Origin of the sequence: Achromobacter sp. NPDC058515 (assembly GCF_042721735.1) — a bacterium.
GTDB lineage: Bacteria > Pseudomonadota > Gammaproteobacteria > Burkholderiales > Burkholderiaceae_B > Achromobacter.
In genome coordinates, this window is the sequence record NZ_JBHXNI010000007.1 from 1 (window position 1) to 111979 (window position 111979).

103 protein-coding genes and 3 tRNA genes are annotated in these 111979 nt (G+C 66.2%); 47 read left to right on the plus strand and 59 right to left on the minus strand.

The genetic code is table 11. The annotated features are described in order from the left end of the window. Nucleotides 1–16 precede the first annotated feature (16 nt). Together ACFWP0_RS13800 and ACFWP0_RS13805 are read right to left on the minus strand one after the other, a co-directional pair. Nucleotides 17–93 (minus strand) — tRNA-Arg (locus ACFWP0_RS13800). 190 nt (nucleotides 94–283) lie between these two features. After that, nucleotides 284–360 (minus strand) — tRNA-Arg (locus tag ACFWP0_RS13805). Nucleotides 361–576: 216 nt separating this feature from the next. On the opposite strand from ACFWP0_RS13805, the gene acpA reads away from it, so the two are divergent. Next, complete coding sequence (gene acpA / locus ACFWP0_RS13810; protein WP_377842800.1) at nucleotides 577–2310, plus strand: acid phosphatase; 1734 nt, start codon at nucleotides 577–579, stop codon at nucleotides 2308–2310. 64 nt (nucleotides 2311–2374) lie between these two features. Here the strand turns inward: acpA and ACFWP0_RS13815 are convergent, their stop codons facing one another. Beyond that, nucleotides 2375–3181 carry an IclR family transcriptional regulator gene (locus tag ACFWP0_RS13815; RefSeq protein ID WP_377842802.1) on the minus strand — a complete coding sequence of 269 codons (807 nt, stop codon included), beginning with the start codon at nucleotides 3179–3181 and terminating at the stop codon, nucleotides 2375–2377. A gap of 194 nt (nucleotides 3182–3375) precedes the next feature. On the opposite strand from ACFWP0_RS13815, the gene ACFWP0_RS13820 reads away from it, so the two are divergent. From ACFWP0_RS13820 to ACFWP0_RS13850, 7 genes are read left to right on the plus strand one after another with little or no spacing between them, the layout of a single operon-like run. Then, nucleotides 3376–4992, plus strand: coding sequence for an acyl-CoA carboxylase subunit beta (locus ACFWP0_RS13820; protein ID WP_377842803.1), 1617 nt, complete (start codon nucleotides 3376–3378; stop codon nucleotides 4990–4992). 22 nt (nucleotides 4993–5014) lie between these two features. Then, nucleotides 5015–6178, plus strand: coding sequence for an acyl-CoA dehydrogenase family protein (locus ACFWP0_RS13825; protein WP_377842805.1), 1164 nt, complete (start codon nucleotides 5015–5017; stop codon nucleotides 6176–6178). 10 nt (nucleotides 6179–6188) lie between these two features. Then, nucleotides 6189–7064: an enoyl-CoA hydratase/isomerase family protein gene (locus ACFWP0_RS13830; protein ID WP_377842807.1), complete on the plus strand. Its 876-nt coding sequence runs from the start codon at nucleotides 6189–6191 to the stop codon at nucleotides 7062–7064. After that, on the plus strand, nucleotides 7061–9085 hold the full coding sequence (locus ACFWP0_RS13835) for an acetyl/propionyl/methylcrotonyl-CoA carboxylase subunit alpha (RefSeq protein WP_377842809.1): 2025 nt from the start codon (nucleotides 7061–7063) through the stop codon (nucleotides 9083–9085). The genes ACFWP0_RS13830 and ACFWP0_RS13835 overlap by 4 nt, the downstream gene beginning before the upstream one ends. Further along, on the plus strand, nucleotides 9082–10887 hold the full coding sequence (locus tag ACFWP0_RS13840; protein WP_377842811.1) for an acyclic terpene utilization AtuA family protein: 1806 nt from the start codon (nucleotides 9082–9084) through the stop codon (nucleotides 10885–10887). Before ACFWP0_RS13835 ends, ACFWP0_RS13840 begins: the two co-directional genes overlap by 4 nt. A gap of 44 nt (nucleotides 10888–10931) precedes the next feature. Next, nucleotides 10932–11918 carry a Bug family tripartite tricarboxylate transporter substrate binding protein gene (locus tag ACFWP0_RS13845; protein ID WP_377842812.1) on the plus strand — a complete coding sequence of 329 codons (987 nt, stop codon included), beginning with the start codon at nucleotides 10932–10934 and terminating at the stop codon, nucleotides 11916–11918. Between the two features lie 3 nt (nucleotides 11919–11921). After that, nucleotides 11922–13145, plus strand: coding sequence for a CaiB/BaiF CoA transferase family protein (locus tag ACFWP0_RS13850; protein ID WP_377842813.1), 1224 nt, complete (start codon nucleotides 11922–11924; stop codon nucleotides 13143–13145). A gap of 483 nt (nucleotides 13146–13628) precedes the next feature. On the opposite strand, the gene ilvA is transcribed toward ACFWP0_RS13850, so the two are convergent. The 11 genes from ilvA to cysS form a co-directional block, all read right to left on the minus strand. Next, nucleotides 13629–14639: a threonine ammonia-lyase, biosynthetic gene (gene ilvA / locus ACFWP0_RS13855; protein WP_377842815.1), complete on the minus strand. Its 1011-nt coding sequence runs from the start codon at nucleotides 14637–14639 to the stop codon at nucleotides 13629–13631. Beyond that, nucleotides 14636–15565, minus strand: coding sequence for a DMT family transporter (locus ACFWP0_RS13860; RefSeq protein ID WP_377843373.1), 930 nt, complete (start codon nucleotides 15563–15565; stop codon nucleotides 14636–14638). The genes ilvA and ACFWP0_RS13860 overlap by 4 nt, the downstream gene beginning before the upstream one ends. 32 nt (nucleotides 15566–15597) lie before the next feature. Next, nucleotides 15598–16326 (minus strand): 2OG-Fe dioxygenase family protein, encoded by a 729-nt coding sequence (locus ACFWP0_RS13865; RefSeq protein ID WP_377842817.1) that lies wholly within the window; start codon nucleotides 16324–16326, stop codon nucleotides 15598–15600. A 28-nt stretch (nucleotides 16327–16354) separates the two neighbouring features. Then, on the minus strand, nucleotides 16355–17503 hold the full coding sequence (locus ACFWP0_RS13870; RefSeq protein WP_377842819.1) for a fatty acid desaturase: 1149 nt from the start codon (nucleotides 17501–17503) through the stop codon (nucleotides 16355–16357). A gap of 1092 nt (nucleotides 17504–18595) precedes the next feature. Beyond that, a complete protein-coding gene (locus ACFWP0_RS13875; protein WP_377842821.1) occupies nucleotides 18596–18814 on the minus strand; it encodes a hypothetical protein in 219 nt (72 codons plus the stop codon). A gap of 414 nt (nucleotides 18815–19228) precedes the next feature. Next, nucleotides 19229–19321, minus strand: a tRNA-Ser gene (locus ACFWP0_RS13880). 89 nt (nucleotides 19322–19410) lie between these two features. Beyond that, a complete protein-coding gene (locus ACFWP0_RS13885; protein WP_377842823.1) occupies nucleotides 19411–20676 on the minus strand; it encodes an aspartate kinase in 1266 nt (421 codons plus the stop codon). A gap of 130 nt (nucleotides 20677–20806) precedes the next feature. Next, complete coding sequence (gene tilS / locus ACFWP0_RS13890) at nucleotides 20807–21781, minus strand: tRNA lysidine(34) synthetase TilS (protein ID WP_377843375.1); 975 nt, start codon at nucleotides 21779–21781, stop codon at nucleotides 20807–20809. Nucleotides 21782–21931: 150 nt separating this feature from the next. Beyond that, complete coding sequence (locus ACFWP0_RS13895) at nucleotides 21932–22897, minus strand: acetyl-CoA carboxylase carboxyltransferase subunit alpha (RefSeq protein ID WP_059372051.1); 966 nt, start codon at nucleotides 22895–22897, stop codon at nucleotides 21932–21934. Between the two features lie 36 nt (nucleotides 22898–22933). Further along, nucleotides 22934–23578, minus strand: coding sequence for a DNA-3-methyladenine glycosylase family protein (locus tag ACFWP0_RS13900; RefSeq protein ID WP_377842825.1), 645 nt, complete (start codon nucleotides 23576–23578; stop codon nucleotides 22934–22936). Between the two features lie 20 nt (nucleotides 23579–23598). Continuing rightward, nucleotides 23599–25053, minus strand: coding sequence for a cysteine--tRNA ligase (gene cysS, locus ACFWP0_RS13905; RefSeq protein WP_377842827.1), 1455 nt, complete (start codon nucleotides 25051–25053; stop codon nucleotides 23599–23601). A gap of 319 nt (nucleotides 25054–25372) precedes the next feature. Here cysS and ACFWP0_RS13910 point away from each other — a divergent pair, with 319 nt between their 5' ends. From ACFWP0_RS13910 to ACFWP0_RS13920, 3 genes are all read left to right on the plus strand, one after another. Further along, nucleotides 25373–26056: a tetratricopeptide repeat protein gene (locus ACFWP0_RS13910; protein WP_377842828.1), complete on the plus strand. Its 684-nt coding sequence runs from the start codon at nucleotides 25373–25375 to the stop codon at nucleotides 26054–26056. A 134-nt stretch (nucleotides 26057–26190) separates the two neighbouring features. Beyond that, entirely contained in the window at nucleotides 26191–26700 is a 510-nt protein-coding gene (locus ACFWP0_RS13915; RefSeq protein ID WP_377842830.1) for a peptidylprolyl isomerase, read from the plus strand. Next, nucleotides 26693–27466, plus strand: a complete 774-nt coding sequence (locus tag ACFWP0_RS13920) for a UDP-2,3-diacylglucosamine diphosphatase (protein ID WP_377842832.1) — start codon at nucleotides 26693–26695, stop codon at nucleotides 27464–27466. Before ACFWP0_RS13915 ends, ACFWP0_RS13920 begins: the two co-directional genes overlap by 8 nt. A gap of 108 nt (nucleotides 27467–27574) precedes the next feature. Here ACFWP0_RS13920 and ACFWP0_RS13925 read toward each other — a convergent pair whose 3' ends face one another. The 3 genes from ACFWP0_RS13925 to azu form a co-directional block, all read right to left on the minus strand. Then, the gene (locus ACFWP0_RS13925) at nucleotides 27575–28438 is read right to left on the minus strand and encodes an undecaprenyl-diphosphate phosphatase (RefSeq protein ID WP_377842834.1); all 864 of its coding nucleotides are present in this window, start codon (nucleotides 28436–28438) and stop codon (nucleotides 27575–27577) included. A gap of 19 nt (nucleotides 28439–28457) precedes the next feature. Next, nucleotides 28458–30044, minus strand: coding sequence for a TerC family protein (locus ACFWP0_RS13930; RefSeq protein ID WP_377842835.1), 1587 nt, complete (start codon nucleotides 30042–30044; stop codon nucleotides 28458–28460). 214 nt (nucleotides 30045–30258) lie between these two features. Further along, complete coding sequence (gene azu, locus ACFWP0_RS13935) at nucleotides 30259–30708, minus strand: azurin (protein WP_377842837.1); 450 nt, start codon at nucleotides 30706–30708, stop codon at nucleotides 30259–30261. A gap of 345 nt (nucleotides 30709–31053) precedes the next feature. Between azu and ACFWP0_RS13940 the strand changes: the two genes are divergently transcribed. From ACFWP0_RS13940 to ACFWP0_RS13970, 7 genes are read left to right on the plus strand one after another with little or no spacing between them, the layout of a single operon-like run. After that, nucleotides 31054–33225: a 4Fe-4S binding protein gene (locus ACFWP0_RS13940; RefSeq protein WP_377842840.1), complete on the plus strand. Its 2172-nt coding sequence runs from the start codon at nucleotides 31054–31056 to the stop codon at nucleotides 33223–33225. Nucleotides 33226–33278: 53 nt separating this feature from the next. After that, complete coding sequence (gene nosZ / locus ACFWP0_RS13945) at nucleotides 33279–35195, plus strand: TAT-dependent nitrous-oxide reductase (RefSeq protein ID WP_377842843.1); 1917 nt, start codon at nucleotides 33279–33281, stop codon at nucleotides 35193–35195. A gap of 8 nt (nucleotides 35196–35203) precedes the next feature. Next, on the plus strand, nucleotides 35204–36502 hold the full coding sequence (locus tag ACFWP0_RS13950; RefSeq protein ID WP_377842844.1) for a nitrous oxide reductase family maturation protein NosD: 1299 nt from the start codon (nucleotides 35204–35206) through the stop codon (nucleotides 36500–36502). Continuing rightward, the gene (locus tag ACFWP0_RS13955; RefSeq protein WP_377842847.1) at nucleotides 36499–37404 is read left to right on the plus strand and encodes an ABC transporter ATP-binding protein; all 906 of its coding nucleotides are present in this window, start codon (nucleotides 36499–36501) and stop codon (nucleotides 37402–37404) included. The genes ACFWP0_RS13950 and ACFWP0_RS13955 overlap by 4 nt, the downstream gene beginning before the upstream one ends. Continuing rightward, on the plus strand, nucleotides 37401–38231 hold the full coding sequence (locus ACFWP0_RS13960) for an ABC transporter permease (protein ID WP_377842849.1): 831 nt from the start codon (nucleotides 37401–37403) through the stop codon (nucleotides 38229–38231). The genes ACFWP0_RS13955 and ACFWP0_RS13960 overlap by 4 nt, the downstream gene beginning before the upstream one ends. 11 nt (nucleotides 38232–38242) lie before the next feature. Beyond that, entirely contained in the window at nucleotides 38243–38728 is a 486-nt protein-coding gene (locus ACFWP0_RS13965) for a nitrous oxide reductase accessory protein NosL (protein ID WP_377842850.1), read from the plus strand. Between the two features lie 45 nt (nucleotides 38729–38773). After that, a complete protein-coding gene (locus ACFWP0_RS13970; protein WP_377842852.1) occupies nucleotides 38774–39769 on the plus strand; it encodes an FAD:protein FMN transferase in 996 nt (331 codons plus the stop codon). Nucleotides 39770–39831: 62 nt separating this feature from the next. On the opposite strand, the gene ACFWP0_RS13975 is transcribed toward ACFWP0_RS13970, so the two are convergent. After that, complete coding sequence (locus ACFWP0_RS13975) at nucleotides 39832–40617, minus strand: inositol monophosphatase family protein (RefSeq protein WP_377842854.1); 786 nt, start codon at nucleotides 40615–40617, stop codon at nucleotides 39832–39834. A 131-nt stretch (nucleotides 40618–40748) separates the two neighbouring features. Between ACFWP0_RS13975 and ACFWP0_RS13980 the strand changes: the two genes are divergently transcribed. Continuing rightward, nucleotides 40749–41528 (plus strand): RNA methyltransferase, encoded by a 780-nt coding sequence (locus ACFWP0_RS13980; protein WP_377842855.1) that lies wholly within the window; start codon nucleotides 40749–40751, stop codon nucleotides 41526–41528. Nucleotides 41529–41836: 308 nt separating this feature from the next. Here ACFWP0_RS13980 and ACFWP0_RS13985 read toward each other — a convergent pair whose 3' ends face one another. Next, nucleotides 41837–42826, minus strand: a complete 990-nt coding sequence (locus tag ACFWP0_RS13985; RefSeq protein WP_377842858.1) for a Bug family tripartite tricarboxylate transporter substrate binding protein — start codon at nucleotides 42824–42826, stop codon at nucleotides 41837–41839. Nucleotides 42827–42987: 161 nt separating this feature from the next. Here ACFWP0_RS13985 and ACFWP0_RS13990 point away from each other — a divergent pair, with 161 nt between their 5' ends. Then, nucleotides 42988–43749: an IclR family transcriptional regulator gene (locus ACFWP0_RS13990; protein WP_377842861.1), complete on the plus strand. Its 762-nt coding sequence runs from the start codon at nucleotides 42988–42990 to the stop codon at nucleotides 43747–43749. Nucleotides 43750–43819: 70 nt separating this feature from the next. On the opposite strand, the gene ACFWP0_RS13995 is transcribed toward ACFWP0_RS13990, so the two are convergent. The 5 genes from ACFWP0_RS13995 to ACFWP0_RS14015 all read right to left on the minus strand — a co-directional run bounded on the left by ACFWP0_RS13995 (nucleotide 43820) and on the right by ACFWP0_RS14015 (nucleotide 49759). Then, nucleotides 43820–44656 (minus strand): mechanosensitive ion channel family protein, encoded by an 837-nt coding sequence (locus tag ACFWP0_RS13995; RefSeq protein ID WP_377842863.1) that lies wholly within the window; start codon nucleotides 44654–44656, stop codon nucleotides 43820–43822. 103 nt (nucleotides 44657–44759) lie between these two features. Next, the gene (locus tag ACFWP0_RS14000) at nucleotides 44760–45869 is read right to left on the minus strand and encodes a DUF1513 domain-containing protein (protein WP_377842864.1); all 1110 of its coding nucleotides are present in this window, start codon (nucleotides 45867–45869) and stop codon (nucleotides 44760–44762) included. Further along, nucleotides 45859–46947, minus strand: a complete 1089-nt coding sequence (locus tag ACFWP0_RS14005; RefSeq protein WP_377843377.1) for an imelysin family protein — start codon at nucleotides 46945–46947, stop codon at nucleotides 45859–45861. Before ACFWP0_RS14005 ends, ACFWP0_RS14000 begins: the two co-directional genes overlap by 11 nt. Continuing rightward, a complete protein-coding gene (locus ACFWP0_RS14010; RefSeq protein WP_377842866.1) occupies nucleotides 46947–48464 on the minus strand; it encodes a di-heme oxidoredictase family protein in 1518 nt (505 codons plus the stop codon). The genes ACFWP0_RS14005 and ACFWP0_RS14010 overlap by 1 nt, the downstream gene beginning before the upstream one ends. Continuing rightward, nucleotides 48461–49759, minus strand: a complete 1299-nt coding sequence (locus ACFWP0_RS14015; protein ID WP_377842868.1) for an imelysin family protein — start codon at nucleotides 49757–49759, stop codon at nucleotides 48461–48463. Before ACFWP0_RS14015 ends, ACFWP0_RS14010 begins: the two co-directional genes overlap by 4 nt. A 203-nt stretch (nucleotides 49760–49962) precedes the next feature. Between ACFWP0_RS14015 and ACFWP0_RS14020 the strand changes: the two genes are divergently transcribed. The 3 genes from ACFWP0_RS14020 (at nucleotide 49963) to ACFWP0_RS14030 (ending at nucleotide 52835) form a co-directional block, all read left to right on the plus strand. Further along, a complete protein-coding gene (locus tag ACFWP0_RS14020; protein WP_377842870.1) occupies nucleotides 49963–50889 on the plus strand; it encodes a LysR family transcriptional regulator in 927 nt (308 codons plus the stop codon). 107 nt (nucleotides 50890–50996) lie between these two features. Beyond that, nucleotides 50997–51797 (plus strand): class II aldolase/adducin family protein, encoded by an 801-nt coding sequence (locus ACFWP0_RS14025; RefSeq protein WP_377842872.1) that lies wholly within the window; start codon nucleotides 50997–50999, stop codon nucleotides 51795–51797. Nucleotides 51798–51878: 81 nt separating this feature from the next. After that, nucleotides 51879–52835 (plus strand): Bug family tripartite tricarboxylate transporter substrate binding protein, encoded by a 957-nt coding sequence (locus ACFWP0_RS14030; RefSeq protein WP_377842874.1) that lies wholly within the window; start codon nucleotides 51879–51881, stop codon nucleotides 52833–52835. Nucleotides 52836–52886: 51 nt separating this feature from the next. Here the strand turns inward: ACFWP0_RS14030 and ACFWP0_RS14035 are convergent, their stop codons facing one another. From ACFWP0_RS14035 to ACFWP0_RS14045, 3 genes are all read right to left on the minus strand, one after another. Next, on the minus strand, nucleotides 52887–54206 hold the full coding sequence (locus tag ACFWP0_RS14035) for an MFS transporter (RefSeq protein ID WP_377842875.1): 1320 nt from the start codon (nucleotides 54204–54206) through the stop codon (nucleotides 52887–52889). A 39-nt stretch (nucleotides 54207–54245) separates the two neighbouring features. After that, nucleotides 54246–54932, minus strand: coding sequence for a hypothetical protein (locus tag ACFWP0_RS14040; protein ID WP_377842877.1), 687 nt, complete (start codon nucleotides 54930–54932; stop codon nucleotides 54246–54248). A gap of 126 nt (nucleotides 54933–55058) precedes the next feature. Beyond that, the gene (locus ACFWP0_RS14045) at nucleotides 55059–55970 is read right to left on the minus strand and encodes a LysR family transcriptional regulator (RefSeq protein WP_377843378.1); all 912 of its coding nucleotides are present in this window, start codon (nucleotides 55968–55970) and stop codon (nucleotides 55059–55061) included. 229 nt (nucleotides 55971–56199) lie between these two features. Between ACFWP0_RS14045 and ACFWP0_RS14050 the strand changes: the two genes are divergently transcribed. Genes ACFWP0_RS14050 through ACFWP0_RS14075 form a run of 6 tightly spaced genes read left to right on the plus strand, consistent with a single transcriptional unit; the run spans nucleotide 56200 to nucleotide 61153 of the window. Continuing rightward, nucleotides 56200–57207 (plus strand): ABC transporter substrate-binding protein, encoded by a 1008-nt coding sequence (locus ACFWP0_RS14050; protein ID WP_377842880.1) that lies wholly within the window; start codon nucleotides 56200–56202, stop codon nucleotides 57205–57207. 3 nt (nucleotides 57208–57210) lie between these two features. Beyond that, a complete protein-coding gene (locus ACFWP0_RS14055) occupies nucleotides 57211–58014 on the plus strand; it encodes an ABC transporter permease (RefSeq protein WP_377842882.1) in 804 nt (267 codons plus the stop codon). Then, nucleotides 58015–58836 carry an ABC transporter ATP-binding protein gene (locus ACFWP0_RS14060; protein WP_377842883.1) on the plus strand — a complete coding sequence of 274 codons (822 nt, stop codon included), beginning with the start codon at nucleotides 58015–58017 and terminating at the stop codon, nucleotides 58834–58836. Between the two features lie 20 nt (nucleotides 58837–58856). Then, the gene (locus ACFWP0_RS14065) at nucleotides 58857–59039 is read left to right on the plus strand and encodes a DUF4089 domain-containing protein (RefSeq protein ID WP_377842885.1); all 183 of its coding nucleotides are present in this window, start codon (nucleotides 58857–58859) and stop codon (nucleotides 59037–59039) included. Further along, a complete protein-coding gene (locus tag ACFWP0_RS14070; RefSeq protein ID WP_377842886.1) occupies nucleotides 59036–60421 on the plus strand; it encodes an AtzE family amidohydrolase in 1386 nt (461 codons plus the stop codon). The genes ACFWP0_RS14065 and ACFWP0_RS14070 overlap by 4 nt, the downstream gene beginning before the upstream one ends. Nucleotides 60422–60445: 24 nt before the next feature. Further along, nucleotides 60446–61153: a GntR family transcriptional regulator gene (locus ACFWP0_RS14075; protein WP_377842888.1), complete on the plus strand. Its 708-nt coding sequence runs from the start codon at nucleotides 60446–60448 to the stop codon at nucleotides 61151–61153. A 15-nt stretch (nucleotides 61154–61168) separates the two neighbouring features. Here the strand turns inward: ACFWP0_RS14075 and ACFWP0_RS14080 are convergent, their stop codons facing one another. After that, nucleotides 61169–61708 carry an antibiotic biosynthesis monooxygenase gene (locus tag ACFWP0_RS14080; protein WP_377842890.1) on the minus strand — a complete coding sequence of 180 codons (540 nt, stop codon included), beginning with the start codon at nucleotides 61706–61708 and terminating at the stop codon, nucleotides 61169–61171. 198 nt (nucleotides 61709–61906) lie between these two features. On the opposite strand from ACFWP0_RS14080, the gene hpxZ reads away from it, so the two are divergent. Then, a complete protein-coding gene (gene hpxZ, locus ACFWP0_RS14085; protein ID WP_377842892.1) occupies nucleotides 61907–62281 on the plus strand; it encodes an oxalurate catabolism protein HpxZ in 375 nt (124 codons plus the stop codon). 124 nt (nucleotides 62282–62405) lie between these two features. Next, nucleotides 62406–62960, plus strand: a complete 555-nt coding sequence (locus tag ACFWP0_RS14090) for an NADPH-dependent FMN reductase (protein WP_377842894.1) — start codon at nucleotides 62406–62408, stop codon at nucleotides 62958–62960. A 721-nt stretch (nucleotides 62961–63681) separates the two neighbouring features. On the opposite strand, the gene ACFWP0_RS14095 is transcribed toward ACFWP0_RS14090, so the two are convergent. Beyond that, nucleotides 63682–63897 (minus strand): dodecin, encoded by a 216-nt coding sequence (locus tag ACFWP0_RS14095; protein WP_377842895.1) that lies wholly within the window; start codon nucleotides 63895–63897, stop codon nucleotides 63682–63684. A gap of 187 nt (nucleotides 63898–64084) precedes the next feature. Between ACFWP0_RS14095 and ACFWP0_RS14100 the strand changes: the two genes are divergently transcribed. Then, entirely contained in the window at nucleotides 64085–64606 is a 522-nt protein-coding gene (locus ACFWP0_RS14100; RefSeq protein WP_377842897.1) for a DUF6496 domain-containing protein, read from the plus strand. 38 nt (nucleotides 64607–64644) lie between these two features. On the opposite strand, the gene ACFWP0_RS14105 is transcribed toward ACFWP0_RS14100, so the two are convergent. After that, nucleotides 64645–65547 carry a LysR family transcriptional regulator gene (locus tag ACFWP0_RS14105; protein WP_377842899.1) on the minus strand — a complete coding sequence of 301 codons (903 nt, stop codon included), beginning with the start codon at nucleotides 65545–65547 and terminating at the stop codon, nucleotides 64645–64647. Nucleotides 65548–65660: 113 nt separating this feature from the next. Here ACFWP0_RS14105 and ACFWP0_RS14110 point away from each other — a divergent pair, with 113 nt between their 5' ends. Together ACFWP0_RS14110 and ACFWP0_RS14115 are read left to right on the plus strand one after the other, a co-directional pair. After that, nucleotides 65661–66455 carry an SDR family NAD(P)-dependent oxidoreductase gene (locus tag ACFWP0_RS14110; protein WP_377842901.1) on the plus strand — a complete coding sequence of 265 codons (795 nt, stop codon included), beginning with the start codon at nucleotides 65661–65663 and terminating at the stop codon, nucleotides 66453–66455. A gap of 19 nt (nucleotides 66456–66474) precedes the next feature. Next, nucleotides 66475–67488 (plus strand): zinc-binding alcohol dehydrogenase family protein, encoded by a 1014-nt coding sequence (locus tag ACFWP0_RS14115; RefSeq protein WP_377842904.1) that lies wholly within the window; start codon nucleotides 66475–66477, stop codon nucleotides 67486–67488. A gap of 19 nt (nucleotides 67489–67507) precedes the next feature. On the opposite strand, the gene ACFWP0_RS14120 is transcribed toward ACFWP0_RS14115, so the two are convergent. From ACFWP0_RS14120 to ACFWP0_RS14130, 3 genes are all read right to left on the minus strand, one after another. Continuing rightward, nucleotides 67508–67864 carry a hypothetical protein gene (locus ACFWP0_RS14120; RefSeq protein WP_377842905.1) on the minus strand — a complete coding sequence of 119 codons (357 nt, stop codon included), beginning with the start codon at nucleotides 67862–67864 and terminating at the stop codon, nucleotides 67508–67510. Between the two features lie 89 nt (nucleotides 67865–67953). Beyond that, nucleotides 67954–68856 carry an aldose 1-epimerase gene (locus ACFWP0_RS14125; RefSeq protein WP_377842908.1) on the minus strand — a complete coding sequence of 301 codons (903 nt, stop codon included), beginning with the start codon at nucleotides 68854–68856 and terminating at the stop codon, nucleotides 67954–67956. A gap of 89 nt (nucleotides 68857–68945) precedes the next feature. Beyond that, nucleotides 68946–69803 carry a LysR family transcriptional regulator gene (locus tag ACFWP0_RS14130; protein ID WP_377842910.1) on the minus strand — a complete coding sequence of 286 codons (858 nt, stop codon included), beginning with the start codon at nucleotides 69801–69803 and terminating at the stop codon, nucleotides 68946–68948. Between the two features lie 138 nt (nucleotides 69804–69941). Between ACFWP0_RS14130 and ACFWP0_RS14135 the strand changes: the two genes are divergently transcribed. The 4 genes from ACFWP0_RS14135 to ACFWP0_RS14150 all read left to right on the plus strand — a co-directional run bounded on the left by ACFWP0_RS14135 (nucleotide 69942) and on the right by ACFWP0_RS14150 (nucleotide 75239). Then, nucleotides 69942–70880 carry a DMT family transporter gene (locus tag ACFWP0_RS14135; protein ID WP_377842911.1) on the plus strand — a complete coding sequence of 313 codons (939 nt, stop codon included), beginning with the start codon at nucleotides 69942–69944 and terminating at the stop codon, nucleotides 70878–70880. 68 nt (nucleotides 70881–70948) lie between these two features. Next, a complete protein-coding gene (gene mutS / locus ACFWP0_RS14140; RefSeq protein ID WP_377842913.1) occupies nucleotides 70949–73603 on the plus strand; it encodes a DNA mismatch repair protein MutS in 2655 nt (884 codons plus the stop codon). After that, on the plus strand, nucleotides 73600–74793 hold the full coding sequence (locus ACFWP0_RS14145; protein ID WP_377842916.1) for a JmjC domain-containing protein: 1194 nt from the start codon (nucleotides 73600–73602) through the stop codon (nucleotides 74791–74793). The genes mutS and ACFWP0_RS14145 overlap by 4 nt, the downstream gene beginning before the upstream one ends. Before the next feature lie 218 nt (nucleotides 74794–75011). Then, entirely contained in the window at nucleotides 75012–75239 is a 228-nt protein-coding gene (locus tag ACFWP0_RS14150; RefSeq protein ID WP_377842918.1) for an endopeptidase, read from the plus strand. Nucleotides 75240–75467: 228 nt separating this feature from the next. On the opposite strand, the gene bamC is transcribed toward ACFWP0_RS14150, so the two are convergent. The 4 genes from bamC to ACFWP0_RS14170 form a co-directional block, all read right to left on the minus strand. Continuing rightward, nucleotides 75468–76592, minus strand: a complete 1125-nt coding sequence (gene bamC, locus ACFWP0_RS14155; RefSeq protein WP_377842920.1) for an outer membrane protein assembly factor BamC — start codon at nucleotides 76590–76592, stop codon at nucleotides 75468–75470. 17 nt (nucleotides 76593–76609) lie between these two features. Further along, nucleotides 76610–77515, minus strand: a complete 906-nt coding sequence (dapA, locus tag ACFWP0_RS14160; RefSeq protein ID WP_377842921.1) for a 4-hydroxy-tetrahydrodipicolinate synthase — start codon at nucleotides 77513–77515, stop codon at nucleotides 76610–76612. 87 nt (nucleotides 77516–77602) lie between these two features. Continuing rightward, nucleotides 77603–78250 carry a site-2 protease family protein gene (locus tag ACFWP0_RS14165; protein ID WP_377842923.1) on the minus strand — a complete coding sequence of 216 codons (648 nt, stop codon included), beginning with the start codon at nucleotides 78248–78250 and terminating at the stop codon, nucleotides 77603–77605. Nucleotides 78251–78319: 69 nt separating this feature from the next. Further along, on the minus strand, nucleotides 78320–78946 hold the full coding sequence (locus ACFWP0_RS14170; RefSeq protein ID WP_377842925.1) for an L-threonylcarbamoyladenylate synthase: 627 nt from the start codon (nucleotides 78944–78946) through the stop codon (nucleotides 78320–78322). 84 nt (nucleotides 78947–79030) lie between these two features. Here ACFWP0_RS14170 and ACFWP0_RS14175 point away from each other — a divergent pair, with 84 nt between their 5' ends. From ACFWP0_RS14175 to ACFWP0_RS14185, 3 genes are all read left to right on the plus strand, one after another. Further along, nucleotides 79031–79882, plus strand: a complete 852-nt coding sequence (locus ACFWP0_RS14175; protein WP_377842927.1) for a neutral zinc metallopeptidase — start codon at nucleotides 79031–79033, stop codon at nucleotides 79880–79882. A 186-nt stretch (nucleotides 79883–80068) separates the two neighbouring features. Continuing rightward, nucleotides 80069–80605, plus strand: coding sequence for a hypothetical protein (locus tag ACFWP0_RS14180; protein ID WP_377842929.1), 537 nt, complete (start codon nucleotides 80069–80071; stop codon nucleotides 80603–80605). Next, nucleotides 80602–81366: a DUF1828 domain-containing protein gene (locus ACFWP0_RS14185; protein WP_377842931.1), complete on the plus strand. Its 765-nt coding sequence runs from the start codon at nucleotides 80602–80604 to the stop codon at nucleotides 81364–81366. Before ACFWP0_RS14180 ends, ACFWP0_RS14185 begins: the two co-directional genes overlap by 4 nt. Nucleotides 81367–81373: 7 nt before the next feature. Here ACFWP0_RS14185 and ACFWP0_RS14190 read toward each other — a convergent pair whose 3' ends face one another. The 3 genes from ACFWP0_RS14190 to ACFWP0_RS14200 all read right to left on the minus strand — a co-directional run bounded on the left by ACFWP0_RS14190 (nucleotide 81374) and on the right by ACFWP0_RS14200 (nucleotide 83425). Then, complete coding sequence (locus ACFWP0_RS14190) at nucleotides 81374–81649, minus strand: hypothetical protein (RefSeq protein ID WP_377842933.1); 276 nt, start codon at nucleotides 81647–81649, stop codon at nucleotides 81374–81376. A gap of 228 nt (nucleotides 81650–81877) precedes the next feature. Beyond that, on the minus strand, nucleotides 81878–82534 hold the full coding sequence (locus ACFWP0_RS14195; RefSeq protein ID WP_377842936.1) for an N-acetyltransferase: 657 nt from the start codon (nucleotides 82532–82534) through the stop codon (nucleotides 81878–81880). 144 nt (nucleotides 82535–82678) lie between these two features. Further along, the gene (locus ACFWP0_RS14200; RefSeq protein WP_377842938.1) at nucleotides 82679–83425 is read right to left on the minus strand and encodes an ArsR/SmtB family transcription factor; all 747 of its coding nucleotides are present in this window, start codon (nucleotides 83423–83425) and stop codon (nucleotides 82679–82681) included. Between the two features lie 81 nt (nucleotides 83426–83506). On the opposite strand from ACFWP0_RS14200, the gene ACFWP0_RS14205 reads away from it, so the two are divergent. Continuing rightward, nucleotides 83507–84808, plus strand: a complete 1302-nt coding sequence (locus ACFWP0_RS14205; protein WP_377842940.1) for an MFS transporter — start codon at nucleotides 83507–83509, stop codon at nucleotides 84806–84808. A gap of 12 nt (nucleotides 84809–84820) precedes the next feature. Here the strand turns inward: ACFWP0_RS14205 and ACFWP0_RS14210 are convergent, their stop codons facing one another. Together ACFWP0_RS14210 and ACFWP0_RS14215 are read right to left on the minus strand one after the other, a co-directional pair. Beyond that, nucleotides 84821–85453: an FMN-binding negative transcriptional regulator gene (locus tag ACFWP0_RS14210; protein WP_377842942.1), complete on the minus strand. Its 633-nt coding sequence runs from the start codon at nucleotides 85451–85453 to the stop codon at nucleotides 84821–84823. A 98-nt stretch (nucleotides 85454–85551) separates the two neighbouring features. Further along, nucleotides 85552–85746 (minus strand): hypothetical protein, encoded by a 195-nt coding sequence (locus tag ACFWP0_RS14215; RefSeq protein WP_377842943.1) that lies wholly within the window; start codon nucleotides 85744–85746, stop codon nucleotides 85552–85554. Between the two features lie 332 nt (nucleotides 85747–86078). Here ACFWP0_RS14215 and ACFWP0_RS14220 point away from each other — a divergent pair, with 332 nt between their 5' ends. From ACFWP0_RS14220 to ACFWP0_RS14235, 4 genes are all read left to right on the plus strand, one after another. After that, nucleotides 86079–86774 carry a DUF3313 domain-containing protein gene (locus ACFWP0_RS14220; protein ID WP_377842946.1) on the plus strand — a complete coding sequence of 232 codons (696 nt, stop codon included), beginning with the start codon at nucleotides 86079–86081 and terminating at the stop codon, nucleotides 86772–86774. 170 nt (nucleotides 86775–86944) lie between these two features. Then, entirely contained in the window at nucleotides 86945–87112 is a 168-nt protein-coding gene (locus ACFWP0_RS14225) for a hypothetical protein (protein WP_377842948.1), read from the plus strand. Further along, a complete protein-coding gene (locus ACFWP0_RS14230; RefSeq protein WP_377842950.1) occupies nucleotides 87109–87726 on the plus strand; it encodes a YiiX family permuted papain-like enzyme in 618 nt (205 codons plus the stop codon). Before ACFWP0_RS14225 ends, ACFWP0_RS14230 begins: the two co-directional genes overlap by 4 nt. Nucleotides 87727–87765: 39 nt before the next feature. Continuing rightward, entirely contained in the window at nucleotides 87766–88749 is a 984-nt protein-coding gene (locus ACFWP0_RS14235) for a DUF4105 domain-containing protein (RefSeq protein WP_377842951.1), read from the plus strand. Between the two features lie 10 nt (nucleotides 88750–88759). Here ACFWP0_RS14235 and ACFWP0_RS14240 read toward each other — a convergent pair whose 3' ends face one another. From ACFWP0_RS14240 to ACFWP0_RS14305, 14 genes are all read right to left on the minus strand, one after another. Next, nucleotides 88760–89227 carry a carboxymuconolactone decarboxylase family protein gene (locus ACFWP0_RS14240; RefSeq protein ID WP_377842954.1) on the minus strand — a complete coding sequence of 156 codons (468 nt, stop codon included), beginning with the start codon at nucleotides 89225–89227 and terminating at the stop codon, nucleotides 88760–88762. Nucleotides 89228–89329: 102 nt separating this feature from the next. Further along, entirely contained in the window at nucleotides 89330–90721 is a 1392-nt protein-coding gene (locus ACFWP0_RS14245) for an amidohydrolase family protein (RefSeq protein ID WP_377842956.1), read from the minus strand. Between the two features lie 34 nt (nucleotides 90722–90755). Beyond that, a complete protein-coding gene (locus tag ACFWP0_RS14250) occupies nucleotides 90756–92576 on the minus strand; it encodes an SLC13 family permease (RefSeq protein ID WP_377842958.1) in 1821 nt (606 codons plus the stop codon). A 32-nt stretch (nucleotides 92577–92608) separates the two neighbouring features. Then, the gene (locus ACFWP0_RS14255; protein WP_377843380.1) at nucleotides 92609–94033 is read right to left on the minus strand and encodes a basic amino acid/polyamine antiporter; all 1425 of its coding nucleotides are present in this window, start codon (nucleotides 94031–94033) and stop codon (nucleotides 92609–92611) included. Nucleotides 94034–94130: 97 nt separating this feature from the next. After that, nucleotides 94131–95372, minus strand: a complete 1242-nt coding sequence (gene arcA / locus ACFWP0_RS14260; protein WP_377842960.1) for an arginine deiminase — start codon at nucleotides 95370–95372, stop codon at nucleotides 94131–94133. Nucleotides 95373–95388: 16 nt separating this feature from the next. Beyond that, entirely contained in the window at nucleotides 95389–96810 is a 1422-nt protein-coding gene (locus ACFWP0_RS14265; RefSeq protein ID WP_377843381.1) for a basic amino acid/polyamine antiporter, read from the minus strand. 99 nt (nucleotides 96811–96909) lie between these two features. Then, the gene (locus ACFWP0_RS14270; protein ID WP_377842962.1) at nucleotides 96910–97902 is read right to left on the minus strand and encodes an AI-2E family transporter; all 993 of its coding nucleotides are present in this window, start codon (nucleotides 97900–97902) and stop codon (nucleotides 96910–96912) included. Further along, nucleotides 97899–99383, minus strand: a complete 1485-nt coding sequence (locus ACFWP0_RS14275; RefSeq protein ID WP_377842963.1) for an alpha/beta hydrolase — start codon at nucleotides 99381–99383, stop codon at nucleotides 97899–97901. The genes ACFWP0_RS14270 and ACFWP0_RS14275 overlap by 4 nt, the downstream gene beginning before the upstream one ends. After that, nucleotides 99380–100846, minus strand: coding sequence for an efflux transporter outer membrane subunit (locus ACFWP0_RS14280; protein ID WP_377842965.1), 1467 nt, complete (start codon nucleotides 100844–100846; stop codon nucleotides 99380–99382). The genes ACFWP0_RS14275 and ACFWP0_RS14280 overlap by 4 nt, the downstream gene beginning before the upstream one ends. Then, entirely contained in the window at nucleotides 100843–104013 is a 3171-nt protein-coding gene (locus ACFWP0_RS14285) for a multidrug efflux RND transporter permease subunit (protein ID WP_377842966.1), read from the minus strand. Before ACFWP0_RS14285 ends, ACFWP0_RS14280 begins: the two co-directional genes overlap by 4 nt. Before the next feature lie 11 nt (nucleotides 104014–104024). After that, nucleotides 104025–105182: an efflux RND transporter periplasmic adaptor subunit gene (locus ACFWP0_RS14290; RefSeq protein WP_377842968.1), complete on the minus strand. Its 1158-nt coding sequence runs from the start codon at nucleotides 105180–105182 to the stop codon at nucleotides 104025–104027. Nucleotides 105183–105294: 112 nt separating this feature from the next. Further along, nucleotides 105295–105588 carry a hypothetical protein gene (locus ACFWP0_RS14295; RefSeq protein WP_377842969.1) on the minus strand — a complete coding sequence of 98 codons (294 nt, stop codon included), beginning with the start codon at nucleotides 105586–105588 and terminating at the stop codon, nucleotides 105295–105297. Between the two features lie 394 nt (nucleotides 105589–105982). After that, complete coding sequence (gene nadE / locus ACFWP0_RS14300) at nucleotides 105983–106828, minus strand: ammonia-dependent NAD(+) synthetase (RefSeq protein ID WP_377842972.1); 846 nt, start codon at nucleotides 106826–106828, stop codon at nucleotides 105983–105985. 20 nt (nucleotides 106829–106848) lie between these two features. Continuing rightward, complete coding sequence (locus ACFWP0_RS14305; protein WP_377842974.1) at nucleotides 106849–107358, minus strand: CinA family protein; 510 nt, start codon at nucleotides 107356–107358, stop codon at nucleotides 106849–106851. Nucleotides 107359–107536: 178 nt separating this feature from the next. Between ACFWP0_RS14305 and ACFWP0_RS14310 the strand changes: the two genes are divergently transcribed. After that, entirely contained in the window at nucleotides 107537–109090 is a 1554-nt protein-coding gene (locus ACFWP0_RS14310) for a PAS domain S-box protein (RefSeq protein ID WP_377842975.1), read from the plus strand. Nucleotides 109091–109138: 48 nt separating this feature from the next. Here the strand turns inward: ACFWP0_RS14310 and ACFWP0_RS14315 are convergent, their stop codons facing one another. The 3 genes from ACFWP0_RS14315 to ACFWP0_RS14325 all read right to left on the minus strand — a co-directional run bounded on the left by ACFWP0_RS14315 (nucleotide 109139) and on the right by ACFWP0_RS14325 (nucleotide 111506). After that, the gene (locus ACFWP0_RS14315; RefSeq protein ID WP_377842977.1) at nucleotides 109139–110254 is read right to left on the minus strand and encodes a hypothetical protein; all 1116 of its coding nucleotides are present in this window, start codon (nucleotides 110252–110254) and stop codon (nucleotides 109139–109141) included. Nucleotides 110255–110266: 12 nt separating this feature from the next. Then, complete coding sequence (locus ACFWP0_RS14320) at nucleotides 110267–110737, minus strand: CesT family type III secretion system chaperone (protein ID WP_377842979.1); 471 nt, start codon at nucleotides 110735–110737, stop codon at nucleotides 110267–110269. Between the two features lie 517 nt (nucleotides 110738–111254). Next, nucleotides 111255–111506, minus strand: a complete 252-nt coding sequence (locus ACFWP0_RS14325) for a hypothetical protein (protein ID WP_377842982.1) — start codon at nucleotides 111504–111506, stop codon at nucleotides 111255–111257. Nucleotides 111507–111979 lie beyond the last annotated feature (473 nt).

Sequence of the window (111979 nt, forward strand, 5' to 3'; positions counted from 1 at the left end):
ATTTTCTTTGCGGTTTTGGTGCGCCCGGCAGGATTCGAACCTACGACCCCCTGGTTCGTAGCCAGGTACTCTATCCAGCTGAGCTACGGGCGCTCCGGCAAAGAGGCAAAATTATATCAGAATAATTAAGCCGTGTTTACTGCTTTACTGCTCCATACTGCTTTTCTGCTTCATACTGCATTTCTTCATACTGCTTTTTTCTTCATTATCTCAACGCTGCCGGCACCAACAAAAAACGATACCCGCATGTTGAAAAACGTGTTGAAAAGCATGTAGAAAAACTTGGTGCGCCCGGCAGGATTCGAACCTACGACCCCCTGGTTCGTAGCCAGGTACTCTATCCAGCTGAGCTACGGGCGCATCTAAAAGCAAGCCTTGAATAATAGCGTTGTTTAGAAAAACGTGCAAGTCGCGGGACGCGCGGCGCGCCCTGTACAGCTTCCCGACAGCGGATCGTCACACCCATAGAACCTTGCCTCTTTAGCCTAGCGGCCGTTACCGATGCCGGCTGTCATCCGGCGATCCCGTGACGCAATGACAGTGCGCCACGCCATCCGCAAGCTCAAGAGTCCATTCATGTCTGACAAAGAAAAAAGCACTGGAGAACCGTCCCAGGAATCCACGGGCGCGACCACGCCTGCACGCGCCACGCGCCGCGGCTTTCTCACCGGCATCGCCGCGCTGGGCGCAAGCGCGGCGGCCATGGGCGCCTTGTCCGGCTGCTCAAGCGACGACGATGACGCCCCTGCCCCCGCCGCGCCCGCGCCGGACCCCGACCCCGCGCCGGCGCCCGACCTGACCACGCAATTGCGCGCGAACGTCAAGACGCTGGTGGTGATCTTCGCCGAGAACCGCAGCTTCAATAATCTCTTTGCCAACTTCCCCGGCGTGGAGAAGCCCTTGTCCGCGCTGACCGCGGCCGACTACACGCAGGCAGACCGCGACGGCACGCCGCTGCCGGTGCTGCCGCCTGTGTGGAACGGCATGGTGCCCACGTCGCAACAGGCCAACCACATCACGTATCAGGTGGACCAGGCCGCCGCCTACATGAACAACCTGCCCAATGCGCCGTTCGCGCTGCAGGGCCCGCAAGGCGAGCCGCTGCCGCAAGGGGTCGTCACGCGCGACCTGTGGCACGTGTTCTATCAGAACCAGATGCAGATCAACGGCGGCAAGAACGACCGTTTCGTCGCCTGGGCGGACTCGGGCGCGCTCGTCATGGGCCACTACGGCGACTCCGCCTACAACCTGCGCCTGTGGAAGCTGGCGCAGGAATTCGTGCTGTGCGACAACTTCTTCCAGGGCGCCTTCGGCGGCTCGTTCCTGAACCACCAGTACCTGGTGGCCGGACGCCCGCCCTTCTATCCCGACGCGGCGGACTCGGCCGCCAAGACGCAGATCGCGCAACTGCAAAGCGCCGATCCCGCCGACCCCCGCTTGGCGTCCAAGCCCGCATCGCCCGCCAGCGCGCTGACCGGCATCCCCCAGTTCGGCGCCAGCGCGTTGACGCCCGACGGCTACGGCGTGAACACCATGGCCCCGCCCTACTGGCCGTCGTTCTCCCGCGATGCGGCCGACCCGACGCTGGCCGACGCGAGCAGCCCGCAAACCATGGTGCCGCAATCGCACGACAACATCGGCGACCTGATGAGCGCCAAGGGACTGGACTGGGCCTGGTACGCCGGCGGCTGGCAGGCCGCCGTGGACTCGACCGCCAGCACGGGCTTTCCGTCCTCGCCTAACTTCCAGGCGCATCACCAGCCCTTCAACTACTTCAAGAGCACCGCGCCCGGCACCGCCGCGCGCACGGCGCACGTGCGCGACGGCGGCCTGGGCGACCTGTCGTCCACCAACAAGTTCCTGGCCGACGCCGAGGCCGGCGTCCTGCCCCCGCTGGCGTTCTACAAGCCGCAGGGCAACCTGAACATGCACGCGGGCTACGCCGACGTGGACTCGGGCGACCGCCACATCGCGCACATCGTCGACAGCCTGAAGAAGAGCAAGCAATGGGACAACATGGTGGTCGTGATCACCGTGGACGAGAACGGCGGCTGGTGGGATCACGTGGCGCCGCCGCAAGGCGACCGCTGGGGCCCGGGCACTCGCATCCCGGCGGTGATCGCCTCGCCGTTCGCCAGGAAGGGCGCCGTGGATCACACCATCTACGATACGGGCTCCATCCTGCGCCTGGCGACGCGGCTGTTCGACCTGCCCATGCTGGAAGGCCTGAAGGCGCGCGATGACGCGATGACCGCGCGCGGCCAGGCCGCGATGGGAGACCTGACCAATGCCTTGACGTTCAGCGCCTGAGGCAAGCGTACCGGCGGCGGGGCATGCCCAGGCCACGCCGGCCGCCATGCTGCGCGCCGCCGCGTCAAGACGGCTCCCCCACGCCGAACCGCCGCATCTCCGCGCGCATCGCGGCCACGAGTTCGGCGCCCCGCGACCTGGGCATCCGCGCCGCCGGCGCGACGATGCCCAAGGCCGCCGTCCCGGTCGTTCCCAGGACGAAAGCCAGTCCCACGCCCCCCACGCCTTGTGCGTTGATGTGCGCGTAGCCCTGGGCGCGCGCCTGCTTGACCCAGCGCAGCAGCTTGGCAATGCTCAGGCGGTGCGCCTCGTACTGGCGCCGGTGCCGCTCGAAATGTTCGGAGATAGCGGCATCATCCCACTGCGCAAGCATCGAGAAACTCGGTACACCTGTACCCAGCAGCCGCGCGCCGCCCACGTATTCCGCATAGGCCCGGATCGGACGCGGCCCTTCCTCCAGATGCAGGCAATGGCTGTAGTCGCCCGAGCGCGCCACCAGGAATACGTGTTCACCTGTGCGGCGCGCCAACGCCTTCATCAGCGGCAGGCAGGCCTGCGTCAGCGGCGCCCGGCCCAGCGCCGCCAGCCCCACGCTCATGGCCTCCACGCCCAGTCCGTACAGGCCGCTGACCGGGTCCCGGCAAGCCAGCCCCGTAGCCACCAGCGACGAGAGCATCCGATAGGCGGTGGTGCGGTCCAGCCCCGAACGCGCAACCAGGTCGCGCAGGCTCGTCCCCCTGTCCTGCCCGCTGGCCAGAAGACGCAGCAGGCCGGCGGCGCGATCGATGCTTTGCGCGCCCCGCACGCTTGGACTGGGGCCACGCGCCGCGAGGCGCGGGAGGTTGGCAACCGGATCGGCAAGCTGGGGCATGGCGCAACTCCTTGTCGGACGACGCGCTGTCCGGGCGACAGGCGCCCAGGCATGATAGCCCCGCCGCTCCCGGGATAGCCCGCAGGTCGTGCACATCGTGCACAACCGTGCAGATAGTGGTTGCGGCGGAAATCGCGGTGTCCTGGAATGAGCCTGTATCGGCCCAGCGCCAAAGCGACAAGCGACTACGAGACATGGTCCCCTACGAATCCCGAATTTTCCCCGGCTCCCCGTCCTTTATCGAACAGCGCCGCGGCATGCTTGCGCTGGTCGACTCCCTGCGCGCCCTGGAGCAGCGGGCATGCGACGCGTCGGCCCGCGCGGCCGCCACGTTCTCCCGCCGCGGCGCGCTCTTGCCGCGCGAGCGCGTCAACCGGCTGCTCGACCCCGGCCGCCCATTCCTGCCGCTGGCGACCCTGGCCGGCTATGCGCTCGACGACCCCGACCTGGACAACTGCATCCCCGGCGGATCGCAGATCGCGGGGATCGGATTCGTGAGCGGCATCCGGTGCATGGTGGTGGCGACGGACTCCGGCATCGATGCGGGCGCGCTGACCGAGGCAGGCAACCTGAAGCTGATGCGCTGCCAGGAGATAGCACTAGAGAACCGCCTGCCGTTCGTGCATCTGGTCGAATCCGCGGGCGCCAATCTGCGCAAGTACCGCGTGGACAAGTTCATCCGCGGCGGCGGCATGTTCTATAACCTTGCGCGGCTGTCGGCGGCCGGCCTGCCGGTGGTGACGGTCGTGCACGGATCTTCCACGGCCGGCGGCGCCTACATGCCGGGGTTGTCCGACTATGTAGTGATGGTGCGCGGGCAGGCCAAGGCCTTCCTGGCCGGCCCCCCCTTGCTGAAGGCCGCCACGGGCGAGATCGCCACGGCGGAAGACCTGGGCGGCACCCACATGCACGCCACCGTCAGCGGCCTGGCCGAGTACGTGGCGGAAGACGACGCGCACGCCATCGCCATCGCCCGCGACGTGCTTGCCGCCTTGCCCTGGCAACGCGCGCCGGCCACGGCAGGCGCTGCCCTGCCGCCGCGGCTGCCGGCGACGGACCTCGCCGGCGTGATGGTGCTGGAGCACCGCAAGCCCATCGACATGCGCGAGATCATTGCGCGCCTCGTGGACGATTCCCGGTGGCTGGATTTCAAGCCTGACTACGGGCCGCAGACGGTGTGCGGCCACGCCCGCATCGAGGGCCACGCCGTGGGATTCATCACCAACAACGGCCCCATCGATCCGGCGGGCGCCGCCAAGGCGACCCAGTTCATCCAGTTGTGCAACCAGTCCGGCGCGCCCATCGTTTTCCTGCAGAACACCACCGGCTATATCGTGGGCCGAGCATCGGAGCACGCCGGCATGATCAAGCACGGCTCGAAGATGATCCAGGCCCTGTCGAACTCGCGGGTGCCGCAGATCACCCTGTATTGCGGCGCCTCGTTCGGAGCCGGGAACTATGGCATGTGCGGCCGCGCCTTCCGTCCGCGCTTCTGCTTCTCGTGGCCCAATGCGCGCACCGCCGTCATGGGCGGCGAGCAGGCCGCGGATACCCTGGAGATCGTGGCCCGCCAGCAGGCCGAACGCAGCGGCCGCCCCGTCGACGAAGCACAGCTGGCGGCCCGCAAGGCGGAGATCGTCGCGAATTTCGAACGGCAGGCCAGCGCGTTCTACACCAGCGGCCATCTGCTCGATGATGGCGTCATCGACCCCCGCGATACGCGCGCCGTGCTGGCGTTCGTGCTGGCGACCGTCGGCGAGGCGGAGGCGCGCAGCCTCCACCCCGTCCAGTTCGGCGTCGCGCGGTTCTAAGAACAGACACAACGGAGACATCATGATCTACAGCCAGCAACACCTGGAATTGATGGCCAGCATGCGCCGCTTCATTGCGGCCGAAATCGATCCGCACGTGGATAAATGGGAGGCCGACGAGATCTTCCCGGCGCACGAGCTGTTCAAAAAGATGGGCGCGCTGGGGTTCCTGGGCATCTCCAAGCCAGAGGCGTATGGCGGCATGGGCCTGGACTTCTCGTACGCGCTGGCGGCCTCGGAGGCCTTGGGCTATGCGCGCGCCCAAGGCGTGGCAATGGCGATCGGCGTGCAGACCAACATGGCCACGCCGGCCCTGGCCGCATTCGGCTCCGACGCGCTGCGTCAGCAATTCCTGGCGCCGTCGGTCGCGGGCGACCTGGTGGCGGCAATCGGCGTATCCGAGCAGGGCGCGGGCTCCGACGTGGCGTCGCTCAAGACGCGCGCGCGCCGCGATGGCGGCGACTACGTGATCGACGGCTCCAAGATGTGGATCACCAATGGCACGCAGGCCGACTGGATCTGCCTCTTGTGCAATACGTCCGACGGCTCCCCGCACAAGAACAAATCGCTCATCGTCGTGCCGCTGAAGGAAAACGGGAAGCGGGCTCGCGGCATCGAGGTGCAGAAGATCCGCAAATTCGGCATGTGGAGCTCGGACACCGCGCAGATCTTTTTCGACGGCGTGCGCGTGCCCGTCGCCAACCGCATCGGCGAAGAAGGCATGGGCTTCATCTACCAGATGAAGCAATTCCAGGAAGAACGGCTGGACGGCGCCGCGCGGCGCCTGGCCTCCATCATGTGGATCCAGGAAACGGCCAACTACCTGAAGCAGCGGCAGGCCTTCGGGCGTGCACTGCTGGACAACCAGTACATCCAGTTCAAGCTGGCCGAGCTCAAGACCGAACTGGAGGCCCTGCGCGCCCTGGTCTACATGGCCACGCACACCTACATACAAGGCGGCGACGTGGTCGAGCTGGCGTCGATGGCCAAGCTCAAGGCCGGGCGCCTTTCCCGCGAGATCACGGAATGGTGCATGCAGTTCCAGGGGGGCATGGGCTACACCTGGGACAACCCGGTGACGCGCGCGTACCGCGACTACCGGCTGGGCTCCATCGGCGGCGGCGCGGACGAGGTCATGCTGATGGTCATTGCCCGCCAGATGGGCCTGATGGAAAAGCGCAACTGAGCGGACAAGCATGAACGAATTCCAGCACATACTCGTTCGCCGTCACGCGGACATCGTGTTCCTGACGCTGAACCAGCCCGCGACCCGCAACGCCCTCAGCCCTGAGATGGTGGCCGAGATCGACGGGGCCATCGCCGGCATCGGCCGCGACGCCTCGGTCCGCGCATTAGTCCTGCGGGGCAGCCAGGGATTCTTCTGCGCGGGCGGCAACGTCGGCAACTTCAAATCCCGGCTGGATGCGTCCGCTTCCGGGGAAGGCGAGGCCTGCGCCGCGGCGGGCGATCCCGTTGCCGCCCGGAACCGCGAATTCGGGCGCTTCATGACGCGGCTGTCGAATCTCCCTATCCCGGTGCTGGCCGTGGTTGAATCGGCGGCCATGGGCGGCGGCATGGGCCTGGCCTGCGCGGCCGACATCGTGCTGGCGACCCGGGATGCGCGCTTTGCGCTCAGCGAAACCGGCCTGGGCCTGGTTCCCGCCCAGATCGCCCCATTTGTCGTCGGCCGGCTGGGCGCGCGTGTGGCGCGCCGCCTTGGCCTGACAGGCGAACGGGTCCGCGGGGAAACCGCCATGCAACTCGGGCTGGTCGACGAGCTGGCCAGCGACGGCGCGGCGCTCGACAGCCTGCTTGCCGAATGGCTCACCCGCATCTGCGCATGCGCCCCGCATGCCAACGCCCACATCAAGCCGCTGTTCGACGACTGCGCGGGCCCCGACAGCGCCGATGCGCTGGACCGCGCGGCGCTACGGTTTGCGCGCTGCATGCGCGACGAAGGCGGCGAAGGCATCGCGGCATTCCGGGAAAAGCGCCCGCCGGCCTGGGCGCGCCGCATCTTGGCCGACGATGTGCGCCGCGCCTGCGCGACGACTCTTGAGGAATCTGCATGACCGTGCCCAAGCAAATCCGACCGTTTCACACCGTGCTGATCGCCAACCGCGGCGAAATCGCGATACGCATCTCCCGGACGCTGCGCGCGCTGGGCTACGGTTCGGTGGCCGTCTACTCCGACGCCGACGCGAACGCCCCCCACGTCCGCGAGGCCGACAGCGCCGTGCGCATCGGCGCCAGCCCGCCCGGGGAATCCTATCTGAACATTCGGGCGCTGTTGCGCGCCGCGCACCAGGCGGGCGCCGACGCGATCCATCCTGGCTATGGCTTTCTGGCCGAGAACGACGCGTTCGCCGACGCCGTGGATGCCGCCGGCCTCGTCTTCATCGGCCCGTCCGGCGAGTCGATCCGCGCCATGGGCAACAAAGCCCATGCCAAGCGCGTCATGGAGCGGGCCGAGATGCCCTGCATCCCGGGCTACCAAGGCGTCGATCAAAGCGACGAGGCCTTCGTGCAAGCCGCCGGCCGGATCGGATTTCCCGTCATGGTCAAGGCCGCGGCGGGCGGCGGAGGGCGGGGGATGCGTCTGGTGCACGATCCTGCCCAGTTGGCGGCGGCGCTCGCCTCGGCGCGCTCCGAGGCCGAATCCGCCTTCGGGTCCGGCGAGCTGATCCTGGAAAAGGCGCTGCTTGCGCCGCGCCATGTGGAGATTCAAATCCTGGCCGACAGCCGCGGCCACACCATACACCTGGGCGAACGGGATTGTTCGGTGCAACGCCGTCACCAGAAGCTCATCGAGGAATCGCCTTCGCCAGCGCTCGACGCGGACCTGCGCGCCCGGATGGGGCTTGCCGCCGTGCGCAGCGCACAAGCCATCGGCTACATAGGCGCCGGCACGATGGAGTTCCTGCTGGATACAGGCGGCGCGTTCTACTTCATGGAGATGAACACGCGGCTGCAGGTGGAACACGCGGTGACCGAGGCCGTGACGGGCCTGGACCTGGTGGAATGGCAGCTTCGCATCGCCGCCGGCGAAGCCCTGGCCGTGCGCCAGGAGGACGTGCGGCTGCAGGGCCACGCCATCGAGGTGCGCCTGACGGCGGAAGACGTGCCCGCGGGATTCCTGCCCCAGACCGGGCCGCTGTTGCGATGGCGCGCGCCGCCTTGCGAAGCAGGCGTGCGCATCGATCACGGCCTGCGCGAAGGGGGCAGCATCGCGCCATACTACGATTCCATGATAGCCAAGCTGATCGCCCACGGCGCCACCCGCGAGGAAGCCAGGCGCAAGCTCTTGCGCGCGCTGCGGCAGTGCGTGGTCCTGGGGGTGCCGACCAATCAGGGATTCCTGGCGGACTGCCTGTCGAACCCGGTCTTCGCGGACGGCGGGCAGGTGCATACGGGTTTCGTCGCCGAACAGTTCGGCAAGGCGCTGCACCTGCGCCCCGCCCCGCTTCCGTCCACCCTGGCCCTGGCGGGCTTGGCCGCCTATGCGCACGCCATGCCCGTGGAGCCCGGCAATCTGGCTATCGTGCCGGCGCCGCTGACGAGCCCGCCCTGGACGACGGCGCTCAGCGTGGCGGGCATGACGTCGGTGGTGCGGATCCAGCCCCGCGCGGGCGAATGGGCCGTCGAGGTCTCGCAGGCCGATGCGGAGCCCGCCCGCGCTTCCCACCCGGTGCGCCTGCGCGATGCCTGCTGGACATCGCCCGGCCGCGCGCGGCTGCGCGTCGAATGCGACGGCATGCTCGAGACCGCCGTGCTGCACATCGGCACGGACACCATCCATATCTTCCACGGCGCCCGCGCCTGGTCGCTGGCCCGTGTGGACGCGCACAAGCGCCGGGCCGCGGCGCACGCCAGCGGCACCGTGACGGCCCCCTTGACCGGCCGCGTGGTGCAACTGCTGGCCACCGTGGGGTCGATAGTCAAGACGGGTGACGCCCTGCTGGTGCTGGAGGCCATGAAGATGGAACATACGCTGGAAGCCCCCGTGCCCGGCACGGTCGTCGAGGTCAGCACCGAGCTTGGCGGACAGGCGGCCAAGGACATGCCCCTGCTGCGCATAGAGGCCGCCGTATGAGCCGGCAGATACGCATCGGCGGCGCCAGCGGCTTTTGGGGCGACTCCGCCACCGCCACCCCGCAACTGTTGGCCGTGCCCGGCATGCAGTACCTGGTGTACGACTACCTGGCCGAAACCACGATGTCGATCCTGGCGCGCGCCAGGGCCAAGAACCCGGCCATGGGATACGCCACGGACTTCGTGCACAGCGCCATGGCGCCGCACCTGCCGGCGATCATGCGGGCCGGCATCAAGGTGGTCGCCAACGCCGGAGGACTCAATCCCCTGGCCTGCCGCGACGCCCTGCTGGAAGTGGCGGGCGCATCGGGACTGGCGCCGCGCATCGCTGTCGTGACGGGCGACGACATCCTGCCGCTCGCCATGAAGATACGCGGCGAAGGCCAGCATGCTTTGCCCGCATCCCCCTATTCGGCCAACGCCTATATCGGCGCCCGCGGGATCGCGCAAGCGCTCGAAGACGGCGCGCAGATCGTCATCACGGGACGCTGCGTCGACAGCGCCGTCGTGCTGGGCGTGCTGGTCCACGAGTTCGGATGGCAATGGCGCGATTGGGACAGGCTGGCGGCCGGCACGCTGGCGGGACACGTCATCGAATGCGGCGCCCAGGCCACGGGCGGGCTCTACACCGACTGGCAGGACGTGCCCGGCTGGGACAACATGGGCTACCCCGTCCTGGACTGCGCCAGCGACGGCAGCTTCGTGGTGTCCAAGCCGGCGGGCACCGGCGGCCTGATCGCGGCCGGCTGCGTGTCCGAACAGGTGCTGTACGAAATCGGCGACCCCGCGGCGTACCTCATGCCCGACGTCATCTGCGATTTCCGCCAGGTCCAGGTGCGGCAGCTCGACGCCGGCCGCGTCCAGGTCCAGGGCGCCCGCGGCCGCCCGCCCACCGATACCTACAAGGCCAACGCCACGTGGCGCGACGGATTCCAGCTGTCCACCCTGCTGGCGATACGCGGCATCGCGGCGCGCGCCAAGGCGCGCAAGACGGCCGACGCGCTGCTGGCGCGGACCCGCCGCCTGTTGCGCGAGAACGGCTATGCGGACTATCGCGACGTCGCCGTGGAATTCCTGGGCTGCGAAGCCCTGTACGGCCCCCATGCGCGGCATCTGCCCACCCGCGAAATCATGCTGCGCATCGTGGTCCGCCACGACGAGCCGCAAGCCCTGGGCTTCCTGCAGCGCGAATGCGCGTCGGCCGGCACGTCGATGGGACCCGGCACGCGCTCCTCTTTCTCGGGGCGGCCGGACATCCAGCCCGTCATCCGCGTCGCCTCGTTCCTCGTGCCCAAGTCGCAAGTGCCGCTGGAACTGGTGCAGGACGGCCAACGCAGCGCCATACCCGTCGACGCTCCCGGCGATGACGCCGGCGCCGCCTGCCCGCCGGAGCCTGCCCGGGAAGCGCGGAACGAGCAGCCCGACGACCCGCGGGAGCCTGCCGCGGTCGTTGCCCTGCACGCCCTGGCCTGGGCGCGCAGCGGCGACAAGGGCGACGACGAGAACATCGGCGTGATTGCCCGCCGCCCGGAGTTCCTGCCCAGCATCCGCCGTCAATTGACGGGCGAAAAGGTCCGCGCCTACTTCGCCCATCTGGTCGCGGGCGAGGTGGAACGCTACGACCTGCCGGGCCTGCACGCGCTCAACTTCGTCATGCGCCAGGCGCTGGGCGGAGGCGGCATTGCCAGCCTGCGTTCGGACCCCTTGGGAAAATCCTATGCGCAGATGCTGCTGGACCATCCCATGACGGTGCCCAGGCGATGGCTGGACCTCGGATGGGTCCGCCCCTCCGAGCAAGACTGAAACCAACAATGATCGGGCAGTCCCAAAAATGACGAGGAGACAACATGATTCGATACACTCGACGCAGCCTCTTGGCCCCCATCCTGGCCGCCTGCCTCTTCGGCGCCGCCGCGCATGCCGCGCCGGCGCCGGAGGACTACCCTCAGAAGCCATTGAGGGTGGTCGTGCCGTACACACCGGGCGGCGTCTCCGACGCCGTCACCCGCCTCATCACGCGCAAGCTCAGCGATGAATTGGGCCAGGCCATCGTGGTGGAAAACCAGGGCGGCGCCAATGGCCAGATCGGCTCATCCGCCGTCGCGCGCGCGGCCCCCGACGGCTATACCTTCGTCATTGTCGTCATGGCGCACGCCATCAATCCCAGCCTTTACAAGAAGATGTCGTACCGCCCGCTGCAGGACCTGCGCGGCGTCAGCCTGTTTGGCCGCATCCCCCTCTTGATGGTGTCCAGCGCCGCATTGCCCCCGCGCACGTTCGAGGAGTTCGTCGCCTGGGCCAAGGCCAACCCCGAAAAAGCCACCTTCGCGTCCAGCGGCGCCGGCTCCGGCGCACACCTGGTCGCCGAGCGGTTCTCGCAGATCACCGGCGCCAAGATCACGCACGTGCCGTACAAGGGCATATCGCCGGCGCTGCCCGATCTGTTCTCCGGACAGGTCGCGGCCATTTTCGATTCGGTGCAGACCATGTGGCCGCAGGTCAAGGGAGGAAAATTGCGCGCCCTGGCCATGACCAGCGAGACGCGCTGGCCCGCGGCGCCCGACGTGCCCACCATGGGCGAACTGGGCTACCCCGACCTTGTCACGGGCAGTTGGATCGGCATGCTGGCGCCGGCGGGCACGCCCGACCCGCTGGTCAGGAAAGTCTCGGATGCCGTGCAACGCGTGCTGGACCAGCCCGACATACACGCACAACTGATCGACTACGGCATCGACCCCGTGGGCGGCACGCCGGCGCAATTCGACACGTTCATCGCCAGCGAAGCCAAACGCTGGGCCGACGTCATCGCCACCGCTGGCATCAAGCTGGAGTGAACCATGCGCGCGCAAATCCTGGAGGGCGTCAAGGTCCTCGATCTGACGCGGGTCATCGCAGGCCCGCTTTGCACCCAGGTCCTGGCGGACATGGGCGCAACGGTCTACAAGATCGAACGGCCGGGCGAAGGCGACGACACGCGGCGCATGGGCCCGTTCCTGCCGGACGCGCCCGGCGGCGCGCCGAGCAACGATTCCGCGCTGTACCTGGCCTACAACCGCGGCAAGCAATCGATCACCCTGGACATCTCCACTCCGGAGGGCTCGGCCATCGCCCGCGAGCTCGCGGCGCGGTGCGACGTGGTGGTCGAAAACTACAAGGTCGGCACGCTCGCGAAATACGGCCTGGACTACGCGACGCTGCGCGAGCACAAACCCGGCATCGTCTATTGCTCGCTGACCGGATTCGGCCAGGACGGTCCGTATGCCCAACGCCCCGCCTACGACTTCATCCTGCAGGGGCTGGCCGGCGTCATGAGCACCTGCGGCCACCCGGAGGGCGCACCGGGCGGCGAACCCATGCGGACCGCCATTCCCATCACCGACATCATTACCGGCCTGTATGCCGCCATCGCCATCATGGGCGCGCTCTTTCACCAGCGCCAGACCGGCGTGGGACAACATGTGGACGCGTCCATGCTCGACGCCTCGGTCGCCATGAACGGCCATCTGGCGCTGGGCTATCTCATGACCGGAAAGCCGCCGCCGCGCGTAGGCAACACCAATCCCATCGCCTCGCCCTCGGAAGTCTTCGCCTGCGCCGACGGCCGCATGATTCTCGCCGCCGGCAACAATGCGCAATTCCAGGCCATGTGCCGCGTGCTGGACCGGCCCGACCTCGCGCAGCGTCCGGCCTTCGCCACCAACGCCAGCCGCGTGGCGAACCGCGGCGAACTGCGCGAGGCGCTGGCGCCGCTCTTGAGCGGACGCAAGCGCGGCGACCTCCTGGCCGCGTTCGAGGCGGCAAACGTGCCCGCGGGTCCGATCAACAACATGGAGCAGGTCTTTCAAGACCCGCAGACGCTGCATCGCGAACTGGCGCTTTCACTGCCCCACGGCCGCGGCCCCAACGCCCCCAGCCTGCGCAGTCCGCTGTGCTTCTCCGAAACGCCCGTCCAGTACCGCGGCGTACCCATGCTGGGCGAGCACAGCGGGAATGTGCTGAAACAGGAGTTGGGCATGAACGATGAGAAGCTCGCGACGTTGCGGGAGCGGGGGATCATCTAGGAAAAGGCCGGAAGGATCGGCAAAGGAGCATCCACGCGCCGGACTTTTCGGTCTGCCGTGAAATCTCCCCTCGCCAAGGGCAATGAAAACAAAAACCGCAACCACTTGTGTGGTTGCGGGTTCCTCATCTTCGGTTTAACGGTGTCATTCACAAAAGGCCCCAAGGACCGCATAAATACTAATACCCGCAAGTTGGGCTCTATGTCTAGCCATGATAGGCAAATCTCGGCGACTTGAGGACATTAAGCATCGTATTCCTTTCGTCGTGAGGCACATGCAGCTTGGGAGACTCGTTCGCGGTTAGGTCACTCACATTGGAGCTGAAACTCTTCGACGTGGTAGACGGAGTGGTACGTGGTGCACCCTGGGTGTGAGTCTGCACGCCGGGAAATACCTCTGCGTTACGGCTTTCCTTGTAGCGGTAGCTTAGCTCAGTGAGCTGGCACCCTCCCAGCAACTCACACAAACACTAGAAACTACTCCTTATCCGGCCAGAGTGACGGCGCAAAGCGCTTCTCTTTCCTGCCCAAGCTCTGCTCGCTCCGCGACATAGCGCAGACGGTCGAAGTTGATATTGGCGCCCGAACTCACCGCGACAAGACTCTTACCAGAACAGCCTGTTTCTTCCACATAGCGCTTTATTCCTGCCACCGCAAGAGCGCCGGAAGGTTCGAGTATTGCTCGAGTGTCTTCAAACACCGCCTTGATCGCTGCGCAAATCTCGTCGCTAGACACGGTGATGACCTGATCAACGCGAGTACGACAAAGCTCGAAAGTGTGCTCTCCAATCTCGCTTACAGCAACCCCGTCGGCGAAGTTGCCGACTTGCGCCAGAGTGACGCGCGCACCGGCCTGCAAAGCTTGCTGCAGGCAATTGGAGTCCTCTGGCTCAACGCCGATGATCTTGGTCTGAGGACGCATGTACTTCATATAGGCCGCGATGCCGGCAATTAGCCCGCCACCGCCGACCGGAATGAAAATCGCATCTGGTTCGGCGAGTTGTTCGAGAATCTCTAAAGCGACGGTGCCTTGCCCAGCGATGATATCCGGGTCGTCATAAGGATGGATAAACGTCAGACCATTCTGTTCGCATTGGTTCAGTGCATACGCTAGGGCATCAGCGAAAGTCTCTCCATAGAGTACGACAGTTGCACCGCGAGCGCGAACTCCAGCAATCTTTATAGCTGGCGTTGTCAGTGGCATGACGATTGTGGCGGGGCATACCATGGCAAGCGCTGCCAATGCCAAGCCCTGGGCGTGGTTTCCTGCTGAAGCAGCAATGACCCCATGCTGTCGTTGCTCGGCGCTCAGATTGGCAAGCTTGTTATAGGCTCCCCGAAGCTTGAAAGAGTAAACCGGTTGCATGTCCTCGCGCTTTAGCATCACCCGATTATTCAACTGCGCGGAGAGCTGAGGTGCATCTTGCAACGGCGTCTTCTGTGCAACATCGTACACACGCGCTCTGAGTATGCGTCTCACATAATCGCTACTCATGTTTTGCTATTCTCCAGCTCCGGATTGGCTTGTGCCGCTTCGGCTGCACGCCTTTCCAAGAAAGGGATAACGATGCCATAGTTGTATGCAAGTCCCGACGCCAGGATCAGAATCGCGCCTAGGCCCTGGCTGACGCTGATCAGGTGTCCGAAGGCGAAGTAGTCGACGATGAGGGCGACCAATGGATAGAGAAAGCTGAACACGGCTAGACTTGCGGTGGCGGCTTTCTTGAATGCCGTATACAACAACAGATACATGAAAGTCGTATGAAACAATCCAAGCGTGATGAGGGCTCCCCAGTGGACCCGGGTCGTCGGGAGGACGGTGAAGTCGGCGATGAACAGGAAGATCAGCGTTCCGATGACCATGTGACTACTGGCGATCACCTCCGGGCGCAACTCGGTGGAGATCTGGCGCGTCAGCAATGTGGTGACCGCATACAAAACTGCGGCTACCGAAGCACTCAGGCAGCCCATATAGAATTTCTGATCTAAGGCTGCCTCCTCTGGCCGGACAATGATGACTAAGCCCACGAATGCCAGTATTAGCCAGATCAGATGGGAGCGCTTAACCTTCTCTTTCATGAACAGCATGCTGCTGAATAGTAAGAAGAAAGGTTGCAAGTGATAGATGATGGTGGTGATTCCGATGCTGGTCAGCTTGTAGGCCGAAAACAGAAACACCCAATTAAATATCAACGTAAGTGCCCCCAGTGCCAGGATCCCCGCCTGCCGCCAGGTGATATGTAGAGATCGATAGAAGCCTTTGCAGAGGCAATACAGGGTGAGCCCGGCGCCGCCGATCGCGCAGCGAAAGAACACTACGTTGAAAGGGCTCTGATCCGAGGAAACCACGAAAAAGCCGATGGTCCCCGATATGATCATGGCTAGGATCATAGCCATCCGCCCTTGTTTTTCTTCTGTCATTGCGCTCAAGGTATTTTACTCCTGTAGGCTGCTTATTTCTGTTGCAGATCGGCTTCCAGATTGATCAGCATCACGTCCCTGTAAGCGATACCGTCAGACGATCCCAGCGGCGTAACGGCGTGCTTTTTCATTGTGTCCACCACCAACGTATCTAAAGGGGCGACTAGGCGCAGCACGTTGGTTGGCTTGTTGTCCATGCCGGAAATCACATTGTCTGCACCCAACGCATTGCTGGTAAGTTCCACCAAGTGGATGAATACCAACGGCTCATCATCGACGTGCAGCCAGACTGGCGAACTGTAGGACGCCTCACCTTCTTCTGCTTTGTAGCGAATGAAGTGCACACTTAGGTTCAGCGATTCCCGCGCATGTCGTTCGCAATAAACTCGCATCAGTTCGGCGTCCTTTTCGAGAATCCTGGCGAAGGTCTTGTTCATAACAAGCGATGGGCATATAGCGGGAAACACCCGTACTTTCCCTCCATCTGAGTCATTGGCACCATAGGATTGAAAGTAGTTCTGGTTTTCCGAAAGATTGATTTCATTGGTAAAGGGATTGAATACGATCTTAAGCATTCCCCGGTCGCGTACGGCGGGAGCATAAGGGTCCTGGGCAACTTGCGAATTATAGAATTCTCGAAAGTCTTTTAGGTCCGCATCGTTGATCGCCTGCATGAAATGCTTGCCTGCAATAAAGCGGTAGCCATTGACAATATCTAGAGGGTTCTCGACTTCAGCAGATCGTCCGACGGTGGTGTACATATTGGGTCCTTGTCTAATCACGGGGCGTTCAATTTAGGCGATATTTGAGGTCGCGCAGCTCAACAACCTCTTCGGATTGACTTATACCGCTCAAGGTGTATTCCACGGCCTTGTCGAAGCCCCATATGTCGGTGTAGGAATACTCGCTGTTGGCTGCTTGCTTTATTATTTCTTCCTCACGAGCTTGGACGGCGTCAGGCCAGGTGCGATTTCCGCCGTGTCGATGATGCCAGTCATGTACTGCGAGTGATCCCTGGAGAAAGAGAATTCGGCAGGGCAGGTGCCAGAGTAGGTGACGGGCAAACCACAGTAGCCACATTGGTGTGAGCGTCACCACGCTAGTACCGATAGGGGCGGCTTCTCCACAGAAGCGGCCAAGGCTGTTGTTAACGTGTGACGACTTGACGGTTTCGCCTGCTTTGCGAATGACCCAGACATGCTCGGTGACGAGATGAAGAACTGAGCAGACCTGGTAAACAAGCACCAAGGGCAGGACGATTGCCAGACAGAAAATTTCAAGTCCAAGCCAATGTGCTAAGGCACCGAGTGCGCAGAACCAGGCGATACTCATTAGAACGCGGTACAGTGGTGCGCCGATGAGGTTCGACTTAACGCGCCCCATCAGGAACTTGAAGTGGAAGACTGGGTTGATGCACTGTAAAAACAGGATCATTTTAAGTTCGGCCACCGGTTTCCCCGGCGTCAGTCCCATTCGATAGATCGCCGCCAAATCCTGATCGCCGGGAGTCGAGAAGTCACTACCATGGTGTTCGAATACGTGGAACTGACGGTAGGTATCGTAAGGCTGGACGATTGTCACAGTTGACAAGACCTCTGAGATAATTCGGTTTTTCAGTGGACTGGCGAACAATGTGTGATGCACCGCATGATGGATGATGGTCGCTACTATGTAGCGCGCACCTCCAGCGGTGAAAATAATGGAAGGTATGAGCCAGAACCGGTTATGGCCATTAAGCAAAATAAAAAGGGAAGCGACACACCCTCCTAATAACCAGACGCAGGACCAGATAAGGCACTCCAGCGAAGACGATGACCACTGTGGGCGTCGGCCGCGCAACTCCTTTCCTGTCAACCAAGTCCAGAATGCTTGAAAGGGTAGAACCGCATAACTTTCTCTGATGCGTGCAGACTTGTCCAATAAGTCTTTGGTGTTCATGGAAACTCCAGGTATTAGCTTTCTAGGCTGCTGAATTCTCAATAACTTTGGCAAGAAAAACTACGCGAGGCGATGATTCGATTGGCTTCTGTCGACACCATACTAGATATTTTTGTCTGGAACTTTTGATTACGATTTCCGTCAAATTATAGGATTGTTATTCGCTTCGTAAGACGCCGAACCTAAAAATCTGATTAGTCAGATAAATTACAAAGAATACGCCCAGTTGTGAAAGCGGCTTTTGAAGAAGCTAATTCAAGGTTTTCCGAGGGGCGGCCCACCCGTCCTTATTGGTTGGGTATAGGTATGAGACAAGGGCGGCACCAGGGAGGTACGGCCCTCAACTCGACTTTTGCAGTCATGTTGAGGGCTACCGTTGTTACCTATACTTTTCTTGGAATGGCCTAGACTTTGGCCGCTATCAGTGCATCCTTCATGCTCAGGGGAACGACCGCAAGGACAAAGGCTTTACCCAGTTCCCTCAGGCCGGAGAACGGAGGGGACGACTTGTCCGAAATTTTTCCCTACCCCCGTGAATTGAGGGTAGGGAACACCGGAAACCGGCATGAATAAGGCATATTCCCTACATTCCCGGAGTTGCCTCGAGAAAATGGCATGGGAAGTCAGGATTACGCCCCCGCGAACTTGTCAGGGTCAATGTGATACAGCGCAGATTCCTTTTGGCCGGGGATGCGGGTCTTCTTTGATCGTTTGCCATCGCTGTCTATTGCCCCCGCGCCTCGATCTTCTAGATTGCATCCCGAAATGCGGACGCCGCAATAACTCAGCCGGCATAACTCCAATCACGGGAAACACATCAGCGTCAAGACGGCGCAGGACGTAATCCGAGTTGCCGCGCGCTACGGTGGGCGACTAATGCGCCCACCACTGCGGGGCGGCCTGCTCAAACGTGGTTGCGGCCGCTGCACTGGACTGTTGCTTGCGGTCGACCATCTGGCCAATATCAGACACCAGCAGCTTGCGGCCGTCCTGACGACGTTCGCGGGCCTGAGCCAGTGATACCTCCGGGCAGACGCCTGGGACCATCACCTTTCCCTTGCCCGCGGCGATACTTCCAGCGCCAGTACTTCCCTATCTTGTTAACCAGCGGGTAAGGACCGCCACTATCGAACAGCTTGCGGGGATGGTGTGGGGCTTGAACATGGCCACTTCCTGCCCCAACCATTCGCTGATTTCCATGGACTTGGCCTGCAGCGGTTCCAGCTCGTTGCGGGCGAACACCTTCGCTATAAATATCGGCGTGCCGAATCCCACCCGAATGCGCGACCAGCACATCGTCGCTTGAGACATTCCGGAAACTCATGATCCTCGCCTGCACTCGGGATAAAGAACTCCACACAGCCATCTTTAAGAATGTCCCGTGGCGGAACGCCGGATGAGGCTCCGTCATGGACGCAAGAATGTTGGCCTTGAAGTAGACGGTAGAACTGCAGAACGGGCTGGCGCGGAACGCCTTGGGCATGCCGACAAAGCCAACGGACGGCTCGCAACGGTGGCCATTGTGCGACTTAAGGCAATCTCGTCCCAGCCTCGGTGTGGAAGAGGCAGTTGCACCACCGGTATTTCGTTCGAGCTTCCTTCACCCGAACATGCGATGGGTTGGCAAGGATGGGGCAAGGACCGACAACAAAAAACCCGCAATCACTTGCGTGATTGCGGGTTTCTCAGCTTCGGTCTGGCTTTGGACCAGACTGAAGCAATGTCTGGCGGAGACGGTGGGATTCGAACCCACGATGCAGTTTTTAGCCACATACTCCCTTAGCAGGGGAGCCCCTTCAGCCTCTCGGGCACGTCTCCGAAAAGAGAACGAGATTCTAGCACGATTTTTTTCGCTCTTGCCCGCAGCCGGGGCATCCATCAAAAAAAATCGTGCCGGAGCCGTTTTCTTAGACCTTGGTGGCGGGCGCCTGGTCCAGGCCGAAGGCCTTGTGCAGCGCGCGCACGCCCAGTTCCATGTACTTGTCGTCGATGATCACCGAGGTCTTGATCTCGCTCGTGCTGATCATCTGGATGTTGATGCCCTCTTGCGAGAGCGTCTGGAACATCAGGCTGGCGACGCCCACGTGCGAGCGCATGCCGATGCCGACGATCGAGACCTTGGCGACCTTCTCGTCGGTGGACAGCTCGCGCGCGCCCACGGCGGGGATGACTTCGCGCTTGAGCAGGTCCACGGCGCGCGCAAACTCGTTGCGGTTCACGGTGAACGAGAAGTCGGTCGTGCCGGCCACGGACTGGTTCTGCACGATCATGTCGACGTCGATATTGGCGGCGGCGACAGGGCCCAGGATGGAGAAGGCGATGCCGGGCTTATCCGGAACGGCCAGCAAGGTGATTTTGGCTTCGTCGCGGCTGAAGGCGATGCCGGAGACAACGGCGGCTTCCATTTTTTCGTCTTCCTCAAAAGTAATCAGCGTGCCCGACACCATTTCTTCGTCGAGCGGGATAAGCGGGTCGGTCAGCGAGGACAGGACCCGGACCGGCACACGGTATTTGCCGGCGAATTCAACCGAGCGGATCTGCAGGACCTTGGAGCCCAGCGACGCCATTTCCAGCATTTCCTCGAAGGAAACGACGGCCATGCGGCGCGCTTCGGGCACCACGCGCGGATCGGTCGTGTAGACGCCGTCCACGTCGGTGTAGATCAGGCACTCGTCGGCCTTGATGGCTGCCGCCACGGCCACGGCCGAGGTGTCGGAGCCGCCGCGGCCCAGGGTGGTGATGTGGCCTTCCGGGTCGACGCCCTGGAAGCCCGTCACGATGACCACGCGGCCGGCGTCCAGGTCGGCGCGGATACGCGCGTCGTCGATGGACGTGATGCGGGCTTTCGTGAACGACGAATCGGTGCGCACGGGCACTTGCCAACCGGCGTAGCTGCGCGCGGGCACGCCCTCGGCCTGCAAGGCAATGGCCAGGAGGCCGCTGCTGGCTTGCTCGCCCGTGGAGGCGATCATGTCGAGTTCGCGGCTGTCGGGCTGGGGCGAAATCTCGCGCGCCAGACCGAGCAGACGATTCGTTTCGCCCGCCATGGCGGACGGAACAATAACAACCTGGTGGCCGGCGGCGTGCCACTTCGCGACGCGACGCGCCACGTTTCTGATGCGCTCGACCGAGCCCATCGAAGTACCGCCATATTTGTGAACGATCAGGGACATCTCGTGCTCTGGCTGGAGACCCGCCGCAAGGTGTTGACGGGCAAAACCATATATTCTAGCGCGACGGTAAAAATTTGCGCAGTTTGCGCAAATTTATGTCCGTTTGGCGCTGAATCCGGGCTTTGCCGCCTCAGCGCCTGGGTTCCACCCAGACCCTGCCCCGATGGCAGCGGATGACGTGGCCGGCCTGCTCCACCCGCAGCTGGCGGTCGTGGCCCAGGCTGTGCAGGCCGCGCAGCTGCCGCAGCAGATCCGCCATGCGCGCATCGGTGGGCATGCGGGCGCCGTTCTTGCCCAGCCAGTACCGCAGGACCTGCGCCTGCCGGGCGGGAGACAGCCCGCGCCAGGCCTGCAGCGAAAAACTGGCGCCGTCCGGGCCGGGCTCCAGCGCGGCGTAGTCTTCGCGCGCCACCTCGTCCAGGATCTCGGCGGCCTGCGCCATGTGGCGCGCATGCCGGGCAACGATGCCGCGCCAGCCGGGCCATCGCGCATCCAGCGTCGGCGCCAGCAGTTCGCGCAGCGCGGCGCGCGTGTAGCGGGGGTCGGCATTGGTGGGGTCCTGCACCGCGCGCCACCCGCAGGCGGCCTGGACGGCGTCCGCGGCCCGCAGGATGGCTGCGCGGTCCTGCTCCAGCCAGGGCCGCAGATAAACGACGCCATCGCGTTGCGAGCACGGCGCCATAGCCGCCATGCCGGCCAGGCCCGTCCCGCGCAGCAGGCGCAGCAGGACGGTTTCCGCCTGGTCGTTGCGGTGATGGGCCAGCAGCACATGGCTGGCCCCCTGCTCGTGCGCCAGCCGGGCCAGGGCCGCGTAGCGCGCGTCGCGGGCGGCGGCCTCGATGCCTTTGCCGGCGGCCTGCTCTACCTTGACGCGCGCCTCGAAGACCGGCAGGGACAGTTTCTCGCCCAACGCCCGCGCCTGCAGGGCCCACGCGTCGGCGTCGGCCTGCAGGCCGTGATGCACATGGAACAGCGCGAGGCCAATGCCCAGCGGCTGCGCCACGGCGGCCGCATGCACGGCCAGCATGGCCGAATCCGCGCCGCCGCTGAGCGCCACGGCGATGCGCCGCGGGCGCTCGGGCAATGCCACAAGCGCCCGGCGCACGGCCGCGGCCAGATCAGCGGAAACGGGTAGGGATGGTCCGGCGTCCGCCTCGGCCCGATGCGTGGATTCGGGCGGCGGGGCGTCGGTCATGGGGATGGCGCGTGGCGCGGGGGCCGCGACGCCGGCAGCGCGCCGGCGTCCCTGCCCGCTTTACGCGCGCACTTCCTGGTAGGCGCCGTAGGACAGCAGGCGCTGGACGCGCTGCTCCACGAGCTGCTCGGGCGTCATGCCCTGGAGCTGGCGCAGGGCGTCGCCCAGGGCGCGGCGCAGCAGGCGCGCCATGACGCGGGGATCGCGGTGGGCGCCGCCCACCGGCTCGTTGACCACACGGTCCACCAGGCCCAGGTCCTTGAGGCGAGGGGCGATGATGGCCAGCGCCTCGGCGGCCTCGGGGGCCTTGTCGGCGCTGCGCCACAGGATCGACGCGCAGCCTTCGGGCGAGATCACGGCGTAGGTGGCGTACTGGAGCATCAGCACGGCGTTGCCCACGGCGATGGCCAGCGCGCCGCCCGAGCCGCCTTCGCCGATGATCGTGCAGATCACGGGCACCTTCAGTTCGGCCATGGCGTACAGGTTATGGCCGATGGCTTCGGACTGGCCGCGCTCTTCGGCGCCGATGCCGGGGTAGGCGCCCGGGGTATCGACGAAGGTGAACACGGGGATGCCGAACTTCTCGGCCAGGCGCATCAGGCGCAGGGCCTTGCGATAGCCTTCGGGACGCGGCATGCCGAAATTGCGGGCGGCGCGTTCCTTGGTGTCGCGCCCCTTCTGGTGGCCGATCACCATGCAGGGCGTGCCGTTAAAGCGCGCCAGGCCGCCAATGATGGACTGGTCGTCGGCGTACATGCGGTCGCCGTGCAATTCATGAAAGTCGGTGAACATTTCGCGCACGTAGTCCAGCGTGTAGGGACGCTGGGGGTGGCGGGCGACGAGCGCCGTCTGCCAGGGCGTGAGCTTGGCGTAGATTTCCTTGGCCAGGGTCTGGCTCTTCTGCTGCAGACGTCCGATTTCGTCGGAGATGTCCACCGCCGAATCGGCCTGCACGTAGCGCAGCTGCTCGATCTTGTTCTCAAGCTCGGCGAGCGGCTGTTCAAATTCCAGAAATGTATTGCGCATGTAGTGTGGTTCCGTAGATGGGCTGCCTGGCGTGCATCAGTATTGGACCGGCGTCGGTTCCAGACTGCGCCACAAATACCAGGTTGCCACGGTACGCCAGGGTTGCCACGCCAGCGAGACCTCGCGGGCCTCGAAGCGCGAGACAGGCTCGCCGCTGAAATAGTGTAGCGAGATTGCCTTGAGCAACCCAAGATCATCCAGCGGCAGGACATCGGGCCGCTGTAGATTGAAAATCAAAAACATCTCCGCCGTCCAGCGCCCAATGCCCCGGATGGCGATCAATTCAGAAATGACGGCCTCGTCGTCCATGGCCGCCCATTTTTCGGGATGGACCCGCCGCTCGCCGAAGTGCACGGCAAGGTCCAGCACGTATTCGGCCTTGCGTTGGGACAGCCCTGCGCGGCGCAGGCCGTCCACGCCGACGCGCAGCACGGCGACCGGCGTGGGGCGCTTGCCCACGGCGTCGATGAACTTGGTCCAGACGGCATCGGCCGCCTTGGAGGAAATCTGCTGCCCGATGATCGCCCGCGCCAGCGTCACGAACGGCGTGCCGCGCGAGGTCAGCCAGACCTCGGGATGCTGGGGGATGATTTTCTTGAGGATGCGGTCGCGCCGCATCAGGTGGGCTACGGCGGCTTCCCAATACTCAGGCTTGGGAATATCGAGGTCGGCGGTGGACATGTCGGGCGTATCCTGGGGGCTCAAGCCCGACGCCATTGCGTCAGGCCACCCGGCTTGTCGTCCAGCTCGATGCCGGCATCGCGCAGCTCGGCGCGGATGCGGTCGGCCTCGGCGAAATCGCGGGCGGCCTTGGCCGCGGCGCGCGCCTCGATCAGGGCCTGGATGGCCTCGGCGTCCAGCGTGCCGCGCGCGCCCAGCTCCATCGCGGCCGCGGAATAGCGGGTCGGCGACTGGAAGTAGGCCGCCGGCGCTTGCTGCAGCAGGCCCAGCAGGGCCCCCAGGGCCTTCATCTGCCCGGCGCTGCGCGCGCTCTTGGTCCGATTGGCCTCCGAGGCCAGTTCGAACAGGGCCGCGACGGCGCCCGAGCTGTTGAAATCGTCGTCCATGGCCGCCTTGAAGGCCTGGGCCTGCGGCTCATTCCAGTCGATGCCCTGATCGTCGGCGGGCACGTTCTGCAAAGCCTGGTACAGGCGATCGAGCGCGTTCTGCGCGTCGACCAGGTTGTCCGGCGCGTAGTTCTGCGGGCTGCGGTAGTGGTTGCGCACAATGAAGAAGCGCACCATTTCCGCCTCGCGCGGATTCACGGCGTAGCGGGACTGGTCCGGGGCCGGGTCATTCAGGGCGACGGTCTGGCGGATGGTGCGGAAATTGCCCAGGGACTTGGACATCTTGTCCGAATCCACCATGAGCGGGCCGCAGTGCATCCAGATGTTGGCCAGCGTGCCGCCGAAGGCGCCTTCGGTCTGGGCGATCTCGTTCTCGTGGTGCGGGAATTTCAGGTCCGGGCCGCCGCCGTGGATATCCAGCGGCAGTCCCAGCAGGGACTTGCTCATGGCCGAGCACTCGATGTGCCAGCCCGGGCGGCCCATGCCGTAGGGGGATTCCCACTTGGTGTCGGCGGGTTCCTCGGTCTTGGCGGACTTCCACAATACGAAATCCAGCGGATCGCGCTTGGCCGATCCCACCGCCACGCGCTCGCCGGCGCGCAGGTCGTCCAGGGTCTTGCCGGACAGCTTGCCGTAGCCGGGAAAGCCGCGCACGGCGTAGTTCACGTCGCCGTCGTCGGCCTGGTAGGCCAGGCCGTTCTGCTCCAGCTTGCCGATGATGTCCAGCATCTCGCCCACGTACTGCGTCGCGCGCGGTTCGCGGTCGGGGGCCTCGACGCCCAGCGCGCGCTCGTCGGCGTGCATGGCGTCGATGTAGAACTCGGTGACCTCGCCGAGGCGGCGGCCGGTCTCGACGGCGCGGCGGATGATCTTGTCGTCGATATCCGTGATGTTGCGCACGTAATCGACGGTCAGCCCGCTGGCGCGCAGCCAGCGCTGCACAACGTCGAACGACACCAGCATGCGGGCGTGCCCGAGATGGCAGAAGTCATAGACGGTCATGCCGCACACGTACATGCGCACCTGGCCGGCCTGGGCCGGTTTGAACGGTTCTTTGGTACGCGATAACGTGTTGTAGATTTGCAGCATGGCGCTATTGGATTCGTCTAAATTTTTCCGTGGCGGTTGCGGAAAGTTGCTGCCGAAGGACGATACCTTCGAAGCGTGCCGCCCCATTTGCACTTTCTGCCGATGGCCTCGCCGCGCGCTGTCGTCCGGCACCGGGATCCCGTGGGAGCCCCATGGCGACGACTCGGGCGAGGCCCCAAGTTGCGGCGCATCGTCAAAGTGTCTGCCCAATGTCGAGCCAAAAACTCAACCGGGGCTAAAATGGTGGTCGTCAAGTATAGCAAGCGGCCCGGTCGCGCGCGTAAGCGCGGGCCGGCCACGACTTTTAACGGAACCTCACGTGACTATCAAGCCGCGTTTTTGCGTTGCCCTGCTCGCCCTGGCCCTGGCCGGCTTGCCGGTCGGCGCCTCTCTTGCCCAGTCGATGGGCGGCGGTGGGGGAGAAAACCCCAACGCCAGCCGCACCACCCTGGATCCCATCCCGCCCGAGGGCGGCTGGGATGGCCTGGCCAAACTGCTGGAAGCCGCCAAGCCGGGCGTGGACACCCGGCTGACCCCTTCGCCCTCGCAGATCACGACGCACATCGAACGCATGCTGAACCGCGGCGAAAACGAAGAGGCGCTGGCGCTGATCGAGAAGCGCCAGGCAGAGATCAAGGACCAGCGCGGCACCGACGTCCAGCTGATGTTCCAGCACGCGCGCGCGCTTGCCGCCCTCAATCGCACCAATGAAGCGATCGACGTCTACACCGAGATGACCACCCGGTTCCCCGAACTGCCGGAACCCTGGAACAATCTGGCGGCTCTATATGCGGGCCGCGGCGAACTTGAAAAAGCGCAGGATGCCCTGCAAATGGCATTGCGGGCCGACCCGGGCTACGCCGCCGCGCGCGCCAATCTTGGCGACCTGCAGCTTCTGCAGGCCTTGCGCACCTACAAGAAGGCCGCCAGCGACGGCGTGCCCGGCATGCAGGAAAAGGTGCGCGAAGTCGAAACCATGTTGAAGGATAAACAAGGCAAATGATGTCCCGTTACTCCCCTCTTCACCTGCTGCGCCTCACGGCGTGCTCGTTCGCGCTGGCCGCATTCGCCCCAGCGCTCGTCAGCGCCGCCCCTGCAGCCTCCTCTTCCTCCTCCACCTCTGAAGGCACAAAAGCCATGAGCACCAACCCCCGCGTCAAGCTCCAAACGAACCAAGGCGACATGGTCATCACCCTGGACGCAGCCAAGGCTCCGAAGTCCGTCGAGAACTTCCTGACCTACGTCAAGGAAGGCTTCTACAACGGCACGGTGTTCCACCGCGTGATCGATGGCTTCATGATCCAGGGCGGCGGCTTCGAACCCGGCATGAAGCAAAAGCAGACCCATGCCCCGATCGAGAACGAAGCCAACAACGGCCTGAAGAACGACAAGTACACGCTCGCCATGGCCCGCACCAGCGATCCGCACTCGGCCACGGCGCAGTTCTTCATCAACGTGTCCAACAATGACTTCCTGAACTTCACGTCGCCCACGCCGAACGGCTGGGGCTACGCGGTGTTCGGCACCATCACCGAAGGCACGGACGTGGTCGAGAAGATCAAGGGCGTGAAGACCGGCAACAAGGGCTTCCACCAGAACGTGCCGAACGAAGACGTCATCATCGAGAAGGCCGAAATTCTTGAATAAGATCGCCCTGTCCGGTCCGATCTGGCTGGCGTCCGACCTGCACCTGGGGCCGGCCACGCCGGCCACCTCGGAGGCCTTCCTGGCCTTTCTGCAAGCCGCGCAAGAAGAAGCGGCCGCCCTGCTGCTGCCGGGCGACATCTTCGATGCCTGGATCGGCGACGACGTGATCCGCGCCGCTCCGCCGTGGCTTGCCACGGTGCTGACGGCGCTGCGGGACACGGCCGGGCGCGTCCCGGTATGGCTGGGCCGCGGCAACCGCGACTTCCTCATCGGGGAAGAACTGGCCAACGCCGTGGGCGCCCGCCTGCTGCCCGAGCCCGCGCTGCTGGAAACGGATTTTGGCCGCGTCCTGCTGACGCACGGCGACGAGTTCTGTACCGACGACGCCGCGTACCAGCAGTTCCGCCAGATGGTCCGCAACCCGCAGTGGCAGGCCGAGTTCCTTGCCAAGACCATTCCCGAACGGCTGGCCATGGCGCAACAGGCGCGCGGCGAAAGCCAGGCCGCCAACCAGGCGAAGTCCATGGAAATCATGGACGTCAACGCCGGCGCCATCGAATCCATCTTCCGCGAGACGGATGTGCGCGTGCTGGTGCATGGCCACACGCACCGCCCCGCCCGCCACGTGCTGGACGTCGATGGCAAGAAGCGCGAACGCTGGGTGCTGCCCGACTGGGACTGCGACCACGTGTCGCCGGCGCGCGGCGGCTGGCTGGTCATCGACCGCGACGGCCTGGAGTTCTACGACCTGGAAACAGAATCGTAGGCGACCTGCGCGGCGTCGCGCCGCGTCACGGAAAAGCCAAGAAATAGGGCCGCTCATCAAGCGGCCCTTTTTCATTGCTGTCCGCCATGGCGGGCAGCGGGTAAAACGTCAGCGGGTAAAGATCCAGGCCGCGACGATGGCGCCGAACACGATCCGGTACCAGGCGAACACGCGGTAGGTGTGGTTGGCCACGAAGCGCAGCACGGCGCGCACCACCACCATGGCGCTCAGGAACGCCGCGATGAAGCCCACCGCGATGCCGGACAGGTCGTGCTGGGTCAGCAGGCCGAAGTTCTTGTACATGTCGTAGACCGCCGCGCCCAGCATGGTCGGCATGGCCAGGAAGAACGAGAACTCGGTAGCCGTCTTGCGCTGGATGCCGGCGATCATGCCGCCGATGATGGTGGCGCCCGACCGCGAGGTGCCGGGGATCATCGCGAAGCACTGCGCCACGCCCACGCCCAGCGCCTGCTTCCAGGTGATCTGCTCCAGCGTGTGCGCGGAAGCCCGTTCGTCGGAAGCCGTGTCGTCGGCCGCGCCCGGCGCGTCTCCGGGCGTGTGGTGCGCGCGGCGCTCCACGTACAGCATGATCAGGCCGCCCAGCACCAGCGTCACCACGACCACGGCGGGGTGGTAGAACACCGACTTGATGGTCTTGATGAAGATCGCGCCGATCACCGCCGCCGGCAGGAAGGCGATGAGCAGGTTGCGGGTGAAGGCCACTTCGCTGGCCACGCCGGTCAGCGTGCCTCGCACCAGCCTGAGCAGCCGCGCGCGGAACACCCACATCACGGCCAGGATGGACCCGAGCTGGATGACCACCTCGAAGACCTTGCCCTCGCCGGACTGGAAGTTGAGCCAGTCGCCGACCAGGATGAGGTGGCCCGTGCTGGACACGGGGATGAATTCCGTCAGGCCTTCCAGAATGCCCAGGACGAATGCCTTGATCAGGTAGAGCGCGTTCTCGGTCACGGTGCTTGGAGGATCTCTGTTAGTCGTTGGCTAGGGATGCTTCGTCGGAAAGCTGCTCTTGGGGCCGCTTCTCGACACGCACCAGCGCGATGCGGCGGCCATCCATTTCCAGGACTTCGAAGCGGAAATGTTGATGGTGGATCTGGTAATCGCAGACGTCGCCCGGCTTGGGCAGATGTCCGAAGCGCGACAGCAGATAGCCCGCCAGGGTGGAGAAGTCCTGCGCCTCGTCGACCAGGCCTTCGGTTTCCAGCACCTGTTCGACATGGTGCAGGTCGGCCGCGCCGTCGATCTTCCAGGTGTTGTCGCCGTCGGCCACGATGTCGGGCAGTTCGTCCTCGTCGGGGAATTCGCCGGCGATCGCCTCGAAGACGTCGATGGGCGTCACCAGGCCTTCGATCGCGCCGAACTCGTCGGCCACCAGCACGAGCTGGCCGCGCGAGCGCTTGAGCGTGTCCATCAGGCGCAGGATGCCGATGGCCTCGTGCACGATGATGGGGTCGCGCAGGCGGTTGCGGCGCACCCGGCCCTCGGTGATCAGGTCGGCCACCAGGTCCTTGGCGCGGGCAATGCCCAGCACCTCGTCCAGCGAACCCCGGCAGACCGGGAAGAAGCTGTGGGGCGCCTCGGTGATCTGGTGCCGGATGGTCTCGGGATCGTCGTCGATGTTGATCCAGGACACGTCCGTGCGCGGCGTCATGATGGACCGGATGGAGCGTTCGGCCAGGGTCAGCACGCCGCTGACCATGTTCCGCTCTTCCACGCCAAAGGCGGGAACGGAGGGGCCGCTGGCATGGGGCAGGTCGAGTTCGTCGCTGGCGGGCGGCCGCTTGCCCAGCATGCGCAGCACGGCCGAGGCCGTCCGTTCGCGCATCGGGCGGCGCGCGTCCAGCTTGAGCAGGTTGCGGCGCGCCACTTGGTTGAGCGCCTCGATGGCCACCGAGAAGCCGATGGCGGCGTACAGATAGCCCTTGGGCACCTTGAAGCCGAAGCTCTCGGCCAGCAGCGAGAAGCCGATCATGAGCAGGAAGCCCAGGCACAGCACCACCACCGTGGGGTGGGCGTTGACGAAGCGCGTCAGCGGCTTGGACGCCAGCAGCATGATGCCGATCGCGATGATGACCGCGATCATCATGATGGCCAGGTGGTCCACCATGCCCACCGCGGTGATCACGGAGTCCAGCGAGAACACCGCGTCCAGCACCACGATCTGCGTCACGATCACCCAGAAGCTGGCGTACACGCGCGGACCGGACGAGCCGGGGTGCAGGCTGCCCTCCAGGCGCTCATGCAGTTCCATGGTGCCCTTGAACAGCAGGAACAGGCCGCCGATCATCAGGATCAGGTCGCGCCCCGAGGGCGACAGCGGACCAATGGAGAACAAGGGGGTGGTCAGGGTGACCAGCCACGACATGACCGACAAGAGGCCCAGGCGCATGATGAGCGCCAGGCTCAGGCCCATGATGCGCGCGCGATCGCGCTGCGCGGGGGGCAGCTTGTCCGCCAGGATGGCGATGAAAATCAGGTTATCAATGCCCAGGACGATCTCAAGGACGACCAGGGTAAGCAAGCCGACCCACGCAGCGGGGTCCAGCAGCCACTCCATCAGGAGCTCCAGAAGTTACACGACCGGTAATCGTACATGGAAAATCCATGACACGCCGGTGACGCACCCCCTCCGTAAGCCTGATGGACAGGGGCTTTCGACTAAAAGAACTAGTGCTGGCGCGGCTTGCCGAGCCGCCTGCCGCAACAGCCCCGGGCACGAAAAAGCCGGCTCGCTGGCCGGCTCTCGCGTCGTCTCGACGAACTGCGGGGGATTATCCGCCGATCTTCAGCGTGCCCTTCATCATCGCCCAGTGGCCGGGGAAGGAGCAGAAGAACGCGTAGTTTTCGCCAGCGGCCAGCTTGGACACGTCGAACGTCACGGAATCGGACTCGCCGCCGCCCACGACCTTGGTGTGGGCGATGACGCGGGCGTCGCCCGCCTTCACGTAGTCCTGGGCCAGGCCGGCGCCCATGCCGTCGGTGGCGACGCCTTGCTTGTCCGCCTCTTTGGTGAGCACCCAGTTGTGGCCCATGGCGACCTTGGCCATCTTGCCGACGTGCTTGAGGTGGACGGTGAACTGCTTGCAGCTCTTGTCGACGACCATTTCCTTGACATTGAATTGCATGGCGTCGTTGCTTTCGACGGTGGCCTCGCATTGCGCCGCCAGCGCGGGCAGGCTGGACGCAGACAGAAGAAGGGCTAGGGTGGCTTTTGCCAGCATGAATCTCTCCGATGACACAGCGGCCGATGCACGCGCGCCGGCCATATGCCGATGCCGTTGCCGCCGCGCACCAGTGTAGGGCTGCCCCATTTTGGCGCGCTTGACATCCGTCAAGCAGACCATCGCATACCCCGCAAATATAGGGATCATCCCCTACGGATCGTAGGGCTATTGCCGGCGCCGAGGGCTGGATTGACAAACCGCAAGCCTGATCCCGTTGCATGTTCGTAGGATGCCTGTAAGCAAACACGACCAATAGAGTTCAGCATGCGCGGCAGTACAGCAGCAAGTCACGGATACACACGATGCATTCAGGCCGCGCTCTTTGCTTTATGGCTGTCGTGCATGTTCATCGGACATGCGGCGCAGGCCCAGCGCCTGCCGGAGTTCCTGGCCTCCACGCCGATTGACGCCGTGTTTCCCGGCGCCGACCGCGTGGGCCCCGCCGAAGGCAAGCCGATGGTTGCGCGCGCCTATTCGGGCGACCGGCAGCTCGGCCTCGTCTACCTCACTTCCGATGTGGTCAACACCCGCGGCTACTCCAGCAAACCCATCGACGTGCTCGTGGGGCTATCGGACAGCGGACGCATCGTCGGTGCAAAGCTGGTCGAGCATCACGAGCCCATCGTGCTGATCGGCATCCCGCAGTCCAAGGTCGACCATTTCATACAGGGCTATGTCGGCCTGAACTTCGTGGAGTCGCCCCCTCGCCATGGCGCGCCGCCGCCCGTCGACATCGTCAGCGGCGCCACGGTCACCCTCATGGTGATCGGCGACACCATCACGCGGTCCGCCATCGCGGTGGCGCGCGCGCACGGCATCGACAAGGCCGGCGCATCGCGCCAGGCCGCGCCCGCCGCGGCCGCCCGCGTCCTGGACGAGGGGCAGGCCGAGACGCAATCATGGCAGGCGCTGCTCGATTCGGGCGCGGTGAGAAACCTGCGCCTGTCGCCGGAAGACGTGAACCAGGCATTCCTGCAGTCGGGCAGGAAGGATGCGGCGGAGCATCGCGAGAGCGGACAGGACGACACATTCATCGACCTCTATGTCGCCCTGGTCAGCGCCCCTTCCATCGGCCGCAGCCTGCTGGGCGACACGGGATGGCAGCGCCTGAAGGAACGGCTCAAGCCGGGCCAGCAGGCGGTGCTGGTCGCCGGCAATGGCGCCTACTCGTTCAAGGGCTCCGGCTACGTGCGCGGCGGCATCTTCGACCGCATCGAGGTCGTCCAGGACGAAAGCAGCTTCCGGTTTCGCGACCGCAACCATCAGCGCCTGGCGGACGTCAGCGCGGCGGGCGCCCCGGCGCTGCGCGAGGTGGCGCTGTTCGTCGTGCCCGAGGACGCCGCGCTGGACCCGGTCAAGCCCTGGCGCCTGCAGCTCATGGTGCAGCGCGTGCTCAGCGTCTCCGACAAGGCCTTCGTCACCTTCGACCTGCCCTACGAGCTGCCGCGCGCCTACACCCGCGCGGTCGAGCCCGCCGCGCCCGCGCCGCAGGCCCCCGCGGCCGCGCCTGCCGCCGACGCGGCGGACGCCGCGCCCGCCCTGTGGAAGCAGATCTGGCAGGGCAAGGCCGGCCAGATCGCCATCCTGACCGCGGCGCTTACTGTGCTGGTCGGCATCTTCTTCTTCCAGGACCAGCTTGCCGCCCGCCCCCTCCTGCACGACCGGCTGCGCCTGGCGTTCCTGGCGTTCGCGCTGTTCTGGATCGGCTGGTATGGCCAGGCGCAGCTGTCCATCGTCAATGTGCTGACGTTCTTCTCCGCTCTGCGCACCGATTTCCGCTGGGAGTACTTCCTGATGGACCCGCTGGTGTTCATCCTCTGGTGCGCCACCGCGATCTCGATGGTGTTCTGGAACCGGGGCGCGTTCTGCGGATGGCTGTGCCCGTTCGGCGCCCTGCAGGAGCTCTCCAACCGCGTCGCCAAGCGCCTGGGCGTGCGCCAGCTGAAGATCCGCCATGGCGTGAACCAGCGGCTGTCGACTCTGAAGTACGTGATCTTCCTGCTGCTCTTCGGCTTCTCGCTGTATGACCTGGCGGTCGCGGAACAGCTCGCGGAGGTGGAGCCCTTCAAGACGGCGATCATCCTGCATTTCATGCGCTACTGGCCATTCGTGGCCTTCGCCGTGGCGCTGCTTGTTGCCGGGCTGTTCGTCGAGCGCTTCTTCTGCCGCTATCTCTGTCCGCTGGGCGCCGCGCTCGCCATTCCCGCCCGGCTGCGCATCTTCAACTGGCTGCGGCGCTACCGCGACTGCGGCAACCCCTGTCAGCGCTGCAATCTCGAATGCCCCGTGCAGGCGATCGACCCGACCGGGGAGATCAACCCGAACGAGTGCATCCAGTGCCTGCACTGCCAGATGCTCTACCACCACCAGCAGAAGTGTCCCCACCTGATCCAGAAGAAGGCCAAGCGCGAGCGGCGCGCCGCCCCGGCCGCCGAGCCGGCGGTGCAGGAGGTCGTCATGCGCCGCGCCCCGAACATGAGCGCGCCGGCAAGCCGGCCGCCCGCCGAGTCCTGAACCCCGACTTTCGTACCGCGGCGCAGCGCGCCGTTCCTATCTAGGAGTTATCCATGTCCGACAAGACCCCCGAAAAGGCTGGCCTCACCCGCCGAAGCTTCCTGGGAACCGCCGCCATCACCGGCGCAGCCGGCCTCGTTGCCGGCGCGCATATGCCCGCCGCGCACGGCAAGGAGGGCAAGCCTGGCGCCGGCGGCGTGCTTGGGCATGTCGCGCCGGGCGAGCTCGACGAATACTATGCCTTCAATTCCAGCGGCCAGTCGGGCGAAGTGCGGGTGCTGGGCCTGCCGTCCATGCGCGAGCTCGTGCGCATCCCCGTCTTCAATCATTGCAGCGCAACCGGCTGGGGCCGCACCAACGAAAGCCGCAAGATCCTGATGGACGGGCTGACGCCGGAAACCCGCGAGTACCTGAAAGACAAGGGCGGCGTCTTCCCCAACGGCGACGCGCACCACCCTCACCTGTCGTTCACCAACAAGACCTACGACGGCCGCTACCTCTTCATCAACGACAAGGCCAACAACCGGGTCGCGCGCATCCGCCTGGATGTGATGAAGACCGACAAGATCACCGAGCTGCCCAACGTCTCCGGCGTGCATGGACTGCGCCCACAGCGCTATCCCCGCACCGGCTATGTGTTCGCCAACGGCGAGCACATCGTCCCGCTGCCCAACGACGGCAAGGTCCTGGACGACGCCAAGAAGAACTTCTTCGCCATCTACACCGCCATCGACGGCGACACGATGAAGGTCGCGTGGCAGGTCCTGGTGGACGGCAACCTGGACAACGGCGACGCCGACTACCAGGGCAAGTACTCCTTTGCCACCTGCTACAACTCGGAAAAGGGCGTGACGGTCGAGGAAATGTCGGCCAACGAGCAGGACTGGGTCGTGGTCTTCAACATCAAGCGCATCGAACAGGCGATCAAGGACGGCGACTTCAAGACGATGGGCGGCGTGCCCGTCGTGGACGGCCGCCACGGATCCAAGTACACCCGCTACATCCCGGTGCCCAACTCGCCCCACGGCTGCAATGCCGCTCCCGACGGCATCCACCTCATGCTCAACGGCAAGCTGTCGCCCACCGTGACGGTGCTGGACGTGCGCACGCTGGACGACCTGTTCGACGACAAGATCAAGCCGCGCGACTGCGTCGTGGCCGAGCCGCAACTGGGCCTGGGCCCCTTGCATACGGCCTTTGACGGCCGCGGCAACGCCTACACCACGCTGTTCATCGACAGCCAGATGGTCAAGTGGAACATCGACAAGGCCAAGCGCGCCTACAAGGGCGAGAAGGTCGACCCCATCATCCAGAAGCTGGACGTGCACTACCAGCCCGGGCACAACCATTCCACCATGGGCGAGACCATCGAGGCCGACGGCAAGTGGCTCGTGTCGCTAAACAAGTTCTCGAAGGACCGGTTCCTGAACGTGGGCCCGCTCAAGCCCGAGAACGACCAGCTCATCGACATCTCGGGCGACGAGATGAAGCTCGTCCATGACGGCCCCAGCTTTGCCGAGCCGCACGACATGTGCCTGGTGCACCGCTCCAAGATCAACCCCATCAGCGTCTGGAAGCGCGACGACCCCATGTGGGAAGACGCCCGCCAGATGGCCAAGAAGGACGGCGTGTCGCTGGACGACGCCGCCAAGGTGGTGCGCGACGGCAACAAGGTCCGCGTGTACATGATGGCGGTCGCGCCCATGTTCAGCATCAAGAAGTTCGAGGTCAACCAGGGCGACGAGGTCACGGTCGTGGTGACCAACATGGAGGTCATCGAAGACCTGACGCACGGCTTCACGCTGGAAGGCCACGGCATCGCGATGGAGATCGGGCCCCAGGCCACGTCCTCGGTCACGTTCAAGGCGGACCGCCCCGGCGTCTACTGGTACTACTGCCAGTGGTTCTGCCACGCGCTGCACATGGAGATGTCCGGCCAGATGATCGTGCACCCCAAGAAGTCCGCCTAAAGCGCCTTATGGCTTTCATCGCAACCCTGCAATCCGGAGGACGCGCCGTGGCCGGCATCTTGCTGGCCGGCCTCGGCCTGGCGCTGCCCGGCGCCGCTGCGGCGGCCACGGTGGACCTGGCCGCCGGCGCCGACCTGGCGCAAGCCATCGCCGCCGCGCAGCCTGGCGACCGGCTGCGGCTGGCGCCGGGCGCCTATGCCGGCGAGATCGTCATCGACAAGCCCTTGACGCTGGAGGGCCCGGAGGACCGCTCCGCCGTCATCGCCGGCACCCGCCAGGGGCGCACCTTGTGGATCAAGGCTGCGGACGTTTCGGTGCGCAACCTTACCGTCACGCGCTCTGGACTGAGCCTGCCGGAAATGGACGCGGGCGTGTTCCTGGACCGGACCGCGCACCGCGCCGTGGTGGAGCGCAACGACATCCTCGACAACCTGTTCGGCGTCTACATATGGGGCCCGGACGACGCGATGGTGCGCGGCAACCGCATCGTGGGCAACCGCGAGCTGCGCGTGGCCGAGCGCGGCAACGGCGTCTCTTTGTGGAACACGCCAGGCAGCGCGGTGGTGGACAACGATATTTCCGCGGGCCGCGACGGCGTCTTCGTGAACACCAGCAAGAAGAACCGTTTCGTCGGAAACCGCTTCCATGAGCTGCGCTATGGGGTGCATTACATGTACACCAACGACAGCGAGATCAGCGGCAACGTGTCGACCGGCAACGACATCGGCTACGCCATCATGTATTCCCACCGCTTGATCGTCACAGGCAACGTGGCGGTGAACAATGTGGAACAAGGCCTGATGATGAACTACGCCAACGATTCGAACATTTCCGGAAACACGGTGGACGGCGCGGGCAAGTGCGTGTTCATCTACAACGCCAACAAGAACCGGTTCCGCGACAACCATTTTTCCAATTGCGATATCGGCGTGCACTTCACCGCCGGATCGGACGGCAACGAGATTTCCGGCAATGCCTTTGTCGGCAACAAGAACCAGGTCAAGTACGTGGGCACCCGCGTGCTGGAATGGTCGGCCGGCGGGCGCGGCAACTACTGGAGCGACAACACCGCCTTCGACCTGAACGGCGACGGCATCGCCGATACGGCATACCGTCCGAACGACGTGGTGGACCAGTTGCTGTGGCGCGCGCCCGCCGCGCGCATCCTGCTCAACAGCCCCGCCATCTCGGTGGTGCGCTGGGCGCAATCGCAGTTCCCGGCAATCCTGCCCGGAGGCGTCATCGACAGCGCGCCGCTGATGAAACCCACCGCCGCATCCGCGCGACACGCCAAGGAAACACAATGAGCACCGCCCTGGTGACGCTTTCCGGCGTCAGCAAACACTATGGAACGCACCGGGCCATCGACGGCCTGGACCTGGATCTGCATGAAGGCGAATGCGTGGCGCTGGCCGGGCACAACGGCGCCGGCAAGAGCACGCTGATCAAGCTCGTGCTGGGCCTGATCCGCCCATCGCACGGACGCGTCACGCTATTCGGCCAGGATGCCGACAGCCCCGCGGCCTCGCGCCTGCGCGGGCGCATCGGCTATCTGCCCGAAACCGTGGCGCTGCATCCGGCGATGACGGGCGCGGAGACCCTCGCCTTCTACGCGCGCCTGAAGCGCCAGCCGCTGGCGAACAACCCGGCGCTGCTGGAAAAGGTAGGCATTTCCGGCGCCGCCAACCGCCGCGTCGGCGGGTACTCCAAGGGCATGCGGCAGCGGCTGGCGCTGGCGCAGGCCTTGCTGGGCGAGCCGCGCATCCTGCTGTTCGACGAGCCCACCACCGGACTGGACCCCGCCTCGCGGCTGACGTTCTACGAGATCGTGCACGAGCTGCGCGCAAAGGGAGCGACCATCCTGCTCAGCACGCACGCCCTGTCGGAACTGGCCGGCCACGCCGACCGCATCGTCGTCATGAAGGCGGGGGTCAAGATCGCCGACGGCGCCATGCCCGCGCTGCGCCAGGCCACCGGCCTGCCGATACGCATCCGCATGACGCTCGCGCGCACGGATCCGTCGTATGCGCCGCCGCCGCAATGGCGCCGCATCGACGCCGGCCGGTACGAACGGCTGTGCACCGAAGCGGAAAAGGTGGACGCCATCCGCGGCATCGGCGCCATCGCCTCGCCCATCAGCGACCTGGACATACAAGTGCCCGGGCTTGATGACATCTATGCCCATTTGCTTGAACGGGAAGACGCATGAACGCGGTATACACCATCATCGGCAAGGAGATCCGCGACGGACTGCGCAACCGCTGGGTCCTGGCGACGTCCCTGCTGCTGGCCGCCCTGGCGCTGGCGCTGGGGCTGCTGGGAAGCTCCCCCACCGGCGCGGTAAAGGTCGACCCGCTGACCGTCACGGTTGTCAGCCTGTCCAGCCTGTCCATCTTCCTGGTGCCCCTGATCGCCATGCTGCTGGCCTACGACGCCATCGTGGGCGAAATCGACCGCGGCACCATGGCCCTGCTGCTCAGCTACCCGGTATCGCGCTGGCAGGTGATCGTCGGCAAGTTCATCGGCCACCTGGCCATCCTGGGTATCGCCACCGGCGCCGGCTACGGCTCGGCGGGCCTGGCGCTGCAATGGGTCTATGGCGGCATGGACGCCGGCGCATGGAAGCCCTTCGCGCTGCTGATCGGCGCCAGCGTGCTGCTGGGCGCGAGTTTCCTGGCCATGGGCTACCTGGTCAGCACGCTGGTGCGCGAACGCGCCACCGCGGCCGGCATCGCGCTGGGCGTCTGGCTGTTCTTTGTCGTGATCTACGACATGGGGTTGCTCGGCGTGCTGGCCGCCGACCAGGGCCGCCACGTAACGCCGGGCCTGCTCAATGCGCTGCTGCTGGCCAACCCGTCGGACGTGTACCGGCTCTTGAACCTGACCGGCTTCGAGAACATCTCGATGTACGCGGGCATGGCGGGCGTGAGCGACCAGGCCAGGCTGCCCGTGCCGCTGCTGGTGGCGGCGCAGTTGCTGTGGATCGCCATTCCGTTCCTGCTCGCGTCGGTGTTCTTCAGAAGGAAGCAGCTATGAGGCCCGCGCGCATGGCCTGGACCCTGGCCTTCCTGCTGGCGCTTGCCGCCTGCGGCAACGACGATCCGCGTGCCGGGATTCCCGCGCCGCAGGCGGTCACCGCCGAAGCCGTGGGCCACTACTGCGGCATGGCGCTGCAGGACCACGCCGGGCCCAAGGGCCAGATCTTCGTCAAGGGACGCCCCGCGCCGGTGTGGTTCTCGTCCATCAAACAGGTGTTCGCCTACACGCTGCTGCCCGAAGAGCCCAAGGGCATCAGCATCATCTACGTCAACGACATGGCCGCCGCGGGGCCGGACGGCGCGGCGGACCCCGCGTCCTGGATCGACGCGAAGCAGGCCTTCTACGTGATCGGCGGCGGCTTCATCGGCGGCATGGGCGCCGAGGACGCCATGCCGTTTTCCGACCGGACCCGGGCGCTGGCCTTTGCCCAGGCCCACGGCGGCCGGGTCGTGAGCTTCCCCGACATGCCGGAAGACTATGTCTTTGCCCAATAGCGCGGAGCGCGCCGCCCCTCTCACCCTTCATCACTGCAAATCGCCATGACCAATCCCGCCCGCCGCCGCTTCATCGGCATCGTCGCCGCGTCATCCGCGCTGGCGCTCACTTCCGGCCTGCGGCGCGCGCATGCCGCCATCGCCCCCACCACCTGGCGGGGCGCGGCCCTGGGCGCGGACGCGGAACTGCGGCTCTACCACCCCGACCGGCAGGCCGCCGAGGCACTGATTGCCCGGGCGCTGCAGGAACTGCGCCGCCTGGAAGGCATATTCAGCCTGTACCGGGACGACAGCGCGCTGGCGATCCTGAACCGCCAGGGATTCCTGGAGGATCCGCCTTCCGACCTGCTGCGCCTGCTGAGCGAAAGCCGGCGCTACGCCGCGCTGACGGGCGGCCTGTTCGATCCGACCGTGCAGCCGCTGTGGCGCCTGTATGCGGAGCATTTCGCCCGGCCGGGCGCGGACCCGGCCGGCCCGCCGGCTGCTGCGGTGGCGCAGGCGCTGGCGCACGTTTCCTGCCAGGCAGTGGAGCTCGATGCCCAGCGCATCCAGATGCGCCCGGGCATGGCGGTAACGCTCAACGGCATCGCCCAGGGCTACATCACCGACCGGGTGACGGAACTGTTCAGGAACGCGGGCCTTGCGCGGGCCCTGATCGACATGGGCGAGATACGCGGCCTGGATCCCTCCGCCCGCCCCATCGGCTGGAAGGTCGGGCTGGCCGATCCCCTGGCGCCCGAGCAGATCCTGGCGCAGGTGCCGCTCGCCAATCAGGCCCTGGCGACCTCGGGCGCCTATGGCACCCCGCTGGACGCGGCGGGCAGGTTCTCGCATCTGTTCGACCCGCGCAGCGGCCTGGCGCGCCCGCGCTATCGCAGCGTATCCGTCATGGCGCCTACCGCGACCGCCGCGGACGCGCTGTCCACGGCCTTCTCGCACATGCCCCTGGAAGACACGCAGAAGATCGTGCGCAGCCTGGGGCTGAACGCCTGGATGGTGCTGCCGGACGGCCGCCTCGTCGCGCAGGCGGGCGGCGCCTGAACGTCATCGCGGGGCAGAAAAAAACCGGCCAGATGGCCGGTTTCTTTTTGCGCGCGTGGACTTTACGCGGCCGGGGGCGAATTCAGCGCGGACAGCATCTGCGTGAAGATCTTCGGGCTGGCGGCCAGCACGTTGCCGCTGTCCATCCAGCCTTGCTCGCCGTCGAAGTCGGCGACCAGGCCGCCGGCTTCCAGGACCATCAGGCTGCCCGCAGCCAGGTCCCAGGGCTTCAGGCCCACGCCGCAGAAGCCGTCCAGGCGGCCCGTGGCCACGTAGGCCAGGTCCAGCACGGTCGAGCCCAGGCGGCGCACCCCGGTGGCGCCTTCGGCCATCTGGCGAAAGCGCTGCGAGCCCGTTTCCGGATCGCTGGTGTTGGGCCAGTGGGCGCCCAGCAGCGCGTCGTGGTAGCGGGTGCGGCCCGAGACGCGCACGCGGCGGTCGTTCAGGAAGGTGCCGCTGCCGCGGCTGGCCGTGAACAGTTCGTTGCGCGACGGGTCATAGATGACCGCCTGCGTGACCTGGCCGCGCTGCGTCAGCGCGATCGACACGGCGTAGTTGGGCAGGCCGTGGATGAAGTTCGTCGTGCCGTCCAGGGGATCGATGATCCACTGGAACTCGGCCTGGTCCGGACCTTGCAGACCGAATTCCTCGCCCAGCACGGCATGGTCCGGGTAAGCGGCATGCAGCGTTTCGACGATGGACTCCTCGGCGGCGCGATCGACTTCCGTGACATAATCGCGCGGCCCCTTGCGAGCCACGCTGAGTCGTTCCAAATCCATGCTGGCACGGTTAATAATGGTGCCGGCACGCCGGGCCGCCTTGATGGCGATATTGAGCATCGGGTGCATAAAATTCCGTACGAATGCGATGAGTTGGCTTGATGGTAGGCCGCTTGCCGCCCCCCGGGTCCGCCGTTGCCCCAACCGGGGAAATCGACCCAAAAAACCAGGAAGGCACTAAGCCAAACGTGCCATTTTAAATGACTCAAGCATTTTCACGTGTTCGCTTCGTAATGGTGAACCCCAGCCACCCCGGAAACGTCGGTTCGGCGGCCCGCGCGATCAAGACGATGGGCTTCTCCGAGCTGGTCCTGGTGGAGCCCAAGTTCCCGGATGTAACCAGCCAGCCGGAGGCCGTGGCGCTGGCCAGCGGCGCCCTGGACGTGCTGGAAAACGCCCGGATCTACGGTTCGCTCGAAGAGGCGCTGGCCCCCGTCACCCTGGCCTTCGCCCTGACCGCCCGCGTGCGCGACCTGGGCCCTCCGCCCTGCGATATCCGCCAGGCGGCCGATCTGGCCTGCTCCCATCTGGCCGAAACCGCCGAGGGCGTGGCCGCCGTGGTGCTGGGCACCGAGCGCGCAGGGCTTACGAACGCCCAGATCGCGCTGTGCCATCGTATTTGCCACATCCCTGCCAACCCCGAGTACAGCTCGCTGAACGTCGCCCAGGCGCTGCAATTGGCCGCCTGGGAGCTGCGCTACGCGCTGCTGGTGGACCAGGGCGCCGCCCTGTTGCCCGCCTCGACCGCCCAGGAGCCCTCGCGCGGCGCGGAGCCGGCGTCCAGCGAAGCGGTCCAGGCTTTCCTTGCGCACTGGGAAGAAGCGCTGATCGGCGTGCAGTTCCTGGATCCGGCCCACCCCAAGAAGCTGATGCCGCGCATGCGGCACTTGTACTCGCGGCTGTCCCTGACCCGCGACGAGGTCGACATGATGCGCGGCGTCTGCACGGCGATGCTCGCCAAGACAAGGCGGAAAGACTAGCGCCGGCGCGCCCCGGTGTCAGACACCAGTCCCCGGTGTCTGACACCCGTGCGGGACGGACTTCAGCCTGAACGAGCGCTTCAAGGGTGTCAGACACCTGCGCTTCATGCCTGCGGCGAAAAAAAAGTGCACCCGACCCCGGTGTCTGACACCCGCGCGTGGACGGGCGCTTCAAGGGCGTCAGACACCTGCGCCGCTTCAAGGGTGTCAGACACCTGCGCTCCATGCCGGCGGCAAAAAAAAGGGACGGGCATCGCCCGTCCCTCGCGCATCGATGTCCCGGCGGCATGCCGCCGGGGAACCGAAGATCAATCCACCTTGGCGCCCGAGGCCTTGACCACCGGGGCCCAGCCTTCGACTTCGGACTTGATGAACTGGCCGAATTCCGCCGGCGTGGTCTTCACGCCCACGGCGCCCAGCTTTTCGAAGCTGGTCTGCACGGAGGCCTTGTCCAGCGCTTGCTGCATGGCGGCGTTCAGCTTGTTCACCACTTCCGGCGGGGTGCCGGCCGGCGCGAGCAGGCCGAACCATGACGAGACGTCGAAATCGGTGAAGCCCGATTCCTTCATCGTGGGCAGGTCCGGAGCGCTCTTGGAGCGTTCGCTGGTCGTCACGGCCAGGGCGTGCAGCTTGCCCGACTGGGCGTGCGGCCAGGCCGACGGCATGTTGTCGAACATGAACTGCACCTGGCCGCCGATCAGGTCGGTCATGGCCGGGGCGCTGCCCTTGTAGGGCACGTGCAGCACGTCGATGCCCGCCTTCATCTTGAACAGCTCGCCCGCCATGTGGATGGACGTGCCGCTGCCGGACGAGGCGAACGCCAGCTTGCCGGGGTTCTTCTTGGCGTAGTCGACCAGCTCTTGCACCGACTTCACGGGCACTTGCGGGTTCACGACCAGGATGTTGGGCACCTTGGCGCCCAGGGCCACGGGCGCGAAGTCCTTGGTCAGGTCGAACGTGACGTTCTTGTACAGCGTCTGGTTGATGGCGCTGGTCACGGCCACGAACAGCAGCGTGTAGCCGTCAGGCGCGGCGCGCAGGACCTGGTCGGTGGCGATGTTGCTGCCGGCGCCGGGCTTGTTCTCGACCACGAACGATTGGCCCAGGGTCTCGGTAAGCTCCTTGGCCATGATGCGGGCGATCACGTCGGTGGTGCCGCCGGCGGAAAAACCGACCACGATGCGGACGGGCTTGTCGGGATAGGCGGCATGGGCGGAACCCATGGCAAATGCGCTTGCGGCGGTGGCCAGAAGGGTGGCGGCGAGGCGCCGCAGGCCAGGCTTTTGACCTGTAGTCATAGTGTCTCCGTGCAGGTACTGTCCATTAGATGGACGATTCGAATTATTGGATGCTGCATTTTGAGCTATACACACGGATTACATCAAGGTAGAGTCCACGCTACGGACAATGGTTTTCCCTTGACCGTTCCGTGATAACCCCATAGTTCTCAGAGATTTGCATGCAAGACAGCGATGCCGCGGCCGCAGGCCCACGCACATTGCGGCGCGGACTGGCCGTCCTGGCCGCCCTGCGCGACCAGGGACCCGACGGCCTGAGCGTGACCGATATTGCCCGCCTGACGGGCATACAGCGCCCCACTATCTATCGCCTGCTGGCCGCCCTGCTCGACGCCGGGCTGGTGCTGCCGGTGACGGGCACCAAGAAGTACCGCGCCCAGCTTGCGGTGGACCCGGACACGCGTTCGCGCGATCCGCGCGTGCGCCAGCTGCTGCCCGTGTTGCGCCGCCTGGCCGACCGGACCGGCGACGCCGTGTTCCTGGTGGTGCGCGAAGAAGACGACTCGATCAGCCTGCACCGGGAGATCGGCAGCTACCCCGTGCAGATACTGGCCACCTACGCCGGCAAGCGGCAGCCGCTGGGCGTGGGATCGGGCGGCATGGCGCTTCTTGCCGCCCTGCCCGACGACCTGGCCCGCGGCATCGTCGAACGCAACTCCGGCAGGCTGGACGAATACGGCGGCATGACGCCGCAGGAAATGTACCGCCTGATCGAAAACACCCGAGCCCGCGGGTACTCGGTGGTGGGCAACCATGCGGTGCGCGGCGCGCTCGGCGTGGGCTGCGCGCTGCTGGACGCGCAAGGCGCGCCGCTGCTGGCCGTCAGCGTCACGGCCATCATCGACCGCATGCCGGCGCAGCGCCAGCGCGAGATCGCCGGCTGGATCAAGGCCGAATTGGCCCGCCTGTCCGTGCAGGCCTGAGCGCCCGCCGCGGCAGAGGAAAAAAGGGCGCCCCGCGGGGCGCCCTTTTCATGCCCGCGAAGGCCCGCGCTCAGGTCGCGGCCGCCCCTGCCTTGGGGTTCTGGATCTCGCGCAGCGGGATCGGCGGCTGGAAGCCCGCCTCTTCCAGGCTGCCGCGGATCTGCTGGTACAGGCCCCAGCGAAGGTCCCAATAATTGCTGGCTTCGGCCCACACGCGCACGTTCACGATGACGCCGTTTTCCTTGTATTCGAACACCTTCACCTGCGGCGCCGGATCCTTCAGCGCATCGGGCCGCGAATCCACGATTTCCTGCAGCTTGGCCACGACCACATCCAGGTCGTCGCCATAGCGCACCGGCACCGGAATATCCAGGCGGCGCGTCTTGTTGCGGCTGTAGTTGGTGATGGTGGCGTTCCAGACGGTGCTGTTGGGCAGCGTCAGATGGATGCCGTCCCCCTGGATCAGGCGCGTGAGGAACAGGCCGACCTCTTCGACCGTGCCGTCCGCCCCGGTGCTCAGCGCCACGTATTCGCCCGCGCGGATGGGACGCAGCATCAGCAGCATGATGCCCGCCGCGATGTTCTGCAGCGTGCCCTGCAAGGCCAGGCCGACCGCCAGGCCGGCGGCGCCCAGGACGGCGATCAGGCTGGCGGTCTGCACCCCGAAGCGCGCCAGCACGGCGATCACCGTGAAGATCCGCACCGACCAGACCACGGTGCTGTAGAACATGGGCACGATGGTGGGATCGACCTTGCTGGAGCGCGTCGCGGCCCGGCGGACCCAGTTGCCCAGCAGGGACGACACCCACCAGCCGATGACCAGGATCAGCAGCGCAACGAGCAGATTGACGCCCATATCCATCAGCCTGGGAGCCCAGACATTAAATTCTTTTACGGCTTCTTCCATGGAACCTCCTGCAAAAAAAAGCGACCGAAAACTGTATCAGATGCGCAATGTGCACAGGGCCGCATCGCGGCCCCGTTGTGTCAGGCTTTGTAAGGACGCGGCGCTAGGACGCGACGACGCGGAAATGATTGTCCCAGGACAGTTCGCGCGACGGCGGCAGCACCGGTTTTTCCAGCCCTGCGGCATCCGTGCGCAGCATGGCCCCCAGGCCGCTGCTCACCAGGAAGCCCGCCTGCGGAGCAGGCGCCACGCCGCAGCCGTCGGCAAGCTGGGTAACGCCCAGGCAGCGTCCGCTCGCCGTATCCCAGTAGATCACCTGCCCGCCCACGGGGCTGGAGGTTGCGACGATGCCGCCCGCCGCGTCGACCGTCACCGAGCCCACATAGTTGCGCATGTTGCGCAGCGTCTCGGGCGGTCCTTCGAACAGTTCCAGCGCCGCGCCGCGCCGGTGCCGGCCCACCAGCGCCGGACGGTCGGCGGCCGGCCCCATGTACTGGCAGCCAAACCAGGCGCAGCCGTCGGCCGCCAGCGCCAGGTGGCGGATCGACAGGCGATGCAGCTCGGGCGCGAGCTCCACCTTTTCCAGCAGCTGGCCGCTGGCCGCGTCGATATAGGCCAGGGACGGCCGCATCGTGTCCAGGTTCAGTTCCAGCTTGCCGTAGTCCGGGTGCGTGAGGATGCCGCCGTTGGCCACGCACAGCGTCTTGCCGTCGGGCATCAGCACGACCTCGTGCGGGCCGATGCCGCCGGTGTCGAATTCGCCGACGCGCCGATACCCGCCGCCGGGCGTGGCGTCGTACAGCCCCAGCACGCCCCGCCCCGCCTCGAAATCATTCTCGGTGGCGGCCAGCAGGCGGCCGCCGTCCACGTACGCCCCATGCCCGAAGAAATGGCGCTCTTCGTGCATGGGCAGCGCCACGGGCTCGCCGCCGCGCAACGAAAACCCCAGGGCGAAGAAACCCGGCTGGCGGCCAAACACGACGGCGCGCTGGCCGGCGGGGTCGATCGCAAAGCTGTGGCCCCGCGCGGGCATGGGGATCGCCAGCCGGTCGCGGCCGGCCTCGTCCAGCAGCACCGCCTCGTCGCGCCCGCCGCGCTTGCGCGCGCTCAGGTACAGCAGCCCGCCGTCGGCGGGCAGGACCGCCCGCGCCGCGCCGGGCGACAGTCCCAAGGCGGCCGCCAGCGACAGGAAGCGGCGCCGGTCAATCGCCATCGAGCGCATTGAATCCGATGGTGACGCCCAGCGCGGGCGCCAGGTCCTGGTCGACGATGGCCTTGGCGTTCTTGATGGTCAGAGACGCCAGGAGCAGCAGGCGGCGCCCTTCTTCGTCCGCCAGCGCCTTATCCAGCGGAACCGGCACGGCTTGCAGCGTTTGCGCGGCGCTGGCCAGCTCGCCGCGCACGGACACGTCGATCCATTCGCCACCCGCGGGCAAAGGATAGCCGCCCGCCTGGTAGAAGGCCTTCAGGCCATCCAGGTTGGCCGCCAGCAGCCGCGTGGACAGGTTGCTGCGCCAGAACGCCGCCCGCTTGGGCCGCGCCGCTTCGGGCGTGTCGCCCAGCACGGGGAGGATCTTCACGTCGCGGGCGAACTGCAATCCGGTGGACAGCGCCTTCATGGCCTCGGCCGCCACTTCCTGCGGATCGCGATAGAGGTCGTTGCCCGCCTGCGGCCTGGCGAATTGCCGGCCGAACTCGCCCTTCGCGCTCCAGGCTGCGCCCACGTCGCGCGAGATCCCCGCGACGTTGGCCGCCAGCGCGCGGGCGTAGCCGCAAGCGTAGGCGAACGCCGGGGCGCCGGTCTGCTTGAGCAGGGCCGGTTCGCCATACAGCACATATTCCAGGGCGGGCAGCCCCTGCACCGCCACGCTGCGCCCGGCCAGCGCGCCGGGCTTGAGCAGGTCCTCGTCCTTGGCCGCGATCAGCGCCTGCACCTGCTTGGGCATGACGCCGCGGGTATCGGGCCAGAACGCCAGGCGTTCGAAGCGGTTGGCCTGCACCAGCGGCCCGAAGCGCAGGATTTCCACGCCGGACCAGGCCAGCGCCAGCGTCGTGAACGCCTCGCCGACGCGGGCCGCGCCCGCCGGATCGGGTTTGGCGCACCAGCCGCCCAGCTCCTTGTCGAGCGCCGTCGCGGCGTCCGTCATCGTCGCCACGGCGGGCCGGGCGTAGTCGCGCGCCAGGCGCTCGCCCAGGTCGGCGGGCAGTTCGGCCCACGCGGCCAGCGGCGCCGCCAGCAGCAGCGCCGCGGCCGCGGCTTGTTTGAACACACGCTTGGCTTGTCGGGCCATCACAGGGACTCCAGGAAGCGGATCAGGTCGGCGCGCTCTTCGGGCGTCATCGCCACGACGCGGTCGCGCGCCGGCTGGGCCGCGCCGCCGTGCCACAGCACGGCTTCCAGCAGGCTGCGGGCGCGTCCGTCATGCAGCCAGGTGGCGTTGGGGTTCACGGTCTTGGTCAGGCCGATGCCCCACAGCGGCGGCGTGCGCCATTCGCGGCCATTGGCCTCGCCGTCGGTCACGCCGTCGGCCAGATCGTCGCCCATGTCGTGCACCAGCATGTCGGTGTAGGGCCAGATGAGCTGGAAACGATGCTCGGGCTGCTTGGCGTTGCGGCTCGTCACGTACTTGGGCACGTGGCAGGCGACGCAATTGGCTTCGTAGAACAGCTTCTTGCCGGCCAGCACGCGCGCGTCGTCGGCGTCGCGCCGCAGCGGCACGGCCAGATTGGTGGAATAGATGGTGACGAAGTCCATCAGCTTGGCCGGCACTTCCTCGGGGCCAAAGCGTGGCTGGGCGCCGTGCGGCATGTCCAGGCATTGCTTCTGCGCGGGGGTGCAGTCGCCGGAATGCTTGGGGAACAAGGGCGTGGACAGCCCCATGTCATTGGAGAAGGCGGCGGCGCTCTGCTGCTCCACCGTGGGCTGCCCGGCCTTCAGGTTGAAGCGGCCCAGCACGCGCGCGCCGGTGCGCGCATCGGTGACCCAGTTGGCCTTGCCGACGATGCCGTCGCGCTTGTCCGCCCCCACGTTGGCCAGGATGTCGGCCTCGTGGATGGATTCCAGGAGGCCGAGCCCGATCATGGGCGGCGCCAGGCGCGGAGAAATCTGCGTGTCGGCGCGCATCGGGCCGTAGCCCAGGTTCTCGATGCGGTAGGTGGGCTTCATCAAGGTGGCCGTTTCGCCCCCGTTCAGCGCCACCGGGACCGGCTCGTATTCGATCTCCATGCGGCCTTCGGCGGGCAGGCCGGCCACCGCGAAGTTCTGCAGCTGCACGCCGTAGACGGGTTCGGGCAAGGCCGCGATGTCCTTGGCGGCAAGCTTGGGGTGCCCCCGGTCGGGGCCGGCCGGCACGGCCAGGCGCAGCAGCAGCGCCACGGCGTCCGTGCGTTCGAGGGGATCGAACCCGGGCACCGTGCCGCGTCCGTCCTTGGTATGACAGGCCTGGCAGGAGCGCGCGTTGAACAGCGGCCCCAGGCCGTCGGACGCCTGCGTGGACGCGGGCGCGGAGACCCAGTCCTTGCGGAACAGGCCGTTGCCGACCTGGAACTCCTGGCGCCCCTCGAAGCTCATGTTGGCCGACGGCTGGGAAAAGATGTCGGCGTTGATGAGCTTGTTGGTCGTGGCGGCGCCTGCCTGCATGGTCTCGAAGGTTTCCACCTTGGAGAAGTCGCGGGTGGGCGCCGTGATGGCGGTGACGCGCTTTTGATCTTCGGGCGTGAGGTCGTCACGCCCGCCGGGCGCTGCGGGTGCGGCGGCGGCGCCGGCGTGGGCCGACGCCGCCAGTATGGCGGCTAATACGAGTTTCACTTGAATACGGCGTCGGGTTTATCCAGGCTGTCGGAACCTTCGATGGCAACCTTGCCCAATTCCAGCAGCGTGATCACGCGCTCCAGGCTGCGCGTCTGGTCGACCAGGCGGTCGATGGCGGCCTGCACCACGGCGTTGCCTTCCTTGTTGCCGTCCGCGATCATCTGGTCGTAGGTCTCGACCGTCTCGGCGCGCGTCTTCATGGCCTGCATGGCGGCGACGGTGGCGTCCAGCTTGGCGCGCACTTCGGCGTCCAGCTTGGCGTCCTTGGCCTTGACCAGTTCCGACAGGCTCGCGCCCGAGACCTGCTTGCCGTCGATGCGCGTGTAGGAGCCCAGGTAGACGTTGCGGATGCCGATCTGGTCGTAGTAGTGCGAGTTGTGCGTGTTGTCCGAGAAGCAGTCGTGCTCTTCCTCGGGGTCGTGCAGCATCAGGCCCAGCTTCATGCGCTCGCCCGCCAGTTCGCCGTACGACAGGCTGCCCAGCCCGGTCAGCATGGCGATCAGGCCCGCCTTGGGATCTTCCTCGACCGCCTTGCGCGCGGCGCCGTCTTTCTTCCAGTTGCCCACCATTTCTTCCAGATCAGTCACCAGCAGGTCCGTCACGGCCTTCAGGAATTCAATGCGGCGTTCGCAATGGCCGCCGGTGCATTGCTTGGGATCGAAGTCCGTGTAGGGACGGTTGCCGGAATGGCGCTCCTGCGGCGTGCCCTTGCGGTCCGCGGGCGCGGGGCCGGAGCCGTTCAGGTCCTGGCCCCACAGCAGGAATTCGATGGCGTGGTAGCCCGTGGCCACGTTGGCTTCGTTGCCATCGGCCTCGTGCAGCACTTCGGACAGCAGCTCGGGGGTGATCTTGCTGACGTCGACAGTCTTGCCGCCCACCGATATCTTGGAGTTGGCGATGACGTTGACGGCGTAGTAGGCGTTTTCGTCGTTCTCCGTGCCGTAGGAGGCGTCGACGTAGTCGATCAGGCCTTCATCCAGCGGCCAGGCGTTCACGCGGCCTTCCCAGTCGTCGACGATGGGATTGCCGAAGCGGTAGGCCTCGGTCTGCTGATAGGGCACGCGCGCCACGAGCCACGCCTCGCGCGCGGCCTTCAGCGTTTCGGCGCTGGGCTTGGCGATCAGGGCGTTGATGGCGTCGCGCAGCTTCTTGGCCGAGGTCAGCGAATCTTCGTAGCCGGCCAGCGCCAGGTCCGAATAGGTGGCGACCACCGCCTTCGGTTCGGCCGCGGCGTGCGCCGTTCCGCCGAACACCGCGGCGGCCAGCACCGCACCCAATAGCAACTTGCGCATCGACTTTCTCCCGTAATGCGAACGGGGCCCGCCCCCGCGGCGGTCCGTTCCGACTTGAAATTTTGTGGATGCGAGTGTAAACAATTTTCGTTTGGGATTCAGGCGGAATTCAGATAGCTGACAATTTTTTGAATAGGAAAGTATGCTGCGGCGAGGCTGCACCGGCCATCCCGCCCTTTTTTTTTCGACTCTCGCGCCGCCCCATGGAACTCCGCCAACTCCGCTATTTCGTCCGCGTCGCCGAACTGGGCAGCATCGGCCGCGCGGCGCGCGAACTGGGCGTGGTCGCCTCGGCGCTAAGCCAGCAGATCAGCCGGCTGGAAAGCGAGCTGGCGACCCGGCTGCTGACGCGCAGTCCCACGGGCGTCGTGCCCACCCCGGCCGGAACCGCCTTCCTGCGCCAGGCGCAATTGACGCTGCGGCACGCGGAGAACGCCGTGGCGGCCGCGCGCGAGGCCCGCATGGCGGGCATGGTGAGCGTGGGGTTCGCCCCCACCACCGCCTCGATGCTGGCCCGCCCCTTCTACGCCGCCATGACCGAACGCTATCCGAACGTGCGCCTGCATCTGGTCGAGGGGCTTTCCGGCAACCTGGGCGAACTGCTCAATGCCCGGCGCCTGGACCTGGCCGTGCTGTTCCAGAACGACAGCGCGCAGGGCCGCAGCGTGATACCGGTGCTGGACGAAAGGCTGTTCCTGCTGGCGCCGCGCGGCATGATCGCCCTGGCCGACGGCGAGCCCGCCCGCGTGGAGCAGTTGGCCGGATTGCCGCTGGCGGTCACCAGCAAGGCGCACGGGCTGCGCGCATGGGTCGAGGCGGCCTTCGAGCGCGCCGGCATCGAGCCCTGGATCGGCGTCGAGGTGGACGGCCTGACCACGCTGATGGATCTGGTGCAGGCCAACCCCATCGCCACCATCCAGCCCGGCGCCGCCGTGGCCCGCGTGGAGTCCGGGCTGCTGAGCATGCACCCCATCGACGACCCCTACCTGTTCCGGCGCAACCAGATCTACTGCATCAGCGACGATGAGCTGTCGCCCGCCGCCCTGGCCGCGCGCGTGGTGCTGCTGGACGTCATGCGCGCCTTGGTGCGCCACGGCGGCTGGCCCGGGGCCACCCTTCTGGATTCGTGATGCCCCCATGTCCCCGCCATGCCTAGGCGGCCGCGAACCAGACGGATAGATTGACCGTGATGGACGCCACCGCGTGGTGCGGCGGCGACTGACCTTCACGAAATCCGATGACTACACACTCCCGACGCCCGGGGCAGCTGGGCATTTCCTCCATGCGGCCGCAATGTTCCGAACAGGAATGGCAGGCCCGCGTGGACCTGGCCGCCTGCTACCGGCTGGTCGAGATCTACGGCATGGCCGACATGATGGCCAACCACATCTCGGCGCGCGTGCCCGGCGAAGACAACGCCTTCCTCATCAACCCCTACGGGATGATGTACGAGGAAATCACCGCCTCCAGCCTGATCAAGGTCGACCTGGACGGCACCATCCTCGCCAAGCCCGATTTCGGCGACCTGGACTACGGCATCAACAAGGCGGGCTACGTGATCCACAGCGCGGTGCACGCCCACCGCCATGACGTGGACTGCGTCATCCATACGCACAGCTGGGCGTCGATGGCCGTCTCGTCGCTGGAATGCGGGCTGCTGCCCCTGACCCAGACCGCCATGCGCTTCCTGAAGATCGGCTATCACGACTACCAGGGCGTGGTGCTGGGCACGGACGAACAGGCATCGCTGCTGCAGGACCTGGGCCAGGGCGAAGCGCTGATCCTGCGCAACCACGGCGCGCTGACCGTGGGCCGCACCGTGGGCGAGGCATTCAACTGGATGCACCGGCTGGAACTGGCCTGCCGCTCCCAGCTCGCGGCCATGGCCACGGGCGCGGCGCTGCAAGCCGTGGCGCGGCCGGTGCTTGAAGAAACCTGGAACAACTACCAGCCCGGCACGCGGCGCCCCTATGGCGTGATGGAGTGGCCCGCCCTGCTGCGCAAGCTCGACCGGCTTGATCCGGGATACCGCGACTGAGCCTTTTGCTTTTCCAGGCGCCGGCCGGCGTGGCGGCACGGCGCCAACAACGACACGACAACACCCACGCGAGGAGACATCATGAATACTGCCCGAGCCTTGCTCGCTTTCGCAGCGCTGGCTGGCGCCTGTACCGCCCCGGCCAGCGCTGCGGACTATCCCGACCGGCCGGTGAAGGTCATCGTGGCGTTCTCGCCCGGCGGCACCACCGACACCCTCACGCGCAGCGTCACCAACACCCTGACGCAGAAGCTCGGCCAGCCCTTCGTCGTTGAAAACAAGCCCGGCGCCGGCGGCAACATCGGCACCGAATTCGTGGTGCGCTCCGCGCCGGACGGCCACACGCTGATCGTCAACTCGGTCGGCCCCATCGCCGTCAACCCGTCGCTCAACAAGCTGCCCTATAGCCCGCTGACCGATCTGGTGCCGATGGTGCAGATCGCCACCGTGCCCAATGTGCTGGTGGTGCCGCCCTCCTCGCCCGCCAAGGACATCCAGGGCTTCCTGAAGTATGTGAAGACCGCCCGCCAGCTCAACTACAGCTCCACCGGGGTGGGCACCTCCTCGCACCTGTCGAGCTACATGCTGATGGACGAGCTGAACGTGAACGCCACGCACGTGCCGTACAAGGGCGCGGACGCCGTCAACGACCTGCTGGCCGGTCGCATCGACTTCATGTTCGCCACCATTCCGTCGGTGATCGGGCACATCCGTTCCGGCAAGCTGCGCGCCCTGGCGGTCAGCACCTCGCAGCGGTCGGCGACCCTGCCCGAATTGCCCACCATCGCCGAATCGGGCTATCCCGGCTTCGATGCGGGCTCGTGGTTCGGGTTCTTCGCGCCCAAGGGCACGCCGCAGCAGGTGGTGGACATCGTCAACCGCGAAGTCAACGCCACCCTGCCGGCGCTCAATGAACAGATGCTGCGCGAGGGCGCCGAGCCGGTCGGCGGCACGCCCGCGCAATTCGCCGCCTTCATCAAGCGCGAACACGACAAGTGGGCGGTGCTGGTGAAGAAGTTCGCTCCAGAGGCCAACTGAACGCAGGCCCGCCGCGGCGGCGGCGGGCCTGCGCATTACGGCCTTGCCGCTTTACCGCTGCAGCGGGGACTTGGCCGTCTCGCGGGCGGCCAGCACGGCCACGGCGGTCACCGCCAGCGCCGCCGCCACGTACAGGGAAATCGCAAAGGTCGACTCCCAGGACTTGAACAGGCTGGCGATGATCAGCGGCGCGAACCCGCCGCCGACGATGCCGGCCAGCGTGTAGGCCAGGGACGAACCGGCGTAGCGCACGCGACCCGGGAACTGCTCGGTGACAAAGGCTGCCTGCGGGCCGTACATCAGCGCGTGGATCAGCAGCCCCACCACGACCGCCGCGCAGATGGCGATGGGATGCGCGGTATCCATCAGCACGAAGAACACGAACGCCCAGATCATGCCCAGGACCGCGCCGGCCAGATACACCGGACGCCGCCCTATCTTGTCCGACAGATGCCCGCACAGCGGCACGGCGATCGCATTCAGCGCGGCGCCCAGCATGGTGGCGGTGAGCGCCATGGGCCGCGACAGGTGCAGCACCGTCGTCACATACGTCAGCGTGAACACGACCACCAGCGCGTACAGCACGTCCGAGCCGATGCGGGAACCGCCGGCGACCAGCAGTTGCCGCCAGTGCTGGCCCAGCACTTCCTTGATGGGCGTGCTGGCGGTTTCGCGCTTTTTCTCCATTTCCAGGAACACGGGCGTTTCCTCGACGCCGCGGCGCAGCCACAGCCCGAACAGCACCAGCGCCACGCTGGAGACGAACGGCAAGCGCCAGCCCCAGGCCTGGAAGTCTTCCGGGCTGAGGAAGGCGGACACCAGGGCGATGAAGCCGGTGCCGATCAGCGTGCCGCAGGACGGGCCCACCTGCGTGAACGACGCATTGCGCCCGCGCTGGTCCGGCTTGCCGTGCTCCATCGACAGCAGCACCGCGCCCGCCCATTCGCCGCCCAGGGCCACGCCCTGCACGAAGCGCAAGGCCACCAGCGCCACCGGCGCCCACACGCCCCAGGACGCATAGGTGGGCAGCAGGCCCATCAGCCCCGTCGAAATCCCCATGATGACGAGCGTCGCGACCAGGACGAACTTGCGCCCCATCCGGTCGCCCAGATGGCCGAATACGAAGCCGCCCAGCGGCCGCGAGATGTACCCCACGGCATAGGTCGAGAACGCCAGGATGGTGCCCGTGAGCGGATCGAAGGACGGAAAGAAGATGGCGTTGAAAACCAGCGCCGCCATCAGGTTGTAGATCGTGAAGTCGTACCACTCCAGCGTGGTGCCGACCGAGCTGGCCAAGGCCAGCCGCCGCATCTTGTCCGGCGCCGCCGCGGTCTTGACGGCCGCGCCGTCGTACAACGTTTCTTCAGCCATGGAATTCCCCTGTAGGTAATGAGTGATGCCGCCAGCTGCTCAGCGCAGGTCCGACGCGGCCAGTTTCCAGCCCAGCTCCAGCAGCCAGGCTTCGGACGGGCGGGCGTTGAAGGCACCGGCCGCAAGCTCGCGCAGCGCGAGCGCGGCGGGCGCCGTGCTGGCCTCCACGACGAACAAGGGGGCCAGCACCCGGTTTTCGGTGGATTCGCGCGGCAGCGGCGTGCTGAGCGCGGCATCGGGCACCAGCAGATAGGACTGGACGAAGCCGTCCGCCTCGGCCAGTTCGGCGCCCAGCTTGCGCGCCCGGGCGATCAGGGCCGCGGCGTCGGCGGCCGTGGCTTCAGTCGCCGCCGTCAGCGGCAGGACCACGAGCTGGCTGCCGCTGCCGAAGCCGGTCACGGCCTCGACGGCGCACACCCGGCGCATCGGATCGCGCATGCGGTCCAGGTTGGCCACGGACCACGGCGTCTGGCGCTCGAAGGCCGCGCGGTAGTCGGGCGTGGCGAAGGCGGCCAGCGATTGGGTGCGGTACAGGCCCAGGTACTTGCGGCCGCCCTCCTTGGACAGGTAGCGCGCGCCCGACAGGAAGCCAGGGATGCGCACGCGCTCCTCGACGTGTTCGCGGTCGTACCAGCGGTTGAAATCGGCCTCGTCGGCGGCGTCTACGTCAGAGGCGACGAACAGCAGGCCATTGGGCGCAAGAGTGGATTCGTGGTGCGGGCTCATAAGCGGAAGCGAGGACATTCCCTGGTTTGCGGAAGGTCCAATCTTCAGCCGTCGGGCGGGGCGCGGACAAACGAGTAATTCTTCCTTGCAGCAACAGAATTACTGAATGCCGACCTAGGGATAACACTATTGCACGGAACCGAAACGCGGCGCCGCCACGGACGCCGTGAACTGATCCGAGGCGCGGCTGGCCAGTTCGGCCACCAGCCTGATGGCGTCCGACCCCGTGCTTTCCAGATAGCTCACCACCAGCAGCTGGGGCGGCACCGGCATGTCGCTGCGGATCACCTGCACTTCGCCGCGCGCCACGTATTCGTAGACGGGCGGCAGCGGCACCAGCGCGCGGCCAAACCCGCTGCGCACCAGCCGCGCCAGCGCGGAGATCGAACTGACGCAGTGCACCTTGCCCTGCGGCATGCCGACCTCCCGGTACAGCGCCTTGAGCGCTTCATGCGGCTGCGATCCCGGGCTCATGGTCAGCACCGGCTCGCTGAGCAGCTGTTGCGCCGTCAGCGCTTCCTCGTCGCCCGCGGGGCCCACCCACCCCATCTCCATGGGCAGGCAGGCCGTGCTGATGATGCCGGCGTCGTTCAGCAGGTCCGTCTGCAAGGCGATGTCCAGCGTCCCTTCGCGCAAGCCCCGGTGCAGCGCGCGCGTGGTCTCGGAGGTCAGCTGCACCTCGATGCCCGGATAGGTGGACCGCAGGTTCGTCAGGAAGCCGATCAGCCAGGTATGCACGACGGTTTCGATGGCGCCGATGCGCACCAGGCCGAACACCTCGTCGCCGCGCTTGCCTAGCGACAGGATCTGCTGGCGGATCTCCAGCAAGCGTTCGCCGTAGTCCAGCAGCCGGGTGCCGACGGAGGTCAGCCGCAGCTCCTTGGCGTCGCGCTCGAACAGGCGGGCGCCGATGTCCTCTTCCAGCGAGGCGATGCGGTTCGCCACCGCCGCCTGGGTGATGTGCAAGCGGTCGCTGGCCGCCCGGAAACTGCCCAGGCGGGCCGACCACAGAAAAGCTTCAACAAAGCGCGTGTTCATCGCCGACATGCTACCGCCATCCCGCCGGGCGCGGCATCCGCGGGGTTATGTCCCCTTGAATGGTGCGCCGTGCACCAAAGTGGTTCATGCGCGGCACCAGGCTGAGGCCGGGAAGGGCCGCGCCCATAGGGGAAGGAGCGTCGCGCACAAGCTGGCACGGGTCTTGCTTGATGACTGGTATGCAAGCTTGTCCACAAGCGCCCCGCCTTTCGCAGCCCAGGAGCCTCACATGATCAACCGCAATGCGCCCTACGCCTTCAACGCCACCCGCCGCCGGCTGATCCAGGGAGCCGCGCTGGGCGCCGCGACGCTGGCCGCGCCGGCCCTGGCGCGCGCGCAATCGGGCCCCGTCATCCGCATCGGCTTCTGGCCGGTCGCGGCCGGCCTGCCCTTCTATGCGGCGATCGAAAAAGGCTATTTCAAGGAAGCCGGCCTGAACGTCGAGCCGCTGAAGTTCGCGGGCGCCCAGCAGGTCATGGAAGCCATGCTGGCCGGCCGCGCCGACGGCAGCGCCAACGGCACGGGCTCGGCCAACCTGGCCATCGGCGAAATCGCCTCGCCCGGCCTGTTCAAGATTTTTGCGTCCAATCCCAGCAACGCCAAGAACGTGCTGGACGAGTTCATCGTCGCGAAAGACAGTCCCATCAAATCCATAGCAGACCTCAAGGGGAAAAAGGTCGGATCTGGACCCGGCATCCAGAACTCCACGCTGGCCAAAGCAGTACTGGAGCGCGCCGGCGCAACCGGGGCAACCGTGGTCGAGCTGGCGATCAGCCAGCACGTCGCCGCGGTTGCCGCCGGCCAGTTGGATGCTTGCTACACGCTGGAGCCCACGGGCACGGTGGGCCGCCTGAACGGCACCACCCGCGTGCTGGAAACCGGCGTCATCGCCAAGTACGTCCTGGGCGACCCCATGGCGCCGTGGTTCGGCGGCTCGGCGTCGCTGACGACCGCCTTCCTGAAAAAGCATCCCGAGGAAAGCAAGAAATTCATCGCCGCGTACGCGCGCGGCATCGAACTCATCCGCGCCAAGCCCGAAGAGGCGCGCCCCTTCATGAAGGGCTACACCGCCATCGAAGGGCCGATGACCGAGGAAGTGCCCCTGGCCGCCTACACGCTGCACAACGAGTTCACGCCCAGCGATATCCAGTACTTCCAGAAGTTCTTCGACCTCTTCACCGAAAAGGGCATCTTCGCGCAGAAGGTCGATGTGTCGGCCATGCTCTACAAGGGCTGAGCCATGAGCGCAACCACGGCAAGCGGCGCCCCCGTTTCCAAGCCGCCGCGCAAGTTCGGCGCCTCGCGCCTCCTGCCCCTGATCGGGCCGCTGGCCCTGTTCGTAGTGTGGGACCTGGTGGTGCGCCTGAACCTCGTCAGCCCCGTGCTGCTGCCCACGCCCAGCGCCACCATCTTGGCCCTGGTCAAGGGCATGGCGGGCGGGCCGCTGCTGGGCGACTTCCTGTCGTCGCTGAACCGCACCCTGCAGGCCTTCCTGATCGCGGGCGTGATCGGCGTGCCGCTGGGCGTGCTGCTGGGCAGCAACGAAAAGGCCTACCGCAGCGTCGAGTTCCTGGTCGACTTCTTCCGGTCCACGCCCTCTTCCGCGCTGATCCCGCTGTTCCTGATGATCTTCGGCGTGACCGACATGAACAAGATCGCCATCGCCGCCTTCGCGGCGGTGCTGGTGATCCTGTTCAACAGCGCGTATGGCGTGATCAATGCCCGCAAGCAGCGCGTGATGGCGGCGCGCGTCATGGGCGCCTCGCGCTGGCAGATCTTCAAGGACGTGCTGATCTGGGAAAGCATGCAGCCCACCTTCGTGGGCCTGCGCAGCGGCGTGTCGATGGCGCTGGTCATCGTGATCGTGGCCGAGATGTTCATCGGCTCCGACAGCGGGCTGGGCAACCGCATCATCAACGCGCAGCAGGTGCTGAACGTGCGCGAGATGTACGCCGCCATCCTGGCAGCCGGCGCGCTGGGCTATGTGCTGAACATTCTTTTTCTCGTGCTGGAAAAGCGCGTGGTCCATTGGAGCGGCCGATAAATGTCCACCGTCATCAATCCCATCATCGCGCCCGGCCCCGCCACCGCCCCGTTCGAGCCCGGCCCGCTGGGCACGCACATCACGATCCGCGGGCTGACCAAGTACTTCGCCGGCTGGCCGCTGTACGAAGACTTCAACCTGGACATCCCCAAGGGCAAGATCGTTTCGGTGTTCGGGCCCAACGGCTGCGGCAAGTCCACGCTGATCAACATGATCGCCGGCCTGATCCCCATCGATTCGGGCGAGATCCTGTTCGACGGCAAATCGCTGGCGCAGACCAAGATCGGCTACGTCTTCCAGAACTACCGCGAAGCCATGTTCCCGTGGCTGCGCACCATCGACAACATCGCCTACCCGCTGCGCCTGGAAGGCCGCGGGAAGGCCGAGGTGGACGCGCGGGTCGACGAGCTGGTGGCGTCCTTCGACGTCAAGTTCGACCTGAAGCGCTACCCCTACGAGCTGTCCGGCGGGCAGCAGCAGACGGCGTCCATCATGCGCGCGCTGGCCCCCGGGCCCGAGGTGCTGTTCCTGGACGAGCCGTTCTCCGCGCTGGATTTCGAGATGACGCTCTTCATCCGCGAAAAGCTGCAAGAGGTCTTCATGCAGACCGGCACCACCATGCTGCTGGTCTCGCATGACCTGGAAGAAGCCGTGTACCTGGCCGACCAGGTGCTGCTGCTGACCAAGCGGCCCACCCGGGTCGCGCAGATCCTGGACTACGGCGACGCCCGCCCCCGCACGGTGGAAACGCTGTCCGAGCCCGGCTTCATCCAGATGAAGAAACTGAGCCTGGAAATCTTCCAGCGCGAAGTGCGCAAGTAATCCATTCAGGAGCGTCCGCCATGACCCAGGAAACCATCGATCAATACGTGCGCAGCGCGCTGGCGCTGTCGGGATACGCCCTGCGCGAGTCCACCACGGCGGAAGTCGTGCGGCAGTTCTCGCGCATCCACGACATCGCGGCGGGCTTTGTGGACGAACCGCTGCCCGTGGAACTGGAATCCGCCTCGGTGTTCCGCCCGTGAGCGGCCCGGCCCAAGACATCGCGCGCCAGGTCCGCAACGGCGAACGCAGCGCCGCGGCGGTGCTGGACGCCACCCTGGCCCGCCTGCGCGAACGCGACCCCCGCTACAACTGCTTTACCGCCGTCACCGAAAACCGGGCGCGCCAGGAAGCGGCGGCGATCGACGCGCGCCGCGCCCGCGGCGAAGCGCTGCCGCCGCTGGCCGGCGTGCCCTACGCCGTGAAGAACCTGTTCGACATCGCCGATCAGGTCACGCTGGCGGGCGGACGCGTCAACGCCTCCAACCCGCCCGCCCGGCGCGACGCGGCCCTGGTCGAACGCATGCGCCAAGCCGGCGCGGTGCTCGTCGGCGCGCTGAACATGGACGAGCACGCCTACGGCTTTACCACCGAGAACACGCACTACGGCGCCTGCCGCAATCCGCACGACCCCACCCGCATCGCGGGCGGCTCCTCGGGCGGCAGCGCCGCCGCCGTGGCCGGCGGACTGGTGCCGCTGACGCTGGGCTCGGACACCAACGGATCGATCCGCGTGCCGGCCTCGCTGTGCGGGGTGTTCGGCTTGAAGCCCACCTTTGGCCGGCTGTCGCGCGCGGGGTCCTTCCCCTTCGTCGGCAGCCTGGATCACCTGGGCCCCTTCGCGGCCAGCGCCGGCGACCTGGCCGCCGCCTACGACGCCCTGCAAGGCCCGGACCCGGACGACGTCGCCTGCGCGCAGCGCCCGGCCGCTCCCGTGCTGCCCACGCTGGCCGAAGGCGGCGCCTTGCGCGTGGCGGTGCTGGGCGGCTACTTCTCGGAATGGGCCGGTCCGCAAGCCCGCCGCGCCGTGGAGATCGCCGCGCGCGCCCTGGACGCCGCCGCCATCGTCGACCTGCCTGGCGCCGCCCAGGCCCGCGCCGCCGCCTTCATCATCACCGCGGCCGAAGGCGGCGCGCTGCATCGCCGCAAGCTCGTTACGCACTACGACTACTACGAACCGCATTCGCGCGACCGCCTCGTGGCCGGCAGCCTGGTGCCCGCGGCGTGGGTGCAGCAGGCGCAGCGTATCCGCCATCGCGTCTACCTGGAGGCCCTGGCCTTGTTCGACCAGTACGACGTGCTGATCGCCCCCGCCACGCCCGTCTGCGCCACCCCGATAGGCGCCGACTGGCTCACGCTGGCCGGCAAGGAACTGCCGGCGCGCGCCAGCATGGGACTACTCACGCAACCGATATCCGCCATCGGCCTGCCGGTATGCACGGCGCCGACCTGGCCCGGACTGGAACAGGACGGCCATCTGCCGCTGGGCGTGCAGTTGATCGGCGCGCCCTGGCGCGAAGCCGATTGCCTGCGCGCCGCGCATGCGCTGGAGCAGGCCGGCGCGGCGCGTTCCCGCCCGCTTTGAACCGCAACGCCAAAAGGCCACGACATGGAAACCGCTTTCGCTGCCCTCGATATGCCGCGCACGCTGGCCGACACCGCGTACAGCTCGCTCAAGCGCGACATCCTGGATTTCCGCCTGGCGCCGGGCGACCGCTTCACGGAAACCGAAATCGCCGACCGATTGCAGGTCAGCCGCACGCCGGTGCGCGAGGCGCTGTTCCGCCTGGAACGCGAGGGCTATCTGGAAGTGCGGCAGCGCAACGGCTGGCTGGTCAAGCCGCTGGACTTCAACACGCTCGATCATTTCTATGAACTGCGCAGCGTGCTGGAAGCAGCCGCCGTGCATGCGCTGTGCGCGCCCGGCCAGATGCCCGACCCGCTGCGCGCGCTGCGGCCGTTGGCCGAGGTGTGGCTGGTGGACGAAAGCAAGCGGTCGCGGGATTGCGAATGGTTGGCCGACCTGGACGAACGCTTCCATGTCGAACTGGTCGCCGCGGCGGGCAACCCAGAGATCGCGCGCGTGCATCGCGCGGCCACGGAACGGATCCGCATCGTGCGCCGGCTGGATTTCACGCAGCCGAACCGCATCGGCAAGACCTATGAGGAGCATGGCGCCATCCTGAACGCCGTGCTCGCCGGCGACGGCGCGCTGGCGGCCGGACTGCTGCAGGCTCATATCCGGGAGAGCCAGGCCGCCGTGCGCAAGATCACGCTGCACCGGCTGTATTCCACCCGCAGGGCCAAGGCCGCGTGACGGCGGCCCCGCCCCTCAGCCCGCGCGCAGCCAGCGGTGCAGCACCCGCGTGATGACGGGAATGCAGACAAACACCATGATGGGCGTCAGGATCACGCTGGTGATCAGGACGCGCCAGAACACCGGCAGGATGCTCAAGTGCTCGCTGACCAGGATAGAGAACACCAGCAGCACCGGAAAGTAGGCCAGCCAGATGCTCACGGCCTGCTTCCAGCGCGGCGGCGCGCTGCGCTTGGGCGCGAACCAGCCCTCCGTGCCGCTCACGCGATGCGCGTGGCTGGCGCGCACCAGGCTGGCCCCGCGTTCCAGCCACATGCGGCGCGGCAGCGATTTCTCCCAGCGGTTCAGGCTGGCCTCGTCGGTAAAGCGCAGCACGATCTGGTACTGGTCCCCGCCCTCGGGCGGCTGCAGCACGCCCGATCCGAGAAAGCCCGGGAAGCCCGCCGCCAGGATTTCGCCCTGGCGCATCCAGGAGAGAAAATCGCTATAGCGTTCGGGCGCGATGTGCCGGGTCACCAGCATGGTGACCGGCGCGGAAACAGCGGAACTGGACATGGCGGAACTCCTGGGGCAGCGTGCAGCTTGTTATGCAGTGTTAACCCTAGCAAACCGCGTGCCAGCCTTGCAGCGCAGTATTCCCCCAGGCGAGCGGCCCATCGCGCCAGGCCCGGGAAATTTTTGCACCGCAGCACACACCATGTTGGTGATTACCCCTACCCAACGCACCGCCTTGGTGCCTCTCGGAGAAGACATATGGACATCAACCTGCCGGACGTGGTGGCCGAAGTGACGGCCGCCGTCGAACGCTACGAGACGGCGCTGGTCGAGAACGACGTCGACGTGCTGGACATCCTGTTCTGGAACAGCCCCCACACGCTGCGGTACGGCGCCAGCGAAAACCTCTACGGCTACGACGCCATCCGCGAATTCCGCGCGGGTCGTTCGCCGCAGGGCCTGGCGCGCCGCGTATTGCGCACCGCCATCACCACCTACGGCGCGGACTTCGCCACCGCCAACCTGGAGTTCCAGCGCGACGGCAGCGAGCGCATCGGACGCCAGAGCCAGACCTGGATGCGCACGCCCGAAGGCTGGCGCGTGGTGTCCGCCCACGTCAGCCTGATGACATGAGCCTGTCACCACGAAGGGCCACACTGTGCGCCGTTGACCGCATAACAATATGCGCAATCGGCATTGAGCACGCCACGGTCCGGGTCTACACTGACCGTTCCTTTCCCAGTTGGAGCACACGCCCATGAGCACATACAAGATTGCGGTTTTCGTCGGAAGCCTGCGCGCCGCCTCGATCAATTTGCGATTGGCCCGTGCGCTTGAAAAGCTGGTTCCCGCCGACTTCAAGTTCGAGTATGTGAGCCTGGGCGACATCCCGCTCTACAACCAGGACAACGAGAACAACCTGCCCGCGCCGGCCGCCAAGCTCAAGCAGCAGATCGCCGACGCGCAAGGCATCCTGTTCGTCTCGCCCGAGCACAACCGCTCGCTGCCGGCCGCCATCAAGAACGCCATCGACTGGGGCTCGCGCCCGTGGGGCCAGAACTCGTGGGCCGGCAAGGCCGTGGGCATCGTCGGGGCCTCGCCCAGCGCCGCCGGCACGGCGATGATGCAGCAGCACCTGCGCAACATCCTGGCCGCCGAGGGCGCCAATGCGCTGACCACGCCGGAAGTATTCCTGCAGTACTCGGAAGGCCTGGTCGACGACGAGTACAAGATCACCAACGAAGGCACGCGCAAATTCCTGCAAGGCTGGATCGACCGCTACGTGGACTGGATCAAGAAACTGAATGCCTGATTGCCGCCGACGCCGGCTGGGGCCCAGCCCCAGCCGGCGCCGATCGCCCGCTCTACCTCCGGGCGATCAAGCCCCCCGATGCGTCGGGGGGCTTTTTTTATCCGCGGCGCCGGGCGGCGCGCCGCGGACTTATCCCCTCGAACTGTGGAGAAAGGTGAGGACAGCTTTGGGGTAGAGTCAAAATCCCCTGTCCCGCCAAGCACTTGCAATGGGTGGTCAAAAAATGCGCAATCATGCTTTTGGATGAGTTTTGGCGGAGTTATCCACCTGAACCCGGCCCGATTGCCCATCCGATGCGACTCGGCCTCGTGCCGTGTGGATTTGTCCCCGCGTTCTGTGGAAAAGCATGAGGACAGTATGAGGGCAGGTCGAAAATCCCCTGTCATATCAACGCCCTGCAAGGGGTGGTCAAGAAAGGCCCAAACGCCGTTCGGCGGGGTCCGGGTTGTCCCCGCCAAATGTGGATAAGCCTGAGGACAGCCTGCGGGTAGTCTTCAAAAACCGTTATGGGCCAAGGACTTGGAGGTAGCGGGCAAGAAACGCTCATCCGCGCGCCCGCGCCGCGCCGCCCGCCTGTCCGCCGGAGCATTGGGGATAAGGAGACAGGCTTGTCCCCATGGAATGTGGACAAGCCTCTGAACAGTCGGACAACAAGTCGATAAAACCCTTATCCGACAGTCACTTGGAAGCGCTGATCAAGAAAGGACCAGTCTCGCGCAAGCTACTCGTTCCCTTCCAGCCGCATGCCGATCTTCAGCCCGACCTGCCAGTGCGCCACCTTGCCGTCCTTGATGTGGCCGCGCACCTCGGTGACCTCGAACCAATCCAGGTTGCGCAGCGTCTCGGACGCGCGGGCGATGGCTTGGGAGATTGCGTCGTCGGTGGACTTGTTGGAAGAGCCCACCAATTCGATTTGCTTGTAGACATGGTTCGACATAGCTCGTCTCCGCTAAGGGGGTGAGTCGTGAATCGTCGGCGCGCTGACCTTGTTCCGGCGCTTACGACCGGCAATCCATTCGAACACACAGGATACCCCCGCGGCGCTAGAGTGGTGTTACGAGTTCCGTCGCGCGGTCTCGTTGCGATGGAATCCGCTTTTGCAACGCAAAGCAAAGGAGGTCGCCATGCCTGAACGAAAAACCCTGGAGCGCGCCGCGCGCGACAAGCGCCAAGGCAAGTCCGCGTCCACGCAGGCCGGAGAATTCGTACGCGAGGAAATAGACCATGTGCGCGAAGGCAAGCACGGCGTGCGGTCCACCAAGCAGGCGATCGCGATCGGCCTGTCCAAGGCCCGCCGCGCCGGCGTCAAGCTGGACGCCCCCAAGAAGGCCAGCGCCGCCACCAAGCGCCGGGCCGAGCAGGACAGCCAGGCCGCCCATGACGGCCACGCAAAGTCGGCCACGCGCGCCAAAGCCACGACCAAGGCACTGAAGAAGGAAAGCGCCAAGCCGGTGTCTCGCGCCGCGCTGTCCCGCAACGCCGCCAAGACCGCCGGCAAACGCACGGCCGCGGACCGCTCGGCCGCCGCGCGCAAGGCCGCGGCCACCAAGGGCGCCGCCGGACGATCGGCCGCGGCCAAGAAGGCTGCGAAGACGCGGGCGGCGAACAAGCGGGCGGCGGGCGGACGCCATCAGGCCGCGCACTGACGGGCGTACGCGCGCGGGCGGCGCAGACCCGCGGGCCGCTAGCCGGCCTCGAAGCTCTTGAAGCGCTCTTGCAGGAACTCGCGCAAGCGCCGCACCGCCGGGGACAGCAGCATGCGATGGACGCACAGCAGGTATAGCGGCGAAGGCTCGCTGGTGTAGCCCGCCAGCAATTCGACCAGGCGGCCCGCCCGCAGGTCGCGCAGCACGTCGTAGCGGGACTTGTAGGCCACGCCGTGGCCCGCCAGCGCCCAGCGGCGCACCAGGTCGCCGTCGTCGCCCACGCGGTCGCCCTTGACCGGCACGGTCAGGGTGGCGCCGTCGCGCTCGAACGTCCAGCGGTCGTGCAGCGTTTCGCCCAGCACGAAGGACAGGCAGTTGTGGCGGCGCAGGTCGGCGGGCGCCTGCGGCACGCCATGGCGCGCCAGGTAGGCGGGCGAGGCGCAGACCACGCGCCGGTTGTGCTCGGCCAGTGGCAGGGCCACCAGTCCCGAATCGTTCGGCGTGCCATAGCGCACCGCGATGTCGACGGGCTGGCGGTACAGGTCCGCCAGCCGGTCGCTGATGCGCAGCTGGAAGCTGACGCGCGGATGCTGCTGCTGGAATTCATCCATCCAGGGCAGCAGCACGTGCCGGCCCAGGTCCGACGGGATGGACACGGACAAGGTGCCGGAGATATCCGTCTTGTCGCGCGCCATCGCGTTCTTGCCGGCTTCCAGCGTGGCGAGCGCAGAGCGCGCATACTCCAGATAGCGCTCGCCGTCGCTGGTCAGGCGCAGGCTGCGCGTAGACCGCACGAACAGCCGCGCCTCCAGCGTCAGCTCCAGGCGCTTGAGCGCGGCGCTGGCCACCGCCGGCGTCAGGTCCAGTTCCCGGGCGGCGGCCGAAAAGCCGCCGTGATCCGCTGCCGCGACGAAGATCCTTAAGTCCTCGAATCGGACCATTCCCGCCTCATTTTCAAAAAATTATTGAAACTGACTGCGATGCTAGCCCGTTTTTCATCGCTCCGGACTAGGTAATCATGCAGCCATTCCCCCGACACGCATGGAGTCATCGCATGAAAATCGACCTCAACGGAAAGAAAGCGCTCGTCACCGGGTCCTCCGGCGGCATCGGACTGGCGATCGCGCTGGGTCTGGCCGAGGCTGGCGCCCAGGTCGTGCTGCATGGCCGCAGCGCCGCCAAACTGGCCCAGGCCGCGGCGCAGGTCACGCAGAAAGTCCCCGGCGCCCAGGTCAGCACCGTGCAGGCCGACGTGGCCACCGCGGACGGCGCGGCCTCCATATGCGCCGCTCACCCCGACGTGGACATCCTGGTCAACAACGCCGGGTTTTTCGCACCCAAATCCTTCACGGAAATCACGGACGACGACTGGCAGACCATGATGGACACCAACGTCATGAGCGGCATCCGCCTGTCGCGCTACTACCTGCCGCGCATGACGGCCGCCAACTGGGGCCGAATCGTGTTCATCTCCAGCGAATCCGCCGTGCAGATTCCCGCCGAGATGATCCACTACGGCGTCAGCAAGACGGCCCTACTGGGCGTCTCGCGCGGCCTGGCGGAGCTGACCGCCGGCACCGGCGTCACGGTCAACGCCGTGCTGCCCGGCCCCACCCGATCGGAAGGCGTCGCGGACTTCTTCGCCGAAATGGCCAAGGAACAAGGCGTCACGCAGGAGCAGATGGAGCGCGACTTCATCGCCCAGCACCGCCCGACTTCACTGCTGCGCCGCCTGGCCACCGTCGAGGAAGTGGCCAACATGGTCGTCTACGCCTGCTCCACGCAAGCCTCGGCCACCAACGGCGCCGCGCTGCGCGTGGACGGCGGCGTCGTCCGCTCCATCATCTGACCCGCACCGAGCCCCCGCCATGAAAGCCATCGCCTACTTCAAGAACCTGCCCGCCGACAACGCCGAAGCCTTGCAGGACATCACCGTCGCCGACCCCGTGCCGGGCGACCACGACCTGCTGGTGGATGTGCACGCCATCTCGGTCAACCCGGTCGACGTCAAGATCCGCGCCAACCGCAAGCCCAAGGACGGCCAGCCCGAGATCATCGGATGGGACGCCGCCGGCATCGTGCGCGCCGTCGGCGCCAGAACCAGCCTCTTCAAGCCGGGCGACCGCGTCTGGTACGCCGGCGCCCTGACCCGTCCGGGCGCCAACAGCGAGCGCCACGTGGTGGACGAGCGCATCGTCGGCCACATGCCCAAAAGCCTGGACTTTGCGCAGGCGGCCGCGCTGCCGCTCACCACCATCACCGCCTGGGAACTGCTGTTCGACCGCCTGCGCGTGCTGGACAACGCCGCGCCCAGCCAGCGCAGCCTGCTGGTCATCGGCGCGGCGGGCGGGGTGGGATCGATCCTGGTGCAGCTGGCCCGCCAGCTGACCGGCCTGACCGTGATCGGCACGGCCTCGCGCCCCGAGACGCAGGCCTGGGTGCGCGAACTGGGCGCGCATTACGTCATCGACCACGGCAAGCCGCTGACCGAAGAGCTCAAGCGCATCGGCTTTGACGACGTCAGCTACATCGCCGGCCTGAACCAGACCGACAAGCACTTCCCGCAGATGGCCGAGGCCATCGCTGCGCAAGGCAAGATCGCGCTGATCGACGACCCCGCCGCGATCGACGTGCGCCTGCTCAAGAGCAAGGCCGCATCGTTGCACTGGGAATTCATGTTCGCGCGTCCGCTGCACGACACGCCCGACCTGATCGCCCAGCACGAGCTCCTGAACCAGGCGGCCCGCCTGATCGACAACGGCACCCTGCGCACCACGCTGGGCGAGCACTACGGCAAGATCAACGCCGAGAACCTGCGCCGCGCCCATGCGTTCATCGAAAGCGGCAAGGCGCAGGGCAAGGTCGTGCTGGAAGGGTTCTAGGGAGCAGGCGCTCCGCGCTTTAGCCGCGCCCTTCGCGCCGGGCGCGCGCATGCGGATCGCCGATCTCGGTTTCCAGTTCAGCGATCAGCCACTCGAACCAGCCGTTCTCGGTGCGGGCGTACACCACCGCGGCCGGCGTCTTGCCTTCGCGCCAGCCTGGCTGGTGCGTGTCCATCCACGACGCCAGGCTCTTGTGCGGCGCCAGCAGGCCGGACAGCCAGGACCAGACGTACTCGGGCACGTTACGGCGAAACCCCTTCGCGCTGGCGTAGATGGTCGGCTCAAGCGGCAGGTTGCCGGAGCGGGCCAGCTTCGCCTGCGTCCGGCGCAGCGTCTCGGCGGCAGCCTGCAATTGTTCGGTGCTGAGCTTTTTCACGTAACGACTCCTAGACTTGGTTTGACCGGATTATCACCGCAGGGCCCGGCGCTTTCAAAGCGCCGCGTTCGCCCGGGGCCGTTACTGCATCACGCGCCGCGCGGCGGCATCAGCGCAAGCAAGGCGGTCGCGCTGAAGCGTCCGCCGGGTTCCAGCACCCGCATGCCGCTGCGGGTCTCGCCCGCCGCCGCCAGATTGAAGGCGTCGGCCACGTTGGTCACCGGCTCCACGCAAAGAAAATCGGCGCCCGGCGCGGTGTACACCACCAGGTGCGCGAACGCCGGATCCGCGTGCAGCGCCAGTTGGCGGCCATCCGGCCAATGCAGGGTCGCGCGCCCTTCCCATTGCGACAGATAGGTATCGCAGCCCTCGGCGGACTGGCGCAGTTCGCGCACGTGCGTGACCTGGCTGCCCGTGGGCAAGCCGTCCGCATCCGACGGCCAGATGCGCCGCGCATGCAGCGTTACCCGCTGCGCCGTGAAGTACGGGTGGATGCCCAGGCCAAACGGCATGGGCGTGTCGCCCTGGTTGGAGATGACCAGCGTCAGGCCGAGCCCGCGCGCATCCAGGCGCCAGCGCTGCACGCATTCGAACGGCCACGGCCAGCCCAGCACGCCGGCGGGCTGGCTCAGCACCAGGTCGACGCTGTCTTCCGTCTGGTTGCGGACCTGCCAGGCCTGGAAGAGCCCCGCGCCATGAATGGCCTGCGGCCGCCCCGGCACGGACTGCAGGACGTGCCTTGCGCCATTGAAGGTGAACTCGCCGCCGCGGATGCGGTTGGAATAAGGCGCCAGCGGATAGGACCCGGCCCGCGGCCACTGGCCGGCCGGCCACTCGGTGGCCGTCAGCGGCACGATCCAATCGTGCGCGCCCGTGGCCAGGCGCGTCAGCCGCCCGCCGCCGCCCGGCGCGAACTCGGCCTGGTGCGGCCCGCTGGCGATGGAAACGCGCTCGCTGGCATCCAGCACCGCGGGAACGGGAATATCCTGCATGGCTCTGTGGCTCCCGCGGCATCGACAAGGGCCGCGCCGTGCGATTGTGCCCGTCCGCGCGCGCCCGCCGCAAGTTCGGCGGGCCGGCCTCAGCGTTCCAGCAGGACCTCGGCCAGCGCCAGCACCTTGGCCTGCGGCGCGTCCTTGCGCCAGGCGAGCCGCGTTTTCACGCTGCCGAAGCGGGCAGGCAGGCGATGGATGCTGAGGCGGTCTTTCTCGGCGTAGCCCGCGAGCACGCTGCGCGGCACCAGCGCCACCCCCATGCCCACCGCGACACAGCCCAGGATCAGATGGTACGAACCCATCTCCACGATGCGCTCGGGCATCGCGTGCCCTCGGGCAAACCATTCCTCAAGCCGCAGCCTGTGCGGACAGCCCGGATGGAAGGCGAGAATCGTCTTTTTCGGCAAGTCCCTGGGCGAGGCGATCGGCGCATGCCGGGCTTCCGCGACGATCACCAATTCCTCGACGTAGATTTCCCGCGTATCCAGGCGGGGATCCGCCAGCGGTCCCGCGACGAGCACCGCGTCCAGCCGGGAATCCAGCAGTTGCCGGACCAGATCGCGCGGGTCGCCGGAGTAGAGCTCCAGCGCGACATCGGGATAGCGCTGGTGAAAGCGGTCCAGCGGCTCGGGCAGCCGCGCGGCGGCCGTGCTTTCCATCGCGCCCACGCGCAGCACGCCCACGGGCCGGTCCCCTTGCACCGCGCCGGCCGCCTCCCGGGCCAATTCAAGCAGGCGGTCCGCATAGTCCAGGAGTATTCGTCCCGAAGGCGTCAGCTGGAGGCGGCGCCCTTCGCGCGTGAAGAGCGAGACGCCCAACTTGCGCTCCAGGGCCTGGATGCGCGCCGTCACGCTCGACTGCGCCCGGTGCAGCGTGTCCGCCGCGCGCAGCACGCCTCCCGCCTGCACGACGGTCCTGAAAATCTGTAGGTCTGAAAGGTCCATATATCGTATTTAGAGAATTGTTTGTTCGTTATAAATCGTTTTTTTAAATTTCTCCAACGACGTATAGTCGCCTGGCCATATGCCGATCGGCACACTCTCACGACGCCCCAGGACGACATGTCTACGCAAACCAGTATCTTGTCCCAGACGCCCCAACGCCGGCCATGGGTGGCCGGCGTCCTCTACGGGCTCGCCGTCGCCCTGATCTGGTCGGGCTGGTCCGTCGCCACGCGCTTCGCGGTCACCACCAGCCTGCGTCCGTATGACGTGACGTTCCTGCGCTTCGCGGTCTCCGCCCTGTTCCTGTGGCCGGTGCTGGCCCGCAACCGGCTGGACATCCGGCGGATCGGCATCGTACGGCTGCTGGTCATGGCGCTGGGCGCGGGCGTCCCCTTCATGCTGCTGGCCTCGTCCGGCATGCGCTTCGCGCCGGCCTCGCACGTCGCGACGCTGATGATCGGCGCCATGCCGATATGGGTAGCCGTGCTGTCCGGCCTGCTGTTCGGCGAACGGTTTACCCGACGCCAGCTGTGCGGCATGGCGGCGGTCGTGGCGGGAGTGCTCTGCATAGGCGGCTATGCCTTGCTGGCCAACCGCGCGGCGGGCGAATGGCGCGGAGACCTGCTGTTCCTCCTGGCCGGCCTTTGTTTTGCCGCCTTCACCGTCGCGCAGCGCCGGTCGGGCATCAGCCCCTGGCAGGCGACCGCGCTGGTCAATGTCAGTTCGGCCATCCTGTTCACGCCCATCTATTTCCTGTGGCTGGAGCCGGACCTGGCCTCCGCGTCGGCCGGGGAACTCGCGCTGCAGGTCGTCGCGCAGGGCGTGGTCGTCGCCATCCTGGGCATGTACTGCTATGCGCAGGCCGTGCAGCGGCTGGGCGCGCCGCGCGCCGCCATGTTCGGCGCGCTGGCGCCCGCGTTCGCGGTGATCATCGGCATGCTCTTCCTGCGGGAGATCCCGGCCTGGACAACCTTGGCCGGCATAGGCCTGGTCATGGCCGGCGTCGCGCTGGTGGTCGCCGGAGGACGGGCGCGCGCGGCGGGATTGCCCGCGCGGGAGGCGCCGGCAGCAAGGTAAGTGCGCGATACGGACTAAAAGCTCCCCCGGCGCCGCAGGCAGTCTTGCGCCCCGATACAATCACGGGCATGAATTCAGCAATACAACCCATCGCCGCCGAGGCCCACGCGGGCCACACCCCCATGATGCAGCAATACCTCCGCCTTAAAGCGGAGGCCGGACCCTTGCTGCTCTTCTACCGCATGGGCGACTTCTATGAAATGTTCTACGAAGACGCCGAACGCGGCGCGCGCCTGCTCAACCTGACGCTGACCAAGCGCGGATCGTCCAACGGCATCCCCATCCCGATGGCCGGCCTGCCCGTCCACGCCATGGAGCAGTACCTGGCGCGCCTGGTGGCCCTGGGCGAGTCCATCGCCATCTGCGAGCAGATCGGCGATCCGGCGGCATCCAAGGGGCCGGTCGAGCGCCGCATCGTGCGCATCGTCACGCCCGGCACGCTGACCGACGACGCGCTGCTGCCGGCCAAGGCCGACCGCGCGCTGGCCGCGGTGTTCGTAAGCGGCAATGCGCGCGCTCCGCGCGCCGGGCTGGCGTGGCTGAACCTGGCCAGCGGCGAGTTCCGCGTGACCGAATGCGCGCCCGCCCAGCTGGAATCCGAGCTGCACCGCGTCGCCCCGGCCGAGATCGTCTGCGCCGACAGCGCGGAGTTCGATTTTCCGTTCGAAGGCGCCCGCTCCCGCGTGCCGGACTGGCACTTTGAAAGCGACGGCGCGCGCGCCCACCTGCTCGCGCACTTTAAGACCGACACGCTGGCGGGCTTCGATATCGAAGACATGCCGGCCGGCATCTGCGCGGCGGGCGCCTTGCTGCGCTACGCGGCGCGCACCCAGTCGCAGGCCCTGGCCCACGTGCAGAGCCTGTCGGCGGAGCGCCCCGGCCAGTATGTGCTGCTGGACCCGGTGACGCGCCGCAACCTGGAACTGACGCAGACGCTGTCGGGCGAAGACTCGCCCACGCTGTTCTCGCTGCTGGACGGTTGCCGCACGCCCATGGGCAGCCGCCTGCTGCGCCGCTGGCTGCACCACCCCTTGCGCGAGAACGAGCAGGCGCTGGCGCGCCAGCAAGCCATCTCGGCGCTGCTGGCGGGCCGCATGGACGTGGAGCAGACCTTCGGGTCGGCCGGCCTGCTCGAGGCCCTGCGCGCGGCGCTGAACGCCTTTCCCGATATTGAGCGCATTGCGGCGCGCCTGGCGCTGCGTTCCGTGCGCCCGCGCGAGCTGGCCAGCCTGCGCGATGCGCTGGAGTCCCTGCCCGCCCTGCGCGACCTGGTCGAGCCGATGTCGGACTCGCCCCGTCTGGGCGAGCTGATTTCGCATTTGTCGGTGGATCCTGCGCTGGCCGCGCTGCTGGTGCGCGCCATCGCCGCGGAGCCCGCCGTGGCCATCCGCGACGGCGGCGTGCTGGCGGCGGGCTTTGACGCCGAACTGGACGAGCTGCGCGGCCTGGCGGCCGACGGCGGCGATTTCCTGGTGCAGCTGGAAGCCCGTGAACGCGAGCGCACCGGCATCAGCAACCTGCGCGTCGAATTCAACCGCGTGCATGGCTTCTACATCGAAGTCACCAAGGGCCAGACCGCCAAGGTGCCCGAGGACTACCGCCGCCGCCAGACGCTGAAGAACGCCGAACGCTACATCACGCCCGAGCTCAAGACCTGGGAAGACAAGGTGCTGTCGGCCCAGGACCGCTCGCTTGCCCGCGAGAAATGGCTGTTCGAGCAGTTGCTGGACGTGCTGGCCGAGCACGTGCGCCCGCTGTCCGACTGCGCCGCGGCGCTGGCGGAACTGGACGCGCTGGCCGCCCTGGCGGAACACGCGCGGCGCCACGACTGGATCGCGCCCGATCTCTCGGAGCAGGCCGACATCGACATCGAAGCCGGCCGCCACCCGGTGGTGGAACACGCCATCGAACGCTTCACGCCGAACGGCTGCCGCCTGGATCCGGCGCGGCGCATGCTGCTGATCACCGGCCCGAACATGGGCGGTAAATCGACCTATATGCGGCAGGTGGCGCTGATCGTGCTGCTGGCGCGCATCGGCAGCTTCGTGCCCGCCTCGCGCGCCCGCATCGGCAAGATCGACCGCATCTTCACGCGCATCGGCGCGGCAGACGACCTCGCGGGCGGGCGCTCGACCTTCATGATGGAAATGACGGAGGCCGCCGCCATCCTGTCGGCCAGCACGCCCAACAGCCTGGTGCTGATGGACGAGATCGGCCGCGGCACGTCCACCTACGACGGCCTGGCGCTGGCCTGGGCCATCGCCTGCCGCCTGCTGGCCCACAACCGCGCGCTGACGTTGTTCGCCACGCACTATTTCGAGCTGACCCGCCTGCCGGCCGAGCAGCCCGCGTCGGCCAACGTCCACCTGGCCGCCGCCGAATCGGCGGGCGGCATCGTCTTCCTGCACGAAGTGCGCGAAGGCCCCGCCAGCCGCAGCTACGGGATCCAGGTGGCGCAGCGCGCGGGCGTGCCCGCCGCCGTGATCCGCCAGGCCACGCGCGAACTGGAGCGCCTGGAAGCCCAGGGCGCGCCCACGCCGCAGCTTGGCCTGTTCTCGGCCGCGGCCGAGGCCGACGCGCAGGCCTATGCCGAGGCCGAACGCTCCGACGCCATCGAAGCGCTGGACACCCTGCGCGTGGAGCTCGCCGCCATCGACCCCGACAGCCTCACCCCGCGCGAAGCGCTGGATGCCCTCTACCGCCTGAAAAAGCACCTCCAATGAACCTCGACCAACCCCTGCCGCTGCTGGGCAATCAAAGCCCCAACGACTTCATGCGCCGCTACTGGCAGAAGAAGCCGCTGCTGATCCGCCAGGCCATCCCCGCCTTCAAGCCGCCGGTCACCATCGCGGCCATCAAGAAGCTGGCGCGCCGCGACGATGTGGAGTCGCGCCTGATCTGGCGCGAGAACGGCGAATGGCAGATGGAAAGCGGCCCCTTCGCGCGCCTGCCCAAGGACAACGAAGGCGACTGGACTCTGCTGGTGCAAAGCGTGGACCTGCACAGCGACGCCGCGGCCGAGCTGATGGGCTTGTTTCGCTTCATCCCCGATGCGCGCCTGGACGATGTGATGATCAGCGTCGCCAGCCACGGCGGCGGCGTCGGGCCGCACTTCGACAGCTACGACGTGTTCCTGCTGCAAGCCGCGGGCGAGCGCGAATGGAGCTACGGCCGCCAGAAGGACCTGTCGCTGGAGCCGGACCTGCCGCTGAAGATCCTGAGCAACTTCCAGCCGGAAGAAAAGGCCGTGCTGGCCCCGGGCGACATGCTCTACCTGCCGCCGCAGGCCGCCCACGACGGCATCGCGGTGGGCGACGGCTGCATGACCATCTCCATCGGCTTTCGCGCGCCCACGCAGGCGACGCTTGCGCGCGGCTTGCTCGAAGCGGCCGCGGACCAGGTCATGGCGCGCGTCGGCCTGCTGGGCGGCCCCTACGGCGAACCCGCCCTGCCCGGACCGAAGCTGTCCGCCGTCTATCGGGACCCGGCCCAGCCGGCCGTGGCCACGCCGGCGGCACTGCCCGATGCGCTGGTCGCCGCCACCCTGGAAACCGTGGAAAAGCTGCGCTTGGACGACGCCCTGGCCTCGCGCTTCCTGGGCTGCTGGCTGACCGAGCCCAGCAATCTCAGCGTGTTCGATGCGCCCGAAGGCATGGACGTGGATCTGGAAGAGGACTGGCCCGCCGCCGGCCGGCTGACACTGGACCGGCGCAGCCGCATGCTCTATCGCGACAAGCAGCTCTTCATCAATGGCGAAACGGCCATGACGCCCGCCGTTGCAGCCTTGCGCAAGCTTGCCGACGCGCGCAGCCTGGACTGCGCGGATCCCGCCTGCGCGCGCCTGTCCGACGATGCGCGCTCATGCCTGGCGGACTGGCTGGATTCGGGGTGGATCCACTACGTGCCGGCGTAGTATCTGGAAACGTCGGCGTATCTGTCTAGCACAGAAAGAAATCAGGTCTGTAAGCGTGGTCACATCAAGAAAGACATAACACGAAGCTGAAAGGTTTGTTGCCGTTGGGATGCGACCTCTTTAACTTTCATACGCGATGACGCCGCACCTTCCTGTAGCCTGAATTCTGGTTTCCCCTAACGGGGTTTCAAGAGTCGTCATCTACAGGAGTCCAAATAATGATGAGCAAAACCTTGATTATTGCCTCGGTGCTGGCCGTCGCGCTTAGCGCTTGCAACAAGAAGGAAGATGCCCCGGCGCCCGCGACCAACCCCACTCCGGGCGCGAGCACGCCCGCTCCGACCACTACGCCTCCGGCCACCTCGCCCGCTCCGGCGCCCACGCCCGGCACCACGCCTGGCGGCGGTTCGACCACCCCGGGCGGATCGACCACCCCCGCGTCGTAATCATTCAGGCACGAACCCCCGCTCTGAAGACGCCAAGAAAAGCCCCGGAAACGGGGCTTTTTTATCGCCGGGCTGCGCCAAGACAAGAAAACCCTATCAGGGGCAGCAAGCGTGCGCGGCATGGGCTTTTTACGCCCCGCGGCAACCCCATGAAAAAAGGCCCTTGCGGGCCTTTTTTCTGTTTGCCCCGGCAGGGGCGGGAAGGCCGCGCTGGCGGCCCCCCGGGGGCTACATCTTGTCCTTCAGGACGCTCAGCAGGCGCTGGGCGGTGGCGCTGCTGTCCGGCGCGCCATTGGCGTCCAGCACCGTCACCGTGGTCTGGTCGCCGCTGGCGACCAGATGGATGCGGTACTGCGGCGCCTGCGCCTTCTTGTCGCCCGAGAACATGCGGCTGAAGAAGCCCGGCTGGTCGATCTTCTCGCCCGTGTCGGTATCCACGTAGCGCACGAAGTAGTCGCCGGCCGAACGGTCGCGGTCTTCCACGGCGAAGCCGCCGCCATCGAGCGCCACGCCGACACGGCGCCATGCGCGGTCGAACGATTCGCTGACGATGAGCGAGGCGCCTTGAGCGCGGACGTCCTGCTGCACGGCAGGCTTTTGCGGCGAGGCTTCGGCCTGCTGCACCAGCTTGCGGGCGTTGTCGACGTCGGAACCCAGGTAGACCATCATGCGCGCCAGCATGGCGGCGTTCAGGCCCGGATCTTCCTTGCCGTTCTGCCACTGCACCTGGCCGCCGTCGGCGCCCACGCGCTTTTCAAGCATCTGGCGATGGCTGACAAAGACTTCGGTGTGGCCATTGACGCGTTCCACGCGAGTGCGGAATTTCTCGCGTTCGCCGCTGTCCCATGCCGTTTCCAGCACGGCGCCCAGGGCTTGGCGCAGCCAGCTTTCCGGGATCTTGGCGCGGTTTTCCGCCCAGTCCGTTTCGATCAGGCCGGCGCCGGGGTTGTTGCTGGCCACGGTAAAGCCGTTCTCGGTCCAGAAGTCGATCAGGCGCGGGAATACTTCTTCGGGAGGACGGTCCACGACCAGCCAGCGCAGATCGCCGTCGCGCTCGACGCGCATGTCCTGGCGGCCGGGAAGCACATTGCTGGCCTTCGGGGCGCTGGCCTGGGCCTGGCCTTGCTGCTGGAACTGCGAGTACGTCGTCGAGCCCGACGCGGGCGCGCGATAGCGCGGGTCGCTATTGGCCTGGGTCAGGTCGGGCGGAATGCTCAGAGGCTCTCCACGCTGAGTGACGGCGCTCTTGTAGTTGACGGATTCTTCATTGCCCAGGAATTGGTTGACCTCGGAGCAGCCGGCCAACAACACCAGAGACATCAATGCCGACAAACCGGCATGACGTTTGTTCATACGTATCCTCACGATATTTAGAGCAGACCCGTTTCCTGGAGCGCGCCGCGCACCGTGTCGTGATGCTGCGCCCCCAGTTCAACCAGCGGAAGCCGGTAGCCCAGTGCGCTGCGGCCCATTTCGGCCAACGCCCACTTGACGGGGATAGGATTGGCTTCAACGAACAAAGCCTTGTTCAGACGCGCCAGGTACGCGTTAAGTTCACGGACCTTCGGCACGTTGCCGGCCAGGGCGGCGGCACAGAGCTCGCGCATGAGCTTGGGCGCCACGTTGGCCGTAACGGAAATATTGCCGCGCGCGCCCAGCAGGATCAGGGCGGCGGCGGTGGGATCGTCGCCGCTGAAGACCTGGAAGCTGGCGGGCGCTTCGCGCAGCAGCAGGCCGCCGCGGGCGATGTCGCCGGTGGCGTCCTTGATGCCGATGATGCCCGGCACCTGCGCCAGGCGCAGGACCGTTTCGTTGCTCATGTCGGCAACGGTGCGGCCCGGCACGTTGTACAGGATGGTGGGCAGATCGACAGCTTCCGCGATGGTGCGGAAGTGGCGGTACAGGCCCTCTTGCGAGGGCTTGTTGTAGTAAGGGACGACCGACAGGCCGGCCTGCGCGCCAACCGCCTTGGCGTGGCGCGTCAGATGGATGGCTTCGTCGGTGGAGTTGGCGCCCACGCCTGCGATGACCGGGATGCGGCCCGCGGCGTGCTCGACGGCGACGCGGATCAGTTCCGCGTGCTCTTCCATCGAGACCGTGGGCGACTCCCCGGTGGTGCCCACCACCACCAGTGCGTCGGTTCCTTCCTGGACGTGCCAGTCGATCAACGACCGGTAGGCAGCGTAGTCGAGGCTGCCGTCGGGCTGCATTGGGGTGACCAGGGCCACCATGCTGCCCTGGAAATTAACGCCTGCGGCGGTTGCAGGGGATGCCATAAATGTAGGGCTCCAAAACCCCGCGGCGGGATGCCGCAAGGCCAGAATCAATGAAACCGCTGAGTTTAACGGATATTGGCCGAAATCCTAGAGAAACCACTGAACGATTGTCGTTCCCAGCGCCAGCACCGGGCGCATCAAAAGCCACAGCACGTCGGTGACCAGCAGGACGACGACGATCACCAGCCCATATGGCTCTATTTTCGAGTACTGCCAGGCCATGCGGTTGGGCAGCAGGCTGAACAGGATGCGTCCCCCGTCCAGCGGCAGGATGGGCAGCAGATTCAGCGCCATCAGCACGAGGTTGACGTTGACGCCGGCCATGGCCATTTCAAACCAGAAGCTTTCCTGCAAGCCGCTTTCCACGAACAGGCGCAGCGACAGCGCCCACAGGATGGCCATGAAGAGATTGGCCGCCGGGCCGGCCAGCGCCACCCACAGCATGTCCTTCTTGGGGCGGCGCAAGCGGCTGAAGTCCACCGGCACGGGCTTGGCCCAGCCGAACAGCATGCCCGGGCTGCCCAGCAGCTTGGAGGCCAGCAGAATCGCGACCGGCACGAGCAGCGTGCCGACGGGATCGATATGCCGCGCCGGATTCAGGCTGACGCGCCCGGCCTGATAGGCGGTCGGGTCGCCGAACATGCGCGCGACAAAGCCGTGCGCGGCTTCGTGCAAGGTGATGGCGAAGATAACCGGTATCGCGTAGACCGCAATGGTTTGGATGATGTCATTCATGGCGAACCGGATTGTAGATGAGCCGCGTGCCGGCGCGGGCCGGCACGGACGTCATGTCGGCGGGAAAAATCAGACAAGACCCAAGGTGGCCGGATCGCCGCGGCCGACGCGCACGACCACCGGCTCTTCGCTGGTGAGGTCGATCACGGTGGTGGGCGACTGCGGGCAGGCGCCCGCGTCGATGATGGCCGCCAGGTCGTGGTCGTAGCGTTCGCGGATGTCTTCGGCGTCGTTCAGGGCTTCTGTCTCGTCCTTGGGGATGAGCGTCGTGGAGAGCAGGGGCGCCCCCACCTGCTCCAGCAGGCCCAGCATGACGGCGTGGTCCGGCACACGGATGCCGATGGTCTTGCGCGAGGGATGCGAAACGCGCCTGGGCACTTCCTTGGTGGCTTCGAGTATGAAGGTCCAGGGGCCCGGCGTCGCGGCCTTCAGCAAGCGGTACTGCTTGTTGTCGACGCGCGCGAAGTGGCCGATTTCAGCCAGGTCGCGGCACAGCAGGGTGAGATGGTGGCGTTCGTCCAGGCCGCGCAACCGGCGCAATCCGTCGGCGGCGTTCTTGTCATCCAGACGGGCGACAACGGCATAGCTGGAATCGGTGGGCACGGCGACCAGGCCCCCGTCGTTAAGCCATTGGGCTGCCTGCTTGAGCAGGCGAGGTTGAGGATTTGCAGGATGAATGGAGAAATACAGGGCCATGGGTTTATCCTAACATTCTTGAAAGCCGCTCAACACAGCGGCGATGCAAAATGGCGGTAACGCCGAACCGCCTGGAGAAACAGTATGCGCCTCGATGACTCGCGCAAAAGCGACAATGTGGAAGACCGCCGCGCCAGTGGCCCACGAATCGGCGGACGCGGCACCATCGGCATCGGTACGATAGTACTTGCCTTGGTCGCCATGTATTTTGGCGTGGACCCCAGCGTGGTCCTGCAGATGGCGGAAGGTCCCGCAACGCAGCAGGAAGCGCCCGCCACCAGCCCGCCGGCCAACGATCCGCAAGCGGTCTTCGTGTCGAAGGTGCTGGGCGAGACCGAAGACGTCTGGTCCGCCATTTTCCAGAAAGAGCTGAACCGCCAGTACGTGGAGCCCAAGCTCGTGCTGTTCCGCGGCGCCACGCCCACGGCCTGCGGCACCGGCCAGGCCGCGATGGGGCCTTTCTACTGCCCCGGCGACAGCAAGGTGTATATCGACCTGGCTTTCTTCGATGAATTGCAGAGCCGCTTCAAAGCGCCCGGCGACTTCGCGCAAGCCTACGTGATCGCCCACGAGGTCGGCCATCACGTGCAGCATCTGCTGGGCATCTCGGATCAGGTGGACAATCTGCGCCGCCGCAATCCCGCGCAGGCCAATGCGCTGTCGGTGCGCATGGAGCTGCAGGCCGACTGCTTTGCCGGCCTGTGGGCGCAGCGCGCCAACGCGGCGCGCAACATCCTCGAAGGCGGCGACGTCGAAGAGGCGCTGGCCGCCGCCACGGCCATCGGCGACGACCGCCTCCAAAAGCAAACCCAGGGCTATGTGGTGCCCGACGCCTTCACGCACGGCACGTCTGCCCAGCGCGTGCGCTGGTTCAAGCGCGGCCTGGAAGGCGGCAGCCTCAAGCAATGCGACACGTTCGGCGCCAGCACCCTCTAGTGCGCGCCCTGCCCCTTTGACTGTATATCCATACAGCCAAAGGGCTCATACCGTCTTCATCTTGTAAGATTACGCCCCCTCGCAGTGTTGCGCGCGCGTGTCCCGTCCGCCGCGACGCGGGCGGCGCAGCGCATGCAGAGCGCAAGATTTTCAAGCGCGCACTTCCAAGACCCTAGATCCGTTTCCATGGCCAACAAGTTCGAACCGTTAATCACCGTTGATGAGGTGCAAGAGATCCTTGCCGAACCCAAGGAAACCGTAAAACCGATCCTCTGGACCCCGAAGCCCGCCTCCAACAATATCCAGTGGATGGAGTTCGCCAGCCCGTGCCGGGTCAAGGGCGACGTCCGCGAAGACGTGATCTTCCGCGCCATCTACCGGGGCGCGCGCACCGCGGTGCACGGCCAGGCCACCATCTTCCTGACGGAAGCGTTCTGCGCCAGCCTGTTCGTGGGCCCGCACCGCGTGTTTGGCGTGGACACCGACGACTCCTTCCACACCAGCCTGGTGGGCGCGGGCCGGCCGCAGTACCGCAAGCCGCTTGCGGATCGCAGCCATGAACACATCTGGGTGGACGAAGGCGAAGGCTACGCCGAGCCCGTCGTGCCCGCCCTGCACACCATCGGCGCGCTGATGCAGTATTTCCTGCCGCGGGCGAACCTGACGCTCGCCGGCGGTTTCGCGCATCCCCTCAAAGGCCGCCAAATCGAACTGATCCTATGAGCACTTTTCTGGAAGCCTCCGGCTGGACCGTCCTGCCGGCCGGCGAACACGCCATTCGCGCCGTGTCTCCCATGACGCTGGGCCTGGATGGCCAGCATGCCGCGTTCTTCATCGCCCATCCCGACGACGCGTCGTTCTACCTGACCGACGCCTGTGAGACCGCGATGCACGCGTCCAGCTACGGCATCGACGTGGCGGCCAAGCGCATCGACATCCTGAACGAAACGCCGGGCGTCAGCCTGGCGCACTTCGACCGCGCGGGCGCCATCGTCGCGTCCGGCCCGAATGAGCAGTTGCAGGAAGCGCTTTGGGATGCCGTGAAGCTGGCGATGGCGCTGTCGTTCCAGTGCGCCAAGTGGATGCCCAGGTTCAGCCAGCTCCGCTTCCGCGCCCAGGTGGGCCGCGCGCTGGCCGAAGGCGTGGGCGTGAACCGCATGGTCAAGGGCGCGCGCGCCAAGGGCAGCAGCGGCCACATGGCGGACTTCGCGTTCGCGGTGCGCGCGGGCGGCAGCACGGCGCTGACGTACATCGAGCCGATCGCCCTGAAGGCCGGCAAGAAGATGGACTGGACGCAGGTCTACCAGACCCACGGCAAGATGTCGGACGTGAAGATGGCGGATGCGCGCAATTCGCGCATGGTCATCCTGGAAGACGGCGCGTCGGCCGAGGAATTCAAGAAGGCCGTGACAATACTTGAGCAGTCCGCGACGGTGCAGACGCTGGCCAAGACCCGCGACTGGCGGGAAGTCTTTTCCGGATAGGAAAGCGTCAGGAAGGCATGTTCGTCAGGCCATCGACGATCTCGCGGCCATGCAGGATGGCCGCGTGCACGGCTTCGCGCGGACTATAGACATAGCCGCCTTCGGCAAACTGTGGAACCGGATATTCGTCGCCGCCCTCAAGAACGGCGCCGGCCTGGACCACCATCACCGACGCGACAAAGACGGGGCCGCTGGACGGCGCTTGAACCTCGACAGCGCCGGCGCCCCGGGACACCTTGGCAGTAAGCCGGTATCCCTTGTAGATCAAGTTGTTCTGATGCACTTCGGATGCCCTCTCTGCGGTCCAGCATACCCCGGCATTCCATGACAGTTCAGATATGTTTTGTAACCTAAGCAGAAACTAGAAACACTGTTGCGCCGCAACGATTGCGTCCCCATTTCTCAAATGTTGAGAACGGCTATCCGCCATCTGGCGGATAGGCAATGCCGACGCGGCTTGCGGGCAAGTGCCGGGCGCGCGCGCAACGCGGCCCGGCTGCGTCTTGAGGGATTACCCTAGGCCGTGTTGCGAAACCGCATCTTCGGACCGATTCATGCCGGTTGCCCGCATGTAATCCGCCAAGGTCCAGCCCCTGCCCAGCAGGATCATCCGGGTGTGCAGGTCTTGCCGCGCCCGGTCGGACACTTCGGCGCCCAGGTAGCTCAGCTGCTTGCGGCGCAGGTCCACATACCCCAGCTCATAGCGGCGGGCCAACCCCATCCACAGGCGGTGCGCGCCCGTTGACTGGCGCGCGCCGCTGATGATGCACAGGCCGGCATCCAGCCCCCAGCGATACACCGCCGTGGCCAGGCCCATGCCCTGGTAGGGTTGCGCGTATTTGGAGTGCGGCGCGCGCACGTAGGGGTCGGCGCGCCGGCCCACTTCGATCAGCCGGTTGAACACGGTGCAGCCCGCCACCCGGCCGCGCCGCACATCCACCACATACACGTAATACTCGCCGTCGGCTTCGCGGTAGCGAAGCACGATGCCAGGGATGTCGGTCTTGACCTCCGGCAATCCATGCAAGCGGTCCGAAGGGCGATTCATGCGGTTGTGGATGGCATCGAGTTCATTGTCCACCTCGCGGGGGGAGTGATTAACGTCGATGCGCAATTCCGTCACGTTCTGCATGACATGACGGAATGCGTGCAGCGCCAGCGTAGGCAAGGCCACCTCCTGTACAGGGTTGATGAAGGTTATCCACGAGGGATGGGAAGACGAAAAAAAAGCCGCATTCGCGGCTGGAATGGTTGTGTGCATGGCCGCCGCCTGAGGGCGGAGCGGTTGGGAAGCGATGCGGTCATGGAAAGGCTAGGCCGCGGCATGCTTGTCTCCTGGCGTCCAGCTTGCGGCATGCGCGGCGGGCTGGTCATCGGCGGGGCCGAAGAAGGCGGGAAACTGCTTCGCGCCCTTGCGCGTGACGCCCAAGGCCCGCGAGTCCAGGTCCTTTTCGATCCAGCCGCGCTGCTCCAGCGCATCCAGCAGCGCCGCGCCCAAGGCGCCGCCCAGATGCGAGCGCCGTTCGCTCCAGTCCAGGCAGGCGCAGGCGAAGCGCCGGCGGCGCTGGCGCGCCTGCGCGACGTCCACGCCCACCTGCGCCAGCGAGGCTTCGCCCAGGGGCGTCAGCGCGTAGTCTCGACCATCGGCGGCCAGCCACTGGCGGGCCAGCATCGCGTCATGGATGCGCACAGCCAGCGTGCCGGCCATGTGGTCATAACAGGTGCGGGCTTCGCGCAGCGCGGACGGGGTGGAAGGCTTGAAGGGCGCGCGTTCGGCGCCGGCAACGACCAGCAAGGCCTCCAGCGCGTGTCCGACCTCGCCATTGGCCAGCCGGTAATAGCGGTGCTTGCCTTGCACGGCCATCTCGACCAGGCCTTGTTCGCGCAGGCGCTGGAAATGGCTGCTGGCCGTGGAGGCGCCGATGTCGGCGGCCGCCGCGAGCTCGGTGGCGGTGCGGGCCCGGCCATCCAGCAGCACGCACAGCATGCGCGCGCGCGCCGGGTCGGCGATGGCGCCGGCCACGGCGGACAGGTTGACGTCGGCGAACTCGGATTCCATGATTCGTTCCGGACCAAAGTATTGTGTGCGAACGCTAAGCATACTGCGAGTCATCGCAACAAGACACCCAGGCCCCGCCCCATGCCCTCCTCCCCCTCCTTCTTCGGCTGGAAAGTCCTGCAAGCCACCTTCGTCCTTGCCATCTTCGGCTGGGGCGTGGGCTTCTACGGCCCGCCCGTGTTCCTGCATGCGGTGGTGCAGCGCACCGGCTGGAGCGTGGCGCTGGTGTCCGGCGCGGTCACGCTGCATTTCCTGGCGGGCACGGTGGTGGTGGCCAACCTGCCGCGCCTGTACCGGCGCATCGGCGTCCCGCGCGCTACCCTGGGCGGCGCCGCGCTGCTGGCGCTGGGCGTGGCCGGATGGGCCGTGGCGCGCACGCCCTGGCAACTGTATGCCGCGGCGGTGTTCAGCGGCATGGGCTGGGTGACCCTGGGCGCCGCGGCGGTCAATGCGTTGATCGCGCCCTGGTTCGTGCGCAAGCGGCCCGCCGCCTTGGGGCTGGCCTACAACGGCGCCAGCGTGGGGGGCATCGTATTCTCGCCGTTGTGGGTGTTCCTGATCGCCCAAGCCGGCTTTGCGCAGGCGGCCTTGTGGGTGGGGCTGGCGATGGTCGCGGTGATCGCCGTGCTGTCGCGCAAGGTGTTCTCCGTCACGCCGCAGCAGTTGGACCAGGCTCCCGACGGCGACACGGCCGCCACGGCCGCCACGCCCGCGTCGGCCGCCGCGGCATCGGCCGCCGCGGCATCGGCCGCCGCGGCATCGCCCGGGCGGGTGGGTAATCTGTGGCGCGACCGCGCCTTTGCAACGCTGGCCGCCGGCATGGCGCTGGGGCTGTTCGCCCAGATCGGCTTGATCGCGCATCTGCTGTCCGTGCTCGCGCCGCTGCTGGGCGCGCAGACCGCCGGACTGGCAATGGGCCTGGCCACGGCCAGCGCCATCGCGGGCCGGACGCTGGTGGGCTGGCTGATGCCGGTGGGCGCGGACCGCCGCAAGGTGGCCTGCCTGGCCTATGCCATCCAGATCGGCGGATCGCTCGTGCTGATGCTGGCCGCGGATCACGCTTGGGCGGTGTGGGCGGGCGTGGTGCTGTTCGGCTCGGGCATCGGCAACGCGACGTCCTTGCCGCCCCTGATCGCGCAAACGGAATTCGCACGCGAAGACGCGGCTCGCGTGGTGCCGCTGATCGTCGCGCTATCGCAGGGCGCCTACGCATTCGCGCCGGCGCTCTTCGGCCTGCTGCGGGCCGTGCTGGAAGCGTCGGGGCTGTCCCTGCTGGGGTTCCTGGCAGCCGCCGCGGCCTTGCAGGCGGCCGCCATCGTCTGCTTTGCGGCGGGACGCGGCGCGCAGGCGGCGCGCCTGCCGCATGCCGCCGGAACGCCCTGATCCGCAGGCGCCTCAGCCCGCGCCGCCCCGGCGCGCGACCAGGCCGGCCATGACGGCGTCGCCCCGCTCGTTGGCCAGGCCTTCAGCCACGCCCTGGCGATCGGCCGCCGGGCGGTTCTGGCTGACCTTCCATTTGCCTTCGATGCGGGCAATGGGGATCTCCACGCCAACGATGGCGCGCATCTGCGCGGCGATGAATTCCGGCGGCGCCTGATCGACGCTCCAGGGTTGCGCGCGCGCCTTTTCCTGGCTGTCCGTCAGGGCATCGAGCTGCGCGCGCAGCCAGGCGGGATCGTCCTGGATCACGGGCGTGCCCCAGGCGTGCACCGCCACGAAGTTCCAGGTGGGAACCACCTTGTGCGTTTCGGCCTTGGCGGCGTACCAGGACGGCGTGACGTAGGCCTGCGCGCCGTGAAACACCACCAGGCATTCCCGCCCGGCCGCCAGCTCCGCGAGCTGCGGATTGGCGCGGGCCACGTGCAGGCGCAACACGCCTTGCGGCCCTTCCGGGTAGAGCAGACAGGGGATATGGTTGGCCATCAGCCCGCCTTCCCCGCTGGTCATGATGACGCCCAGCGGATGGGCGCGGATGAAGTCGTGCTGGACATCCAGGGAGTCTTCGCGGAAAGCGGACGGCAGATACATGATGAGGGCGCGGCGTGTGGGATAAAACCACAACATACCGCCCCCGTGGCCCTATGAACAGGGCCATGGGGATTCTGTTTTATGGAGCCAAGCCGACGCTATCGTCGGGAGCGTTCATAGGCCGCGTTCATGCGGTCGCGGGCCTCGGTTTCGTGCGCATAGGCCCGGTCATAGGTTTCCATGCACCCGAGGGTGGGATTGGGCCACTTGATCGCGGCGATCGCGGCGGTGAGTTCGTCGCGGGCGCGCTGCCATTCCTTGACGGCGGCATACCATTCCTTGGCGGTGTCCATAGCTTCCTCCCTATGTGCACGCTTCCATCGTAGCCCCCCGCGCGCCCGCGGAACCGGCATTTTTGAATGGTTTAAAGGATGACCTGCGCTACCCGAAAAGGGTCGGGCCAGGACCGCGCCGGCCCTTGTCGAAAAAACCGGCGGCGCCGGTCGATCAGGCACATAATTGCCAGTACATCGATGCCTGACCCGCGCCCGTCGTTTCAGGCGCACGCAACGATAGCTGGAAGTCGGGAACACGCGGCAACGTCGGCCATGCTCGATCGCCCCTGCCCGCAGCGCGCCGTCGGCCTACCCCCAATCCGGGCGCTGCTTTCTGGAAAGGAAAGCACATGAAGCCCCCCATCGCCATCGCCGCCTGCTGCGCCCTGATCGGACTGGCCGGCTGCACCAACCTGCCCAAGGCGCAGGACTACTCGACATCGCTGGGTGAAACCCAGAGCCAGCTCCGGCAAGACCCTGACTGGACCGGCGGCCGGCTGTGGGTGCGCCCGGGCCCGCCGATCGCCAGCCAATTCGACAGGAAGCTCATCCTGGAGAACGTGACCTACATCCAGGGCGACCGGCCCGACGACCTGGACATGCGCGACAACACCGAACTGCGCGACCGGACGCTGGCCTACATGAACGAGGCCCTGCGCCGGGAATTCTCGCAAGCCGGCTACCAGTTGATCACCACCCCGGTGCCGCGTTCGGTGCGGCTGCGCGCGGCCATCACGGGCACGTTCAGGAACGACCGCGATCCCAGGGCATTGGAATACGTGCCGATCGGCTACGTGCTGGGCCAGACGGCGAAGGCGGCGGGCATCCGCGATCAATCGGCGCGCCTGCTGATCGAAGCCTCCGCGCGCGACGCCTACACCAACCAGCTGCTCGTCGCTTCGATGGGCGCCGTCACGGGCAGCAACCTGCCTCCGGACAGGAAGCCCACGGCGGACGACGTGCGCACCGCAATCGACGAGTGGGCGCGCAAGGTGCGTGAGCAGTTCGACCGCATCTGGGTCGCGGAAAGGCCGGAAGCCGGCTGAGCGCGGCCTTGCCGGAGCCGCGCCGCAAGGGGAACATCCTGCCGGCCGCCCCGTCTAATCGTCCGCTTTTCCACTTTTCATATCACGATGTGATGAATATTGACGTCAACCCTCACTTACCCACGGCCACGGCTAATGCTACTGTTCCGCCTGTGCAAGGAGTACATGCAATGGATCAGAAAACGAAGCCCTGGGCTTTTCCCAAACCCCATCCGGAAAACACCCCACGTGGTGAGCGCAACAAACAAGAGTTCGACGCTCCGCCCGAAGACAAGAAACCCGCGCCCAAGCCGCGCGGCAAGAAAGAGACGCCGGCCGCCAGCCGGGCTCGCCCATGACACTGGCTGCCTGGGGGCGCGCCGCCGCCGCGGCGGTGCTGTCCACGCTTTCCGTGGCGGCCGCCGCGTCGCCCGACCTGCAGACGGGCGACATGGTGTTCCAGCAATCCCGTTCGGCGCAAAGCCTGGCCATCCAGCAGGCCACGCATTCGCCGTACAGCCACATGGGCATGATCGTGATGCGCCGCGGCCAGCCCTATGTGCTGGAGGCCGCGGCGCGGGTAAGCTACACGCCGCTCGCCCAATGGATCGCCCAGGGCGAGCGCGGCCACTACGTGGCCAAGCGGCTGCGCGACGCGTCCCGGCTTACGCCCAAGGCGCTCGAACAGCTTGCGAAGGCCGGCGCCGAGTATCTGGGCAAGCCCTATGACCTGGTGTTCGCGTGGTCGGACGAACAGATCTACTGCTCGGAGCTGGTCTGGAAAATCTACCAGCGCGCGCTCGGCGTGGAGATCGGGGCGCTTGCCCCGCTCAAGAGCTTTGACCTGACATCCCCCGCCGTGCGCGCCAAGATGCAGGAGCGCTACGGCAAGAACGTCCCCTGGGAAGAGCCGATCATCTCGCCCGCCGCCATGTACAAGTCGGACCAGCTGGCGACAGTGGGCACGTTCTGACGATACGGCCCGCCCGATTGCGGATCGGCAAGGAGCGCCATGACGGTTTCCATCCTGCTTGGCATCGCGATTGTGCTTGTGACGGCCTGGGGCGCGCTTGCCCTGTGGGTGCGCGCGCCGCTGGCCCGCGGATGGAAGTGCGCCCTGCTGCTGGCATGGACGCTGTCGGCCCTGGCGGCGCTGGCCGGCCTGGCCTTGCCCGCGTGGCGGCCGGGCTGGTACGCGCATGCGGCGGCGCTGGTCGCGCTGCTGTGCTGGTGGAGCGGCATCCGGCCGTCCAACGACCGGCCGTGGATAGCGGAGGTCTCGCGCCAGACCCATGGCGAAATCGAAGGCAACCACGTCACGCTGCACAATGTGCGCAACTTCGACTGGCGCACCCGAACCGATTTCACGCCTTGCTGGGAAACGCGCAGCTATGCGCTGGACGAGCTGCAATCCGTGGACGTCGCCCTGTCCTACTGGGGCCGCCCCGCCATTGCCCATGCCCTGGTTTCCTTTGGGTTCGGCGCCGACAGCCATGTCGTGTTCTCGGTGGAGATACGGCGCAAGCAGGGCGACAAGTTCTCCGAGATCGGCGGCTTCTTCAAACAATATGAGCTGAGCGTGATCGCCTCCGCCGAAGAGGACAGCCTGCGGGTGCGCACGAACGTCCGGGACGAGGACGGCTATCTCTACCGCGTCCACATGCCCGAGGGCGCCGCGCGCGACCTCTTTCTGGCCTACGTGGAAACGGCGAACCGGCTGCGCAAGACGCCGCGCTTCTATCACACGCTGACCGCCAACTGCTCCACCATCGTGTTCCAGATGGCGCGGCGGATCGTGCCCGGCCTGCCGCTGGACTACCGTCAGCTGGCCTCAGGCTACCTGCCCGAATACCTTTACGAGCTGGACGTGCTGCGGGGCGCAGGCAGCGCGGAACAATATCGCAGCATGGGCCGCTACACAGACAGGGCGCGCGCCACCTACGAGCGCGCGCAGTACTCTCGCAACATCCGGCGCGGCGTGCCGGGAATAGGCTGAGCCGGATGCTTCAACCCGTCCGGCCGGCCGCCGCCGCGGCGGCGGGTGCCACACGGAACGTCACGCCCAGGCGATTGAACGCATTCATCAGTCCGATCGCGTAGGTCAGGTCGGCAAGTTCCTTGTCGCTGAATTCCGCCGCGGCGGCGGCATAGTCGGCGTCCGGGACGCCGGTTTCGGCAACGCGCGTGACCGTTTCCGCCCACGCAAGCGCGGCGCGTTCCCGGGCGCTGAATACCTCTCCCGCTTCGCGCCACACCGGCACGAGCACCAGCTTGTCCACGGCGACGCCGTGCTCGAGCAGCTCGCGCGAATGCATGTCGATGCAATAGGCGCAGCCGTTGATCTGCGACACCCGCAGATAGACCTGCAGAAGCAGCGCTTCCGGCAGGCCGCACTTTTTCAGGTAGAGGTACACGCCGCCGAAGGCTTTGTATCCTTCGGGCGACGCTTTGGCGTAGTCGATGCGATTGCCCATGATGTGTCCTGGTCTTGTAGGTTCAGGGCTCCATGATGCGGCATCTTGCCCCACCAAGGGAGGGCCATAAACCGGATTACCGACTGGGACATCCTGCGCCCGTCAGCGGGGCGCCATGATGTCCTTGAAAACGACCCCGTCCTTCATGATCACAAGGAAGTTCTTGTCCGGATCGCCAATCAGCTTGATGTCCTGCAGCGGATCCCCGTCGACCAGCAGCAGGTCGGCAAGCGCGCCTTCGCGCAGGACGCCCAGGTCGCCGGGATACGGATTGCGCAGGCCGGACAGTTTCAGGAGCTGCGCGTTCGTGCCGGTGGCCATGATGAGCGTCTGCGCCGGGGTGTACCAGCGGGTCAGGCTCGCCAGGATCTTCCCCTGCTGCTCGGCCAGGCTGCTCGAAAACAGGATGTCGGTTCCAAAGGCGGTCTTCAGCTTGTGCTTGATCGCAAGCTGGTAAGTCTTGTCGGTGCCGGCAAAGACTTCCTGCGCTTTTTCCCATTGGACCGAACCCTTCGGGAAGGCATCCGCCAGCTCGTCGGGGAAAGGCTGGGTGCTGAGCCAGGTGCCCGTCTTGGCCATCAGCTGGGCGGTCTCTTCGTCCATCATGCTGCCGTGCTCGATGCTCAACACGCCCGCCCTGATCGCCCGCTGGATCGCGACCGGCGTGTAGGCGTGCACCGCCACGTAGGTGCCCCAATCCGTGGCGGCGTCCACCGCCGCCTTCAGTTCCGGCTCGGTGAAGGTCACGACGTCCAGCGGGCTGTGCGGCGAGGACACGCCCCCGCCTCCGGTCAGCTTGATTTGCGTGGCGCCTTGCATGAGCTGCTCGCGCGTGCGCACGCGCACCTCGTCGGGGCTGTCGGCGATGGTGCTGTCGCCGGCAATATCGTGCCGGGACCCCGGCGCGCCCAGCGAGCGCGGCAGGTCGGACATGGAACGAAAATCGCCATGCCCGCTGGTCACGGTGATCATCGCCCCGGAAGGATAGATGCGCGGGCCCGGAATCACGCCCTGGTCCACTGCAAGCTTCAGGCTGAACACCGCGCCGCCCACGTCGCGCACGGTGGTGAAGCCGCGCATCAGCGTCTTGCGCGCCTCGACGCCGGCAACGATGTTCAGGTAGGTCGCGTCCTGGGTCAGCGCAACCCCTATCGGCACTCCCACGAACATGCTGTGCCAATGCGCGTCGATCAGGCCCGGCATCAAGGTGCGGCCGCCGCCGTCGATGATCCGGGCGCCGTCGGCGGGGATGCTCTCGCGGGAGACTTTCTCGATAAGATTGCCGTGCACTAGGACGTTGCTCGGGGGGCTCAGCTCGGACGACGCGCCATCGAATATGCGCACGTTTTCAAACAGGATCCTGGACTGGGCGGCGGCCTTGGCCTGGGATGCGGAAAGCTCCTGCCCCGCCGCCGGCAGTTCGTGGGAGAACGCTGCCGCGGCGCCGAGAAGCAGCGTGGCGGCGCCAAATGCAATATGTGGCCTGACAAGCATATGCACACCTCTTGTTTGGAATCCCGCCCTGGCGTCAGGACGGAAACAGGATAGGGATCAGCGTCACGCTGACGAGCAGGGAAAATACCGTCAATGGCGTTCCGATCTTCAGGTAGTCGGAAAAGCCGAATCCGCCCGCCACGCTGACCAGCGCGTTGGACGGCGTTGAAACCGGCGACATGAACGCCGCGGACGAGGCGATGGCGACGGTCATCGCGAAAGCATACGGCGAGGCATGCAGGTTCTCGGCGATGCTGATCGCGACGGGCCCCATCAGCACGGCGGTGGCCGTGCCCGAAACGACGATGCCCAGGCTCACCGTGGCCAGGAACACCAGCGCGAGCTGGCCATAAATGCCCCAGCCCCCGGAGTAGTGAAGCAGGAATTGCGCGGCGAGGTCCACGCCGCCGCTGCGCTTGAGCGCCAGGGCGAACGGCAGCATCCCCGCGATGAGTATCAGGGCGCGCCAGTTGATGGAGCGATAGGCCACATCCAGGGTGACGCAGCCGAACAGGCCCATCATCAGGCAGCCGATCAGGCCCGCCATCACATTGGGGACCCAGTCCGTCAGCATCAGGAAGATGACCGTGGCCAGGGACAGCAGCGCGTGGATGGCCCGGTTGGGCACGGGGACCAGGGAATCGGCCTCGACCGGCATCGCCAGGCTCACCAGATCGTGCTCCTCGGCCTGCAGGGAGAATATGCCCGCCCACGGCCCCACCACGAGCAGCGTGTCCCCAACCCTGAGCCGGGCTTCGGGCAGGTTGCGGATGGCCTTCTTGCCGCGCCAGAGCCCGACGATGAACAGCCCATGCCGCTCAAGCGCCACCGACTCGCGGGCGCTGGCGCCGACCAGCCTGGATTCCGAAGGGATGATCACTTCCACCATGCCCACGTCGCGCGCCTGGTCCGCGAAGTACATGCCCGACACCGGCAGGCGCTTGAGCAGATGTCGGCCGCAGAAGCCGTCGATATCGAAGCTTTCGGCGTCCATGTCCAGCAGCAGGATGTCGCCGGCCTCCAGCACGTCGTCCGCGGTTGCGCGCATCACCGCCCGGGCAAAGCGCGAACTGCGCTCGATCGCGATGACGCATGCCTTTTTGCCCAGCTCGGCGCCGCAGATGCCCAGCTGGCGTCCGACCAGATCGGAGTTTTCCGCGATGAGCAGGCGATAGGCCCGGTTCTGGAGCGAGTACTTCGCGGCCCAATCGCCAAGGCTGGGCCGGCTGGTCTTGCCCTGGCTCTGGCCGGCGTCGATGAACCGTCGGGCAAACAGCATATAGGCGACGCCGCCGGCCAGGACGACCGCGCCGATCGGCGTGAAGTCAAAGAACCGGAAGCCCGTGTAGCCGGCGTAGCCCAGCGCGCTGTTGAGCACGAGATTGGGCGTGGTCGCCACCAGCGTGAGCATCCCGCTGATGGACGCGGCCACGCCCATGGGCATCAGGATGCGTCGGCTGGCCATGCCGGACTTGCGGGAAATCCGCAGCACGATGGGAATGAAAATGGCGACCACCGCGGTGGAGCTCATCACGGCCCCCATCAGCCCGACCGCCCCCATCACCAGCAGCACCAGCCAGCTTTCGCTCTTGCCGCCGTGGCGCAGCAGCAGGTCGCCCACGGCCTGCGCGACGCCGGTGCGCACCAGCCCCTCGCCCACGACGAAGAGGCAGGCGATCAGGATGATGTTGGGGTTGGAGAATCCGTCCAGCGCCTCGCGGTACGTCACCGTGCCGCTCAGGGGCAGCAGCAGCATGACCAGCAGCGCCACCGCGTCCGAGCGGGGACGGCCGGCAACGAAGAGCACAATGGCCACGACCAGGATGGCCAGGACGATCGCGAGGTCGCTGCTCATTGTTGCGGCTTTCCCTGAACCATGGCCGCGCCCTAGAACGCCGTGTTGCCGGTGCTGACGGCCCAGATCCCGACCCCGCAGGACGCCAGGATGACCAGCAGTATCGGCCACTCGAAGCGCGCGAAGGCGCTGCCCTGCTGCTCCCGCCGCGCGATCAGGAAGAGGATCGTGCCTGGCGCGTAGATCAGCGCCGAGAGCACGAAATACCGGAAGCCGCCGGCGTACACCAGCCCGGCCGCGTAAACGGTCGCCACGATGGCCAGCCCCATCTCGAAGGCCCGGCGCCGGCTCCAGCCGCTGTAGGCCTCTCCGCGCACGGCCACCATCAGGCCGAATCCCGCCACGAAGAAATAGGGAATCAGGCTCATCGAACTTGCCATGTTCTTGATGAGCACGAAGGTATCCTCGGTGAAGAGGGTGACGATCAGGAAGGCCTGCACGATGCCGTTGCTCAGCCACAAGGCGGCCGCCGGCACGCCGTGGCGGTTCTCGCGGCCCAGAAACTCGGGCATGATCGCGGCGCGCGCCGCCGCCCGCAGGACTTCCGCGGCAAGCAGGATCCAGGCCAGATAGGCGCCCGCCACCGACACCATCAGCCCCACGCTGACCAGCACGCTTCCCCAGGGCCCGACTATCGCCCTCAGCACGCCGGCCAGCGACGGGTTGCGCAGCGCCGCGAGTTCCGCGCGCGGCATCACCCCGTAGGAAAGCATCGTCACCAGCACCAGCAGCGTGAGCACCAGCAGAAAGCCCAGAACCGTCGCGACCGCCACATCGTCCCTGCGCTTGGCATAGCGCGAATACACGCTTGCGCCCTCCACCCCCAGGAACACGAAAACCGTGGCCAGCATGGTGCCGCGGACCTGCTCCAGCAGGGTCCCCTTGCCATCCCCGCTTTGCCCTTCCATGATGTTCTGGCGCAGAACATCCAGGTCCACGGCGAGGAACGCGAAGACGATGAATAGGGCGATGGGGACGATCTTGGCGATCGTCACCACCGTGTTCATGCCGGTGGCCTGCCGTATCCCGCGCAGGATGGCGAAATGCGTGGACCACAGCAAGACCGAGGACACCAGCACGGCCGGGACCGTATCGCCGTCGCCGAAGAAGGGGAACACGGCGCCCAGCGTGGCCTTGAACACGACGAAGTAGCTGACATTGCCCAGGCAGGCGGCCGTCCAGTAGCCCAGCGCCGCCAGAAACCCGATATAGCGCCCGAAGCCCGCCTTGGCGTAGGCGAAGATGCCCGCGTCCAGGTCCGGGCGCCGGCGCGACAGGAACTGGAAGACCATCGCCAGCGTCAGCATGCCGGTGCCGGCGATGCTCCAGGCAATCAGGCCGCCGACTGGGCCGGTATGGCGCGCGAAGATGCTGGGCAGGGAGAATATCCCCGCCCCCACCATCGAACCCACCACCATGGCGACCAGCGCCATGCGAGAAAGCTTGGCAGTTTCCACGCTCACAGTCGTCTCCTGAGAAAGGGCCGCTCACCCTTTCGCTTCGGGCGTAGCCGGAGCCCGCCTGCGGACTCCGGCCCCGGCGCGCCTGCCCGCCCTAGGCGGGATCCCGGGAAATGGGGCACGTCATGCAGTGGCCGCCTCCCCGTCCCCTGCCCAGCTCGGCGCCGACGAAGGTAATGACTTCGATGCCGGCCTTGCGCAGCAGGGTGTTGGTGTACACGTTGCGGTCATAGGCCAGCACGACCCCCGGCGAAATGGCAACGAGGTTGGCGCCGCTGTCCCACTGGGTGCGCTCCCGCAGGTAGGCATTGCCGCCGGTCTCGACGACGCGCATTTTCTTGACTCCCAATGCCTCGCCGATCACCTCCACCAGGGATCCCTTGTCCTTGTGCAGCTCAAGCTGCCCCGGCGCCTTGCCCGGCCGGTAGGAGAAGGCCTGGATGTTGTTGACGATGTCCGGGTACATGAGCACGCAGTCGCGGTCCGCGAAGGTCAGCACCGTGTCCAGATGCATGGCGGCGCGCAGCTTGGGCATGGCCGCCACGATCACCCGGTCCGCCGCGTTCTTCGCGAACAGGCTGGCCGCAAGCTGGCTGATGGCCTGGCGCGAGGTCCGTTCGCTCATGCCTATCATCACCGTGCGGTTTCCGATCGGCATGACGTCCCCGCCTTCCAGCGTGGCCAGGCCGTGGTCGGCTGTCGGGTCGCCCCACCAGACGTTCACCTTGCCGGCAAAGCGCGGGTGGAACTTGTAGATCGACGAGGTAAGAATCGTCTCTTCGTGCCGCGCGGGCCAGTAAAGCGGATTGAGCGTGACGCCGCCGTAGATCCAGCAGGTCGTGTCGCGCGTGTACAGCGTATTGGGCAGCGGCGGCAGCAGGTACTCCGTGACGCCCGCGGCCTCCTTGATGAGCGTGAGCTGTTCGCCGCCGATGGATTCCGGAAACTCCTCGGTGGACAATCCGCCGATGAGTGTCTCGGCCAGCTTGCGCGCCGGCAGGCCGTCCAGGTAGCTGCGGATCTCGTCGATCAGCCCCAGGCCCACCTGATTGGCCACGACCTGGTTGTCCAGGATCCACTTCTTGGCCTCGGGAATCTCGACCGTTTCGGCCAGCAGATTATGCATTTCGATCACGTCGACGCCCCGGTCGCGCATCTTGGTGATGAAGTCGAAATGGTCCCGCTTGGCGTTGTCGACCCACATGACGTCGTCAAACAGCAGCGAGTCGCAATTGGAGGGGGTCAATCTCTCATGGGCCCGTCCCGGCGCGCAGACCATCACGGTGCGCAGCTGCCCAACTTCTGAATGGACTCCAAATTCTTCGGTATCAGCCATGACTAGCTCCCAAAAGTTAAATGGCGATCCAGCCGTAGACCAGGCCCACGATAGCGGCCAGGCATCCGACGCACGCCACGATGAAAATGATCAACTCCCACCCCTTGAAGAGTGTCCTGCCTTGCTCGCGCCGAGCCCAGAAGTACAGGACCGTCCCAGGCGCGTACAACAGTGCCGACAGCAACACGAACTTCAGGCCCCCGGCGAAGATCATGAAGGCGGTGTACAGGGCCGCGATGCCGGCCAGTATCAGGTCGCGGTTGCGGTCCTTGCCGTCGATGTAGGTTTCGCCCCGCTTGGCCAGCATGAACCCGAACGCGGCGACCAGGAAGTACGGAATCAGCGACATCGCGCTGGTCAGGCTGAGCATCAGCGCAAACGCGTCGCGCGACCAGTACGTGCTGATGACGAACAGCTGCACGATGATGTTGGTCACCCACAGCGCCACGACGGGCACGCCGTTCTTGTTCTCGCGGGCGAAGGCGCGCGGCATGTCTTCGTTCTTTGAGGCCGCGTGCATCACTTCGGCGCAGATCAGCGACCACGCCAGATAGGCGCCCAGCACCGAGATGATGAGCCCCGCGCTGACGAACACGGCGCCCCAGGGCCCGACCACCGTTTCCAGCACCCCGGCCATGGACGGCTGGCGCAGCCCGGCGATGTCTCCCTGCTCCATGACCGCATAGGGCAGCAGCGTGACCAGCACCATCAGGAACAGCGCGGTGACGAACCCGATCAGCGTGGCCACCCCGACGTGCGACCGTTTGGTGGCGAACCGGGAATAGACGCTGGCGCCCTCGATGCCTAGAAAGACGAAGACGGTCACCAGCATCGTCAACCGCACCTGTTCGAAGAGGCTGTAGCCGCTGCGGTCGCCCCAGAAGTTGACGCGGAACAGGTCGAGCTTGAACGCGATGGCCAGCACGACGATGAAGACCACGATGGGAATGATCTTGGCCACCGTCACCACGGCGTTGATGAACGCCGCCTGCTGCACGCCGCGCAGGATCATGAAGTGGAACAGCCAGATCCCCACGGAGGCCACCGCGATCGCGATCACCGTGTTGCCGTCTCCGAAAATCGGAAAGAAGGCTCCCAGCGTGGACTTGATCAGCACCCAGTATGAAACGTTGCCGATGCAGCTTCCGATCCAGTAGCCGAACGCCGAGAGAAACCCGAGATAGTCGCCGAACCCCGCCTTGGCGTAGGCGAACACGCCCGCGTCCAGCTCGGGCTTGCGTTCGGCAAGCGACTGAAACACCCGGGCCAGCGTGTACATGCCCGCGCCGGCAATGATCCACGCGATCACGGCCCCAACCACGCCGGTCGCGCCGCCAAAGGTTCTGGGCAGGGAGAAAATCCCCGCGCCGATCATCGAACCCACCACCATGCCGGTCAAGGCAAGCAATCCTAGCTTCTTGGGAGTACTGCTTTCCATCATGCACCTCCAATATTGAGCATAGACATGAGCAGGTTGGCCGCCTTCTCCCGGCGTCATGCTGCCGGATGGGTGGCTTTGCCGCAGGTACCGTCGCAGTCAGCTGTTTGAAGCCCCTCGATTGAAATTGGTGGTGGCGCTGTACACCGTCGTCATGACGATAAGAAGCGGCACACCGATAAAGGTGCCGGGAATTCCCCACACCAGTCCCCAGAAAAACACCGCAACCATCACCATCAGCGGCGACAGCGAAAAGGCGCTGCCGGCAAGCCTCGGCTCCAGATAGCAGCCGTAGACGATCTGGATGCAGTTCAGGACCACGAGCACCGCGATGCTGGTCTGAAGGGATCCGTATTGGACAAACGCAAAGAATGCGGGGAAAACCGTCGCAACCAGCGGCCCCAGGAAGGGGATGTAGTTCAGCAGGAAGGCCAGCCCGCCCCAGGCGGTCGCCAGTTCAAGGCCGGCATAGATGGCGAACAGCCAGACCGTCACGCCCGTCAGCACGCTGGCCACCGTCCGGATCACCATGTAGTGCCGCAGCTTGCTTGCCACCTGGCCCGCGATGTCCATCCAGCGCCTGGCCCGGTCCTCGCCCAGCAGGCGGTTCAGCCTGGCCGGCGCCTCGTCCAGTTCGAACAGGCCCAGGGCGATAAAGACAAAAGACAGGAAGATCAGCCCCAGCATGCTGTTGATCCGCATGGCGATCTCCTGGATGGCCCGGACCAGCCACGAGACATTGAAGCTGTCCTGGAACATGCGGATCACCATCGCGCCGTGCGGGTGCAGGGTCTCGGTCTCCAGCGTGAACAGGCGCTGGAAGCGGCCTGCATTGGCCATCACCCATTGCGCAACCAGGCTGAACCCCCAGCCCGCCAGCGACAGGAACACGAGCGAGACGGCCAGCGTGACCAGCAGGACCGCGATGGCCGCCAGCGGCGCGGGCATCTTGCGGCCCAGGGACTGGCGCAGCGGCGCCACCAGGCAGATGAGGAACAACGCGAACGCCAGGGGCACGAACACCGGACTGGCGAGGTACAGCAGCCCCAGTATCAATATCGCGCAGATTCCGGACAAAGCGAAAGACGTCATCTTGGCATCACCCCATCAATACGCTTGACCAGAAAGGAATAAAAGGGATTCGAGGTCAGCCGGGTGAGCGTGTCCATGCCGATGACGAAGGCGCCGACCTCGCCCCGCATGGACATGGCGCCCAGGCTGATCCCGAACTCCTCGATGTTGTCCGGATGCATCCCGTACAGGGCGTCATTGGTCGGAAAGGGCAGCGCCACGTGCGACAGGGAATAGACTTCGCGCGGGTAGTCGATGCCGATGGCGCGCTCCACCGCGCCCAGGGATCCCGCCTCGATGACGCGCTCGACCATCTGGCTGGACGTTGGGCTGGCATTGGTGACGATGGAGAGGCGATAGTTGCGCTTGTCGCCGGGCAGCGTTCCCGCAAGAGACCAGGCCGCGCCCTGGCGAAAGAGCGGCCCGAGCTTCGTGGCCCGGTTCAGGTCGAACAGCACCAGCTCGCTGCCGTTGGCCGGCAGCCGCGCGTACAGGGCGTTGATGAGCGCGCGCGTGCTGACCGTGAAGTCCAGCACGGAATGGAAGCTGATGATGGGCGGCATCCGTTCCAGGCCGCCGGACCGCTGCTGCGCGACAATCCGCTCTTGCAGCGTCTGGGTCAGCTCAAACGACTGGCGGGCCGCGTTGACGGGAAAAGAGTTGTACTTGAACGGGTTGAACTCCGGAACGATGCTCAGCCATGCGGCCTTTGCGAAGGCCGGCAGGATGGAGGGCAAGCCGGCCAGCCCCGCGAAGCGCGCAAAGCCCGTGATCCCGACCATCGGCGAGATGAGCACGAGCCGGTCGGGCTTGGCCAGCTTGGGATCGTCGAGCGCGTCAAGCGCGTACATCAGCGTCAGCGCGCCGCCATTGGAGAATCCCACCATATGCAGGGGACGGGGCGCCGGCACCCGGCGGCGGGCTTCGCGCACGGCCAGGCGCGTGGCCGCCGCCCAGTCCTCCCAGTGGGCATCCGTCAGGGCGCCGGGCACCGTGCCGTGCCCCGGCATGCGGATGGCGACCGCCACGTAGCCGGCCGACTGGTAGTGGGCCGCTATGTGCCTCAGGCTGTAGGGGGAATCCGTCAGCCCGTGCAAAAGCACCACCACGCCCGCGGGTTCGCCGGGCGGAACCAGCACAAACGACCGGTTCCAGTCGTGCGCGAAATGCTCCGGATACACCTTGGCGCCCGCGAAATACCGGTTGCTGTCCACCTTGTCTTGCGGCTCCAGCTTGTCGCCCACGTTCTGCCGCACCAGCGCAAGCAGCGCGTCCTCGTGGGCGATGTAGTCCTGCCAGGAACTGCGGTCCAGCTGCTCCGCATTGAGCTCTTCGGGCACGTAGGTGTGCCAGGACGCCAGGGGCGGGCCTTGCTGGATGTCGTAGAGCCGCACGCCGATCAGCGTGCCGACGATCAGCAGCGCGCCCAGCGCCACGACCTTGGCCGCCGTCTTCAGGCGGCGGCGCAGCGCGCTGGGGGAGGAACCGGCCGGCTTGTTCACTGCGCGGCTCCCGCGCCGGCCGCCGGCAAGCTGTCGGGCGCGGCAAGCGCCGGCGGTTCTTCGCCCCCGCCCAATGCCACGTAGAGCGACACGCCGTTCTGCAGCTGCGCGGCCCGCAGCGACAGCATCTGCTGTTCGGCGCTGAAGAGCCCGCGCCGGGCGTCCACGACCTCCAGGTAAATGGAAATGCCGTTCTGGTATCTCAGGTCCGCGGTTTCGGCGAGGCGCCGCTGGGCGAGGATCGCCGTCTGCTGGGCCGCGACCTGCTCCTGGAAGCGCTTGCGGCTTTCCAGGGCGGTCGCCACCTCGCTGAACGCGGTCTGCACGGTCTTCCTGTAGTTGGCGACCAGCTCGTCGCGCTGCGCCATCGCCAGGTCCACGGCTGCGCGCCGCTGCCCGAAGTCGAAGATCGGCAGCCCGATGCCTCCGCCGAAATTCCAGATCTGGCTCGGCGACGAAAACAGATCGGACAGCTCGGGCGAGGCGTATCCGAACGACCCCGTCAACGCGATCCGCGGAAACAGCGCGGCGCGGGCGGCGCCGATGTTCGCGTTGGCGCTGAGCAGCCGGTTCTCGGCCTGGCGGATGTCCGGCCGGACCTCCAGCAAGGACGACGGCAGGCCCGGGCTCAGCGCATCGAACTGCCCCGCCGACTCGATCGGCAGCCTGCCCGGCACATCCGCGTCGAGGTTCTCGCCGACCAGCACCCACAGCCGGTTCCAGTGCGCGGCGGTGGTGCGCTGCCACTCGGCAAGCTGGGTCTGCGCCTGGGTCAGGAGGATGGCGGACTGCTCGTAGTCCACCAGCGAGGTGACCCCGGCGTCCAGCCTGTCCTTGGCCACGCCCATCGCATAGCTGCGCGTCTCCACGGTGCGCTGCGCCAGCGCGATGCCCTCTTCGCCCGCGCGCGCATCGTAATAGGTGGAGGCCACGTTGGCGATCAGCGACAGCCGGAACGCGCGCTGCCCCTCTACCGTGGCCAGGTATTGCTGCAGGGCCGACTCGCTCATGTTGCGCACGCGGCCCCAGAAATCGAGTTCAAAAGAGGTGACCATCAGCTGCGCGCTGAACTGGCTGAACTCCACGGTTCTCCTGCTGTCAGCCAGGGCCGGATCCAGGGACGACAGCGGCGCCTGATTGCGCGATGCCGCAACCCCCGCGTCCAGGTGCGGAAGCTGGTTGGCGCGCTCGATGCGGTAGAAGGCGCGCGCCTGTTCGATCCGGGCCGTGGCGGCGGCCAGGTCCTGGTTCAGTTCCAGCGATTTGGCGATCAGGAGCTTTAGCTGCGCATCGCCGAAGAACTGCTGCCAGGCCACCTGCCGGGCGGCCAGGGCGTCGGCGGGGACTTCTCCGGGAAAGCTGGCGGGCAACGCCACTTCCGGCGTGCGATACTCGGGCGCCAGGTTGCAGGCGGCAAGCCCCCAGCACAGGGCGGCCGCGACGACGACGCGCGCCGGCGTCATGGGTTCTCCCCCTGCTCTTGCGCCTTGGCCTTGGCCTGCGCCTTGGAGGCGTCCGGACCGCGCCCGGACCACCTTCTGGCGACCATGTAGAACAGCGGCGTAAAGAACACGCCGAACAGCGTCGCGGTCAGCATGCTGCCCATCACGCTGGTGCCGACCGCCTGGCGGCTGGCCGCGCCCGCGCCAGAGGCGAACACCAGCGGCAGCATGCCCAGCACGAAGGTGACGCTCGTCATGATGATGGGGCGCAGCCGTTGCCGGGCGGCGTCGACCACGGCCTCCTTCCGGTCCCTGCCCTCCAGCTCCTCCTTGAGCGCAAACTCGACGATCAGGATGCCGTTCTTGGCCGCCAGGCCGATGATGGTCACCAGCCCGATGTTGAAGTAGATGTCCGCCGACATGCCCCGGCCCAGTGTGAACGCCGCCGCCCCCAGTATCCCGAAGGGCAGGATCAGCAGCACCGACACGGGCACGGACCAGCTCTCGTAGAGGGCCGACAGCAGCAGGAACACCACGACCAGCGAAAGGCCCAGGAGCAAGGCAACCTGATTGCCCGCCTGCTGCTCCTCGAACGCCGTGCCGGTCCATTCGTACGTGATCCCCTGCGGCAGCACGCGCTCGGCGATGGCTTCCATCTCCGCCAGCGCCACCCCGCTGGACCGCCCGGCGGCGGCCTCGCCCGATATGGTGATCGACGGGAAGCCGTTGTAGCGCTCAAGCTGCTGCGGCCCGTCTATCCAGCGCATGCGCGAGAACGCCGAGAATGGCACCATCTCGCCGCGGTTGTTGGGCAGCTGCAGCGCGGCGATATCCTGCGGCAGCATGCGCTGCTGCGCCTCGGCCTGGATGAACACCCGCTGGACCGTGCCTTCGTGCAGGAAGTCATTGACGTAGTTGGACCCGAACGCGAAGGTCAGCGCCTGGTTGACCTGGGCCACTTGCAGGCCCAATGCCCGGGCGTGCACGCGGTCGATCTCCACATACAGCCGGGGTCCCGGCGGCATGCCGTCCAGGCGCACGCCGGCCAGCAACGGGCTGCTGGCCGCCGCCGCGATCATCGCCGCGCCGGTGGCGGTCAATCCCGCGCCGCCCTGCGCGGTGCGGTCCTGGACCTTCATGGAAAAGCCGGACGCGTTGCCCATCGAGGGAATGGGCGGTGGATTCAAGGCAAAGATCATGGCCTGCGGAATGGCGCGGAAACTCAGGTTGCTGCGCCCGACCAGCGAATCGACCGCGTCGCTGCGCCCGGTGCGCTCGCCCCAGGGATGGAGGTCCACGAACGACAGCGCTGCCGTCTGCCCCTGGCCGAAGAAGTTGAATCCGACCACCGAGGCGACATTGCGCACGGCCGACTGCTGGCGCAGCATGTTTTCGGCCTGTTCCACCGCCACCTGGGTCTGGTCGGCCGTGGTGCCGGGGGCCCCGGTGTGCGAGACGAAAAAGTAGCCCTGGTCTTCCAGCGGCAGGTAGCCGCCCGGAAGCCGCGAAAACAGGAAGATGGTCAGCCCGCAAACGCCCAGGAATATCAGCATCCAGCGCCAAGGCCTTATCAGCATGTGCTCGACCGCGCGGACATACTGGCGCGTCATCGCGTCAAAGCCCGAGTTGAACTTGTCGAACACCCACGTCTTGCCCTTGGAGATCGGCCCCTTGGGCGGCTGGCCATCCGGAAGCTTGAGCAAGGTGGCGCACAACGCCGCGCCCAGCGACAGCGCCAGCACGGTGGATACCACGATGGCCACTGACAGCGTGATGGAGAACTGCCTGTAGATGGCGCCGCTGGAGCCCGGGAACATCGCCATCGGCACGAACACGGCAACCAGGACCAGCGTGCTGGCGATGATCGGCCCCCAGACCTGGCCGATCGCCTTGCGGGTCGCCTCGGGCGCCGAAAGCTGCTCATCCTTCATGATGCGCGCGACGTTTTCCGACACGACGATGGCGTCGTCGTTCAGCACCCCGATCGCCACCACCATGCCGAACAGGGAGAGCAGGTTGATGGACGCGCCGAACAGGAAGAGGCCAGCGCAGGTGCCGACCAGCGCGATCGGCACGATCAGCGTCGGGATCAGCGTGCTTCTCCAGCTCTGCAGGAACAGGAACACCATGGCGGTGACCAGCAGCAGCGCCTCCACCATGGTGACCAGCACCGAGCTGATGGAGGTGGTGATGAAGGGCGTGGTGTCGAACGGCACCGTCCAGCCGACGCCGGCCGGAAACACGGACTCCAGTTCCGTCATCCGCTGCCTGACCTGGCGCGCGACGTCCAGCGCATTGGCGTCGTTTGCTAACTGGATGGCAATGCCGGCGGCTTCCTTGCCGTTGACGCTCAGCCTGAAGTTGTAGCTTTCGTTGCCGAGCTCGACGCGGGCCACGTCGCCCAGCCGCACCAGCGACCCGTCGTTATTGACGCGGAGAATGACCTGCCGGAATTGCTCCGGGGTGGAAAACCGGCTCTGGGCGACGATCTGCGCGTTGAAATCCGCGCCCGGGGCCAACGGCAGGTCGCCCAGCGAACCGCCGATCGTCTGGGCGTTCTGTTCCTGCACCGCGCGCAGCGCGTCGCCGGCCGACATCTGGAAGCTTGCCAGCCTGCGCTCATCCAGCCAGATCCGCATGGCGTAGGACGAGCCAAAGAGCTGCACGTCGCCCACGCCGGGGATGCGCCGCAGCTCATTGAGAATATTGTTCGCGGCGAAGTTGCCCATCTGCACGGCGCTGACGTCGCCGCTCTCGGATTGCAGCGCAAGCAGCATCAGAAAGCCGGACGAGGCCTTGGTGACCGTGACGCCCAGCTGGCGGACTTCCTGCGGCAGGCGCGGCTCCACGCGGCTCAGGCGGTCCTGCACCTGGCTGCGCGCGACGTCCAGGTCGGTGCCCGGCTGGAGGGTCACCGTGATCTGGGACGTGCCGTTGGCGCGGCTGACCGACGCCATGTAGAGGAAATTGTCCACACCGTTCATTTCCTCCTCGATGATGGAGGTGACGGTGCGGTCTATGGTCGTCGTGTCCGCGCCGCGGAACGTCGCCTGGATCGTTATGGAAGGCGGGGCGATGTTGGGGTACTGCTCCACCGGAAGCAGCACCAGCGCAATGACCCCGAACAGCAGCACGAACAGCGCCACTACCCACGCAAACACCGGCCGCAAGACGAAGAATGAGCCCATCGCCGACTCCGCTAGGGTTTTGCGTTTTGTTGTTCTACCGGCGCGACGCGCTGGCCTGGCCTGATCTTGTGCCAACCATCGACCACGACCCTGTCTCCTGGCTCAAGCCCTCGCCGCACCACCCAGCTCCCCGCGATCTGATCGCCCACCTCGATCTGCCGGGCGGCCGCCGTATCGTCCGGCCCCACGACAAACACGGTGGCGGTGTCGCCGCTGAGCCGCGCCGCGCGCGCCGGAATCAGGATGCCGTCCTGGCGGATGCCGATATGGATCTGGCCGGTGACGAACTGGCCCGGGAGCAACTCCCTGCCGGCGTTGTCGAAACGGGCGCGTATGGTCTGGGCGCCCGTGGTCCGGTCCACGCTCAGGTCGGCAAAGTCCACGACTCCGGTTTCACCGAACTCCCGGCCGTTGGCCAGCGTCAGGCGCACCTGGAAGGTGTTCCCCTCGGAGGTCGCCAACGCGCCTGAGCGGGCGTAGTCGGTCAGGTCCATGATGGCGGTGTTGGATTTGGTGAAGGTGGCGCTGATAGGAGACAACTGGTTGACCTGGGCCAGCAGCGTGGCCGCCGACGCGCTCACCAGCGCGCCCTCCGTCACCAGGGCCCGCCCCACCCTGCCCGCGATAGGCGCCCTTACCGTGCAGCGGTCCAGCCGCAATTGCGCCAGCGTGACCGCGGCCTGCGCGTCCGCCACATTGGCTTGCGCCTGCCCGAGAGCCGCGAGCGCGGCCTCGTATTCCTGCGCGCTGACCGCCTGGCGCTGCACCAGGGGCCGGAACCGTTCCGTGACCGACCGCGCGTTCTTCTGCACCGCCTGCGCGCGCTGCAGCATCGCGTTGGCCTGGGCAAGCTGGGCCTTGTAGTCGCTGGGATCTATCTGAAACAGCGGGTCGCCGGCCTGGACATCGCTGCCCTCGTTATAAAGCAGCTTCTCCACGATGCCGTCCACGCGCGCCCTGACTTCGGCGGTGCGTATGGGCTCGATCCGGCCGGGCAAGTCCACGTTGAGATCGACAGGCTCTCGCCCCACGGTGGTTACGAGCACCGTCATCGGCGGCACTTCCACGGCCGAGGCGTTGTCGCGGTCCCCGCAGGCGGCCAGCGTCAAGGCGACAGCGCCCGTGGCAAACCTTAGCGCAAAGCGGGCCTTGTTACTTACTCGCGTCATCCAAAAGCTCCTTTTCGCTCAGGCATCAATGCTCTCGCGCTACCCAGCGCCGAATGCCGGCGTGGAGGGCCAAACTTGGACTATCAAGGGCGCCAGACTTGCGCCGTGCTGCTTACGATACGAACAGCGGGTCGCCCGCTCCTTCACGGGCGTGCGTACAGATCGCGAATAAGAAAGTGTCCCGGGCGTCCGCCGATGCCGGCGGCGCGACGTCCGGGAGTGGGATATGGGCAATGATGGAAACGCGCGCGGCAGGCAATGGCGCGCGGCTTGCCATGGGGCGCCAGTCTGGCGCCCGCGCAATCTTGAGAAAACCGTTACCCGCGAGGGGTTGAATACGCTTGCGAGCGTCTGGGGCGCTGTACAGCGAGCGGTAATAATCCGAGGTTCCGTAAGCCAAGCTCATGCCGGGCATCCACAAACCACTACAGAGAACGATCAAAACCACCGACTTTCGCACAAGCATCCTTTTCAAATCTTGATCAGGAGAATTGGCAGAACAATGATTTCACGGCTCGATGCTGGGACAGGTCTTTTATTAGCGCGCCCCGATTTGCGGGGGCCTGGACCGTCCGTCCGACGCAAACAGCTTAAGTAGCGATTGTCGTTCGCGCAAGCTTTTCTCGCATTTAAATGGGGCGCGTTCGTGCCGCCGGCTTTCGGCGGGCGCCGAAGCCAGCGTTCAAGACTGCGCCCGAGAGGGATTCATCTGGCCTTGTCGGCGCAATGAATCGCAAACAGAGAAACCTCGTGTTCCTATTAGTAATAAAACAATTCTTGTTGTGCGGAACGGGGCCTGCTCATTCCAGAACAGCGGGCGCCGCGGGCGGACGGCGCTTGTGCTCCGTGGCATCGTATTGCCTGAGAATGGTCGCGGCGGCGTCGGCGGACACCGGCCGGCCTTCCAGATACGCGTCGATCTCGTCATAGGTCACGCCGAAAGCCTCCTCATCCGGGCGCAGCGGGGATAGCGATTCAAGGTCCGCGGTGGGCGCCTTGGTCACCAGATTGGCGGGCGCCGCGAGAAGCAGGCCCAGCCCGCGGACCCGCCGTTTCGTCAGGCCCCGAAGGGGGATGAGATCCGCGGCGCCGTCGCCGTGCTTGGTGAAGAATCCCATCAATGCCTCCGCCGCCTGGTCGGTGCCGATCACCAGGCAATCGAGCGCGCCCGCGATCGCGTATTGCGCAATCATGCGTTGGCGGGCCTTCATGTTGCCGGCCACGAAATCCTCGGCCGCCTCATCCGCAAAGGCCAGGCCGGCTTTCGCCAGGGCTTCGCGCTGCGCGTCCACGGCGGGCTTGATATCGACGCGCATCCGATGGTCGGGCGAGATGAAATCGAGCGCCTGCGCGGCATCGCGCTCGTCCTGCTGTTCGCCGTGCGGCAGGCGCACGGCCACAAACAGCGCGCGCCCGCCATGCGCGCGGATCCGCTCGACCGCAAGCTGGGCCATCCTGCCCGCCACCAGCGAGTCGACCCCGCCGCTGATTCCCAGCACGTAGCCCGCCTTTCCCGTTTCCAGCAGATAGCGCTCCAGGAAAGCGATCCTGGCTTCCAGTTCCGAGGCGGCATCAAAATCCCCGGAGACGCCCAGCGTTCGGGCAAGGGCGCCCTGCCGGGCTGGGGATTGCGGGTTCACTGTCATGGCTGAGGCTCCGGGGTTTTCTACGAGGCGCGCGAACCGAATTGGTGCCGCAAGAAATGCTCCACGATGCCCAACAGGGCAAATTCGGCGCTGGCCTTGCGTATGCTGTTGCGATCGCCGAAGAATTGCCGGGTCGCGGTGTACACGATGGGGCTGGCGTCGGCCTGCCCGCTCTTGAACACCCAGGCGTAGCACTGCGTGCCGCTGGGAATGCGGTCGTCCGTGGCATCCGTCACGCCCGTGTTGGCCACCGCGACATTGGCGGGGCTTTTGCGGGCGGCGCCCAGCGCCATGTCGCGGGCCACGGCCTCGCTGGTCAGATTGTGCGTCGCAAGCGTCGATTGGGGCACGGCCAGGCAACGCCTTTTGGCATCCACCGAATACACGACGAACGCGCAATCCAGCAGGCCGCCGGCGCCGGGAATATCGGCAAGCGTGGCCGATATCAGGCCCGCCGTGCACGATTCGGCGGTCACCAAAGTCAAGTTGTTCTCATGCATGAATCTCGCAACTCGTTCGATGGCGTTCATTGTGGTGCTCCCGGCGTCATCCGGCCCGAACAGCAAGTTGCGTACCTGCGAACGGGGCCGTCCGGCGGCCCTTTTTGGCGGGCATAATACGAACACGGCCAGCGGCCCGTTGCTGCCTCGACGGAACGGGCTGCCTTCCCGGCGATTTCCGCAATAGCAAAGCCATTGAGGAACTTCCATGCCCGCGTCCCAACCCACCCATGCAGCCTTGAGCCTGGCAGGCGAAAACCGTTTCCGGCTGCTGGTCGAGGCGGTCATGGACTATGCGATCTACATGCTCGATCCCGACGGCTGCGTGGCAAGCTGGAACAAGGGCGCTGAGCGATTCAAGGGCTATACCGCGAACGAGATCATCGGCCAGCACTTTTCCCTTTTTTATACCGAAGAGGACCGCCTGGCCGGCGTGCCGCAACGGGCGCTGGAGACCGCCCGCCGCGAAGGACGGTTCGAGGCCGAAGGCTGGCGCGTCCACAAAAGCGGCCGGCGGTTCTGGTGCAGCGTCGTCATCGACGCCATTCGCGACGACGCTGGGCACATACTGGGATTTGCCAAGATCACCCGCGACATCACGGACAAGAAGAAGGCGCAAGAGGAGGTGCAGGCGGCACGCGACGCGCTGCACCATGCGCAAAAGCTCGAAGCGCTGGGACGCCTGACGGGCGGCGTCGCCCACGATTTCAATAACTTCCTCACCACCATCCGTTTCGCGGCCGAAATGCTCCGCAAGCCGGCGATGGACAGCGAGAAGCGCATACAGCTGGCCGGCCTGGTCGCGGCGACAGTCGAACGGGCCAGCCATTTGACGGCGCAATTGCTTGCCTACGCCCGCAGCCAGCCTTTGAAGCCCGCGCGTTTCGAGGTCCAGGAGTGTATTGAGGGCATGCGCGACATCTTCGCGGCGACAGTCGGCGCGGGCATCCGGATCGAATATCGATTCCAGGCGTTTCCGCTGTATATCTGCGCCGATCCGAACCAGCTGGAAACGGCGCTGCTGAACATGGTGGTGAACGCGCGCGACGCCATGCCCGGCGGCGGGCTCCTCACGATCGCGGTCCGGCGGGAAATCAATGACCAGGCCTCAGGAACGGTCTGCAACAGCGAACAGCCGTGCATCGAGATCGAATTGCGCGATTCCGGCTGCGGCATGGAACCGGACGTTCTGGCGCATGTGTTCGAACCATTCTTCAGCACCAAGCCGGTGGACAAGGGCACGGGCTTGGGCCTGAGCCAGGTCTTCGGGTTCGCGAAGCAGTCCGGCGGCGATGTCAAGGCTGCCAGCGAGGTCGGCCGGGGCTCCGCCTTCACGCTCAGCATTCCCGAGGACAAGCTCGGCGGCGGCGTCCAGGAACCCAGGCGGGCTGGCGACGACTGCCTGTCGCGATCGGAAAAGAAGATCCTGCTGGTGGAGGACGACACGAGCGTGGGCACCGTGCTCCTTGCCTTGCTTGAGGACTTGGGCCATGCCGTCACGCTGTGCACGGACGCGGCCTCGGCGCTGCGCCTACTGGACCAGACGAACGGCGAATTCGACCTGATGATCACCGACGTCGAAATGGCAGGCCTGAACGGCGTCGAATTGGCGAACCGGGTCCGCACCAAATGGCCATATATCCGCGTGGTGCTTACCACCGGGGCCAGCAAGCAATTGGCGGGCACGGACCATCAGCTCTTTCCCCTCTTGCCCAAACCGTGGTCGCCCGAACTGCTGATCGAGATGCTCAAACAGCGCTAGGCCGCGCGCCGCGAAGAAAGGCGTTCCCGGCGCGCCGCGGGCTCCCGGTCAGAGCTTTTGTCCACCGTTGGCTATCCCTTCATTGAACAGCCTGGCTGCCAGGCGGTAGACCGGCAAGGCGTTGGCATGCTCCTTGTCCAGGCCAAGCACATCCGCCAGCACCTGGCTGTTCAGGATATCGCGCTTGAACATGGCCAGCGCCTGCGGGCTCCACCCCTCGCCATCGCTGCGCCAGTCGCCCAGCGCGTCCTCGACCATCGCGTCGATCCGTTCAGGCACGCCGGCCCGCTCCAGTGCCCGGTAATGCTGGACAAAGTCCTCGGCGACGGCGCGATAGGCTTGATGCAGCTTGTCGTTGAATATCTTGTTCTCGCCCGTCAGCAGCTTGCCGGGGTTGGGCAGCTTTCCTTCCTGCAGGCCTTCGCCCAGAAAGTTCAGCAGGTTGGCGGCGTTGAGCTTGAACATGACGAGCGTGCCGTTCTGCAGGTCGCGTTGTTCCAGCTGCACCGACAGCAAGGGCTTGAACGAAGCCATGCGCAGCGTCTTGAGACTGGGGGCCTCTCCCAAACCGCCATCCAGACCAGACCAGGCCGCGCGCAGATTGAACAGGCTTGTGCCGCCAGTCAGGCTCACGGACGACTGCCAGGTCTGGTGCAGGCCCTTGACGCCCAGGTCTGCCTGGAGCGTCGCCTTGCCCACATGGACCTCCCCCGCGGAGAACATGCCGTGTCCCGCGATGACCTGCACGCCCTTTATCTCGGCCTTGGCGCCCGCGTCGACAAAATGGCTTTTCCAATCCGCGCTCTTGGACACCGTGCCGTAGCTGCTTTCGTCGACTGCCGCCCATTTGGGACCGTACTTGGAAATATCCAGGACTTCCTTGGACTCGAACTTGGACGGCGTGTACTTGATATTGGCCGCCTCCATCATTTTCTTGATCCCGCTGCTCATCCGCGCCAAGAACCCGCCATCGGTCCGGGTGGCGGGCGTGGCGCCGTTCTTCAGGTCCTTGAGCAGCGGCGTGCTGGTGTGAAAACCACGGGACCCGATGGCGCCGCTTCCCAGATTGCGCAGGTTCTGTGTCATCGACGGCGCTGCCCGCCGCAGGCCGCCGGTCAGGCCGGGCGTGAGCGAACCGGAGAACTTCACGGTATTGACAAGCATTGCAGCCTCCCTTTACGCCAGGTTGACAGGCAGGCGGTCCACGCCGGCCGGAACCGCCTGCGGCGCCGGTTCCACTTCCTGGCGCGCCGCCAGCAGATAGGCCTGCGCCTGGATCGCGGTGCCGATGAACTTCTGCATCGTCGCTTCGAAACCTTCCGGCTGCATGCCGGCCACGGCGACGCTCTCGTTCAGGACCAGCGCGCCGGTCCGTCCATCGATGGCCAGGCAGGCGCCCGCCAGCGGCAGCTGGAACAGGTTCAGCGCCAGGGCCTCATGCAACACGCGATACGACAGCGCGTCGGGCGTGGCGAAGATCGGCGCATACAGGCGCAGCTGGATTTCGTCCTCGGCCACTTCCAGCAGGACGTTCACGCCTTCCTCGGTGGTGATCTCGAAGGCGCCGACGCTGTCCAGCGCGTTGCCCTCCCCCCAAACGCTGGCCAGACAACGAGTGACGGTATCGCGTGCTTCTGCTGTGTTCATGCGGCATCTCCTGGGCAAAGGGTGCTGGGCGGCGCGTGCGCGCGGCGCCCGGTGATATGCATGAGTAACGGAGGAGGCTCGGGGGTTCCATCCGCGCAGGTGCTAGGAAAAACCCTTATTTCCACCCCTGTCAGGACGGCGGACGTGGGCTAAATGCGTATTGACCGGCTGGAAAGATAGTGACCCAATTGGGGCGCGGGATCGGCAACCAAGTTCAATGGAGTCGCGCCATGCAGACAAACTACACAAAACGCCCCACCGAGCTGATTGCGGTAGACCCAGACGGGACAACGTACGTTATCGAGCGGCGCTGCAGATCGCTACCTTGCGACGACGGGGAGCCGGCGTTCTTCTATTGTTGCTTGCAGGACGGCCGGCCAGTCTCCTGGCTTGGTGAAAATCAATACCAGCTACCTGACGGCACGGCGCTTCTCGCGGTTGCGTGCCGTCTCGCAGGAACCCCGGGCGGCCCTTCTTGAAGGCTGGAATGGGCGGGCTGCCCTGATCGGGCCCGCCCTTAGCGCATCCAGCATCCAGGCATGCCCTCGACGCTTGGCCGTTCCACCTGACCCATTCCCTCAAAGCCATAAGCCGTGCTGGACATCAGCAGGACGGCCAGCGCGCCAACGATGACGGCAAAGAGTAGGGATGCCAGCCAGCCGTGTTTCATGAATATGGCGATCAGCACGACTGCCCCGCCAGATATGCACAACACGAACAGAAGAAACGCCGAACTAGGGAACGCAGAGAAATGGCGAATGAGATCCATAGCCACACCTCCAGCTCAAGGCCGAACATCTTCAGCTTTTCACAATCGCGCGCAGTTTTCAATCTCCACGCAAACGAGGTCAGCTGACCCCAGCGCCCGCGCGGCGGGCAGCGCGTGGGAATCCCCCAATGGGCCGAAACACGGCACAAGGCCACGTTCGCCGCCAGTTTTGGATCAGCCTCGCTTTAGGGGCCCTCTGGATCGCTAGGGGGCTCTGGCTCATTTCCCTCAGCCAACCGTTCCTTAGAACTTCCGATAGTCGGTGTCGTTGTCGTTCATCCGGATAAACGACTTGTCGATTAAGCGGCAAACACAGCGCCTTGCTCAACGGGCGGGTACTCAAACAAGCTCGCGTTCGACCCGAATTCAAGCTGAGCGAGAGACAGTATTCCGGTCCCGAACTCGATGCTTAGATTTGTGCATCCCACCGTGGCGCCCAGCACCCCGGTGAACTTTACCGCGAGGGCGTCGAA

Excerpts from the sequence above, each read along its gene's own strand:
- acpA (WP_377842800.1), top strand. The coding sequence starts at position 577 with ATGTCTGACAAAGAAAAAAGCACTGGAGAACCGTCCCAGGAATCCACG.
- ACFWP0_RS13815 (WP_377842802.1), bottom strand. The coding sequence starts at position 3,181 with ATGCCCCAGCTTGCCGATCCGGTTGCCAACCTCCCGCGCCTCGCGGCG.
- ACFWP0_RS13820 (WP_377842803.1), top strand. The coding sequence starts at position 3,376 with ATGGTCCCCTACGAATCCCGAATTTTCCCCGGCTCCCCGTCCTTTATC.
- ACFWP0_RS13825 (WP_377842805.1), top strand. The coding sequence starts at position 5,015 with ATGATCTACAGCCAGCAACACCTGGAATTGATGGCCAGCATGCGCCGC.
- ACFWP0_RS13830 (WP_377842807.1), top strand. The coding sequence starts at position 6,189 with ATGAACGAATTCCAGCACATACTCGTTCGCCGTCACGCGGACATCGTG.
- ACFWP0_RS13835 (WP_377842809.1), top strand. The coding sequence starts at position 7,061 with ATGACCGTGCCCAAGCAAATCCGACCGTTTCACACCGTGCTGATCGCC.
- ACFWP0_RS13840 (WP_377842811.1), top strand. The coding sequence starts at position 9,082 with ATGAGCCGGCAGATACGCATCGGCGGCGCCAGCGGCTTTTGGGGCGAC.
- ACFWP0_RS13845 (WP_377842812.1), top strand. The coding sequence starts at position 10,932 with ATGATTCGATACACTCGACGCAGCCTCTTGGCCCCCATCCTGGCCGCC.
- ACFWP0_RS13850 (WP_377842813.1), top strand. The coding sequence starts at position 11,922 with ATGCGCGCGCAAATCCTGGAGGGCGTCAAGGTCCTCGATCTGACGCGG.
- ilvA (WP_377842815.1), bottom strand. The coding sequence starts at position 14,639 with ATGAGTAGCGATTATGTGAGACGCATACTCAGAGCGCGTGTGTACGAT.
- ACFWP0_RS13860 (WP_377843373.1), bottom strand. The coding sequence starts at position 15,565 with ATGACAGAAGAAAAACAAGGGCGGATGGCTATGATCCTAGCCATGATC.
- ACFWP0_RS13865 (WP_377842817.1), bottom strand. The coding sequence starts at position 16,326 with ATGTACACCACCGTCGGACGATCTGCTGAAGTCGAGAACCCTCTAGAT.
- ACFWP0_RS13870 (WP_377842819.1), bottom strand. The coding sequence starts at position 17,503 with ATGAACACCAAAGACTTATTGGACAAGTCTGCACGCATCAGAGAAAGT.
- ACFWP0_RS13875 (WP_377842821.1), bottom strand. The coding sequence starts at position 18,814 with ATGTCTCAAGCGACGATGTGCTGGTCGCGCATTCGGGTGGGATTCGGC.
- ACFWP0_RS13885 (WP_377842823.1), bottom strand. The coding sequence starts at position 20,676 with ATGTCCCTGATCGTTCACAAATATGGCGGTACTTCGATGGGCTCGGTC.
- ACFWP0_RS13895 (WP_059372051.1), bottom strand. The coding sequence starts at position 22,897 with ATGCGCAATACATTTCTGGAATTTGAACAGCCGCTCGCCGAGCTTGAG.
- ACFWP0_RS13900 (WP_377842825.1), bottom strand. The coding sequence starts at position 23,578 with ATGTCCACCGCCGACCTCGATATTCCCAAGCCTGAGTATTGGGAAGCC.
- cysS (WP_377842827.1), bottom strand. The coding sequence starts at position 25,053 with ATGCTGCAAATCTACAACACGTTATCGCGTACCAAAGAACCGTTCAAA.
- ACFWP0_RS13915 (WP_377842830.1), top strand. The coding sequence starts at position 26,191 with ATGAGCACCAACCCCCGCGTCAAGCTCCAAACGAACCAAGGCGACATG.
- ACFWP0_RS13930 (WP_377842835.1), bottom strand. The coding sequence starts at position 30,044 with ATGGAGTGGCTGCTGGACCCCGCTGCGTGGGTCGGCTTGCTTACCCTG.
- azu (WP_377842837.1), bottom strand. The coding sequence starts at position 30,708 with ATGCTGGCAAAAGCCACCCTAGCCCTTCTTCTGTCTGCGTCCAGCCTG.
- ACFWP0_RS13940 (WP_377842840.1), top strand. The coding sequence starts at position 31,054 with ATGTTCATCGGACATGCGGCGCAGGCCCAGCGCCTGCCGGAGTTCCTG.
- nosZ (WP_377842843.1), top strand. The coding sequence starts at position 33,279 with ATGTCCGACAAGACCCCCGAAAAGGCTGGCCTCACCCGCCGAAGCTTC.
- ACFWP0_RS13950 (WP_377842844.1), top strand. The coding sequence starts at position 35,204 with ATGGCTTTCATCGCAACCCTGCAATCCGGAGGACGCGCCGTGGCCGGC.
- ACFWP0_RS13955 (WP_377842847.1), top strand. The coding sequence starts at position 36,499 with ATGAGCACCGCCCTGGTGACGCTTTCCGGCGTCAGCAAACACTATGGA.
- ACFWP0_RS13960 (WP_377842849.1), top strand. The coding sequence starts at position 37,401 with ATGAACGCGGTATACACCATCATCGGCAAGGAGATCCGCGACGGACTG.
- ACFWP0_RS13965 (WP_377842850.1), top strand. The coding sequence starts at position 38,243 with ATGGCCTGGACCCTGGCCTTCCTGCTGGCGCTTGCCGCCTGCGGCAAC.
- ACFWP0_RS13970 (WP_377842852.1), top strand. The coding sequence starts at position 38,774 with ATGACCAATCCCGCCCGCCGCCGCTTCATCGGCATCGTCGCCGCGTCA.
- ACFWP0_RS13975 (WP_377842854.1), bottom strand. The coding sequence starts at position 40,617 with ATGCACCCGATGCTCAATATCGCCATCAAGGCGGCCCGGCGTGCCGGC.
- ACFWP0_RS13980 (WP_377842855.1), top strand. The coding sequence starts at position 40,749 with ATGACTCAAGCATTTTCACGTGTTCGCTTCGTAATGGTGAACCCCAGC.
- ACFWP0_RS13985 (WP_377842858.1), bottom strand. The coding sequence starts at position 42,826 with ATGACTACAGGTCAAAAGCCTGGCCTGCGGCGCCTCGCCGCCACCCTT.
- ACFWP0_RS13990 (WP_377842861.1), top strand. The coding sequence starts at position 42,988 with ATGCAAGACAGCGATGCCGCGGCCGCAGGCCCACGCACATTGCGGCGC.
- ACFWP0_RS13995 (WP_377842863.1), bottom strand. The coding sequence starts at position 44,656 with ATGGAAGAAGCCGTAAAAGAATTTAATGTCTGGGCTCCCAGGCTGATG.
- ACFWP0_RS14000 (WP_377842864.1), bottom strand. The coding sequence starts at position 45,869 with ATGGCGATTGACCGGCGCCGCTTCCTGTCGCTGGCGGCCGCCTTGGGA.
- ACFWP0_RS14005 (WP_377843377.1), bottom strand. The coding sequence starts at position 46,947 with ATGGCCCGACAAGCCAAGCGTGTGTTCAAACAAGCCGCGGCCGCGGCG.
- ACFWP0_RS14015 (WP_377842868.1), bottom strand. The coding sequence starts at position 49,759 with ATGCGCAAGTTGCTATTGGGTGCGGTGCTGGCCGCCGCGGTGTTCGGC.
- ACFWP0_RS14020 (WP_377842870.1), top strand. The coding sequence starts at position 49,963 with ATGGAACTCCGCCAACTCCGCTATTTCGTCCGCGTCGCCGAACTGGGC.
- ACFWP0_RS14025 (WP_377842872.1), top strand. The coding sequence starts at position 50,997 with ATGACTACACACTCCCGACGCCCGGGGCAGCTGGGCATTTCCTCCATG.
- ACFWP0_RS14030 (WP_377842874.1), top strand. The coding sequence starts at position 51,879 with ATGAATACTGCCCGAGCCTTGCTCGCTTTCGCAGCGCTGGCTGGCGCC.
- ACFWP0_RS14035 (WP_377842875.1), bottom strand. The coding sequence starts at position 54,206 with ATGGCTGAAGAAACGTTGTACGACGGCGCGGCCGTCAAGACCGCGGCG.
- ACFWP0_RS14040 (WP_377842877.1), bottom strand. The coding sequence starts at position 54,932 with ATGAGCCCGCACCACGAATCCACTCTTGCGCCCAATGGCCTGCTGTTC.
- ACFWP0_RS14045 (WP_377843378.1), bottom strand. The coding sequence starts at position 55,970 with ATGAACACGCGCTTTGTTGAAGCTTTTCTGTGGTCGGCCCGCCTGGGC.
- ACFWP0_RS14050 (WP_377842880.1), top strand. The coding sequence starts at position 56,200 with ATGATCAACCGCAATGCGCCCTACGCCTTCAACGCCACCCGCCGCCGG.
- ACFWP0_RS14055 (WP_377842882.1), top strand. The coding sequence starts at position 57,211 with ATGAGCGCAACCACGGCAAGCGGCGCCCCCGTTTCCAAGCCGCCGCGC.
- ACFWP0_RS14060 (WP_377842883.1), top strand. The coding sequence starts at position 58,015 with ATGTCCACCGTCATCAATCCCATCATCGCGCCCGGCCCCGCCACCGCC.
- ACFWP0_RS14065 (WP_377842885.1), top strand. The coding sequence starts at position 58,857 with ATGACCCAGGAAACCATCGATCAATACGTGCGCAGCGCGCTGGCGCTG.
- ACFWP0_RS14075 (WP_377842888.1), top strand. The coding sequence starts at position 60,446 with ATGGAAACCGCTTTCGCTGCCCTCGATATGCCGCGCACGCTGGCCGAC.
- ACFWP0_RS14080 (WP_377842890.1), bottom strand. The coding sequence starts at position 61,708 with ATGTCCAGTTCCGCTGTTTCCGCGCCGGTCACCATGCTGGTGACCCGG.
- hpxZ (WP_377842892.1), top strand. The coding sequence starts at position 61,907 with ATGGACATCAACCTGCCGGACGTGGTGGCCGAAGTGACGGCCGCCGTC.
- ACFWP0_RS14090 (WP_377842894.1), top strand. The coding sequence starts at position 62,406 with ATGAGCACATACAAGATTGCGGTTTTCGTCGGAAGCCTGCGCGCCGCC.
- ACFWP0_RS14095 (WP_377842895.1), bottom strand. The coding sequence starts at position 63,897 with ATGTCGAACCATGTCTACAAGCAAATCGAATTGGTGGGCTCTTCCAAC.
- ACFWP0_RS14100 (WP_377842897.1), top strand. The coding sequence starts at position 64,085 with ATGCCTGAACGAAAAACCCTGGAGCGCGCCGCGCGCGACAAGCGCCAA.
- ACFWP0_RS14105 (WP_377842899.1), bottom strand. The coding sequence starts at position 65,547 with ATGGTCCGATTCGAGGACTTAAGGATCTTCGTCGCGGCAGCGGATCAC.
- ACFWP0_RS14110 (WP_377842901.1), top strand. The coding sequence starts at position 65,661 with ATGAAAATCGACCTCAACGGAAAGAAAGCGCTCGTCACCGGGTCCTCC.
- ACFWP0_RS14115 (WP_377842904.1), top strand. The coding sequence starts at position 66,475 with ATGAAAGCCATCGCCTACTTCAAGAACCTGCCCGCCGACAACGCCGAA.
- ACFWP0_RS14125 (WP_377842908.1), bottom strand. The coding sequence starts at position 68,856 with ATGCAGGATATTCCCGTTCCCGCGGTGCTGGATGCCAGCGAGCGCGTT.
- ACFWP0_RS14130 (WP_377842910.1), bottom strand. The coding sequence starts at position 69,803 with ATGGACCTTTCAGACCTACAGATTTTCAGGACCGTCGTGCAGGCGGGA.
- mutS (WP_377842913.1), top strand. The coding sequence starts at position 70,949 with ATGAATTCAGCAATACAACCCATCGCCGCCGAGGCCCACGCGGGCCAC.
- ACFWP0_RS14145 (WP_377842916.1), top strand. The coding sequence starts at position 73,600 with ATGAACCTCGACCAACCCCTGCCGCTGCTGGGCAATCAAAGCCCCAAC.
- ACFWP0_RS14150 (WP_377842918.1), top strand. The coding sequence starts at position 75,012 with ATGATGAGCAAAACCTTGATTATTGCCTCGGTGCTGGCCGTCGCGCTT.
- bamC (WP_377842920.1), bottom strand. The coding sequence starts at position 76,592 with ATGAACAAACGTCATGCCGGTTTGTCGGCATTGATGTCTCTGGTGTTG.
- dapA (WP_377842921.1), bottom strand. The coding sequence starts at position 77,515 with ATGGCATCCCCTGCAACCGCCGCAGGCGTTAATTTCCAGGGCAGCATG.
- ACFWP0_RS14165 (WP_377842923.1), bottom strand. The coding sequence starts at position 78,250 with ATGAATGACATCATCCAAACCATTGCGGTCTACGCGATACCGGTTATC.
- ACFWP0_RS14170 (WP_377842925.1), bottom strand. The coding sequence starts at position 78,946 with ATGGCCCTGTATTTCTCCATTCATCCTGCAAATCCTCAACCTCGCCTG.
- ACFWP0_RS14175 (WP_377842927.1), top strand. The coding sequence starts at position 79,031 with ATGCGCCTCGATGACTCGCGCAAAAGCGACAATGTGGAAGACCGCCGC.
- ACFWP0_RS14180 (WP_377842929.1), top strand. The coding sequence starts at position 80,069 with ATGGCCAACAAGTTCGAACCGTTAATCACCGTTGATGAGGTGCAAGAG.
- ACFWP0_RS14185 (WP_377842931.1), top strand. The coding sequence starts at position 80,602 with ATGAGCACTTTTCTGGAAGCCTCCGGCTGGACCGTCCTGCCGGCCGGC.
- ACFWP0_RS14200 (WP_377842938.1), bottom strand. The coding sequence starts at position 83,425 with ATGGAATCCGAGTTCGCCGACGTCAACCTGTCCGCCGTGGCCGGCGCC.
- ACFWP0_RS14205 (WP_377842940.1), top strand. The coding sequence starts at position 83,507 with ATGCCCTCCTCCCCCTCCTTCTTCGGCTGGAAAGTCCTGCAAGCCACC.
- ACFWP0_RS14210 (WP_377842942.1), bottom strand. The coding sequence starts at position 85,453 with ATGTATCTGCCGTCCGCTTTCCGCGAAGACTCCCTGGATGTCCAGCAC.
- ACFWP0_RS14215 (WP_377842943.1), bottom strand. The coding sequence starts at position 85,746 with ATGGACACCGCCAAGGAATGGTATGCCGCCGTCAAGGAATGGCAGCGC.
- ACFWP0_RS14220 (WP_377842946.1), top strand. The coding sequence starts at position 86,079 with ATGAAGCCCCCCATCGCCATCGCCGCCTGCTGCGCCCTGATCGGACTG.
- ACFWP0_RS14225 (WP_377842948.1), top strand. The coding sequence starts at position 86,945 with ATGGATCAGAAAACGAAGCCCTGGGCTTTTCCCAAACCCCATCCGGAA.
- ACFWP0_RS14230 (WP_377842950.1), top strand. The coding sequence starts at position 87,109 with ATGACACTGGCTGCCTGGGGGCGCGCCGCCGCCGCGGCGGTGCTGTCC.
- ACFWP0_RS14235 (WP_377842951.1), top strand. The coding sequence starts at position 87,766 with ATGACGGTTTCCATCCTGCTTGGCATCGCGATTGTGCTTGTGACGGCC.
- ACFWP0_RS14240 (WP_377842954.1), bottom strand. The coding sequence starts at position 89,227 with ATGGGCAATCGCATCGACTACGCCAAAGCGTCGCCCGAAGGATACAAA.
- ACFWP0_RS14245 (WP_377842956.1), bottom strand. The coding sequence starts at position 90,721 with ATGCTTGTCAGGCCACATATTGCATTTGGCGCCGCCACGCTGCTTCTC.
- ACFWP0_RS14250 (WP_377842958.1), bottom strand. The coding sequence starts at position 92,576 with ATGAGCAGCGACCTCGCGATCGTCCTGGCCATCCTGGTCGTGGCCATT.
- arcA (WP_377842960.1), bottom strand. The coding sequence starts at position 95,372 with ATGGCTGATACCGAAGAATTTGGAGTCCATTCAGAAGTTGGGCAGCTG.
- ACFWP0_RS14265 (WP_377843381.1), bottom strand. The coding sequence starts at position 96,810 with ATGGAAAGCAGTACTCCCAAGAAGCTAGGATTGCTTGCCTTGACCGGC.
- ACFWP0_RS14270 (WP_377842962.1), bottom strand. The coding sequence starts at position 97,902 with ATGACGTCTTTCGCTTTGTCCGGAATCTGCGCGATATTGATACTGGGG.
- ACFWP0_RS14280 (WP_377842965.1), bottom strand. The coding sequence starts at position 100,846 with ATGACGCCGGCGCGCGTCGTCGTCGCGGCCGCCCTGTGCTGGGGGCTT.
- ACFWP0_RS14285 (WP_377842966.1), bottom strand. The coding sequence starts at position 104,013 with ATGGGCTCATTCTTCGTCTTGCGGCCGGTGTTTGCGTGGGTAGTGGCG.
- ACFWP0_RS14290 (WP_377842968.1), bottom strand. The coding sequence starts at position 105,182 with ATGACGCGAGTAAGTAACAAGGCCCGCTTTGCGCTAAGGTTTGCCACG.
- ACFWP0_RS14295 (WP_377842969.1), bottom strand. The coding sequence starts at position 105,588 with ATGAGCTTGGCTTACGGAACCTCGGATTATTACCGCTCGCTGTACAGC.
- nadE (WP_377842972.1), bottom strand. The coding sequence starts at position 106,828 with ATGACAGTGAACCCGCAATCCCCAGCCCGGCAGGGCGCCCTTGCCCGA.
- ACFWP0_RS14305 (WP_377842974.1), bottom strand. The coding sequence starts at position 107,358 with ATGAACGCCATCGAACGAGTTGCGAGATTCATGCATGAGAACAACTTG.
- ACFWP0_RS14310 (WP_377842975.1), top strand. The coding sequence starts at position 107,537 with ATGCCCGCGTCCCAACCCACCCATGCAGCCTTGAGCCTGGCAGGCGAA.
- ACFWP0_RS14315 (WP_377842977.1), bottom strand. The coding sequence starts at position 110,254 with ATGCTTGTCAATACCGTGAAGTTCTCCGGTTCGCTCACGCCCGGCCTG.
- ACFWP0_RS14320 (WP_377842979.1), bottom strand. The coding sequence starts at position 110,737 with ATGAACACAGCAGAAGCACGCGATACCGTCACTCGTTGTCTGGCCAGC.
- ACFWP0_RS14325 (WP_377842982.1), bottom strand. The coding sequence starts at position 111,506 with ATGGATCTCATTCGCCATTTCTCTGCGTTCCCTAGTTCGGCGTTTCTT.